The 115,343-nt window shown below is 41.5% G+C and carries 114 protein-coding genes, 1 tRNA gene and 2 riboswitches (1 of these 117 running past the window's edge); of the genes, 34 read left to right on the top strand and 81 right to left on the bottom strand.

Going from position 1 to position 115,343, the window contains the following annotated elements:
• On the bottom strand, positions 1 to 7 hold the 5' portion of the coding sequence (locus CSV63_RS12440; protein WP_099696092.1) for a NifU family protein. It extends 233 nt beyond the left edge of the window; only the first 7 of its 240 coding nucleotides appear in the window; the start codon lies at positions 5 to 7; its stop codon lies off the left edge, out of view.
• Between the two features lie 83 nt (positions 8 to 90).
• Between CSV63_RS12440 and CSV63_RS12435 the strand changes: the two genes are divergently transcribed.
• Complete coding sequence (locus tag CSV63_RS12435) at positions 91 to 417, top strand: YuzD family protein (protein ID WP_099637055.1); 327 nt, start codon at positions 91 to 93, stop codon at positions 415 to 417.
• Positions 418 to 567: 150 nt separating this feature from the next.
• On the opposite strand, the gene CSV63_RS12430 is transcribed toward CSV63_RS12435, so the two are convergent.
• Positions 568 to 1,635: an NAD(P)/FAD-dependent oxidoreductase gene (locus CSV63_RS12430; protein ID WP_099696091.1), complete on the bottom strand. Its 1,068-nt coding sequence runs from the start codon at positions 1,633 to 1,635 to the stop codon at positions 568 to 570.
• A gap of 138 nt (positions 1,636 to 1,773) precedes the next feature.
• Between CSV63_RS12430 and CSV63_RS12425 the strand changes: the two genes are divergently transcribed.
• Positions 1,774 to 2,010, top strand: a complete 237-nt coding sequence (locus CSV63_RS12425; RefSeq protein ID WP_085131442.1) for a YuzB family protein — start codon at positions 1,774 to 1,776, stop codon at positions 2,008 to 2,010.
• Positions 2,011 to 2,173: 163 nt separating this feature from the next.
• Here the strand turns inward: CSV63_RS12425 and CSV63_RS12420 are convergent, their stop codons facing one another.
• The 13 genes from CSV63_RS12420 to CSV63_RS12365 form a co-directional block, all read right to left on the bottom strand.
• The gene (locus CSV63_RS12420) at positions 2,174 to 2,941 is read right to left on the bottom strand and encodes a TIGR01457 family HAD-type hydrolase (RefSeq protein ID WP_099696090.1); all 768 of its coding nucleotides are present in this window, start codon (positions 2,939 to 2,941) and stop codon (positions 2,174 to 2,176) included.
• A complete protein-coding gene (locus CSV63_RS12415) occupies positions 2,938 to 3,384 on the bottom strand; it encodes a DUF86 domain-containing protein (protein ID WP_099696089.1) in 447 nt (148 codons plus the stop codon). Before CSV63_RS12415 ends, CSV63_RS12420 begins: the two co-directional genes overlap by 4 nt.
• 100 nt (positions 3,385 to 3,484) lie before the next feature.
• A complete protein-coding gene (locus CSV63_RS12410) occupies positions 3,485 to 3,835 on the bottom strand; it encodes a YutD family protein (protein ID WP_233192089.1) in 351 nt (116 codons plus the stop codon).
• Between the two features lie 18 nt (positions 3,836 to 3,853).
• Positions 3,854 to 4,819, bottom strand: coding sequence for a lipoyl synthase (gene lipA, locus CSV63_RS12405; protein ID WP_099637051.1), 966 nt, complete (start codon positions 4,817 to 4,819; stop codon positions 3,854 to 3,856).
• Positions 4,820 to 5,099: 280 nt separating this feature from the next.
• Positions 5,100 to 5,234 carry a methionine/alanine import family NSS transporter small subunit gene (locus CSV63_RS16370; protein ID WP_233192082.1) on the bottom strand — a complete coding sequence of 45 codons (135 nt, stop codon included), beginning with the start codon at positions 5,232 to 5,234 and terminating at the stop codon, positions 5,100 to 5,102.
• The gene (locus CSV63_RS12400) at positions 5,235 to 6,755 is read right to left on the bottom strand and encodes a sodium-dependent transporter (RefSeq protein WP_099696088.1); all 1,521 of its coding nucleotides are present in this window, start codon (positions 6,753 to 6,755) and stop codon (positions 5,235 to 5,237) included.
• Positions 6,756 to 6,915: 160 nt separating this feature from the next.
• Positions 6,916 to 8,484 (bottom strand): Na+/H+ antiporter NhaC family protein, encoded by a 1,569-nt coding sequence (locus CSV63_RS12395; protein ID WP_099696087.1) that lies wholly within the window; start codon positions 8,482 to 8,484, stop codon positions 6,916 to 6,918.
• Between the two features lie 192 nt (positions 8,485 to 8,676).
• Positions 8,677 to 8,852, bottom strand: a riboswitch (Lysine riboswitch).
• Between the two features lie 55 nt (positions 8,853 to 8,907).
• On the bottom strand, positions 8,908 to 9,675 hold the full coding sequence (yunB, locus tag CSV63_RS12390) for a sporulation protein YunB (RefSeq protein WP_099637048.1): 768 nt from the start codon (positions 9,673 to 9,675) through the stop codon (positions 8,908 to 8,910).
• 47 nt (positions 9,676 to 9,722) lie between these two features.
• Complete coding sequence (locus tag CSV63_RS12385; protein ID WP_233192080.1) at positions 9,723 to 11,102, bottom strand: bifunctional metallophosphatase/5'-nucleotidase; 1,380 nt, start codon at positions 11,100 to 11,102, stop codon at positions 9,723 to 9,725.
• Between the two features lie 5 nt (positions 11,103 to 11,107).
• Positions 11,108 to 11,932: a sulfite exporter TauE/SafE family protein gene (locus tag CSV63_RS12380; RefSeq protein WP_099696085.1), complete on the bottom strand. Its 825-nt coding sequence runs from the start codon at positions 11,930 to 11,932 to the stop codon at positions 11,108 to 11,110.
• A complete protein-coding gene (locus CSV63_RS12375; RefSeq protein WP_099696084.1) occupies positions 11,932 to 12,792 on the bottom strand; it encodes a DUF72 domain-containing protein in 861 nt (286 codons plus the stop codon). Before CSV63_RS12375 ends, CSV63_RS12380 begins: the two co-directional genes overlap by 1 nt.
• Before the next feature lie 173 nt (positions 12,793 to 12,965).
• Positions 12,966 to 13,319, bottom strand: coding sequence for a rhodanese-like domain-containing protein (locus CSV63_RS12370; RefSeq protein WP_099696083.1), 354 nt, complete (start codon positions 13,317 to 13,319; stop codon positions 12,966 to 12,968).
• Between the two features lie 164 nt (positions 13,320 to 13,483).
• Positions 13,484 to 13,720, bottom strand: a complete 237-nt coding sequence (locus CSV63_RS12365) for a glutaredoxin family protein (protein ID WP_099696082.1) — start codon at positions 13,718 to 13,720, stop codon at positions 13,484 to 13,486.
• 155 nt (positions 13,721 to 13,875) lie between these two features.
• Between CSV63_RS12365 and CSV63_RS12360 the strand changes: the two genes are divergently transcribed.
• Entirely contained in the window at positions 13,876 to 14,244 is a 369-nt protein-coding gene (locus tag CSV63_RS12360; RefSeq protein ID WP_199203660.1) for a hypothetical protein, read from the top strand.
• A gap of 108 nt (positions 14,245 to 14,352) precedes the next feature.
• Here CSV63_RS12360 and CSV63_RS12355 read toward each other — a convergent pair whose 3' ends face one another.
• The gene (locus CSV63_RS12355; protein WP_099696080.1) at positions 14,353 to 15,330 is read right to left on the bottom strand and encodes an NAD(P)H-dependent flavin oxidoreductase; all 978 of its coding nucleotides are present in this window, start codon (positions 15,328 to 15,330) and stop codon (positions 14,353 to 14,355) included.
• A 178-nt stretch (positions 15,331 to 15,508) separates the two neighbouring features.
• Positions 15,509 to 15,973, bottom strand: coding sequence for a MarR family winged helix-turn-helix transcriptional regulator (locus CSV63_RS12350; protein WP_099696079.1), 465 nt, complete (start codon positions 15,971 to 15,973; stop codon positions 15,509 to 15,511).
• Positions 15,974 to 16,156: 183 nt separating this feature from the next.
• On the opposite strand from CSV63_RS12350, the gene CSV63_RS12345 reads away from it, so the two are divergent.
• Positions 16,157 to 16,573: a PaaI family thioesterase gene (locus tag CSV63_RS12345; RefSeq protein WP_199203659.1), complete on the top strand. Its 417-nt coding sequence runs from the start codon at positions 16,157 to 16,159 to the stop codon at positions 16,571 to 16,573.
• Positions 16,574 to 16,667: 94 nt separating this feature from the next.
• Here the strand turns inward: CSV63_RS12345 and sufB are convergent, their stop codons facing one another.
• From sufB to CSV63_RS12265, 16 genes are all read right to left on the bottom strand, one after another.
• Positions 16,668 to 18,065: a Fe-S cluster assembly protein SufB gene (gene sufB, locus CSV63_RS12340; protein WP_099696078.1), complete on the bottom strand. Its 1,398-nt coding sequence runs from the start codon at positions 18,063 to 18,065 to the stop codon at positions 16,668 to 16,670.
• A gap of 42 nt (positions 18,066 to 18,107) precedes the next feature.
• Positions 18,108 to 18,545 carry a Fe-S cluster assembly sulfur transfer protein SufU gene (gene sufU / locus CSV63_RS12335; protein WP_099630789.1) on the bottom strand — a complete coding sequence of 146 codons (438 nt, stop codon included), beginning with the start codon at positions 18,543 to 18,545 and terminating at the stop codon, positions 18,108 to 18,110.
• Positions 18,535 to 19,764, bottom strand: a complete 1,230-nt coding sequence (locus tag CSV63_RS12330) for a cysteine desulfurase (protein ID WP_099696077.1) — start codon at positions 19,762 to 19,764, stop codon at positions 18,535 to 18,537. The genes sufU and CSV63_RS12330 overlap by 11 nt, the downstream gene beginning before the upstream one ends.
• Positions 19,764 to 21,071 (bottom strand): Fe-S cluster assembly protein SufD, encoded by a 1,308-nt coding sequence (gene sufD / locus CSV63_RS12325; protein WP_099696076.1) that lies wholly within the window; start codon positions 21,069 to 21,071, stop codon positions 19,764 to 19,766. The genes CSV63_RS12330 and sufD overlap by 1 nt, the downstream gene beginning before the upstream one ends.
• Before the next feature lie 18 nt (positions 21,072 to 21,089).
• A complete protein-coding gene (gene sufC / locus CSV63_RS12320; protein ID WP_099676163.1) occupies positions 21,090 to 21,869 on the bottom strand; it encodes a Fe-S cluster assembly ATPase SufC in 780 nt (259 codons plus the stop codon).
• A 267-nt stretch (positions 21,870 to 22,136) separates the two neighbouring features.
• Positions 22,137 to 23,318 carry a dicarboxylate/amino acid:cation symporter gene (locus tag CSV63_RS12315; RefSeq protein WP_099696075.1) on the bottom strand — a complete coding sequence of 394 codons (1,182 nt, stop codon included), beginning with the start codon at positions 23,316 to 23,318 and terminating at the stop codon, positions 22,137 to 22,139.
• A 530-nt stretch (positions 23,319 to 23,848) separates the two neighbouring features.
• Entirely contained in the window at positions 23,849 to 24,706 is an 858-nt protein-coding gene (locus CSV63_RS12310; RefSeq protein ID WP_099696121.1) for a MetQ/NlpA family ABC transporter substrate-binding protein, read from the bottom strand.
• 65 nt (positions 24,707 to 24,771) lie between these two features.
• Positions 24,772 to 25,440: a methionine ABC transporter permease gene (locus CSV63_RS12305; protein ID WP_099696074.1), complete on the bottom strand. Its 669-nt coding sequence runs from the start codon at positions 25,438 to 25,440 to the stop codon at positions 24,772 to 24,774.
• Positions 25,433 to 26,458 (bottom strand): methionine ABC transporter ATP-binding protein, encoded by a 1,026-nt coding sequence (locus tag CSV63_RS12300; RefSeq protein ID WP_099696073.1) that lies wholly within the window; start codon positions 26,456 to 26,458, stop codon positions 25,433 to 25,435. The genes CSV63_RS12305 and CSV63_RS12300 overlap by 8 nt, the downstream gene beginning before the upstream one ends.
• Before the next feature lie 374 nt (positions 26,459 to 26,832).
• Positions 26,833 to 26,938: riboswitch (SAM riboswitch) on the bottom strand.
• Between the two features lie 49 nt (positions 26,939 to 26,987).
• Positions 26,988 to 27,287, bottom strand: a complete 300-nt coding sequence (locus CSV63_RS12295; RefSeq protein WP_099696072.1) for a thioredoxin family protein — start codon at positions 27,285 to 27,287, stop codon at positions 26,988 to 26,990.
• Positions 27,268 to 27,633: a toprim domain-containing protein gene (locus CSV63_RS12290; protein ID WP_099637032.1), complete on the bottom strand. Its 366-nt coding sequence runs from the start codon at positions 27,631 to 27,633 to the stop codon at positions 27,268 to 27,270. The genes CSV63_RS12295 and CSV63_RS12290 overlap by 20 nt, the downstream gene beginning before the upstream one ends.
• A 62-nt stretch (positions 27,634 to 27,695) precedes the next feature.
• Positions 27,696 to 28,076: a glycine cleavage system protein GcvH gene (gcvH, locus tag CSV63_RS12285; RefSeq protein WP_099696071.1), complete on the bottom strand. Its 381-nt coding sequence runs from the start codon at positions 28,074 to 28,076 to the stop codon at positions 27,696 to 27,698.
• Positions 28,077 to 28,152: 76 nt separating this feature from the next.
• A complete protein-coding gene (locus CSV63_RS12280; RefSeq protein ID WP_099696070.1) occupies positions 28,153 to 28,512 on the bottom strand; it encodes an arsenate reductase family protein in 360 nt (119 codons plus the stop codon).
• A 574-nt stretch (positions 28,513 to 29,086) separates the two neighbouring features.
• Positions 29,087 to 30,859, bottom strand: coding sequence for an acyl-CoA dehydrogenase family protein (locus CSV63_RS12275; protein WP_369823847.1), 1,773 nt, complete (start codon positions 30,857 to 30,859; stop codon positions 29,087 to 29,089).
• A gap of 61 nt (positions 30,860 to 30,920) precedes the next feature.
• Positions 30,921 to 32,096 carry an acetyl-CoA C-acetyltransferase gene (locus tag CSV63_RS12270; RefSeq protein WP_099696069.1) on the bottom strand — a complete coding sequence of 392 codons (1,176 nt, stop codon included), beginning with the start codon at positions 32,094 to 32,096 and terminating at the stop codon, positions 30,921 to 30,923.
• Positions 32,097 to 32,122: 26 nt separating this feature from the next.
• Positions 32,123 to 34,507 (bottom strand): 3-hydroxyacyl-CoA dehydrogenase/enoyl-CoA hydratase family protein, encoded by a 2,385-nt coding sequence (locus CSV63_RS12265; protein ID WP_099696068.1) that lies wholly within the window; start codon positions 34,505 to 34,507, stop codon positions 32,123 to 32,125.
• Positions 34,508 to 34,715: 208 nt separating this feature from the next.
• On the opposite strand from CSV63_RS12265, the gene CSV63_RS12260 reads away from it, so the two are divergent.
• Positions 34,716 to 35,036: a thioredoxin family protein gene (locus tag CSV63_RS12260; protein WP_099696067.1), complete on the top strand. Its 321-nt coding sequence runs from the start codon at positions 34,716 to 34,718 to the stop codon at positions 35,034 to 35,036.
• 262 nt (positions 35,037 to 35,298) lie between these two features.
• Positions 35,299 to 35,814 (top strand): C39 family peptidase, encoded by a 516-nt coding sequence (locus tag CSV63_RS12255; protein WP_099696066.1) that lies wholly within the window; start codon positions 35,299 to 35,301, stop codon positions 35,812 to 35,814.
• Here CSV63_RS12255 and CSV63_RS12250 read toward each other — a convergent pair.
• Positions 35,803 to 36,690, bottom strand: a complete 888-nt coding sequence (locus tag CSV63_RS12250; protein WP_099696065.1) for a 5'-3' exonuclease — start codon at positions 36,688 to 36,690, stop codon at positions 35,803 to 35,805. The genes CSV63_RS12255 and CSV63_RS12250 overlap by 12 nt on opposite strands.
• A gap of 115 nt (positions 36,691 to 36,805) precedes the next feature.
• Here CSV63_RS12250 and CSV63_RS12245 point away from each other — a divergent pair, with 115 nt between their 5' ends.
• Both CSV63_RS12245 and CSV63_RS12240 read left to right on the top strand, forming a co-directional pair.
• Positions 36,806 to 37,297 (top strand): hypothetical protein, encoded by a 492-nt coding sequence (locus CSV63_RS12245; protein WP_199203658.1) that lies wholly within the window; start codon positions 36,806 to 36,808, stop codon positions 37,295 to 37,297.
• Positions 37,298 to 37,324: 27 nt separating this feature from the next.
• Complete coding sequence (locus CSV63_RS12240) at positions 37,325 to 37,939, top strand: polyadenylate binding domain-containing protein (RefSeq protein WP_233192078.1); 615 nt, start codon at positions 37,325 to 37,327, stop codon at positions 37,937 to 37,939.
• Positions 37,940 to 38,108: 169 nt separating this feature from the next.
• On the opposite strand, the gene CSV63_RS12235 is transcribed toward CSV63_RS12240, so the two are convergent.
• The 4 genes from CSV63_RS12235 to CSV63_RS12220 form a co-directional block, all read right to left on the bottom strand.
• The gene (locus CSV63_RS12235) at positions 38,109 to 38,795 is read right to left on the bottom strand and encodes a DNA alkylation repair protein (protein ID WP_099696064.1); all 687 of its coding nucleotides are present in this window, start codon (positions 38,793 to 38,795) and stop codon (positions 38,109 to 38,111) included.
• 24 nt (positions 38,796 to 38,819) lie between these two features.
• Complete coding sequence (locus CSV63_RS12230; RefSeq protein ID WP_099696063.1) at positions 38,820 to 39,233, bottom strand: CotY/CotZ family spore coat protein; 414 nt, start codon at positions 39,231 to 39,233, stop codon at positions 38,820 to 38,822.
• Positions 39,234 to 39,335: 102 nt separating this feature from the next.
• Complete coding sequence (locus tag CSV63_RS12225) at positions 39,336 to 40,316, bottom strand: YheC/YheD family endospore coat-associated protein (protein ID WP_099696062.1); 981 nt, start codon at positions 40,314 to 40,316, stop codon at positions 39,336 to 39,338.
• Between the two features lie 6 nt (positions 40,317 to 40,322).
• The gene (locus tag CSV63_RS12220) at positions 40,323 to 41,546 is read right to left on the bottom strand and encodes an ATP-grasp domain-containing protein (protein ID WP_099696061.1); all 1,224 of its coding nucleotides are present in this window, start codon (positions 41,544 to 41,546) and stop codon (positions 40,323 to 40,325) included.
• Between the two features lie 313 nt (positions 41,547 to 41,859).
• Here CSV63_RS12220 and CSV63_RS12215 point away from each other — a divergent pair, with 313 nt between their 5' ends.
• The 3 genes from CSV63_RS12215 to CSV63_RS12205 all read left to right on the top strand — a co-directional run bounded on the left by CSV63_RS12215 (position 41,860) and on the right by CSV63_RS12205 (position 45,544).
• Positions 41,860 to 43,260, top strand: coding sequence for an FAD-binding oxidoreductase (locus CSV63_RS12215; RefSeq protein WP_099696060.1), 1,401 nt, complete (start codon positions 41,860 to 41,862; stop codon positions 43,258 to 43,260).
• Positions 43,257 to 44,231: a bile acid:sodium symporter family protein gene (locus CSV63_RS12210; protein ID WP_099696059.1), complete on the top strand. Its 975-nt coding sequence runs from the start codon at positions 43,257 to 43,259 to the stop codon at positions 44,229 to 44,231. The genes CSV63_RS12215 and CSV63_RS12210 overlap by 4 nt, the downstream gene beginning before the upstream one ends.
• 179 nt (positions 44,232 to 44,410) lie before the next feature.
• On the top strand, positions 44,411 to 45,544 hold the full coding sequence (locus CSV63_RS12205; RefSeq protein WP_099696058.1) for a CapA family protein: 1,134 nt from the start codon (positions 44,411 to 44,413) through the stop codon (positions 45,542 to 45,544).
• 66 nt (positions 45,545 to 45,610) lie between these two features.
• On the opposite strand, the gene CSV63_RS12200 is transcribed toward CSV63_RS12205, so the two are convergent.
• Together CSV63_RS12200 and CSV63_RS12195 are read right to left on the bottom strand one after the other, a co-directional pair.
• Positions 45,611 to 46,183 (bottom strand): SCO family protein, encoded by a 573-nt coding sequence (locus tag CSV63_RS12200; protein ID WP_099696057.1) that lies wholly within the window; start codon positions 46,181 to 46,183, stop codon positions 45,611 to 45,613.
• A 398-nt stretch (positions 46,184 to 46,581) separates the two neighbouring features.
• Positions 46,582 to 47,061 (bottom strand): OsmC family protein, encoded by a 480-nt coding sequence (locus CSV63_RS12195; RefSeq protein WP_158233965.1) that lies wholly within the window; start codon positions 47,059 to 47,061, stop codon positions 46,582 to 46,584.
• A 156-nt stretch (positions 47,062 to 47,217) separates the two neighbouring features.
• On the opposite strand from CSV63_RS12195, the gene CSV63_RS12190 reads away from it, so the two are divergent.
• The gene (locus tag CSV63_RS12190; protein ID WP_099696055.1) at positions 47,218 to 47,625 is read left to right on the top strand and encodes a hypothetical protein; all 408 of its coding nucleotides are present in this window, start codon (positions 47,218 to 47,220) and stop codon (positions 47,623 to 47,625) included.
• 392 nt (positions 47,626 to 48,017) lie between these two features.
• Here the strand turns inward: CSV63_RS12190 and CSV63_RS12185 are convergent, their stop codons facing one another.
• From CSV63_RS12185 to CSV63_RS12165, 5 genes are all read right to left on the bottom strand, one after another.
• Positions 48,018 to 48,410, bottom strand: a complete 393-nt coding sequence (locus CSV63_RS12185) for a hypothetical protein (protein WP_099696054.1) — start codon at positions 48,408 to 48,410, stop codon at positions 48,018 to 48,020.
• A gap of 393 nt (positions 48,411 to 48,803) precedes the next feature.
• Entirely contained in the window at positions 48,804 to 49,880 is a 1,077-nt protein-coding gene (locus CSV63_RS12180) for a S26 family signal peptidase (protein ID WP_099696053.1), read from the bottom strand.
• Positions 49,873 to 50,373 carry a sigma-70 family RNA polymerase sigma factor gene (locus CSV63_RS12175; protein WP_099696052.1) on the bottom strand — a complete coding sequence of 167 codons (501 nt, stop codon included), beginning with the start codon at positions 50,371 to 50,373 and terminating at the stop codon, positions 49,873 to 49,875. Before CSV63_RS12175 ends, CSV63_RS12180 begins: the two co-directional genes overlap by 8 nt.
• Before the next feature lie 19 nt (positions 50,374 to 50,392).
• Positions 50,393 to 51,682, bottom strand: a complete 1,290-nt coding sequence (locus CSV63_RS12170; RefSeq protein WP_099696051.1) for a polysaccharide deacetylase family protein — start codon at positions 51,680 to 51,682, stop codon at positions 50,393 to 50,395.
• A 189-nt stretch (positions 51,683 to 51,871) separates the two neighbouring features.
• The gene (locus tag CSV63_RS12165; protein ID WP_099696050.1) at positions 51,872 to 53,461 is read right to left on the bottom strand and encodes a long-chain-fatty-acid--CoA ligase; all 1,590 of its coding nucleotides are present in this window, start codon (positions 53,459 to 53,461) and stop codon (positions 51,872 to 51,874) included.
• A 330-nt stretch (positions 53,462 to 53,791) separates the two neighbouring features.
• Between CSV63_RS12165 and CSV63_RS12160 the strand changes: the two genes are divergently transcribed.
• Both CSV63_RS12160 and CSV63_RS12155 read left to right on the top strand, forming a co-directional pair.
• Positions 53,792 to 54,232 (top strand): cell wall hydrolase, encoded by a 441-nt coding sequence (locus CSV63_RS12160; RefSeq protein ID WP_099696049.1) that lies wholly within the window; start codon positions 53,792 to 53,794, stop codon positions 54,230 to 54,232.
• A gap of 169 nt (positions 54,233 to 54,401) precedes the next feature.
• Entirely contained in the window at positions 54,402 to 56,987 is a 2,586-nt protein-coding gene (locus CSV63_RS12155; protein ID WP_099696048.1) for a CBS domain-containing protein, read from the top strand.
• A gap of 75 nt (positions 56,988 to 57,062) precedes the next feature.
• Here the strand turns inward: CSV63_RS12155 and CSV63_RS12150 are convergent, their stop codons facing one another.
• From CSV63_RS12150 to CSV63_RS12130, 3 genes are all read right to left on the bottom strand, one after another.
• Complete coding sequence (locus tag CSV63_RS12150; RefSeq protein ID WP_099696047.1) at positions 57,063 to 58,460, bottom strand: thermonuclease family protein; 1,398 nt, start codon at positions 58,458 to 58,460, stop codon at positions 57,063 to 57,065.
• A gap of 163 nt (positions 58,461 to 58,623) precedes the next feature.
• On the bottom strand, positions 58,624 to 59,958 hold the full coding sequence (locus tag CSV63_RS16660) for a hypothetical protein (RefSeq protein WP_199203657.1): 1,335 nt from the start codon (positions 59,956 to 59,958) through the stop codon (positions 58,624 to 58,626).
• Between the two features lie 134 nt (positions 59,959 to 60,092).
• The gene (locus CSV63_RS12130; protein ID WP_099696046.1) at positions 60,093 to 61,013 is read right to left on the bottom strand and encodes an HNH endonuclease; all 921 of its coding nucleotides are present in this window, start codon (positions 61,011 to 61,013) and stop codon (positions 60,093 to 60,095) included.
• Positions 61,014 to 61,424: 411 nt separating this feature from the next.
• Here CSV63_RS12130 and CSV63_RS12125 point away from each other — a divergent pair, with 411 nt between their 5' ends.
• From CSV63_RS12125 to CSV63_RS12100, 6 genes are all read left to right on the top strand, one after another.
• A complete protein-coding gene (locus CSV63_RS12125; protein WP_199203656.1) occupies positions 61,425 to 61,868 on the top strand; it encodes a LytTR family DNA-binding domain-containing protein in 444 nt (147 codons plus the stop codon).
• Positions 61,869 to 61,878: 10 nt separating this feature from the next.
• Positions 61,879 to 62,301: a DUF3021 family protein gene (locus tag CSV63_RS12120; RefSeq protein WP_099696045.1), complete on the top strand. Its 423-nt coding sequence runs from the start codon at positions 61,879 to 61,881 to the stop codon at positions 62,299 to 62,301.
• Positions 62,285 to 63,205 carry an ABC transporter ATP-binding protein gene (locus CSV63_RS12115; protein ID WP_099696044.1) on the top strand — a complete coding sequence of 307 codons (921 nt, stop codon included), beginning with the start codon at positions 62,285 to 62,287 and terminating at the stop codon, positions 63,203 to 63,205. The genes CSV63_RS12120 and CSV63_RS12115 overlap by 17 nt, the downstream gene beginning before the upstream one ends.
• Positions 63,199 to 64,053 carry an ABC transporter permease gene (locus CSV63_RS12110; protein WP_099696043.1) on the top strand — a complete coding sequence of 285 codons (855 nt, stop codon included), beginning with the start codon at positions 63,199 to 63,201 and terminating at the stop codon, positions 64,051 to 64,053. The genes CSV63_RS12115 and CSV63_RS12110 overlap by 7 nt, the downstream gene beginning before the upstream one ends.
• 98 nt (positions 64,054 to 64,151) lie before the next feature.
• Complete coding sequence (locus tag CSV63_RS12105; protein ID WP_099696042.1) at positions 64,152 to 64,700, top strand: hypothetical protein; 549 nt, start codon at positions 64,152 to 64,154, stop codon at positions 64,698 to 64,700.
• 401 nt (positions 64,701 to 65,101) lie between these two features.
• Entirely contained in the window at positions 65,102 to 65,629 is a 528-nt protein-coding gene (locus tag CSV63_RS12100; RefSeq protein ID WP_099696041.1) for a GNAT family N-acetyltransferase, read from the top strand.
• A gap of 592 nt (positions 65,630 to 66,221) precedes the next feature.
• Here the strand turns inward: CSV63_RS12100 and gloA are convergent.
• The 5 genes from gloA to CSV63_RS12075 form a co-directional block, all read right to left on the bottom strand.
• Positions 66,222 to 66,602, bottom strand: coding sequence for a lactoylglutathione lyase (gene gloA, locus CSV63_RS12095; RefSeq protein WP_085131504.1), 381 nt, complete (start codon positions 66,600 to 66,602; stop codon positions 66,222 to 66,224).
• Between the two features lie 88 nt (positions 66,603 to 66,690).
• Positions 66,691 to 67,392, bottom strand: coding sequence for a hydroxyacylglutathione hydrolase (gene gloB / locus CSV63_RS12090; RefSeq protein ID WP_099696040.1), 702 nt, complete (start codon positions 67,390 to 67,392; stop codon positions 66,691 to 66,693).
• A 158-nt stretch (positions 67,393 to 67,550) separates the two neighbouring features.
• Positions 67,551 to 68,036: a nucleoside deaminase gene (locus tag CSV63_RS12085; RefSeq protein WP_099696039.1), complete on the bottom strand. Its 486-nt coding sequence runs from the start codon at positions 68,034 to 68,036 to the stop codon at positions 67,551 to 67,553.
• A 131-nt stretch (positions 68,037 to 68,167) separates the two neighbouring features.
• Positions 68,168 to 69,319, bottom strand: coding sequence for a thiolase family protein (locus CSV63_RS12080; protein ID WP_099696038.1), 1,152 nt, complete (start codon positions 69,317 to 69,319; stop codon positions 68,168 to 68,170).
• 67 nt (positions 69,320 to 69,386) lie between these two features.
• Positions 69,387 to 69,635 carry an SDR family NAD(P)-dependent oxidoreductase gene (locus CSV63_RS12075; protein ID WP_369823850.1) on the bottom strand — a complete coding sequence of 83 codons (249 nt, stop codon included), beginning with the start codon at positions 69,633 to 69,635 and terminating at the stop codon, positions 69,387 to 69,389.
• Between the two features lie 337 nt (positions 69,636 to 69,972).
• Between CSV63_RS12075 and CSV63_RS12070 the strand changes: the two genes are divergently transcribed.
• Complete coding sequence (locus tag CSV63_RS12070) at positions 69,973 to 70,539, top strand: methyltransferase family protein (RefSeq protein ID WP_233192076.1); 567 nt, start codon at positions 69,973 to 69,975, stop codon at positions 70,537 to 70,539.
• 27 nt (positions 70,540 to 70,566) lie between these two features.
• Positions 70,567 to 70,734, top strand: coding sequence for a hypothetical protein (locus tag CSV63_RS16655; RefSeq protein ID WP_199203655.1), 168 nt, complete (start codon positions 70,567 to 70,569; stop codon positions 70,732 to 70,734).
• A 196-nt stretch (positions 70,735 to 70,930) separates the two neighbouring features.
• Here CSV63_RS16655 and CSV63_RS12065 read toward each other — a convergent pair whose 3' ends face one another.
• The 7 genes from CSV63_RS12065 to CSV63_RS12035 form a co-directional block, all read right to left on the bottom strand.
• Positions 70,931 to 72,598 carry an SLC13 family permease gene (locus CSV63_RS12065; protein ID WP_099696035.1) on the bottom strand — a complete coding sequence of 556 codons (1,668 nt, stop codon included), beginning with the start codon at positions 72,596 to 72,598 and terminating at the stop codon, positions 70,931 to 70,933.
• Positions 72,599 to 72,767: 169 nt separating this feature from the next.
• A complete protein-coding gene (locus tag CSV63_RS12060) occupies positions 72,768 to 73,484 on the bottom strand; it encodes a response regulator (RefSeq protein WP_099696034.1) in 717 nt (238 codons plus the stop codon).
• Positions 73,481 to 75,082 (bottom strand): DcuS/MalK family sensor histidine kinase, encoded by a 1,602-nt coding sequence (gene dcuS / locus CSV63_RS12055; protein ID WP_099696033.1) that lies wholly within the window; start codon positions 75,080 to 75,082, stop codon positions 73,481 to 73,483. The genes CSV63_RS12060 and dcuS overlap by 4 nt, the downstream gene beginning before the upstream one ends.
• Positions 75,083 to 75,220: 138 nt before the next feature.
• Entirely contained in the window at positions 75,221 to 75,862 is a 642-nt protein-coding gene (locus tag CSV63_RS12050) for a metal-dependent hydrolase (RefSeq protein ID WP_099696032.1), read from the bottom strand.
• Between the two features lie 306 nt (positions 75,863 to 76,168).
• The gene (locus CSV63_RS12045; protein ID WP_099696031.1) at positions 76,169 to 76,834 is read right to left on the bottom strand and encodes a hypothetical protein; all 666 of its coding nucleotides are present in this window, start codon (positions 76,832 to 76,834) and stop codon (positions 76,169 to 76,171) included.
• 261 nt (positions 76,835 to 77,095) lie between these two features.
• Positions 77,096 to 77,245: a hypothetical protein gene (locus CSV63_RS16650; RefSeq protein WP_099696030.1), complete on the bottom strand. Its 150-nt coding sequence runs from the start codon at positions 77,243 to 77,245 to the stop codon at positions 77,096 to 77,098.
• 169 nt (positions 77,246 to 77,414) lie between these two features.
• Positions 77,415 to 78,335: a S66 peptidase family protein gene (locus CSV63_RS12035; protein WP_099696029.1), complete on the bottom strand. Its 921-nt coding sequence runs from the start codon at positions 78,333 to 78,335 to the stop codon at positions 77,415 to 77,417.
• 350 nt (positions 78,336 to 78,685) lie between these two features.
• Here CSV63_RS12035 and CSV63_RS12030 point away from each other — a divergent pair, with 350 nt between their 5' ends.
• On the top strand, positions 78,686 to 79,459 hold the full coding sequence (locus tag CSV63_RS12030) for a gluconate 2-dehydrogenase subunit 3 family protein (RefSeq protein WP_099696028.1): 774 nt from the start codon (positions 78,686 to 78,688) through the stop codon (positions 79,457 to 79,459).
• Positions 79,460 to 79,474: 15 nt separating this feature from the next.
• On the top strand, positions 79,475 to 81,190 hold the full coding sequence (locus CSV63_RS12025; protein WP_099696027.1) for a GMC family oxidoreductase: 1,716 nt from the start codon (positions 79,475 to 79,477) through the stop codon (positions 81,188 to 81,190).
• A 170-nt stretch (positions 81,191 to 81,360) separates the two neighbouring features.
• Here the strand turns inward: CSV63_RS12025 and CSV63_RS12020 are convergent, their stop codons facing one another.
• Positions 81,361 to 81,624: a hypothetical protein gene (locus CSV63_RS12020; protein ID WP_099696026.1), complete on the bottom strand. Its 264-nt coding sequence runs from the start codon at positions 81,622 to 81,624 to the stop codon at positions 81,361 to 81,363.
• 362 nt (positions 81,625 to 81,986) lie between these two features.
• Between CSV63_RS12020 and CSV63_RS12015 the strand changes: the two genes are divergently transcribed.
• From CSV63_RS12015 to CSV63_RS12005, 3 genes are read left to right on the top strand one after another with little or no spacing between them, the layout of a single operon-like run.
• Complete coding sequence (locus CSV63_RS12015; RefSeq protein ID WP_099696025.1) at positions 81,987 to 83,120, top strand: betaine/proline/choline family ABC transporter ATP-binding protein; 1,134 nt, start codon at positions 81,987 to 81,989, stop codon at positions 83,118 to 83,120.
• The gene (locus tag CSV63_RS12010; protein WP_099676217.1) at positions 83,117 to 83,770 is read left to right on the top strand and encodes an ABC transporter permease; all 654 of its coding nucleotides are present in this window, start codon (positions 83,117 to 83,119) and stop codon (positions 83,768 to 83,770) included. Before CSV63_RS12015 ends, CSV63_RS12010 begins: the two co-directional genes overlap by 4 nt.
• Positions 83,767 to 84,663: a glycine betaine ABC transporter substrate-binding protein gene (locus tag CSV63_RS12005; protein WP_233192074.1), complete on the top strand. Its 897-nt coding sequence runs from the start codon at positions 83,767 to 83,769 to the stop codon at positions 84,661 to 84,663. Before CSV63_RS12010 ends, CSV63_RS12005 begins: the two co-directional genes overlap by 4 nt.
• Before the next feature lie 126 nt (positions 84,664 to 84,789).
• Here the strand turns inward: CSV63_RS12005 and CSV63_RS12000 are convergent, their stop codons facing one another.
• The gene (locus CSV63_RS12000) at positions 84,790 to 86,094 is read right to left on the bottom strand and encodes an erythromycin esterase family protein (protein WP_233192072.1); all 1,305 of its coding nucleotides are present in this window, start codon (positions 86,092 to 86,094) and stop codon (positions 84,790 to 84,792) included.
• 49 nt (positions 86,095 to 86,143) lie between these two features.
• The gene (locus CSV63_RS11995) at positions 86,144 to 86,419 is read right to left on the bottom strand and encodes a DUF2564 family protein (protein WP_099696023.1); all 276 of its coding nucleotides are present in this window, start codon (positions 86,417 to 86,419) and stop codon (positions 86,144 to 86,146) included.
• A gap of 403 nt (positions 86,420 to 86,822) precedes the next feature.
• Here CSV63_RS11995 and CSV63_RS11990 point away from each other — a divergent pair, with 403 nt between their 5' ends.
• Positions 86,823 to 87,593 carry a polysaccharide deacetylase family protein gene (locus tag CSV63_RS11990; RefSeq protein WP_233192071.1) on the top strand — a complete coding sequence of 257 codons (771 nt, stop codon included), beginning with the start codon at positions 86,823 to 86,825 and terminating at the stop codon, positions 87,591 to 87,593.
• 66 nt (positions 87,594 to 87,659) lie between these two features.
• On the opposite strand, the gene CSV63_RS11985 is transcribed toward CSV63_RS11990, so the two are convergent.
• The 3 genes from CSV63_RS11985 to CSV63_RS11975 all read right to left on the bottom strand — a co-directional run bounded on the left by CSV63_RS11985 (position 87,660) and on the right by CSV63_RS11975 (position 91,092).
• Positions 87,660 to 87,731 (bottom strand) — tRNA-Asn (locus CSV63_RS11985).
• 144 nt (positions 87,732 to 87,875) lie between these two features.
• Complete coding sequence (locus CSV63_RS11980) at positions 87,876 to 89,327, bottom strand: S-layer homology domain-containing protein (RefSeq protein WP_099696021.1); 1,452 nt, start codon at positions 89,325 to 89,327, stop codon at positions 87,876 to 87,878.
• Between the two features lie 67 nt (positions 89,328 to 89,394).
• Complete coding sequence (locus CSV63_RS11975; RefSeq protein WP_099696020.1) at positions 89,395 to 91,092, bottom strand: S-layer homology domain-containing protein; 1,698 nt, start codon at positions 91,090 to 91,092, stop codon at positions 89,395 to 89,397.
• A gap of 256 nt (positions 91,093 to 91,348) precedes the next feature.
• Here CSV63_RS11975 and CSV63_RS11970 point away from each other — a divergent pair, with 256 nt between their 5' ends.
• Positions 91,349 to 91,774, top strand: a complete 426-nt coding sequence (locus tag CSV63_RS11970; RefSeq protein WP_099696019.1) for a hypothetical protein — start codon at positions 91,349 to 91,351, stop codon at positions 91,772 to 91,774.
• Positions 91,775 to 91,782: 8 nt separating this feature from the next.
• The gene (locus tag CSV63_RS11965; RefSeq protein ID WP_099696018.1) at positions 91,783 to 92,001 is read left to right on the top strand and encodes a hypothetical protein; all 219 of its coding nucleotides are present in this window, start codon (positions 91,783 to 91,785) and stop codon (positions 91,999 to 92,001) included.
• A 106-nt stretch (positions 92,002 to 92,107) separates the two neighbouring features.
• On the opposite strand, the gene CSV63_RS11960 is transcribed toward CSV63_RS11965, so the two are convergent.
• Positions 92,108 to 92,548 carry an Lrp/AsnC family transcriptional regulator gene (locus tag CSV63_RS11960; protein WP_099696017.1) on the bottom strand — a complete coding sequence of 147 codons (441 nt, stop codon included), beginning with the start codon at positions 92,546 to 92,548 and terminating at the stop codon, positions 92,108 to 92,110.
• A 122-nt stretch (positions 92,549 to 92,670) separates the two neighbouring features.
• Between CSV63_RS11960 and CSV63_RS11955 the strand changes: the two genes are divergently transcribed.
• Positions 92,671 to 93,216 (top strand): cysteine hydrolase family protein, encoded by a 546-nt coding sequence (locus tag CSV63_RS11955; RefSeq protein ID WP_099696016.1) that lies wholly within the window; start codon positions 92,671 to 92,673, stop codon positions 93,214 to 93,216.
• A 1,073-nt stretch (positions 93,217 to 94,289) separates the two neighbouring features.
• Here the strand turns inward: CSV63_RS11955 and CSV63_RS11945 are convergent.
• From CSV63_RS11945 to gltS, 7 genes are all read right to left on the bottom strand, one after another.
• Entirely contained in the window at positions 94,290 to 94,943 is a 654-nt protein-coding gene (locus tag CSV63_RS11945; RefSeq protein ID WP_099696015.1) for a DUF4352 domain-containing protein, read from the bottom strand.
• A 209-nt stretch (positions 94,944 to 95,152) separates the two neighbouring features.
• Positions 95,153 to 95,842 (bottom strand): Ltp family lipoprotein, encoded by a 690-nt coding sequence (locus CSV63_RS11940; protein ID WP_099696014.1) that lies wholly within the window; start codon positions 95,840 to 95,842, stop codon positions 95,153 to 95,155.
• Positions 95,843 to 96,168: 326 nt separating this feature from the next.
• The gene (gene menC, locus CSV63_RS11935) at positions 96,169 to 97,278 is read right to left on the bottom strand and encodes an o-succinylbenzoate synthase (RefSeq protein WP_099696013.1); all 1,110 of its coding nucleotides are present in this window, start codon (positions 97,276 to 97,278) and stop codon (positions 96,169 to 96,171) included.
• A 13-nt stretch (positions 97,279 to 97,291) separates the two neighbouring features.
• The gene (locus CSV63_RS11930; protein WP_099696012.1) at positions 97,292 to 98,116 is read right to left on the bottom strand and encodes a GNAT family N-acetyltransferase; all 825 of its coding nucleotides are present in this window, start codon (positions 98,114 to 98,116) and stop codon (positions 97,292 to 97,294) included.
• Between the two features lie 154 nt (positions 98,117 to 98,270).
• Positions 98,271 to 100,058 (bottom strand): choline/carnitine O-acyltransferase, encoded by a 1,788-nt coding sequence (locus CSV63_RS11925; protein ID WP_158233964.1) that lies wholly within the window; start codon positions 100,056 to 100,058, stop codon positions 98,271 to 98,273.
• A 329-nt stretch (positions 100,059 to 100,387) separates the two neighbouring features.
• Positions 100,388 to 101,332 (bottom strand): agmatinase, encoded by a 945-nt coding sequence (gene speB / locus CSV63_RS11920; RefSeq protein ID WP_099696010.1) that lies wholly within the window; start codon positions 101,330 to 101,332, stop codon positions 100,388 to 100,390.
• Between the two features lie 22 nt (positions 101,333 to 101,354).
• Positions 101,355 to 102,590 (bottom strand): sodium/glutamate symporter, encoded by a 1,236-nt coding sequence (gene gltS, locus CSV63_RS11915; RefSeq protein ID WP_099696009.1) that lies wholly within the window; start codon positions 102,588 to 102,590, stop codon positions 101,355 to 101,357.
• Positions 102,591 to 102,789: 199 nt separating this feature from the next.
• On the opposite strand from gltS, the gene CSV63_RS11910 reads away from it, so the two are divergent.
• Positions 102,790 to 103,686: a LysR family transcriptional regulator gene (locus CSV63_RS11910; protein ID WP_099696008.1), complete on the top strand. Its 897-nt coding sequence runs from the start codon at positions 102,790 to 102,792 to the stop codon at positions 103,684 to 103,686.
• 79 nt (positions 103,687 to 103,765) lie between these two features.
• On the opposite strand, the gene CSV63_RS11905 is transcribed toward CSV63_RS11910, so the two are convergent.
• The 3 genes from CSV63_RS11905 to CSV63_RS11895 form a co-directional block, all read right to left on the bottom strand.
• Positions 103,766 to 105,820, bottom strand: a complete 2,055-nt coding sequence (locus tag CSV63_RS11905) for a transglycosylase domain-containing protein (RefSeq protein ID WP_099696007.1) — start codon at positions 105,818 to 105,820, stop codon at positions 103,766 to 103,768.
• A gap of 362 nt (positions 105,821 to 106,182) precedes the next feature.
• Positions 106,183 to 107,634 carry a M20 family metallopeptidase gene (locus CSV63_RS11900; protein ID WP_099696006.1) on the bottom strand — a complete coding sequence of 484 codons (1,452 nt, stop codon included), beginning with the start codon at positions 107,632 to 107,634 and terminating at the stop codon, positions 106,183 to 106,185.
• Positions 107,631 to 109,082, bottom strand: a complete 1,452-nt coding sequence (locus CSV63_RS11895) for a sodium/glutamate symporter (protein ID WP_029055080.1) — start codon at positions 109,080 to 109,082, stop codon at positions 107,631 to 107,633. The genes CSV63_RS11900 and CSV63_RS11895 overlap by 4 nt, the downstream gene beginning before the upstream one ends.
• A gap of 444 nt (positions 109,083 to 109,526) precedes the next feature.
• Between CSV63_RS11895 and CSV63_RS11890 the strand changes: the two genes are divergently transcribed.
• Positions 109,527 to 110,852, top strand: a complete 1,326-nt coding sequence (locus CSV63_RS11890) for a hypothetical protein (RefSeq protein ID WP_099696005.1) — start codon at positions 109,527 to 109,529, stop codon at positions 110,850 to 110,852.
• A gap of 94 nt (positions 110,853 to 110,946) precedes the next feature.
• Here CSV63_RS11890 and CSV63_RS11885 read toward each other — a convergent pair whose 3' ends face one another.
• The 4 genes from CSV63_RS11885 to CSV63_RS11870 all read right to left on the bottom strand — a co-directional run bounded on the left by CSV63_RS11885 (position 110,947) and on the right by CSV63_RS11870 (position 113,992).
• Positions 110,947 to 111,672, bottom strand: coding sequence for an AIM24 family protein (locus CSV63_RS11885; protein ID WP_233192070.1), 726 nt, complete (start codon positions 111,670 to 111,672; stop codon positions 110,947 to 110,949).
• Positions 111,673 to 112,020: 348 nt separating this feature from the next.
• Positions 112,021 to 112,953 (bottom strand): NADP-dependent oxidoreductase, encoded by a 933-nt coding sequence (locus CSV63_RS11880; RefSeq protein ID WP_099696003.1) that lies wholly within the window; start codon positions 112,951 to 112,953, stop codon positions 112,021 to 112,023.
• A 176-nt stretch (positions 112,954 to 113,129) separates the two neighbouring features.
• A complete protein-coding gene (locus CSV63_RS11875; protein WP_143565400.1) occupies positions 113,130 to 113,648 on the bottom strand; it encodes a hypothetical protein in 519 nt (172 codons plus the stop codon).
• 134 nt (positions 113,649 to 113,782) lie between these two features.
• The gene (locus CSV63_RS11870; RefSeq protein WP_099696001.1) at positions 113,783 to 113,992 is read right to left on the bottom strand and encodes a hypothetical protein; all 210 of its coding nucleotides are present in this window, start codon (positions 113,990 to 113,992) and stop codon (positions 113,783 to 113,785) included.
• Between the two features lie 555 nt (positions 113,993 to 114,547).
• Between CSV63_RS11870 and CSV63_RS11865 the strand changes: the two genes are divergently transcribed.
• The coding region (locus tag CSV63_RS11865; protein ID WP_099696000.1) for a conserved phage C-terminal domain-containing protein at positions 114,548 to 115,343 on the top strand (796 nt) is incomplete at its 3' end.

Here is a 115,343-nt window from a genome sequence, read left to right as displayed (position 1 = left end):
TTGTCATTGTAAACACACTCTCCTTTCCTTATACTTATTATAAACTGCCCAGCAGAAAAAATCCAATAATGAATCGGAGGTTTGATTAATATGTCGCAATCCCCAGTAACAATTGAAGTATATGGAGCAGAAGTCATCTGTGCTAGTTGTGTAAATGCACCTTCTTCCAAAGATACGTATGAATGGCTTCAAGCAGCCATATCAAGAAAGTACCCTGAACAACCATTTTCTATTACGTATATTGATATCGACCAAGAATTAACAGAATCACGACAACGAGAAATCGTCGAAAAAATTCGTGATGATGAGTATTTTTATCCACTCGTCATGATTAATGATGAAATGATTGGAGAAGGCCATATTCAACTAAAGCCTGTTTTTAACGCATTGGAAGCACAAGGTTTTCAAGCCGAATAAATTGAGAAATTGATGGATTAATTGAGAACAATACATTCATTGAAGCGGTCGTTCTATGTTGAACTGACCGCTTCTTTGTATGCAGTGAACGATGGAAACATCATAACTAAAGAAAGCCACTTCATGGAAGTGACTTTCGGATAGTTGAATTTATCCGTTGTGCCATTTGTACATCCATAGCAAGCCGGATTTCATTAAACGGGCGATTCTTCCTGTAACGGTACGATCCGCCAAGTACGCAAATCCTTGCTTCTTCCCTAACGAGCCCATGAAACCTTTTAGTTTCAGCTCTGGCATTTCCAGCATTAGCGGCTCACCTTTCCAAGTGGAGCGTAATACTTGAACGATTTGCTCGCCTTGAACTTCTGCCAACTGTGCGCTTGGTGCATGTGGAAGCGCAGCGATGTCCCCGACAACGTAAATGTTTCGGTAACTTGGAACTTGGTGGTATTGATTGAGTACGATACGGCCTGAACGGTCTTTCTGAATGACTAAATCATCCACAACCTTGCCCGGCTTAATACCCGCTGTCCACACTACTGCATCTACATCAATTGTATCTTCATGATTATACAGAATATGTTCGCCTACTTTGGTAATGTTCGAATTCGCAACGACTTCTACATCGTTTTGATCAAACCAACCTTTTACGAAGTTACTCAATCGCTCAGGGAAGTCACGTAAAATACGCGGGCTCCGATCGAATAATTTAATCTTCAAATCCGGACGACTCTCACGTAACTCACTCGCTAATTCGATACCGCTAAGTCCCGCACCTACGATTCCCACTGTTGCGCCATCGCCCAGTCCAAGTAACGTCTGATACGTCCGGCGGGATTTCCCAATCGTTTGGATACTCAGCGTATGTTCAGCTGCCCCAGGTACGTTGTGGTAATTATCTTCACTACCAAGTCCGATGACTAATTCGTCGTATGCAAGTGCTTGTCCGTCTGCCAGCAACACTTCTTTTTCTTCTGGCTTGATTTCTTGAATCTCGCCTTCTACCACTTTCAATTGGTCATGAACAGGGATCGCGACGCGTACATCGGAATCCGAAACAGTTCCTGCTGCCAATGCATAAAATTCTGTTTTCAAACTATGAAATAAGGTTCTATCGACAAGTGTAATTTCAATATCGCTTGGTAAATCTTTATTTAGTAAACGCAATAAAATTCTCATGTTACCATAACCGGCACCTAATAATAGTAATTTTCTCATAATGTCCTCCTTCTATGTCAATTTTCTCATGCATCCCATTCGCTATTATAACAGTATGTGACAACTTTCACAATATGCCATGTTCATTGACGCTTTTGTAAAAAAAGAGTACCATTTCTTGTAGGCGAGGTGAAAAAGATGAATCCCATCGTAGAGTTTTGTATGAGTAATTTGGCCAATGGTGCCTACCCTGTATTCGAAACGTTGGAGCGTGACCCAAACATTGACGTACTCGAATACGGCTGTTTGAGCTATTGTACGAAATGTAGTGACACATTGTATGCGATTGTTAATGGTGAACTTGTCGAAGCGGATACAGCGGATGAATTGACGAAGCAAATTTATCAGTTCATTGAAGAAAATCCACTTTTCTAATAAACTACTGTCAACAGGATGTCTTCTAGTGATTACGCTTCTAGTGACATCCTTTTTTGCTATAGTCCACTATCATTGCCCACTATTCCCTAATAGCTACCCTGTTAAACAAAAAAGCTATCGCAAGAAGTCGGAATGTAACGACTTCTTCGATAGCTTCTTTTTACTTTAGCCATTCCCCAAGCGTATTCAGCACATAAGTAGGTTGTTGCGCTTTCTTTAGCACATCTTCCCTACGCGTGACTCCTGTCGCGACATACGCTGTGTCTATCCCATAGCGAATACCCGCCATGATATCCGTATCGTAATTGTCACCGATCAGGATCATGTCTTCCTTCTCATACATCCCTTGCTGCCGGATGAACTCCAGCATATGCGGCTCAGGTTTTCCAACAATGAGTGGCTTTGTATCTGTCGCCGCCTCCATCAACTTAAGGAAAGAACCGTTAGCTGGTACTAGACCTTTTTCAGTCGGGAATTTAATATCTTGATTGGTCCCTAAGAAATGAGCACCGTTACGTATCGCCAGACAAGCATTCGCGAGTTTGTCGTATGTAACCTGACGATCGAGTCCCATTACCACCACGTCTGGGTTCGTTGTGGTGATCGTAATATTTTCGAGCTCCAATGCCTCACGTAATCCTTCTTCACCGATCATCATGACGTTTGCACCACCGTAATGCTGTTTGCAATAACGAGCCAGTGTGGTGGCTGAATTCATGATGAAATCAGTGCCTGTACGCACACCAAAACTTGCTAGTTTCTTCTGTTGCGCAGTACGTGTCAAGGCAGCGTTATTCGTAATAAAATACGTTTCCTTCCCCTCAGCTTGGCACGCCGCAACGAAATCCACCGCTTCTTGGATAGGTTCACTACCACGATACATCGTGCCATCCAGATCGAAACAATACGCTTTATATTGTTTGATCATTCTGTCGGAAGAAACGCCGAGACTGGACCTAATTCATTCGTTAAGTAGTCTCGCACTTGTCCTGGGAATTGTTGTAGTTCGTTATGCGTCTCGCTAATGGATTGTACTACTTTATCTGCATCGACTTCCACGAATTGGCGGACAATCATTGGGCGTAATGAAATGAATGCTTTTAATGGAGTGGCTTGCTCGGGTAGGATCACCTTTTCATCTTCAAGAATATCGATTATATCGTCATAACTTCCAGGATCACGCATGATGAATCCATCAATCATAGAATTTCCTACGTCAATGATTCCTTCAATCAAACCATGTGCAATTCGCTCTAAAGCTAGCTTATTTACATCGCTTTGTAGCCAGTTCGTTTCCTTTTCAAAAATATCGATCAACTGCTCCATATACACTAATGTTTTACTGATTTGGTTTTGATCTACAAAATACATACTGTTCTTCCTCCTCCTATACCTCATACTTCTATCTTACCATATTTATTGCGAAACGAATGAAGGCTCCGAGCTAATTTGCCCGAAGCTTTCATTTTTATTATTCTATTTTTGAAGTAGACGTCGTTTCAGAATGTACTTCTTCCACCGCTTCCACTTCCGTTAGTTCCGCTTTTACTTTTCCAATCTTTTTCAAGATAAAATAAGCACAACCGAAATTACAGTATTCATAAATATAATCTTGGACAGTACTGATTTTTGTTTCGTATGTGGATTTGGGATTACGGTCATCAAAAAAGCCTTTTAATCGTAATTGACCATATCCCCAGTCACCCAAAATAAAGTCATACTTTAACAGTACTTCGCTAAAGCGTTCGTTCAAGGCTTCTTCATTGAACCCATCACGAAACTCTTCTGCAATTTCATATTGCATATTTTCTACAATAACCATTCTCTGCTTCACTTCCATTTAACTGCTCGCTTGTCCTTCAAGCTTCAGCAGTTCGTCACCTTGGCGCTGTTTTTCTCTGGCAGAAGCATTAACTTGCTCGTCTGCGTGGTAACTTGAACGCACAAGCGGCCCCGCCTCACAATGAGAGAATCCTTTAGTCATTGCAATTTTACGCAATTCACCAAACTCATCAGGCGAATAATATTTTACGACTTTAGCGTGTTTTTTTGTTGGTTGCAAGTATTGACCAATTGTCATGATATCTACGTTGTGTGCACGAAGATCATCCATTGTCTCAATAATTTCTTCCATTGTTTCTCCGAGTCCTACCATTAGTGAAGACTTTGTCGGGATCTCGGGATACATGTTTTTGGCACGTTGAAGTAATTCAAGTGAACGATCGTATGTTGCACGCGCACGAATTCTCGGTGTTAAACGACGTACTGTTTCAATATTATGATTGAGGATATCTGGTTTTGCATCCATCAAACGTTGCAAATTCTCTATATCTCCACCCATATCCGATGGCAATACTTCAATAGACGTAAATGGATTCTTCCTGCGTATCGCACGAATGGTTTCCGCGAAAATTGCAGAGCCTCCATCTTTTAGATCATCGCGTGCTACAGCAGTAACAACGGCATGTTTTAAATTCATCAATTCAACTGATTCCGCTACGCGTTCCGGTTCAGCGGTGTCAAGTTCATTGGGTAAACCTGTTTTAACTGCACAGAAACGACATGCCCGTGTACACACAGCCCCTAAGATCATAAAGGTAGCTGTACGTCGCTCTCCCCAACACTCATGAATGTTCGGACAACGCGCTTCTTCACATACAGTATTCAAGTTCTTTTCGCGCATTAATTTCTTTAAACCTGTATAGTTCTCATTGGTGTTCAGCTTAATTTTCAGCCAATCCGGCTTTCTAACATGCTCAGATTTTCTTCCTGTTTCAGGTTTGCATGACAACGCTACCGACTCCATTCTGTTGATAGATTCTTCTCATGTCAATGTAACATAAATTCGGATAACCTTCAATTATAGTTGACATACATTGCAAGCAATAAGGTAAGTGTGTAGAAATTTGGAATAGGATGAGTGATTTTGGATTTCCGCTGTTGTGGTAGATGATTTCTTTTACGCGCGGCTTTGTTCCCTTTCATTGCTTAAGTATCCGCCTGTAGCGTCGATCAACGATGCACTCACCAACTCACATCAAAAAACACCTGCAACCAAATTACTGGTTACAGGTGTCCACCGTTTTCTATTCGATGTTGAATTTCTTTCGAAACTTACTGAGGATCGTCGCGTAAAAGATGCTAATAAATAGACCGCCCCAGATGATTGTCACACCAAGTAGCATCATGAGAATTGCAGAGCCGCTCATTCCTGTATCCATTTATAGCCCCCCTTTATCTTCTTCATAATCTGTTGTAATTCGTGTGTTGTCTTTCCATTTTAATGACGTGAAAACGATCGACATCACAAAGGCGCCAATTGCTACCGGCCAGCCAATCGTCCATAAGAACGATGTAGGATATCCTTCATAGTTTTCTGCGATGTTATCCTTGATGAGGAAGAATAACATCGTACCCAATACTACGGGTGTGATGAATGATAGTGATACTTTCCACCACCAGCCAAGACGTATATCTGATACTGCGTTAGCATGCTGTTCGAACAGACCAAGTTTTCTGAACACCCAAGCCAGTAAGATCACTTCAATTAGACCGATGACTGCGATACCAAATTGGTTGATAAAGTAATCCGCTACGTCTAAGAAGTACAAACCACCGTTCGTTGCATATAGCAGGGAGATGACGGCTGATAATCCGACACCGATCGTCACCGAACGACGTCTTGAAATGTTGAATTTATCTGCCATACCTGCGATGTACGTTTCACAAATCGAGATGAGTGAAGTGATCCCAGCAAGTGTCAGAGACAGGAAGAAGAATGCACCGAACAAGCCATTTAATCCTGGCATTTGATTAATAATTTCAGGGAATACGACGAACGCAAGCCCTACACCTGCCGTGGCTACGTCTGCTACGTCTACTCCTTGATTCGTTGCCATGAATCCTAGTACCGCGAATACTCCAATACCTGCCAGTAACTCGACAGAAGAGTTTGCAAAACCTGTAATAAAGGCGTTATTTGTAATATCGGATTTCTTTGGTAAATAACTAGAATAGGTAACCATAATGGCAAATGCAATCGATAAACTGAAGAAGATATGTCCATACGCTGCAACCCATACACGAGGGTTCAGTAACTTATCGACATCCGGTTTAAAGAACGCATCCAGCCCAACCATAGCCCCGTCAAGAGTGATGGCACGGATGACGACAAATAAGAAGAGTAAGAAAAGAACAGGAATAAATATCCGATTCGCCAATTCAATCCCTTTTTTGACACCACCCATTAGGATGATGTAACAAATCACCCAGACAAGGAGTAAAGGTACTACTACACCTCCAACAAGTCCTCCGACCTCTCCAGGTTTATCCGCTAAACTCAGAACATCACCGAAGAAGAATGCTTCTGGATTCTTCCCCCACGATAAACTAAATGAGTAGACGGTATATTTCATAGCCCATGCAATGATTACGGCATAATAGGTAGAAATAACGAAGGATACAAAGATCCCCCACCAGCCTAGAAACTCGGCTTTTTTTCCATTCAATCGGAAGAATGAAAGAGGAGCTGATCCACGATATTTATGTCCAATCGTGAATTCCATAATCAGGATCGGAATTCCTGCTGTTAAAAGTGCAAATAAGTACGGAATAAAAAATGCGCCGCCGCCATTTTCATAGGCAACATAAGGAAAGCGCCAAATGTTTCCGAGTCCTACAGCCGAACCCACTGCAGCCAGTATAAAACCAGCTCTCGTTCCCCACTGTGAACGATTTTCCATACCACTTCACCTCTTTTTTGTTATTTTACAAAACTTTTACCATTCAATTTATTCTGACAACTCTAGTTCTGTATATTTAGTATAAACAGCCTAATTAAAGATGTCAAAACAAATTTAGACTAAGAATGAAGTAATTATCACTCTTAGTCTAAACGGTAAATTATGCTATTTGTTCTGATTGTTTCCTACCTTTTGCGCTCAAATATGCGAATAAAACTATTAGGGTAATAATAACAGCTGCTAAACCGATCCACACAGAACCCGTTAGCCCGAGCACAACATATCCTATTGCTGCTACAGCAGCCGCGACAAGCGCGTAAGGTAATTGTGTGGACACGTGATCCATATGGTTACAACCTGCTCCAGTAGATGAAAGAATAGTCGTATCAGAAATCGGTGAACAATGATCTCCAAATACTGCGCCTGCAAGTACTGCCGCCAAGGCCGGTAATAATAATTCAGGCGCTGCATTGACCATAATGGTACCCGCAATTGGCATTAAGATACCGAAAGAACCCCATGAAGTACCTGTTGAGAATGCCATTAAACCCGCTAATATGAAGATCAATACTGGAAGGAACGTGACAGGAATATTCAGTTGCTCAACCATGGTAGAAAGGAATAGACCTGTATCTAAGGAAGCGATTAGCTCAGTCAATCCCCAAGCAAAAATTAAGATGAGAATGGCAGGCATCATCGCTTTTACTCCGCTAATCAATGCACGCCACATCCATGATACACTTGCTGTTTCGTTCTTTTTCATTTGCAGAACATATAACAACATAGCTAGCAAAGTAGCCGTAACGCCACCAATTACCAAAGAGAACGGTACATCAGTGTTTTCAAATATTGCCCAAATATCGAAAACGCCTGCTTCTTTATAGCCAGTAACAATCATCATGCCGAGCGTTACCACAATCAGCGTCACGATCGGCGCAACCAAATCACGAACTTTGCCGTGTGTATGCTCAGGGAATTCTTCCTTTAGCTGACCTGGAATTTCTTTACCTTGATCATAAAGTTCACCTTCATTCATTGCACGGTCTTCATGCTTCTTCATTTCAAAGAAGTCATTATTCGTCCAAGCGAAGAAGAAGACCATGGACAATGTCGCAATGACATAGAAGTTCATCGGTGCCATCAAAATAAATGCCGTCAATGGTGAATAGCTCACCGCTGCTGTCGTACCTAAAATAAGTGCAAGTTGTCCAATCAAGAATGCACCCCAACTCGAGATGGGTGACACAACACAAATAGGTGCTGACGTTGAGTCAATGAAATATGCCAATTTCGCACGAGAGATTTTGTGCTGATCTGTAATGGGTCTTGCAATCTGTCCAACTGCCAAGGCATTGAAGTAGTCGTCTACAAAAATGGCAATCCCTAGCCCCATCGTCAACAGCTTCGCGCCACGTTTTGTACGGATGCGTTTGACTGCCCAGCGTGCAAATGCAGCGCTCCCTCCGGATAAACTGACGAATGCCGTAACGATACCTAGTAATAATAGAAATAACATAATAAAAATATTGTATGTATTGAGCCCGCCATCCCAAAATGAAACTGTCATAGCCCTCCATACACCTTTTAGTGTCTCAAACGGTGCAAAATTCGCTAATAGTAAAGCTGCTGTAACAATTCCCGCACCTAGTGATAATAATACTCTCCTTGTCACTAACACCATTACGATGGCGATAATAGGAGGCAAAATAGAGACCCATGTTCCGATCATTGTAATTCCTCCTCTTTCTAGTTGCTAGATAATATCGAAATGCAGAAGATCTTTCGAAGAGTGGAAAGCAGATACGATCGTGTAATTCCTTAATTTACCGATAAAAAAAGCCAACCCCACAGGCAGTAGCATACGTGTAGGAGTTGGCCAGTCAATTGATCAAGCAATACATTCAAAAATCGCAGTACAATTGGCAACTGTAGCTCTCCATACATTTATCGCTGTATGACAGTGTCATTCCTCTTTGAAATGACCCCAACTTGAGAAGTTGACCCTTCTCAAACTTCGGCATGGTCTCCTTTCGCTCGCGGTCATAGATGTCACTCTCTCGCCAAGTACTTATAAACCATGCAGCCTCTACGTAAGTCTCGATATTCTTCTGTTCCTAGTGTAGCAATAATCGACTTTGTTCACAATAGCCATTTACTCCGTCTTCTCTAGCGGGACTTCGATTTGTGCTGGCGTTTGCTCTCCTTTTGAATAAATTTGTGGTACCTTTCCTCTAATCAAGCCAATGGCAATCGGTATTTTCTGCTCCACTACACTTCTGCTAGTTGCTAGCGGAACGATAATCTGCACATTGACTTGTAACATCAGATACACTTCCACATAGGCATTATTAATACCAAATTCACGAATATCGGTTTCTACTGTTGCATGTACATCTCCAATGACGTGGAAGCGGATGGGGATTTTCGGCCCCAAGTTACCGAGCAACGGAATATTCGCGGCTTGACCAATCGGAACAAAAAATACAATACCTTGTTCTTTTTCCATACGGTCAGGATTGTACTCGAGATCTCCAAGTGGCGGTAGCATATCGAGATCTCCGCCTTCTGCGCGCTCTAGATGATTTTCAACAAGCTGATGAATTTCTGACATGACTTGGCTGATAATTTCAGCGTTAAACTTCGTTGTCACCGTATCTGTTGTATCATCGGGAACATTTTCTATAATTTCATTGACATCGTAGACACTGGTGGATCGATTGTTAATGGCTTGACTAATCACGTAACTGGCTATTTTCTGCGTTTGCACTTCGGCATATTGTGTATAGATTGGCGTAAGCTGTTTATTGACCGTATAGAAAAATATCGCCACTCCCACCATGATGGTCGGGATGACAAAGCGCAGAATGGTTTTCCCATAGTTAAACTTCTTTGGTCGTTTTTGATTCGTATAAAACCGCATGAAAACGCCTCCTACTTCACATTATGCGAAATAGGAGGCGGACATAACTACCGCTCATTGAAATATTTCCTTCCGTACCAACCGAGGATATCGCGAATCATTTCCGGCATGATATATTCTTTCTTCGCTTCTTTTAATACTGGATAGAAAAAGCCAAACGTGAACATATCAAGTGTTGCCAACGTATACATTTTACCGGGTTCTACCAAACGGTTGCCTGCAAATAATTGTCCGTCCGTGTTACGGTATAAATGTTCATGTATCATACTACCCATCAGCGTCCCACGAAATCCTAAACCTTTTATCGGAAGTTCCGTCCACTTTGGATCAAGTGATTGCTCATACACTGTCAGCAAATCCTTGCCATCCAAATGAATTAGACAAGGATTAATAGGGTGTGGCAATAAAGAGTGCAAATCCCCTTTTGTCACCCAGCCTTTATCTAAACTACCAAGGAAAATTCCCGCATTGAAAAGCGCGCAGTCAGCATCAAGATACGTAAGTAACGCGCGGCCAAACAGCGAGGATAACGGACTGTCTCCTGTAAGACGCTGTGATAATGGAGAGGGATTATAAAACACAGGCACTTCTAGTGTCTCTTCCCCCTTGGCAAATAAACTATTCACCTGTTCCATATCCTCTTCTGACATTTCCATCATCTGTGTTGGAAAAACCTCTGCGTTCATATGAATGACCTGACCTGTCATACGGTCTATATCGATCTGGACGTGACCGACATACTGACCGAATTTTTCTGCTGCCGCAAGTAGCGTGTCGTCAATCCATTCACCTTTTTGTAATAAATGGTGCGTGTGTGCTCCTAAAATCACATCGATCTCCGGGCATTGCGCAGCTAAAATACGATCTTCATTGATTCCCAAATGCGAGAGACAGACGATGACATCGCATTGAGGACGCAAGTTTCGAGCCATTTCCTGCAATGCCGCGTGCGGGTCGCTTACACTCCAGCCAAGTTGTTCATAAAAAGCATAGTATGGCGCTGTGGCACCGATGACGCCGACGCGCACACCTTCCGTGGTCTCCAATATTGTGGACGTCTTCGCCCAGTATGGTAGCTTACCATCCAGTTCAGTCAAGTTGCAGAGCACTACATCAAAGTGCGCATCTTCATATAATCTATTTAACGCTTCCTTTGACATGGTGATTCCTTCATTATTGCCAATCGTTACTGCGTCATATCCTGCTTTGTTTAATAATTCAATATTTCCTTTTCCTTCCGTTCCTTCGGTAAACGGATGAGACCGATCAATATGGTCTCCAATATCAAATAGAAAACAATGCTCCCCATTCTCTTCAGCTTGTTGCATCCGCTTAGTAAGAAAGTGATGAATTTGCGGCCAATTCTCGAAATGACTATGGACGTCATTCGTATGATAAATATGGATCGTTGCTACCGTCTCCTTCATATATGTCAACCCCAAATCCCCTCATAGATGGAACGAAGTCCAAAGACGAGTAAAATGATGCGTATGACTAAAACCAATGTATCTGATTTCATTTTGCTATTTAAATAGGCACCAAGCATGCCACCGAAATAGGCGCCCGGCACGACAGGTATCGTATACAGCCATGGCACATGACCGAGTGAAATATGAGATACCGAGTTAACGATAGCTGATAAAAACACCATAAGCATAGAGGTTGCAACAGCGACGTGTGGCGGGAACAAGAAGAGTAAAATCATTGCTGGCACAATCATCGTACCGCCACCTATTCCGAATAAGCCTGACGTAAATCCAATGAACAATGACAATAAGATGGCAAACCAAATGGGGTAGCCATAGATATGTGTTTTACCTTGCGGATCAGTAAACTTGATCTTTTTCCCATTGTCTACAAACCATCGAATCGGTTTCAAATATTTTCTCGTTAATAACAGTGTAGATAAAATGATGAGTAATATGCCAAAATATAAATTAAATGAGGACAAACTTACGCTTTTATTGACTAGCGCACCTAGAATGATACCCGGTATACTTGCAGCGAAAAATAACAATGCACTACGATAATCAATCGTCTTTACTTTCATATAAGACAGTGTCGATCCAAGTCCATTCGCAATCATCATGATAACCGACAAGCCCACTACACTTTGCGGTGTAATATCAGGAATCATTCCTAAATTTAATCCGACAAACAGTGTGACAGGAACCAAGATGGTTCCTCCACCGAGGCCCGCAATCGAACCGATAATACCGGATACTAAACCTATTAAGGCGAGTGCTACAAATTCCATCACTGATCCCCCTCAAATAAATCCAGTTGCTTGGTGAGAGGCTGACCGTATTCTATGTTAAGTAATCGTGCAAATTGTTTGGCGTTCTTCGCAGCATGCTGCCCAGAGTTATTATTAAAGATGACAAATACTTCGTCTGTCTGTTTTTCAAGATGTTTCACGATGTCACGCATACTCTCTAACTCTTTTTCATTATAATCATAAAGATAGCGAACTTTACGCCATGCTTTACTATCTCCCGTAGTATTTACCCACCCTTTATCATTGCGACCGTGGAGCCGTAACAAAACTTTCGGATCCGTTGCGACTGGGACTAGCGGTACACTTCCGTCCCCTACTTGTGGCTCATCACACACGACATGGATGATGTTTAATTCTTTTAGAAAGTCGAGTGTTTTCTCCCGATAAGCTGGAGAATACCACGTTTGATTGCGAAACTCTACAGCGATCGGTAACGGCTGTAATTGTTCATGCACATAGCGAATGCGATCCACATTTTCCTTCTTACAATCGAACCAAGGTGGAAATTGTACCAGTACCATCGCGAGCTTCCCCGCCTCAACAAATGACGTCAGGGACAGCTTAAACAGCGAGAACATTTCCTCTTCAGATTCATATGGTAACTTTCCACGCTGATGACCTGTGATACCCTGATACGCCTTCACGACAAATTGAAAATTAGCGGGCGTTTCCTCTGTCCATTTATCCATCACTTTCTTCGATTGTATCGCATAAAATGTCGAATCTAGTTCGACGATTGGAAAGTGTTTACTATAATCTACTAGTTTTTTATTCGCGACTGTTTTCTCATTGTATAGACTTGGATGGTCTCCCCACCCTGTCAGACCAACATGTATCATGGAAAACCCTCCTCTTATGATCTTTAGCTTAGTGTATCATATCTTATGTATTTTCGGAAAAGTCGTACTTCCTGATTTGGTAGTAGTATTTTCTGTCTTTCGCTAGTCAACCGATCTACTATTCAAGCAAAAAAGCGTCCCGGGATAAGATCTCCGAGACACTTCTTCACTCATTACTCTTGCCATGCGCTCATTCCACCGCGTACATTCGTTACATTCACGAATCCTGCTTTTTTCAGTTGGTTTGCTGCCTTGGCACTCCGCATGCCGCTTTGACAGATGACGATGACTTCTTGATCTTTCTTCAATGTTCCCATCTGTGTTGAAAGCAAATTCAAAGGAATATTTTTAAATTGCTTTATATGGCGTCCTGAATATTCAGCTGGTGTACGTACATCGATACATTGTACGTTTTGATCGTTCACTCGATCTTTTAATTGTGCAGTCGAAAGTGAACGCACACCTTTTGCAGGCTTCATGCGCCAAACTACGAAGCCGACGAGAAGTGCTATGATGATCCATTCCATAATTAATGCCTCCTATTAGTGAGTCCATTCGATGATGACGAGAATGACTCCCATTACCGCAAATGCTATATGGCCAAGACAAAAGCGCGGAAATACTTTCTTTTCCAGTTCTTCGGCCGATTGGATTGTACAGTTTCGATTAAACAAAAACCGTTTACATTTATTCATGCGTCTAGTGCAGCGTGAATACTTGCTGGATCAAAGCCGATAATCCATTTTCCATTCAACTGTGTTTGTGGAACGCCCATCTGTCCGGTTAGTTCCATCAGACGTTCTCCTTCTGCAGGATTTATAGAGACATTGATCGTCTCGTAAGGCACGTGAATTTCATCCAGATAATTCGTCATCATCGTGCAATAAGGACAAGTAGATGATACATATACGGTTGCTTTTTTAGACATGTAAAAAACTCCTTTTCATTTGTATATATATTTATTATATACCCCACTAGGTATGTTATCAATCAATTGATTCGACCATAAGAAGGAGATTGTCTTTAGTGCAAAGCATGCTATTATATAGAGGTAACCAAATGAATAAGAAAGGATAGATGAACGTGAGCGACGTACTTTTACAACAAATTTTAAGTGAAATGAAAGGCATTAAAACTGACATCTCTGGGATTAAGTCAGATGTTAGTACACTTAAATCAGACGTCAGTACACTTAAGTCGGACGTCAATACACTTAAGTCAGACGTTAGTGCACTAAAATTACATGTCGATGTCCTAAATACAGACATGTCAGAAGTGAAAAAAGAACAGCAACTGACAAATAAACGGTTATCTTCTATTGAAACTAAACAGGATACAATTTACCTGCACACTGATTCTTTAACTGAAATGCAAACTAAAAGCCTCTCTTTACTCGAACAACTCCAAACAGATGTAGAATTCACCTATCAAAAGACCGCAATGAATGATTAAAAGTTAACCGTATTGAAACAAACTCCACTCACAAACACTAAGCAGGCAAATAAAAAAACAAGCGTGTCTGGATGGACATACTTGTTTTTATCGTGACTCCTTTCTTTATTATGTGCTCGCTGTGTTCATTCTATCTCCTACTAACTTATCCTTTGCCTCACGGTACTGCTGTGCTAATTGTGCGACGTACTCTTTCGTAGGTTGAACTTTATCGATGATGCCAATTCCTTGGCCACAGCCCCAAATATCTTTCCATGCTTTTTGACCTGCATCTCCGCCGAAATTCATTTTACTTGGATCACTTTCCGGTAAATTTTCAGGATCTAAACCCGAAGCTAGGATGGACGTAGCTAAATAATTCCCGTGCACTCCCGTGAAATAATTACTGTACACAATATCATCCGAGGTGGCGTCTATGATAGCTTGTTTATACTCTTCAACGGCTCTTGCTTCTTCAGTAGCGATGAATGGCGATCCGATGTAGGCAAAGTCCGCCCCCATCACTTCGGCTGCCAATACGCTTCTGCCGGTTGCGATGGATCCGCCAAGTACCAATGGTCCGTCAAACCATTCCCGAATTTCTTGAACGAGTGCGAACGGACTTTTCGGACCCGCGTGCCCTCCCGCTCCTGCAGCTACCGCAATTAAACCATCTGCACCTTTTTCAATTGCCTTCTTCGCGAACGTATTATTGATCACATCATGCAATACAATTCCACCGTAACTATGTGCAGCTTCATAGACATCTTCTCTTGCGCCAAGAGATGTAATAATGATGGGTACTTTGTATTTCACGCACAGCTCCATATCTTCTTGCAATCTTTCATTGGATCGGTGAACGATTTGGTTGATCGCAAATGGTGCGGCTGGTTTATTGGGATTTTTCGCATTATAGTCGGCTAATTCTTCTGTAATCTCGATCAACCACTCTTCGAATTGTGCAACGGGCCTTGCATTTAGAGAAGGCATAGAACCGATTACTCCTGCTTTACATTGCTCTATCACAGTTTTAGGATTACTAATAATGAACATCGGGGCTGCGATCACTGGAAGACTCATACTCTTTTTCCATTCTACTAAATTCATCAGAAACACTCTCCTTTTGTCGTAAGCGCTTTCAAAAATTATAAATATATCTCTGTAACGAACATACACTAAGACGTTTCAAAAGCTTTACACCTTTGATACATGTATATACATGTATTTTACTGGATTTTTTGGAGTTGTCAATCAATTTATGAATGGAGATTCATTTTTGTGCTACTTAAATTTCAAATTCATCAATCACTTTTTGTAATGCCTTCAACTTCTTCAGTAAGTCCATATATTCTCCTTTGCCGATAGATCCTTCAATTTGTTCCTGTACTTGTGTCCAGATCGGTGTAGCTTCATTTAATTTGTCATACCCTAATTCTGTAATCGTGACCACTTTGGTTCGCGAATCCTGTTTCGCTCTTTTGATCTGTACATATCCGGAATCGTTTAGAATGTTCAAGTTACGCGTGACGGTTGTTTGATCCAGCAACATCATCTCACCTAATTTACTAATCGAAATATCCGGTGATGTATAAATATTGCCGAGCATATAATATTGGGTGATTTTTAATCCAGTAGATTTCAAGAGATGATTGTACAGTTGTGTGAGTGATCCGGATACCGCACGGAGATTCGCACTAGTACACACGTCAATAATATAATTTGCTTGCTCTTGATCCAATTTTTTTCTCATGATGTCCACTCTTTCCTAAAAATGATGGCCGTACTGTCACAGCCGCTTCGACAATTCATTCTATTGTACATGTACCGGCATAAATTTTAAAGCTGGATTTCCCGCTACACTTAGTAGTATGCTTTTATTACATGTATATACATGTAGTAGAAGTATTTCAGTGAAATGGAGGTAGAGAAGAGGATGAAAGAACTTAATTTATTAGATAGTATTGATTTGGAACAGACATTGATAGGTGCTTTAGGCATTACCTTTACACAACTCGATCCTGACAAAGTCGTCTGTGAAATGCCAGTTGGACCGAAAACTGTTCAGCCTATGGGGTTGTTACATGGAGGCGCTTCAGTAGCACTAGCTGAAACTGCGGCCAGCATTGCAGCCGCTTTAAACCTAAATCCCGAGACGCATTATCCAGTAGGTCTAGAAATTAATGCGAATCATGTACGAGGTAAAAAAGATGGTGTGGTCACTGCTACTGCCGTTCCATTCCATAAAGGGCGCACATCGATGGTCTGGGATATCCAAATCACGGATGAAGTAGGTAAATTAATAAGTGTTTCGAGATGCACGATTGCGGTTGTGGAGAAAAAAGGTAGATAAACTACAAAGCCATCAAATCTTAGGACAGCTACTATTAAATGAACGCATAAAAAAACCTGCCGCATCTTGTAGATGCGGGCAGGTTTTTGCTGTCTTATCCGATAGAACCTTCCATCTCGAACTTGATCAAACGGTTCATCTCTACCGCATATTCCATCGGTAGTTCTTTTGTGAATGGCTCGATGAAGCCCATAACGATCATTTCTGTTGCTTCCAATTCAGGAATACCGCGGCTCATCAAATAGAAGAGTTGCTCTTCGGAAACTTTCGATACTTTTGCTTCGTGTTCCAATGAAATATTGTTATTCAAAATTTCATTGTATGGAATCGTATCTGAAGTAGAGAGTTTATCCATAATCAACGTATCACACTCAATGTTGGCACGAGCTCCGTCTGCATTGCGTCCGAAGTGAACAACTCCGCGATACGTTACTTTTCCGCCGTGTTGAGAAATAGATTTTGAAACAATAGTAGAAGACGTGTTAGGTGCCAAGTGCATCATTTTCGCGCCGGCATCCTGGTGCTGTCCTTTACCTGCTAATGCGATGGATAGCGTCATACCGCGTGAGCCTTCACCTTTTAGGATGACTGCAGGGTACTTCATCGTCAATTTAGAACCAATGTTTCCATCGACCCATTCCATTGTCGCATTCTCTTCACATACTGCACGCTTCGTTACCAAGTTGTAGACGTTGTTCGCCCAGTTTTGGATCGTTGTGTAACGGCAATATGCATCTTTTTTGATGATAATTTCTACAACCGCACTGTGTAGGGAGTTGGTTGTATAAACAGGTGCTGTACAACCTTCTACGTAGTGAACGCTTGCGCCTTCGTCTACGATGATTAACGTACGCTCGAATTGTCCCATGTTTTCCGAGTTAATACGGAAATAAGCTTGTAGCGGTGTTTCTACATTCACGCCAGGTGGTACATAGATAAATGATCCACCAGACCATACAGCAGAGTTTAACGCTGAGAATTTGTTGTCTGAGTTCGGAATAACCGTACCCCAATATTTTTTGAACAACTCTTCGTTTTCACGAAGTGCAGAATCTGTGTCTTTAAAGACAATTCCTAGATCTGTTAGTTCTTCTTTCATATTGTGGTAAACAACTTCAGACTCATACTGTGCAGAGACACCTGCTAAGTATTTTTGTTCCGCTTCAGGAATACCTAGTTTATCAAACGTACGCTTGATTTCATCAGGTACTTCATCCCAAGAAGTTTCTGCACCTTCAGACGGTTTTACGTAGTACGTGATTTCATCAAACTTCAATGAATTCAAGTCTCCGCCCCATTGTGGCATTGGCTTACTGTAAAAAATTTCAAGAGATTTCAAACGGTAATCCAACATCCACTGTGGTTCTTCTTTCATTGCCGAAATTTCTTCCACTATCTCACGTGTCAATCCACGTTCTGAACGGAACACAGAAACGTCTTTGTCATGGAAACCGTATTTGTAATCGCCGATTTCCGGCATTTGTTTTGCCATTATTATTCCTCCGTTCCATAATTGCTCGTACTATGGCCAAGGTCATTGCGACTCGCCAGAGACTCCCTCTTCCATCGCCTTCCAGCTCAATGTTGCACATTTAATGCGGGCAGGGAATTGCGCGACACCCGATAATGCTTCTAGGTCGTCAAGATCAATCGACTCGTCCAACTCTTTGCCTAACATCATATCTGAAAAAGTATGTGCCAACTTAACTGCTTCTTCAGTCGTTTTACCTTTGATCATCTGTGTCATCATAGATGCGGATGCCATCGAAATGGAACATCCTTCTCCTTCAAACTTGACGTCTTTGACGATGTCGTCTTCCACATTCATTGTTAAACGGATGACGTCACCACAAGTCGGGTTGTTCATATCAATTGTAACATTACCGTTCTCTAGGACGCCTTTGTTTTTCGGATGTTTATAATGCTCCATGATTACAGATCGATAAAGTTGATCTAGTTTATTAGTAGACATCGTTAAAATACTCCTTTGTTGTGCGAAGTCCTTCCACGAGGCGATCTACGTCATCAGTGGTGTTATAAAGATAGAAGCTGGCACGTGCTGTTGAAGAAACATCCAACCATTTCATCAATGGTTGTGCACAGTGATGACCTGCACGAACAGCAATACCATTCATATCGAGTACAGTTGCGACATCATGAGGATGGACATCATCCAAGTTGAATGTGACCAATCCTGCACGCTGATCGGGATCTCTTGGTCCATAAATGGTCAAGCCGTCGATTTCAGACATTTTATCCATAGCATAACCAGCTAGTTCGTGCTCATGCTGTTCGATAGCGTCCAAACCGATTTCTTCCAAGAAGTCGATGGCTGCACCGAGCCCAATAGCTCCTGCAATAATAGGCGTACCACCTTCAAACTTCCAAGGTAATTCTTTCCACGTAGATTCGTATAGTCCGACAAAATCAATCATCTCGCCGCCGAATTCGATGGGTTCCATATTATTGAGTAAATCCTTTTTACCGTAGAGGACACCGATACCGGTAGGTCCACACATTTTGTGTCCGGAAAATGCAAGGAAGTCGCAATCTAGTTTCTGTACATCTATTTTAACATGTGGAGCTGCTTGCGCAGCGTCCACACACATCACCGCACCGTGTTGATGGGCAATTTTCGTGATTTCTTCAATCGGATTCATCGTGCCGAGAACGTTGGAAACATACATGATGGAAACAATTTTCGTTTTATCCGTAATGGTTTCCCGTACTTTATCAAGTGATAACGTACCGTCTTCTTCTAAATCAATATATTTTAACACTGCGCCAGTTTCTTTGGCGAGCTGTTGCCACGGAATGATATTGGAGTGGTGCTCCATATGTGTAATGACGATTTCGTCACCTTCCGAGACATTGGCACGACCATAGCTTTGCGCAACTGTGTTAATCGCTGTTGTTGTACCGCGCATGAAGATGACTTCTTGCGTGGATTTAGCATTAATGAATTTACGGACTTTCTCACGAGCGCCTTCATAACCATCTGTCGCGCGATTTCCAAGTGTATGCACCCCACGGTGAACATTGGAGTTATCAAAGCGATAATAGCGATCCAGTGCCTCAATTACTTGCACAGGCTTTTGTGAAGTCGCCGCGCTATCTAAGTAGACAAGTGGATGTCCATTGACTTCTTGATCTAATATAGGGAAATGATTGCGGATGTCTTTGCTGAGCATTAGCGCACTTTCCTTTCAATAACCTCCGTTAATTGTTTTCTAACTCCTGCGATTGGCAATTTGCTAACAACTGGAGCTAAGAAACCATGAATGATGAGGCGTTCTGCATCTTCTTGTGTAATCCCACGGCTCATTAGATAGAACATTTGCATTGGGTCTACGCGTCCTACCGAAGCAGCGTGACCTGCTGTTACATCATTTTCATCGATAAGCAAAATCGGGTTCGCGTCTCCACGTCCTCTTTCACCTAACATCAGAATACGGGACTCTTGCACCGCGTTCGAGCGAGTTGCGCCTTTCGCGATTCGTCCGATTCCGTTAAAGATAGCGGATGAGTTTTCTTTCATTACACCATGCTTCAAGATGAAAGCGTCTGTATCAAGTCCCCAGTGTACGATTTCAGATGTGAAGTTTTGTTTCTGGCTACCGCGTCCAACTACAACGGATTTCATATCACTAGATGAGCCGTCACCGACTAAATGCGTGATGTTTTCAGAAATCGTATTGCCGTCGTTCATTAATCCAAGTGCCCACTCAATGCGTGCGTGAGGTCCAGTCACCCCGCGACGGTTGACATACGTTGTCACACCTTCCGCTAATACGTCGACTGATCCGTAGACAATTTTCGCATTGGCCATAGCAAATACTTCCGCTACAATGTTCGCTTGAGTTGCCGCATGCTCCATAGTAGATAGATAGCTTTCTACATATGTTACTTGACTGTTTTCTTCGGCAACGATGACTACGTGGTTGAACAATGATGCTTCTTCGTTATCGTGAATGAAGAGTACTTGAAGTGGATCTTCGATTACTACGTTTTTAGGTACGTAGACAAATACTCCACCGTTGATCAATGCCGCGTGAAGAGCTGTTAACTTATGCTCATCCACTTTGACACCGTCCGTCATCAAGTATTTCTGTAACAATTCACTGTGTTCGCGTGATGCCGTAAAGATATCCGTCATAATAACGCCTTGTGACTGTAAATCTTCAGACAGTGAAAGATATGCAGGTGTGTTATTGTGCTGCACGTAAATATTTTGTTGTTGTTCGTCATCGATCAATGCTTTCGCTTCAGTTGGTAATTCTTCCAACCCTGCGAAGATCGAGCTCTCAACTGTATGTGAAGGGAATTCCGTGAAATTCCAATTGGTAATTTTAGTTTTATCTGGTTTTGGCATTTCGAGCACTTCAGCTTTCGCTAGAGCGTTCGAACGAAAATCTGCCATCCAAGCAGCTTCCTCCACTTTTGCGGAATAAGAGCGGACGTCCTGTTCGGTCAATGCCAATGTTGTTTCAACCGTCATTTTGAGTCGTCCCCTTTCTTATGCTTCTTGTCCAACAGTTTCGTCTTCGATACCTAGTTCTTCTTTGATCCAGTCGTATCCTTCAACTTCAAGTTTCTTAGCTAGTTCTGAACCACCCGTTTTAACAATTTTACCTTGCATAATGATATGCACTTTATCTGGCTCGATGTAATCCAATAAACGTTGGTAGTGAGTGATAATTAAGCAACCGAAACCTTCGCCGCGCATTTGGTTGATACCGTTAGAAACAATTTTCAATGCGTCGATATCCAGACCTGAGTCAATCTCGTCAAGTACTGCGAACTTTGGCTTCAACATCATAAGTTGGAGAATTTCGTTACGCTTTTTCTCTCCACCTGAGAAACCTTCATTCAAATAACGAGTGGCCATATCTTCTTGCATTTCAAGAACTTCCATCTTGCTATCCATTTCACGAATAAATTTCATCAAAGAAATTTCATCGCCTTCTTCACGACGTGCGTTCACTCCAGAACGAAGGAAATCTGCGTTCGTTACACCAGTGATTTCACTTGGATATTGCATAGCTAGGAATAGACCGGCTCTCGCACGCTCATCTACTTCCATTGCCAATACGTCTTCTCCATCAAGCATAATGGATCCGGAAGTCACTTCATATTTCGGGTGACCCATGATTGCGGATGCAAGCGTGGATTTCCCCGTACCATTTGGACCCATGATTGCATGGATCTCATTTGTATTTATTGTTAAGGTAACACCTTTTAAGATTTCTTTGTCCTCAATTCGGACATGAAGATCTTTAATTTCCAAAATTGCCATTCCAATACCTCCAGTATGATCGCGTTGAATGGTTATGATCCATTCTCTATTTAGTATCATTCTAATCTTAACCCATATTTGATTGGGTTGCAAATCTTTAAGAAACATTACACATATTGGCTAATTTCATTGCAACAACGCAGACGGCTATATTTTTCACGATATGTATTTTTCATTTGACAACTAGTGAATGAGAATCAACCAGTCCTTAGTACATAAGAATTAGACAGCAAAAAAGTCGGTCAAGTAACCGACTTTTCTACTACTCTATACTTTTTTAGTGAAACGATCGACGATCATTGCAAGCGCACCGTCACCTGTAACGTTCGTTGCTGTTCCGAAACTATCTTGCGCTAAATAGAGCGCAATCATCAATGCTACCATGCCATCACTGAATCCAAGCATAGTCGTCAGAAGTCCAGTTGCCGCGACGACTGCGCCTCCCGGTACACCTGGAGCGGCGATCATCGTAACACCTAACATAAAGATAAATTGTAAATACGAACCAAAACTTACATCAAAACCATTCATCAGCATAACACCGATCGAACAGGAAACAATCGTAATCGTACTACCTGACAAATGGATCGTTGCGAATAATGGAACCGCGAAGTCCGTTACACGTTCCGAAGCACCCGTTTTTTTCGCTTGACGCAACGTAACCGGAATCGTTGCAGCAGAAGACTGCGTTCCGATCGCTGTCAGATATGCTGGCAACATCGTTTTCATTAACACGAACGGATTCCGTTTGTTCAACGTACCCGCCACTGTGTATTGGAATGTCAGCATGGTCAAATGAAGAAGAATAATCATAATGAAAACAAATACAAAGACTGAAAGTACATTTGCCACTTCACCTGTATACGTCATATTCAGGAAAATCCCGAAAATATGGAAAGGTAGTAATGGAATGATGACGACAGAAATGACTTTATCGATAATCAAATTAAATTCATCGAAGAATGATATCATCGTCTTCCCTTTAATCGCTGCCATTCCAATGCCAAGCACAAATGCCAATAGCAAAGCAGTCATGATCCCCATCACTGGATCCATTTCCATTTCGAAGAACGCTACTCCGGCTTCACGTGCGCCTTCTGCAACATCCTTCTTCGTCGTCGGCTGAATAAAGTTGGGCAAAATATTTATTGCGACAATATACGCAAGCAATCCCGCAATTACCGTAGATCCATACGCAAATGCAGCAGACATACCAAGTAATTTTCCGGAACCTGCGCCAAGTTTTGCAATACTTGGTGCGATAAACGCAGTGATAATCAGCGGAACGATAAAGTTCAAGAATCCACCGAATAACATATTAAAAGTAGCTGCTAAACGAACGAACCAATGCGCAAATCCTTCATGGATCAACGGCAATACTAAACCAAGTCCGATCGCCAGCCCAATGGCAATGAGAATTCGCCAAATGAGCCCTAATTTAAACTTCACAATACGTCCTCCTCAAATACACATATGTATTACTCAAACAAAATCAACTTTATCACAAGTCGATAGAATAAAGAAGATTTTATTTAGATTTATGTAATGTTTTTCTTGCGGGTTGTTAGGAAGTGGATTGGGTGGTGTTGTTTGGAAGTTTAGTTGTGTGGATTAGGTGGGCATGAAGGCACTTTGAGCGGGTAGCGCGTGGGGTTGAACGGATACGAGAGCGCATTGAGCGAGGCTCGGGCGCGATAGAGCGGATAGACCAGAACATTGAGCGAGTCTCGTGCGGGATAGAGCGGATAGACCAGAACATTGAGCGAGTCTCAGACCGAGTAGAGCGACCAGCCCATTGAGCGGATCTCGTGCGGGATAGAGCGGACACACTAGCATATTGAGCGGGGCTCGGGCGCGATAGAGCGGATAGACCAACACATTGAGCGAATCTCCACCAACATGTAGCAACCACACTAACACACCCACCAAGCACACAATAAAAAAACCGGCAGCTGCGATAGCTACCGGCGTTCGTTGAATTATTTCACAGGAACAACTGATCCAGACCATTCATTCAAAATGAAATCTTGAATTTGTTCTGAAGTCAATACTTCTACCAATGCTTTGATTGCATCGCTGTCTTCGTTGCCGCTCTTCACAGCAATTATATTAACGTACGGAGACTCTTTATCTTCCAATGCGATCGCATCTTCCATTGGATTCAACCCCGCATCGATAGCGAAGTTGGAGTTGATTAATAATGCGTCGCCTTCATCGTTATTATACAACTGTGGCATTAACGCTGCTTCGTAGTTCGCATCAAACTCCAAGTTCTTTGGATTTTCTACGATATCGCCTACTTCAGCTTTTACTTTTTCCACGTCATCCGCTAGCTTGATCAATCCTTTTTCTTCAAGCATAGCAAGCACTCGACCGTGATCCGCAACGGAGTTACTGATTAAGATCGTCGCTCCGTCAGGAAGTTCTTCCAATGAATCATATTTCTTAGAGTATACACCGATTGGCTCGATGTGAATTGCGCCTGCATTAACGAAGTCATAACCGAAATCGGCAATTTGACTCTCTAGGTAAGGAATGTGTTGGAAATAGTTCGCATCCAGTGTACCTTCGTCCAAATCTTTGTTTGGCAGTACATAATCTGTGTAACTCTCGATTGTTAAGTCATAACCTTTTTCAGCTAGTAATGGCTTAGCTTCTTCCAAAATTATTGCGTGTGGTGTGTTAGATGCGCCGACTACCAATGATGTTTTCTCGCCTTTTTCTGCTCCATCTACATCTGGTGCTGCATTATCTTTACTACCTTCGTCTTTCGATCCGCAAGCTGCCAATGCAAGCACTAGTACTGCTGCGAATAGACCGAATAAAAATTTCTTCATATCCACATTTCTCCCTCTCCATTATGGAATATTTCTATGGTTAACAGGTTTCCCTGAAAATCCTATTATCGCTTGTCCAAACGTTTTGTAATGAAATCACCAATAAATTGAATGATAAATACGATAATCAATACTAGAATCGTTGCCATTAACGTTACATCTTCGCGACTACGCTGGAACCCTTCCAAATATGCTAGCGTACCAAGACCGCCTGCACCGATCACTCCCGCCATCGCGGTATATCCGACGAGCGCAATCGAAGTTACCGTAATTCCAGAGACTAATGCCGGCATGGATTCTGGTAACAAAACTTTGAAAATGATTGTGGATGTTTTAGCACCCATTGAGCGCGCTGCTTCAATAACCCCTTTATCGATTTCCTGCAATGCAATCAACACCATACGGCCATAAAATGGAGCGGCACCGATAATTAATGCGGGTAGTGCGGCATTCGGTCCACGCATACTGTCGAATAATAATTTTGTTAGAGGAATTAATAAAATAATCAATATGATAAAAGGAATCGACCGGAATATATTCACGAAGGCCCCTGTAAAGACATTGGTGATTTTATTCGCCCATAACTGCCCTGGACTTGTTAAAAACAACAACAAACCAAGTGCGATACCGAAGACAAATGTAAAGAACGTGGAGTAAGCCGACATATAAAGCGTCTCACCCGTTGCTTCCCACATTTTATCCCAATTCACGTTTGGGAACCATTGCTCAATCATGGATCAGCACCTCCGTCTTCACTTCATTGGCATCCAGGAAAGCAATTGCTTCCTCTATAACCGCCACGTCCCCTACTAGTTGCAAGACGAGTGTGCCGTATGCGCCGTCACGTGTTGTCGAAATATTTCCTTGCACGATGTTGACATCGATGGGGAATTTACGGATCAATTCAGCAAGTAGCGGCTGCTCTGTACGGTCGCCAATGAAAGCTAGCTTGATCAATTTGCCGTGTGGCGATTCTTGCTGTAAATGTGCCATCGCTGCGTCCGTATCTGCACTATCCGTCACTTGCGAAATAAAGCGCTTTGTAATATCCGCTTGTGGGGATTGGAAGACATCTAGTACATTACCCAGTTCCACGACTTTCCCCGCTTCCATGACCGCCACGCGATGACAGATTTTGCGGATAACATGCATTTCATGCGTAATTAACACAATCGTTAGTCCAAGACGCTCATTAATATCTGTTAGTAAATCAAGAATCGCATTCGTCGTCTCTGGATCTAGTGCAGACGTCGCTTCATCACAGAGTAAGACTTCAGGATCATTTGCAAGCGCGCGCGCAATACCGACACGTTGTTTCTGACCACCTGATAATTGCGATGGATACGCCTGTTCTCGACCTGTTAAACCAACGAGATCGATCAATTCCTTCACTTTTTGCTTGCGTGCCGATTTCTTTACGCCAGCAATTTCGAGAGGAAACATGATATTCTCTTCTACTGTTCTAGACCACAGTAAGTTAAAGTGCTGGAAGATCATGCTGATTTTCTGACGCGCATTCCGAAGGCCAGCACCTTGTAATGAAGTCATTTCTTGTCCGTGAATCATGATACTGCCGGACGTAGGCGTTTCAAGACCATTCAATAGTCGAATTAATGTACTTTTTCCTGCCCCACTGTACCCGATGACGCCGAAAATTTCTCCCTCTTTGATGGCTAATGTCACGTCATCTACCGCGACAATTTCTGAACGGTTCAATTGGAACTTTTTATGAACGTTTGTTAGTTGAATCATTTTCCGCACCACCTTATTAAGTCTTTTTCATTTGTTTTTTGGAATACTACACAGCGCTTTCCGCTTTAGTTCCATCCAGCTTCAGATGCCAGCTCCTCGGGTCGTTTCGATCTTAAGATCAAGGCAAAAAGCGCCTTGATTTTAAGCTCTCCAACGCCTGTCGGAGCTAAACGGCATCTTCCGCTTTAGTTCCATCCAGCTACAAGTGCCAGGCTCTCGGGTCGTTTCAGACGTACCAAAAAGGCAAAGTGCGCCTTTGTGGTACGTCCTCCAACGCCTGTCGAGCCTACACGGCGCTTTCCGCTTTAGTTTAAAAAAGCCTTCCTGCAGATTAGCAGAAAGGCCGAACGTATGTAGTTATGTACGTTACCATTCTCTCATCTACCAAAGCATTACGCATTGAGTGATTTGGCACCATTTCACATATGTGACGGTTGCCGGGCTTCATAGGGCACTTCCCTCCACCGCTCTTTATAAGAGTTACGTATTCAATTGATTAACTACTTATACCATACTTTGATTTCGATTGTCAACTGAGCTTCTCTAATAGATACGGGACGGATTGAAAGGCGTAAATCTTTTCTACAGGCTGTCCTTTTCGCTGAATGAGTAAACAAGGAACACTTTCCACCTCATATTCAGTTGCGATTTCTTGAATATAGTTCAAGTCTGCCTTTCCAATCGGTAGTTGCGGGCGCATTGTCTCGATCACCGTCAGCATTTTTGAAGCAACTGCACACGTTCCACACATTGGTGTATATAAATAAAAAGCGGCTACTTGCTCTGCCGCCTGTGTGCGTTGCCAGTCTTCAATTGTCCAATGATTCATGTGGTCCACCTGCCAAATACTTGGAATGTACTTTAAAATTAGCAGCAGCTAAAATGCTTGCCAATAGCTTAACGGGAGTCGTTTCCACTTGACGATAGAGACGATCCGTGTATAAATGTCTCGCTTCTGGATACAGTTGTTTGAACAGCTTACGAATGGACTCACCGGAGGCGTCCGCATCCATAAAGACGAACAGATCTTGCTGCTCGTACGGTTCAAGCAGTTCTTCAATATGATACGCACTAATCGTGCCATTCGTACAAAGAATCTCTACAGGCTCTGCAAGGATCGGTACTAGCCGCTTACGATCCGAACCGCCTTCTACAATGAGAACTTTCGGGTCCATCCTGTTTCCTCCTAGCGTGTAAAAAAGCGCTGAGACGTTCCAGCGCTTTTTCTTTTGGAATATTATTCAGCTGTCATTTTTTCGTACTGCTCAGCTGTCATTAACTCATCCAGTTCAGCTTTGTTATCGATTTCAACTACTACCATCCATGCGTCTTCATATGGAGATTCATTAACCAATTCAGGGCTATCTTCGAGGTTCTCATTCACTTCCACGACTTTACCAGTAAGTGGAGCGTACAATTCAGAAACAGTCTTCACTGATTCAACACTTCCGAAAGGCTCGTCCGATTTCAACTGATCGCCAACCTGTGGCAGTTCAACGAATACGATATCGCCTAGTTCAGACTGTGCGAAATGTGTGATGCCGATACGGTATTTACCGTCTTCTTCTTTTACCCACTCGTGCTCTTCTGAATAACGTAAATCTTTTGGTGTGCTCATGTCGTAACCTCCAAAAATATAATAGTTTAACTTCCTTTAGTTTGCCATAGTTCCCCTGTAAAGACAAGAACCTAAATCACTTCTTCCATGTTTCCGTGAACGCGGTTTCATTAAATCCAACGGTCACTTTTTGGTCGTCGGAAACGATTGGGCGTTTGATAAGCATTCCGTCTGAAGCGAGAAGCGCAATCTTTTCATCATCCGTCATAGTTGGCAGTTTGTCTTTCAAATTGAGCTCACGATATTTCATGCCGCTCGTGTTGAAGAACTTTTTCATTTCAAGTCCGGAATTCGCGATCATGTTGCGCAGTTCGTCTTCGCTTGGAGGTTGTTCGGCGATGTTTTTTTCTTCGAATGAAATCCCCTCGTCCGTAAGCCATTTCTTCGCTTTTCGGCACGTGGTACATTTCGGATAACCGTAGTATGTCATAGTCATAATAATCAATCCCTCCTTTTTTCTCAGTATAGCAAATAAAGGGGAATAGATGCGAACTTAGCGGCGTTTGGTTGCTGTGGTGTTCGTGCGTAAAAAGACTGGCAATGTGTTGGGGTTGGGGATTGGCACTTCGGAGGGGACGCTTTCTGGAGGGGCCCCTCCTACGCACCAATCCCCTGCAATGTGAGCGGGTGATACTTTTTGTGTGTATGGAAGTTAGTGTTGTAATTGATGTTGAACTTCGGTACTTGAACTGAAATAAGTCAAAACACGATAATAATTAACATACGCTCTCCAGTAAGTGATCTAAGTCCCCCTACTATCCACGTAGGATGGAAGCGGAAGTTGGGGGCGACTCCCGATGGATCAGCTCGAAAGGAGAGACAACCAAAAGAGAGCGCAGCGAACTGGTTGGCTCACCGAGAGCCCATGGGAAAGCGTCCCCCAACTGGAGCTTCCATCCCCTCATACTCACTAAGTAACTCGCTATTCCGAATCACTTACTTTTGAACTTATTCAATTCCACCCAAACCAAAAAACGCCCCACATAGGAGGCGTTCTGTCCAAACTATACTCAAACGACATACTTCTCTGCTTCGATCAACTTCTCTGCCGCTTCACGTTTCTTCGCAATCAAATTATACGGAGTATTACGAGTCAACTTGCGCAAAGCCGAAATCATCATGCGCTGGTTGTCGCCGTCGACCGCTGCAAGCAATGTTTCTTTTGCTGCCGCTTCGATACGTCCGAACGCTTCCTGACAGAAAATCTGTGTATATAGAAGTTTCTGGTTCTCTTTCTCTTCACCATTCTTATTGATAGCCTTCTCCGTACGAAGCACTGCGGACTCCATACCGAATAAATCATTCGCAATATCTGCGATGTTCACAAGAATCTCTTGCTCCTGATCGAGCTTCGCACCGTAGCGCTGTGCTGCAAGTCCCGCAACTAAGATGCCGATTTTCTTCGCGTTCTTCACAAGCACTTTCTCTTGAGCCAACGCTTCGTCGCCCACTTCTTCCGGCATCAGCATTAACAACTCTTCTTGCAACGCCTGTGCTTGTTGAAGCAATGGCAATTCGCCTTTCATTGCTTTCTTCAAGAACGTGCCTGGAACGATCATACGGTTAATTTCATTCGTTCCTTCAAAGATACGGTTAATACGGGAGTCACGGTAGATGCGCTCTACTTCATACTCTGCCATGAAACCGTAACCACCGTGAATTTGAACGGCTTCGTCAGAAATATAATCCAAAACTTCCGAACCTACAACTTTATTGATCGAACATTCAATTGCGTATTCAGCAATGGAAGCCGCCACTTTTGCGCCGTCTTTTTGCTCTTCAGGGGTCATCGCCGCGTTCCGCTCTTCGAAGTAGCCAACCGTACGATAGATCAAACTTTCTGTTGCGTACAACTTAGAAGCCATCGTACCGAACTTTTCCTTCGTTAAGTTGAATGAAGAAATCGGCGTGTCAAATTGTTTACGCTGATTCGCATATTTGATAGCCAATTCCAATGCACGTTTCGATCCGCCGATTGTACCTACTCCAAGTTTATAACGGCCGATGTTCAAAATGTTGAACGCGATGACGTGACCGCGACCGATTTCACCTAATAAGTTTTCAACAGGTACTTCCGCGTCTTCTAAGATCAATGTACGTGTAGAAGAGGATTTGATCCCCATTTTCTTCTCTTCTGGTCCTACAGAAACGCCTGGGTACTCTTTTTCCACAATAAATGCTGTGAATTTGTCGCCATCTACTTTTGCGTATACGACGAAGACATCGGCAAATGCAGAATTCGTGATCCACTGTTTTTCACCGTTTAGTACGTAGTGTGTACCCGCAGCGTTTAATTTAGCAGTCGTTTTCGCGCCTAGTGCGTCTGATCCTGAGCTCGGCTCTGTCAATGCATAAGCCGAAATTTTTGCTCCACTTGCAGAGTTCGGCAAGTACTTCATTTTTTGCGCATGGTTACCGAATAACACGATTGGTAATGTACCGATTCCTACGTGTGCACCGTGGGTAATCGAAAAGCCGCCTGCTACGGATAGTCTCTCCGCGATCAATGCCGATGAAATCTTGTCCAGCGCAAGACCTTCATACTCTTCTGGAATATCCGCTGCTAGAAGACCTAGATCTCCAGCTTTCTTCAGCAATGTTACGGAGTTTTCAAACTCGTGGTTCTCTAGCTTTTCGATCAACGGCATGACGTCGTTTTTAACGTACTCTTCCGTTGTTTTGGCAATCATCTTTTGCTCATCTGTAAAATCCTCCGGTGTGAAAACACGATTAGCGTCCATGTCCTCAGTTAAAAACGCTCCACCTTTTACGAATTCTGTCATAGTATTTCCCTCCATAGCTTTAGTCATGTAATTTCCTCCAATTTATCTGTCTGTTTATTTTTTATAAAACTTCGAACACGCCAGCTGCTCCCATTCCCCCACCGATACACATCGTGACGACACCGTACTTTTTGCCTTGACGTTTCAATTCATTAATTAATTTCAACGTCAAAATGGTTCCTGTTGCACCTAGTGGGTGACCTGACGAAATCGCTCCACCATTGACGTTCACTTTATCCATATCCAATCCAAGTTCGCGAATCACAGCGAGTGACTGAGATGCGAATGCTTCATTGAGCTCAAAAAGGTCGATGTCTTCAATAGATAGACCGGCTAGTTTCAGAGCTTTCGGTACGGCAACTATCGGTCCGATCCCCATCACTTCTGGTGGAACACCGCCTACTGCGAATGAAAGAAATTTTGCTAACGGCTGTAGCCCACGCTCTTCAGCCACTTCCCTATCCATTAATAAAACCATTCCTGCCCCGTCGGAAGTTTGTGACGCGTTACCTGCCGTTACGGAACCTTGCGCTGCGAATGCCGGACGTAATTTTCCGAGTATTTCAGTCGTTGTCCCCGGACGTACACCTTCATCCATTTCGAATAAAATGGTTTTTTCCTGATACTTGCCGTCCGCGTCGACAAAACGTTTCGTTACTTCAACGGGTACAATCTCATCGACAAATTTGTCTTCTTTGATTGCGGCTTCCGTACGTTTATGTGATTCAACTGCGAACGCATCCTGATCTTCACGGGAGATCCCGTATTTCTGCGCCACTTGCTCCGCTGTATGCCCCATTCCCATATAGTATTCCGGTGCGCCTTCCGCCAGTTTATAGTTCGGACGAATCGTATTGCCCATCATTGGGACCATGCTCATCGATTCAACGCCACCTGCCAAAACTGCTTCGGAGTGACCCAGCATGATGCGTTCTGCCGCATAAGCGATCGACTGCAAACCGGATGAACAAAAACGGTTGACTGTTACAGCTGGTGTCGTGTCGGGTAAACCTGCCAACGCACCGATATTACGCGCGACATTCATTCCTTGCTCTGCTTCTGGCATCGCACAACCGATGATTAAATCGTCGATTGGTCCATCATAATTCCCTGCACGCTTCAATGTTTCCTTTATAGTCAACGCCCCAAGATCATCCGGCCGGACAGTTGCCAACGAACCTTTTCCTGCTTTTCCAATTGGTGTTCGAGCACCGGCTACAATTACTGCTTCGCGCATTCTGTTTCCTCCTTTAGCTATCCTCATCAGTTACGTAACGGTTTCCCCTTGACCAGCATATGCTGCATACGCTGCTGTGATTTCGGTTCTGCCACTAAACGTAAAAATGCTTCACGTTCCAAATCAAGTAAGTACTGCTCATCGACACGTGTACCATACGGAACTTTTCCGCCTGACAGTACATATGCAAGTTTCTTCGCAATCTTCAAATCATGTTCGCTAATGAATCCAGAAATGAACATCCCTTCAGCTGCTAGCAATAATGTCGCATAGCCTGAGTCACCTGTTACAGGAACTTTCGCTCTCTTCGGCGCTACATAGCCTGCTTCGTATAATGACAAAGCCGCCTGCTTCGCATCGTAGATCAGATGATCCGGGTTGACACTAATACCGTCTGCAAAGTCGAGGAAGTTGTTCTCTCTCGCCTCTTCAGCAGAAGTCGACGTTTTCGCCATCGCAATGGATTCAAATACTTTATTTGCAATATATTGATAATCAATAGGTACACCGTTCGGTAAACCTTTTAAGTGCTTCTGATACAAGTTGACGTTTCCGCCACCTCCTGGAATCAAGCCTACCCCTACTTCAACAAGTCCCATATACGTTTCCATAGATGCCTGAATATGTGCAGCCGGAAGACAAACTTCTGCCCCGCCACCTAGCGTCATTTGGAATGGGGCCGCGACAACCGGCTTCCCGCTATATTTGATCTTCAACATGGCATTTTGGAATGAACGGATGACAAAGTCGAGTTCAAAAATATTATCATCTTGTGCTTCCATTAAAATCATGCCAAGGTTTGCACCGACACAGAAGTTTTTCCCTTGATTGCCGATTACAAGCCCTTTGAAATTCCTCTCCACTTCGTCTACTGCGAAGTTGATCATCTGAATAATGTCCAAGCCAATCGCATTCGATGGTGAATGGAATTCAAGTAATGCTACGCCGTCTCCAAGATCGATCAAGCTTGCGCCAGAATTTTTCTTGATGACACCGTGCTTTTTCTTATACTGCTTCAAGTTGATCGCTTTCTCATTCACTTGCACCATTTGATAGTCTGTGCCGTCGAAGTAGTACGTATCGCCATTCTCTTCTTTATAAAAAGTTTCATAGCCTTTATCGAGCAATACCTGTACGAGTTCAGGAATTTCCTTGCCTTCTTCTTTCAGCATGTCTACAGACTTCTTCACGCCAATTGCGTCCCAAATTTCAAATGGTCCTTGCGTCCAACCGAAGCCCCATTTCATGGCGTTGTCGATCGCAACAATATCGTCTGCAATTTCGCCGTGAAGTTGTGCAGCATATAGCATCGTCGGTGTTAACGTATTCCACAAAATCTCACCTGCGCGATCTTTTGCATACAGTAACGTCTTCACTTTATTAGCAAGTCCTTTTTGTTGTTTCGCCACTTCTATTGAAGGCGCTTTCATTTTCTGTGTAGGAACATATTCAAATGTCTTCATATCCAATTCCATAATGTCTCGGCCTTTTTTCACATAGAAGCCTTGTTTGGCTTTCGCACCGATCCAGCCATTATCGATCATTTTCGTTACGACTTCAGGTAGTTCAAATATTTTTTGCTCTTCCCCCGTCGTTTGATCGTAAACGTTTTTCGCAACGTGCATATACGTATCTAGTCCCACAACATCTAATGTGCGGAATGTGGCAGATGTCGGACGGCCGATCAATGTACCTGTAATCGAGTCGATTTCTCCGATTGTATAACCGCGTTCTAACATTTCATGCACTGTCACTTGTAAACCATACGTACCAATTCGGTTAGCAATAAAGTTTGGTGTATCCTTTGCGATTACGACTCCCTTACCTAAACGATCCTCACCGAACACCGTCATGAACTCTACAACTTCAGGTGATGTCGCTTGTGTAGGAATAATTTCAAGTAATTTTAAGTATCTTGGAGGATTAAAGAAGTGTGTTCCTAGAAAATGTTTCTGGAAATCTTCCGAACGTCCTTCCGTCATCGCTTCAATACTGATCCCTGATGTATTGGATGAAATGATGGTGCCTGGCTTACGCACATTTTCAATCTTTTCATATAAACTCTTTTTAATATCCAGATTTTCTACAACGACTTCAATGATCCAATCTACGTCTTTTAATTGATCCAAATGGTCTTCGAAGTTTCCGGGTGTAAGTAATGACAAGCTCTTTTTCGTCGTGAGAGGAGCCGGCTTTTGTTTTTGTAACTTCTCCAACGCTGTAGCCGCGAATTTATTGCGGAATTGCGGATTATCATACGTTAAGCCTTTTGCCTCGTCATCAGCACCTAATTTCGTTGGTACGATATCTAGTAAAAGTACGGGAATGCCTATATTCGCCAAGTGGGCTGCGATACCAGAACCCATAACTCCAGATCCTAAAACTGCCGCTTTTCTAATTTGATACGTCACGTGCAATCCTCCCCTTATGTTTCTTGAATGAACACTCATTCATTTATTGAGTAAAAAAAATATGCGTTGCCTATAATTGCTAGTATAAATCATTTTAAACTATTTCGCAATATTTATTTTGCATTTAATCAGACTTTTTAAAATAAGCAATTTAATACCAAACCTTCTCTATTCATTGTACACTATTTACTGAATGGAGGCGATTTTGATGAAAGAAATTAAAACAGCTACGGAGTTTGAAGAAATCATTGCGAGTGACCAGCCAGTACTCGTAAAGTTTGAAGCAGACTGGTGCCCAGACTGTAAGCGTATGGATATGTTCATTGATCCTATCGTTGAAAAATACGATACATACACATGGTATGAAGCGGATCGCGACGTTATTCCTGAAATTGCTGAAAAGTATGAAGTAATGGGAATCCCAAGTTTGTTAATCTTCCAAAATGGTGAGAAGCATGCACATCTACATAGTGCGTCTGCGAAGTCACCTGAACAAGTTACGGCGTTTTTAGACGAAGTGAAGATTTAAAGATGATAAGTGAAAATGCTGAGAGCCAATAGGTTCTCAGCATTTGCTTTATAGAGCGGTTGTGGAACTTGTATGGGCGGTTGCTTCGCTGCATTGAGCGGGTACGAAAACAGTTTGAGCGCCTAGCCCACTACATAGAGCGCGTACGCAACTAGTATGAGCTCATAACTGGATTGATAGAGCGCTTAAGCAACAACTATGAGCACCACACATCAATCCCCCTTCACAGACAACAACTTTCCCTAGGAAGGAGACGTTCTTCATGTCCAACTACATAGAAGTGAAAGGCAAATCCCAATATGACAACGACATTGAACCAAGCTACCGTCCGTCGGCTTGTGGACCTGTTACAGCGTATGTTTTGCTGCGCCATTTCTTCCCCTCTGACCCTATTCCTTCTATTAATGAGTTATATCGAACATTAGGTAGTACAAAGATTGGTTTGCCTACTTGGCGCTTTGTTCGTCGGCTGAACCGAATGCTCGGCTCGCAATGGCATGTGAAAGTTTGTCATGTCCAGCAGGCGATTGAACAGATCGATGAAGACCGTCCCGTTGCAGTAAAATTTGATAAGTGGTTCAAGTTTAAATGGTGTAGTCGTTTTTCATTTGATTATCATTGGGTCGTGATGGTCGGGTATGAATATGTAGACAATCAACTGCATGTACTCGTTCATGACCACGGTGGCAGAAATCGCGCGAGCCGTGTACGCTCCATCCCCTATGAAATGAATAAAAATATTTTGACGTTTGTTAAGATCGAACCGTTAAAACGGTGAAACAGGTAATCCTTGTTTAGCAATCATGGAATATCCTAGTTCTTCCATCATGTTAGCTGTTTCTGCAGTGAACTCGGGAATGATCAATTCTTCTAAAGGATCATCGAGTTTGATTTCACAATGAATGGTTGCAAGCTCCTTCGAAATCATGAGCATTTCCTCTTCTGCATTCAGCTTCTTCTGGACACCGGCAGTTAATCTTTCTCTTGCCGCGAGCACACCATCGACCGAACCATATTCCTGTATGAGCTTCAATGCCGTCTTCGGCCCAATCCCCTTCACTCCAGGGTAGCCGTCACTAGAATCCCCGGTGAATGCTTTCATGTCAATGAATTGCTTAGGAGTAATTCCATACTCTTCTATAAAACGAGCTTCCGTGTATTCATCATACTGCGTGAAGCCTTTTTTCGTCAGCGCAATCGACACATCTGGCTGGAGTAACTGAAGTAAATCTTTATCTCCCGACACTACTGTCAATTTCGCTTCGTCTTTCCACGTTTCAATCAGCGAACCTATCAGATCATCCGCTTCCATATTGTTAATTCCGTAACTCTTCCATCCTAACTTTTCCGATACTTCCCGTGCCATATCGAACTGGGGAATTAATTCCGGTGCAGGTGCAGGGCGATGCGCTTTATAGTCTGCGAATAATTCATTACGGAAAGTTTTAGATCCCATATCCCAACACACCGCCAAATGCGTCGGTTGGAAAATCGAAATGGCACTCATCGTATGTCGCGCGAATCCTTGCACGCCATTCGTTGGTACATCCGATGCATTGCGGAAAAACTGTCCGCTATGTGCCGTCGCAAAAAATGAACGGAATAACAATGCCATTCCATCCACTACTAAAATATGCGGTTTATTTTCATTCATTCTATTCCACTTCCTTTGTCTTTAGTTTAGCATAGCTGTCGTACGAAGAGATAATAAGGTCAAATAACCATCAGACTGCATATGATAAAACGAATAGAAAAGGAGGCGTAAAAAGTTGAATCCACAAGATGATTTTATGGGGTATCCGCAATATACAAATCCGTATTGGCAAGGTACTGACCCGCAAGGCTTCTCCACTGCACAATCATTTTCTTCATGGCAACCTTGGTTCCCAGGTATGCAATGGTTTCCGAGTATGCCCGGCTTCCCTGGATCACCGAGTTTTCCACAGCAACCGAATTTCCCTGGACAGCAACCAGGTCGGCCAGGGAATCCAGGCGGTCAGGCGGCAGCTCCCACTTCCGCGCCACCAAGTCAAATCCCGAGCTATCCAGAATTTCAGGCGTTCGCGGTAGACCCAGGTGCCATCGCTGGTTGTTTGTATCGCTTTACGTATGTATGGACTTCTCGACGTAATGGATTCTGGTTTTATCCGACATTTGTTGGTCGACAATCCGTCGCGGGGTTCCAGTGGAATTCACGCAGATTCCGCTGGGAGTATATAGGCATTGATTTGCAACGTATTGATCAGTTTCGTTGTGTGTGAAAGCAGTCTAAATGAAGGAGTGATCGTTTGAATCACCAAGATGAAGGCATGTGGTATCCGAAGCTCCCTGACGGATACCCAGGTCAGCAGAATGAAGGACACCATCAACAGTATCACCCACAATATGGCCAACAACAACAGGGATGGCCAAGTGGATATCCAGGATACCCACCACCCAATCAACAAAATCCGCAATGGCCATCTGGTTATCCAGGGTACTCAGGGTATCCACAGCAACATCAACCCGGTTATCCAAGTTACCCTCATCAACCTGCCTATCCGGGGCACTCGGGGTACCCTGGCCAGCATGGATATCCAGGACATCATCAACAGCATGAGAATCATGGACATCACCATGGACAGCCAGGAGGTCATCCACAACAAAGTGCACCGACTTCCGCTCCTCCAAGCCAAATACCGAGCTATCCTGACGCTCAACTACGGGCAGTGGATCCGGGCGGTATAGCAGGTTGCTTATACCGATATACGTATGTATGGACTTCGCGAAACAAAGGGTTCTGGTACTACCCGACATTCGTTGGCAGAACTTCTATTGCTGGGTATCGATGGGATCCACGTCAATACCGCTGGGAGTATTATGGATTAGACTTGCAGAAGATCGATTCATTCAGATGTATGTGAACTGAAATGTAGCGATTAGAAATTGTTCTTAGAGAAGCCTGACGATTTGTCAGGTTTCTCTTATTTTTTATCGATCTCCATACGTTTTCTTTACACTTTACGACCTGAATAAGGCATTTTGAAAAGCCATATCCATAACTAAAAACCTAGTCACAAGACTAGGTTTTTGTCAGCGCCTTTTCATACTGCGAAGTACCTTCTTCGTCTCTTGATCTACACGCGTCGACTCTATGATTTTCTGTAACGCTTTATTATACGTAAATACATCCAATGAATTTTTCCCAGCCAAATAACGTAGAGTGGGGTCAGGCAACTTTACAAAACAATTAGACAACGCCCAAGCCACCGCCATTTTGACGTAATATCCTTCATGTTGCACACGATTTAGTAAGCCAAGTACTCTGTCGATATAGTCGGGCTCAGTATAATAAATAAGCAACATGACAATACCGAAGCGAAGTTCATATTCGTTCTCCGAAACTACATATGGTTGGAGGAATGACCAAACACGTTCCTTATGTTGTTTGGTCATTTTTAACCCCGAACAAAAACTATCGCAAACGGACCAGTTATCTATTTTCGGTACAAATTTCGCTACGTATGGCAAAAGCTCTTCGACGTCCGCTTTTACGTAACCTATCACTAAGCCTTGTAACATTACTTCTTCAAAATACTCATCATGCGCTGTCTGTAAATAAGTCCGCCAATCACCCTTTGCAATGCCTTTCGCAAGTTTACGAAGTGCCGGCATTCGCACCCCAAGGATATTTTCGTTCGTCGGTATGAGTGCGGATGAAAACTTCTGATAGTCCGTATCTATTTGTTCAAACAGTTGTTTTCTAATTTTATTGTGCATATAGGATCACCTGGTAGTTTGTATTTATTTTTTCGGTTCAATAATAGGTAATTTTTTATCAACTAGCTTAGGGGGAAGAGGTGTGATGGTGCAGAAACAATTGATATTGACTATAATACAGCTTTTCGTCTTCCGTAGGGAGTAAAACTCTTCGCACGAGTCTACTGGATTGCCTTCCATATCAACTGGCTCTAGTAAGGTTAAGCTTGCACAGCATGTCTCTAGATCGAGTTTTTCCAATCTGAAATAAGGGGTCTTTATACATGAATAATGGGCGCTAAATGGTGTGTGTAATTCGCAGTCGTGAAGTGTAAAGGGTATCGTATCGAAGACAGGAAACGAACAGACATATTGAAAACCTTGACCGAATGTAGCCATCAACTCTTGTTCTTTCAATAATCTTTTCATCGCCATACAAATTGCACTTGGGTTATTCATTTTTTCACCTCCCCTTCCTATACGTATCTACTATCTATATGACAATGCCGAAAGAAAGGTTATGTGCGGACAGACATCAATGTATACTGCTTGGAATAAACATCAGGTCGATTTATGTTGACTGGCAACATACACGGCATAAGGAACAAGGTTCTTTGCTATATTAAATGCAAGTTCTTCATTTCCTGGTCTCCAATTCACTTCGAATATCCAAAGCTTATTATTTTCATCGACACCTATATCAATTCCAAGCTCATCAAATTCTATATCGAAAGTGCTTTCAAATTCATTGGTGAAACGCTCAGCAAACTTCTCTAAAGTCCGTCTCATATTCCTCCGTTCATCGCCAAATTCCCTTTCTAAAAACGATCTAAACGTCCCCATACTTCCTCCACGAGAAATATTACTCGTCACTCTATCCATCGTACCGATCCGAGGGTAAATAATAGAAATCATCCATTTCCCTTCCCCGTCTTTCGTTCGGCAGGATATATACGGCTGGACCAAGTAAGCTTGCTCACGGAGTAAGTCTTGAATACTAGAAAGTAGTTGTTCGCGATTTTGGGTCGTCTGTTCCGTACCAACTATCGTATGGAAACGCTCCCCATCTAGCTCGATAAACCAAATCCCCCTTCCTTGACTGCCGGATACTGGTTTCATAATCACTTTTTTATATTTCTTCATAGCGTCCAACACATCTTCAGGGTGATGGATCTGGATGGACGGGATCAAATAATCCACAAATTCGGGCATTTTACTAATCCTTCTAAAGACACTCATTTTATTACCGACTGAGTGTGAAGTGAAAGGAACGATCTTACTTAATTTAGTGTAGACTTCAATGTCCTCATCAGTCTTCATGCCGCAAGCATTGTATATGACATCGGGAAACATCATGTCTCGTTCTATCCACTCGCCTTGTTCATATACATAACCTGAGATGACGTTCGTTTTAAAATTAACACCTTGTGGCGAAAAGTAGTAAAAATCCACTCCTTCCATTTTAGCGACAGCTGCCCAGGCAAAGGCTTTATCTACTTTGCTCGGGTGTTTCCTTGAATGCAACATCCCCACTGTAACCATCTGCTCTCACTCCTCGTTAGATTCTATATAAAACTTGATATTCTTCGCAGCATGCATGGCATTTCGTTTCGCTTTGGATGCGGTATCACCAGATGCTATGACATAGCCATACCGACTGCCCATTGAAATAGGCGGTGTCATGAATGTACCTTTACGTGGTTTCACGTAGACTTCCCGCACGCCTTCATGCTTCATCGCATAATTTTTCCCTGTTACTTTCAATAGTGTGCCATACGTGTTCACGGTAATGTAATGCGTATAAATATGATGTTCGTGTCTTCTTTTCAAATTGATTTCTTCACCCATAAAGAGCTTCAACGTCTCTTCCATCAAATTAATCCCAAAGGCCTCTTCGATCATGCGATTCATGGCGCCACCCGATATTCGTGGATTTAACTCAATCAACTTCCAGGTTTCCCTGACATATCGTAACTCGAGATGACAGGCGACATTTTTTGCTCCGAGGTCGTTACAAATCGATTCCACTGCGCTGACCAGCTTGTCATATAGCCTGCTCTCTAGTGAAAGTTGAATATCATAACCGGTAATGATGAACTTCAAGTCTTTTTGGATATCCTGTTTAATTACCGCAACTAGATGGAGCTCTCCCTCCACTACCACAAGTTCAACCAAATACTGTGGGCCGTCCAAATATTCTTCAATGACAATCTGCTGGGATGGATAGTTTTTCAACATACTTTTCATAACACGCGTCATTTCTTTTCGATCTTCTACGAGGTACACATCTCTTGACGCTTTTGACAGGGGCGATTTGATGATAAGGGGAAATGTCTCTTGCTCGCTGATGAACTGCTTCAAATCTGTCGTTGGCTCAAAAACCATAAATTTCGGTGTCACTTCGTTTTCAGCCAGTGCTGTTCGAGTTAATACTTTATCTTCCATTTTCAAATAGGCATCTGCAGAAATTCCTGCTTGGCAAAATTCATTGGCGAGATGCGCGGTCATCGATACAAATGGATCTACAAAACTAAAAATTCCTTTCAGCTTTAATCCTAACTTCTGTATGGCGTAAATATGTTCTCGGACTGCTTCTTCCGTTATGCGGTCGATATGAATCATTTGCGTAACTTCCGGAAATTCCGCTCTTTGATCGATAAATCTTGCATTCTCGGTTAACAACACTGTGGCGTAGCCTAACCTTTCTGCCGCCTTTATAGCTTCCCTGCTCGAACCACTCTTCGTAGTTTCCACAAACAAAATCGTATTCATTTCACACACTCCTTAGCCAAAGCCTGTTCATCATTTGTATGTGTTTATAAGAATACAAACAAAACAGTCAGTTATTTTTGCGTTCTTTTATTCATATGAAAGGTTATTGCTAGTCAGATAGGCCTTCGAACATGCATGAATATAGTTTTTATGCTTAGAGAACATTGAATGAAAATAGCAAAATTACTAAACTATCGTTGAATTATTCAGATTAGTAAGTATAATAGTATAATGTCCAATACACGCGTTATAAAATTCTAATCAGGAGAACTACCTTCACCATCACTACTTCACCTTTAAGGAGAGAACAACTATGACAGCGACTACTGAAAAAATCGTCCAGGCTTTACAAGACGTATTAACCGAACAACAAGTGACCATCAACGAAACCGTGCGTGAACTCCACGGAAAAGACGAATCCTACCATACGATGAAATTACCCGATATTGTCGTGTTCCCTTCTTGCACAAAAGACGTGAGCGAAATTATGCGCTTAGCGAATGAGTTTAAAGTAGCGGTCATACCATTCGGACTCGGCTCGAGCCTAGAAGGTAGTGTCATTCCCGATAATGGGGGCATCACAATAGACTTTTCAAATATGAACGCGATTCTAGACGTACGTGCGGAAGATTTCCTCGTGACTGTTCAACCAGGCGTGACACGTACTCAATTAAATAAAGAACTGAAGAAACATGGATTGTTTTTCTCTGTCGATCCAGGGGCAGATGCGACACTTGGCGGCATGGCGGCAACGAATGCTAGCGGCACGACTTCCGTCAAATACGGCGTCATGCGCGATCAAGTACGTGACCTCGAAGTAGTCTTAGCAGATGGCACGGTCATCCATACCGGTAATAAAGCAGCTAAATCTGCATCTGGACTTCATTTAAACGGATTATTTGTTGGCTCAGAAGGAACACTTGGTTGCTTCACTGAGCTGACATTACGCGTCTATGGCATTCCTGAATTCGTAACAGCAGCTCGTGCATCATTCCCTACCGTCAAGGATGCAGTGGAAGCAGTCGTATCTATTTTGCAAGCAGGCGTTCCGATTGCGCGGGTGGAATTGGTGGATGAGGCTTCTATTAAACAAGCAAACATCTTCAGTGAAACGAATTATCAAGAAAAGCCTACATTGTTCCTCGAGTTTCATGGCAATGAAGCAGGGTTACAACAAGATGTCGAATTCACGAAAGAAATTGTTGCGGATCATCAGTGCACAGATATCGAATTTGAAACAGACAATGCGGAACGTAATCGATTATGGGAAGCTCGTCACAATCTGGCCTATGCCTATATTCATGGAAATCCCGGCAAAAAACTGATGGTCACTGACGTCTGTCTGCCGATTTCAGAACTGGCGGACGCAGTCAATCATGCACGTGAAGTAGTCGAGTCACTTGAAATGCCAGGGGGAATCGTGGGTCACGTAGGCGATGGCAACTTCCACGTATTGCTGATGATGGATAGGAATGATCCAGCAGAACGAGCGAAAGCCGACGAACTAAACGAAAAAATCGTTCGCTATGCACTGGAACGTGACGGTACGTGTACCGGAGAGCACGGCGTCGGAATCGGCAAACAGAAATACCAGCAACAAGAACACGGTGCTGCACTTCTTGTCATGCAGAAAATCAAACGAGCGCTCGATCCAGATCACTTACTCAATCCAAATAAAATTTTCCACTTGGATTCTGAGGTGACGAAACGATGAAAGTACTCGAAACAATCAGCTCTATCGCCGGAAAGTACTTTGCATTTTGGGTCATCTTGGTCGCTGTGATCGCGTTCTTGTTCCCGAACCCTTTTCTCGGATTGGGTGCATACATCACGATTTTACTCGGTGTTGTCATGTTTGGAATGGGACTGACGTTACGTGCAGTGGACTTCAAAATCATTTTGACCCACCCACTACCTGTGATCATTGGCGTAGCTGCACAATTTGTCGTCATGCCACTCGCTGCTTTCGCTCTGGCTTATTTATTGAAGCTACCACCTGAACTAGCAGCTGGTCTCGTATTGCTTGGATCTGTTCCAGGAGGCACTGCTTCAAACGTCATGGTCTATCTAGCGAAAGGAAATCTCGCATTATCTGTTGCGATGACATCCCTTTCCACTCTATTGGCACCACTTGTCACGCCGCTATTATTGCTAGTGTTAGCTGGTCAATGGCTGCCCGTAGATGCGTTGTCGATGTTTAAGTCGATTGTCCAAGTTATCATCATTCCCATTGTGCTAGGACTACTCATTCAACGATTCTTCCCGCAAGCAGTTGCGAAAAGTGTATCGGTCGTACCGATCATTTCAGTTGTTGCGATCCTGATCATTGTCGCTGCGGTTACTTCCGCTAACACAGGCAATGTCGCAAGCTCAGGTCTACTCGTATTCATCGCTGTATTCTTGCATAACGGGATCGGATTACTTCTCGGTTATTTGATTGCACTTGGACTCGGATTGAACGAAAACGACAGACGGGCCATTTCACTCGAAGTCGGCATGCAAAACTCGGGACTTGGCGTCGCACTCGCAACAGCGCACTTCGGTCCACTTGCCGCACTTCCAAGTGTTTGGGGTGCATTCTGGCATAATATCTCGGGTCCCATTCTTGCGACGATTTGGTCGAAGAAGCCAACGAAGGATATCGAAGAACAGAAAGTCTTGACTCAAACACACGTACAGGTGTAAAGAAACCACGCCACGCCTCGATGTCCATGTCGAAGTGTGGCGTTTTTTATCTATAAAAGTAGAGGGAAATAATATATTATTACAATTTACAAATTTCATTGTTTACTATTCTACTAGTGTGCTATCGTTAGTTTTAGAGTCTTACAAGAAATAGTCATAATAGATATGGAGAGATTGTTGTGAACAGAAAATGGCTTGTTGCAGCACTAGGGTTTATTTGGATTATAGGTGGTCTGATTTTATGGAACGATTGGAATAATAGAGAGTTGGCAATATCGACAAAAACGGCTGTGCAAACACCACAGGATACGGCCAAAGATCCGTCTGAAAAATTGACTGAAGTCGAATCAGATCAAAAACTAGAAGAAACGATTATTCATACGGCGACAATCGGTATGGTTGGCGATGTATTATTACATAATCCAATTTATACATATCCTAACTTCGATTTTGCATTCGAAGCGGTAAAAGAGCAGATGGCCAGTATCGACTTTCTCTTGGCCAATCAGGAATCTATGCCTGGCGGTGTCGAACTTGGTTTATCTACCTATCCAAAGTTCAATAGTCCAAAACATATACTCCCCGCCTTACAAAATGTTGGTGTCGATATGGTTTCATTCGCCAACAATCATACATTTGACAAAGGGGAAAATGGTGTGCGCAAGGCGATTGAACATGCGCAACAATACCAGATGGAGTATGTTGGGGCTTATGAATCTTTTAAAGACCGCAAGACTGAACGGATTATCGAAGTGAACGGTATCAAATTCGGTGTACTCGCTTATACGTACGGCACAAATGTAAAGTTAGACTTGCAAGGCAAAGAGTACTTGGTCAACTATATCGATCGTGAACGAATGGAAAATGAAATTCAGCAAATGAAGCCAAAGGTAGACGTGACGATCGTATCCTTACATTGGGGTCCCGAGTATCAACTTGAAACGTCCGAAGATCAAGCAGAACTGGCGCAATTCGTTTCGGATGCGGGTGCTGATGTACTATTCGGACATCACCCACATGTTTTACAACGCTATGGTGAAGTAGGAAATACTAAAGTATTCTTCTCGCTCGGCAATTTCTATTCAGCCCAACCATTCGATTATACGAACTTCGGTGGAATCGCAAGACTGTCTGTAACGAAAGAACAAACGGGTGACCAAAAAACCGTAACTATCGAAGATCCACGCTTCTTCCCGACTGGCGTCATTAAAGATCAAAATAAGCGCTTTAAAGTCGTCCCGCTTAATGAAGCCACAACCATTCATTACAATGAAGAATGGGTGGAAAACCATGTCGGTGTACCGAAATGGTAAGTAGATAAAACAAATAACGCCTGTCTAATCGATTGATTAGACAGGCGTTATTTTTTACGTTTCTCCTTATTTACCTAACACAGTCTTTACATCTTCTATCAATAATTCATTATCCGTCGCTGTTAGGCCATCGTATCTTTTCACAATTTCCCCTTCAGGATTAATTAAATAAAAATAATAGCTATGCGCTCGTTGGTCCAATGCTCCACTTTCCAATATAGAAAGGAAGGTATTTTTCGATAATTCCTGAATCGTTTTAAAATCATAACCTGTCAAAAAAGTCATCGTACGGAGATCTGCGCCAAAATCTGCAGCATAATCCCTTAATACTTCGGGTGTATCATTTTCAGGATCTATACCGAATGAGATTATACGAGGTTCCAAACCCTCTTCCTTTAATCTTTCCTGAACACCGACCATATTGGCGGTCGTTCTTGGGCATACGGTGATGCAGTTGGTATAGGAGAAATAAGCAATCCACCAGTCGCCTTTCAAATCCTTCAAGCCAAGCGGTTGGTCGTCCTGTGTAGTAAATTCAAAGTCTGGCATGGTTTCTGACATATTCGTTTCGATCTTCTTATTGCAGCCACTTAACATCAGAATGGTTGTAAATAGAAGAATAGCCATTTTTACTTTCATTAAGATCCTCCTTCGTTTCGTATGATGCAATACATAATGTGATTTTTCCGCAACTAACTCCTGTATAGTATTGCTCGTTTTTAGTACATCATTTATTCCAACCTAACGTACTTGAATAGTTTTACTGGTTAACATACAAAACGGCGCTGTAATACAGTCTACTACTTCTTCACTTACTAAATCAAAAAACTTACTAAAAATACGTTAAATGATTAGTCTGTTGTCTAAATTTAATAAATATGGGAAGAACAAAACAGTAAAGTGTAGGCAAAAATTCCGGTATTCAGTTTACTAATCAATGGAATTTTTATGTTTAGGGAATAAAAACGCCATCACTTTATCTGAATTGACAAGGTGATGGCGTATTTTGTATATACATATCTCATAACTTTATGAAATCACTTAATATGCAATATTACTTCTTCCTTCAAACTTGAAAGGATCGGTGAACGTTCAACTGCAATAGCCGCAATTTCTGCCAGTTGCCCTTTATTCGTAGTAGACTCAGCAGATAAAACGATCATCGGCTTCATAATACCGCTGTTACCGCTTTGAATTCCTAAAAATGGTGCTTTATCGCATACGCCAGTGAAAACGATCTCCGCTCTGTCAACCGTCACACCCTGATTATAGGCTTCCAAATGGAATGTTACGCCAAAACTAGTAGTTGCCGCGGCGATTAATAATTCAATCGGCATAATTTGTTTTTCTCCTGGCTTCGCGATGCCTTTCAGATCAATTTCCTGTAGATCTTTCGTCTCGAGCGACATCATTTCCCCTACTACATACTGGCTTGTCCCTTGCCATTCACTAATCGCGAGTGACGGATCTTGCTCTATCAGTTTCTTCATTTCATTCATGATTTTCGTTGTACTCATAGTAATTGCCTCCAAATTATACTTCTTGTATCCATTATACATCCACTACCTAAATTTGCTAAGGGAAGCATCCCCCTTTTTCGAATACTTTATCGAGCAACCTTTTTCTATTTCCAACGTTATGTATACTACTCACCTACTGAAAGGGTGCTTTATATGAAGAAGAAAAAAATGGTTTGGGTTGTCTTTGCCACTTTGTTTCTCCTAATATGTACTACGTTTTTTCTTCATCGCGCTACTGAAGATCCTTTGCTTGCTAAAAGAATTGATGATTTAGCAAGCAAAGGTGTGACCGAAATTTCCTTAACGTCTCTAACCGATTTCGAGTGGAACAAAGCGATGGTTTACGGCCCCTATACTTCAAAAGAAATAATTGAAGGCTCACTGAATAGTAAATTTAAAGGAAGTACGCAAGGTATTGAATATCGTGATGATATATTTTTACTCGTATTCGCAAAAGATCATTACGTGGTCAAAACGGTTAAGCTATCTAGAAGAGGTGTTGATTTCTCGAAAAATGATCAACTGCTAACTACTGCGGATGATATCTTAAAAATTCACTAATACCACTGCGTCTTATTCTGGTTGATCTGTAAATCTAAGTGGATTATAACGTGTCATAGTTGACGCCTCCTTTGCACACTATATAGAGCCAGAAAGAGAAAAGAATACAGGGTGTGGAAATATATTTTCCACATCCACTATATCTTCTTTGTAGTTTGCTTAAGTGCTTAGGTTATTGCTGGTAGCAAAACGTTCGCTTGGAATAGAGCAAAACGTTCGATTGAATAGACTATTTCTATCTCCTCGTCAGACAATTTTCATTCTTTGGATTGAAGCTATCTCCAGTGAAGGCAAGTCACTTGCTATATTCCATTTTTTCATCAATAAAAACAACAGACGAGCTGTATTAAAAGCCTGTCTGTCGTTTAAACTTTTCTTTATGTTTTTATCACTTATTTCTGAAACATACTTTCAATCAACTCTTCCATATCTTCCGCAGCGTGCTGTTCTTTCGACTGAAGGACATCGAGCTCGCCGCTCTCCATCGCTTCTACGCTAAACTTTTCCGTCTTCTGTTCTACGCAATCGACGAATACGGTATAGGCTTCTTTTAATTCATTGCCTTCCGTTTCAAAGGCATTTGGAACTTCCAACGCATTCATGTCAGCTAATATCTGCTTGAACTCTTCTACTTTCACTAACCATTGTTCTTTCATCGCCGGTATATCTAGCTGTTTTTTTGAAATGAATTCTTCGGAAATGCCTTCGTACTCTTCTGACGCTATGATTAAGCGTTCGTGTAATCCAATGATTTTCTGTAAGTAATCTTTTCTACTGAGTGCCATAGTATCATCTCCTAGTATGAGTATTCTCACTTAGTATTTCATCATACATCTCCCAAAGCAAAGAGGAAAGTCTAGGCACTTCTTTGTAATTTTTTATATTGAAATTCTTGCCTTTTTGATCAAACGGAACGAGTCCCGAATCCATAACATCCAGTATGTATAAACACCAAACCGGCTCTATATAGCGAGCGGTTGGTTGACGGCTTATGTAAAACAGTTGCCGGTCTGGTATCTTTTCTATTTCTTACTCCCATAATGCTTCCCATTTTCTTAACTAGTGAAAACCAGGTTGGCTCTATAAGCGAGCGGTTGGTTGACGGCTTGTGCTGAACAGGTGCCAACCTGGTTTGCGTGAAAGATGTTTGCATCACCTCCCTTACAGAGTGCAGTACATTATTTTTCCACGATCCATTGACCGGAGCTCGTATCCCTTCCCATAGTGAACACTTGCTCCACAACGCCTTTACGACCATATTGATAACGAATTTCTACTTTGTCATCGGCAATCGGAATCGCCCGACGATACGCTGCCTCAAGGAAGAGTTCTCCAATTCGACTTGATTGTGCGAAGAACTCGGATTCGGGCAGTTTATCCAATCCTGTTAGCTGGTCGTACAAATATAAATCAAAATACTGCTCAGCTGTATAGTCGCTTTTGAGTTGGTCAGTCAGATAATCTATATAGATTGATTCAGTTTTTTCTTCCGTTGCCACGCCAATCAGTTCACCATAAATTTTGTGTACAGGCGTGATCGTCGCTCCTTGCACAGTGTCTTTTGCCGGAAAATGGTTCAATAATAGGTATTCCCTAGCGTTTAACAGCTGATCATACCCGCCAGCAATCGTGACATGTTGTTCCTTGTACCGATCCATCAATGCGGAGGATAACTCGTGACCGTTGACGTGTAACTTGCCATTTTGCAATACAACTCGATCTCCAGGAACCGCTACGACTTCATAATAAACACCTGTATACGTTGGCAAGTGACTATTCGTATTCGTAAATGTGCGTACTACATCACCGAGTTCATAGACCGAAGCATCATACAGATCTGCCTTACGTTCTATAACGGGATGATACGTATCCGGACTCCACTGCAATGAAAAGGATTCATCATCCACATATAATAGACCGTCCACTTTATTTACTACGGGTAATGAAGAAAATTCTTCGTAATCAATAGCTGAAAGTTGATCTTTCTTTTGTAAAGCAGAAATGATCGCCATATCGTCAAGTGGGTCGTACGGCGTTCCTGGACCTTGATCAGACGAGAATTGATTATCTGAAACTAAGTTAAACACTAACAACAAAGCTACTACCGGTAGTGCCGCCGTGACCAGCAGCGCTTGCCAAGAAAACCGCCTACTTTGCGAAGGTTGAAGCGTTTCATGTACCCGTTGTTTGATTCGACGTTCCTGTTCCGTTGTATCTCCCATCATGTGGTCCAGTTTTTGTTTAAAATCATTCATTGGTTTCTACCTCCTCTTCCGCAAAAAAATCCTTGAGTTGCAACTTGGCTCTTCGTAACCGAGTCTTGACGGTGTTTTCATTGAGCCCAAGAAATTCCGCAATCTCCGCAATCGATTGTTCGTCATAATAATATAAAAGTAATGGCTCGCGGTATTTCAGCGGCAATTGGAACAAGTGCTTTTCAAGTGATGCCAGTTGTTCCCGTTCAATCAATTGTTCTTCTGAGCTTTTGGTCGATACAAAAATGGTTTCGAATACGACATCTTTTTTATGCTTCCACGAGCGCAAATAATCTTTTGCACGATTAGCGGTCATTTTAGTTAAGTACGTTTTAATAGACGCTTCATTTCGGAACTGGTCACTCTTCTGGAAATACGTAACGAAAACTTCTTGCACGACGTCTTCCGCAGTTGACCAGTTTTTCACGTATAAATAAGCGATACGTACTAAATAACGCGAATGCTCATTCATGATTTGATCCATTTCATTCATCTGGGCTAGTCACTCTCTTCTATGGCCATCTCATGTCTCCGTCAACATACGTTGCAAAATCCTTAAATGACCTTTTTTCTGTCATGCCAAAGCGGTTCACTTCATAATTGGATTGATCCCTATTAGCATACCCTTCGACTGTTGTATAGCCGATCAGTAACCCTACATCTTTCGCCGCCGCGATGAACTCTTCATTATATTGTCCATATGGGTAGGCGATGGAAACGGCTGATGGCACGTGTTGTAAATTCTTCTGTAAGTCTTCCATGATTTCTTGTTCTGTATGTTCGAATACTAAGCCTGCTCCACTTTCTCTACCTAGTTCATGCAATGCACATGTATGGGCTTCGAACTGAAATACATCTTTCAGTTCGATCAGGTCTTCCACAGTCAAATACTTCAGAAGTCCTCCACCGTCAAATAGCGGACCGTCTTTTTCTCGATCCATACGAGATGAAATAATATGCTGGGACGAAGTAAAGCCGTATTGTTTCAAGACAGGATAGGCGTATTCTTTGGATGACAATAAACCATCATCAAATGTAATAATCAATGTTTTCTCCGGCACAATGAGCCGACCTTCCAAGTAATCATACAGCTGTTGTGAAGTCAATGTCGTAAATTGCTCATCTGCCAAATACGCCATCTGCTTTTTAAAGTTCTCGAGTGAAACGGTACTAATCTCCGTTTTCATTTGTTTACGGGGTAGCACTTGATGATACAGCAGTACTGGTAAACCTTCATCCATTTCTACTGAAGGCTTATGGATATACCCAGCCCGTTCACCTATTTTAATCACATACCAGTCTCTTTCTTCCTCTATGACAGGATAGCGATAGCCTTTTCTTAATTGCATGAGAACAGTACTTTCAAGATTCGCTTCTGTATATACAGCTGTTTGTTGGGCTGTTTTAACAGCACCCAGTTGTTTTGTATGTAAAGGTGTTTTCACCACGTTCTTTTCTACTTTTGCCTGACCTTTACGAATGAATGCCGGCATCTTGCCTACTCGAATTTCGTAATACTCTTCATCTTCTCCTATGAGAGCAACTGCTTGATTGGCTTGCAGTTCGCCAATTCGGATAAGGTTTTCTTGCTTCATAAAAATCGGTTGATTGTTTGTCAGCGTCAATACTTGATCAAATTCTTTTTCTGTAATGAACGGTTTACTTTGTATCGTTTCTGCAAAAGCTGTCGCTGGTTGCTCATGGAACAATGGCACTTCATTCAAATTCCACTTGGCTTCATTTCCCATTATAAATAGGAATAAGCTCGCAAGTAGTAGCAGACAACTATATATTTTCTTCATGTGAATCCCCCTATTATCATTTGCGCACCCTATAGACGGAGGATTCCTTAAAAAGTTTCAAACTTTTTTAGAAAGATTTTTGCAGATTCTCTTTGTTGTTCAGAATCCAATGTGACTTTTCATGTTCTTCATCATAAAAAGCACTCCTTCGCTCGTAGTAGAACGAAAGAATGCCGCCACTTGGTTCATTCACTTTCCGACCTTTTCCCCTAGCCTATCTCGGTAATCATCTCGGATCTGTACTTTCAAGATCTTTCCTGACGCTGTTTTTGGAAGCTCCTCCACAAATGTCACACCTGTCACCGCTTTAAAATGTGCTAGCCTTGATCTCGTGAAGTCAATAATATCTTGCGCGGTCGCTTTGGAACCACGTCGCAATACGATATAAGCATGTGGTGTCTCTCCCCACTTCTCATGCGGCACAGCAATGACCGCAGCGTCTAAAACAGCAGGATGATCATAGAGCACCCCTTCAATTTCTATGGAAGAAATATTTTCACCGCCACTAATCACAATGTCTTTCTTTCGGTCCACGATATTGACGTAGCCGTGTTCATCCATCGTCCCCATATCCCCCGTCATCATATAGCCGTCACGCAACACTTCATCAGTCGCCTCTTTATTCTTCCAATACCCTTTCATGACTCCATGACTACGGACCGCAATTTCACCTACTTGCTGACCGTCTGCCACCACATCTTCTCCGTAGTCATCAAGTAAACGAACATCCACACCGATCATCGAATAACCCGCTTTTGCTTTTAACTGAAGCTGCTCCTCACCCGACAACTGTTGAACCGTTGAGAGAATCGTAGAAAACAAACTTAACGGAGATGTTTCCGTCATGCCGTACACTTGAATGAACTCCCATCCAAGTTCTTTTTCGACCCGTGAGATGAACGACGGTGGCGGAGCAGAGCCTGCAACAATCACTCGAATCTTATGAGTGAACGTCGGCTTATGTTCTTCGCAATACTGGAAGATTAAATTCAATACAGCCGGTGCCATATGCAAGATTGTCACGTGGTGTTTTTCAATCGCTTCGATAATAGTCTGTGGTGATGTTTTACGTAAGCATACTTGAGAAGCGCCGTTCGCTGTATAATAAAATGGTGACCCCCAGCCGTTCACATGGAACATCGGTAGTACGTGAAGGAGAACATCATGATCGGTCACACGCAAATGATGCATTGCACTCATGGCATGCAAATAATTATTCCGATGCGTTAGCATAACGCCTTTTGGATTACCTGTCGTGCCACTCGTATAAAGTAAACTACACACATCCTCTTCTTGCACATCCGCGCGGTCAAAAGATGCCGTAGAGAATGATTCGAGCCACATATCATAATCTACTGTTTGCGAATCATCAGTTTTATGGTGAATAATAATCTTCTCTACCGTATTGAGCGAGTGCTCAATCGGTTTGATGAGATGATATAAATCCTGGTCTACAAATAATAACTTCGACTCACTATGATTTAAGATGAATACATAATCCTCAGGCTTCAATCGTGTATTCAACGGCACCATGACGCCGCCTACTTGATAGAGTCCATAAAATCCTTCCAACATTTCAATAGAATTGCCACATAAATACGCCACGTGATGTCCTTTTTCAATACCCACGTCACGTAACCCGCGTGATAACTGATTCACTCGACCGTTTAACTGTGCATATGTAAAAGAGCGTCCTTCTTCCCCAAAAATCGCTTCCTTACTTCCATATAACGTAACCGCACGATCTAGAAATTGCGTCAAAACCAATGGAACATTCATCTGCATCCCTCCTCATTCTGTTCTATCACAATTGTATAGTAAACGTTTCCACTTTACTATATTTTCTAATAATTCAAAACAAAGGCTTGGTGGAAATAGATTTCTTCCTTCGCCTTGACGTTTATTTTAAAGAATGAACTGTTCTATATATAATATAAATCCGTATTCTCGACTATCCCGACTAGTAAGCTTCACCCTACTACCCAAGATGATAGAACTATCTTCAGCTCATCAATAAACATGTTTTTTCTTCAAAGCATTTCTCTCGATTTTTCTCCAAATGTAACATCATTTCCACTTGTTCTCATACACTATAATGAGGTGAAAACTATGGCGAGAGTCAAATACCGAGATTCAGATGTCGCATTAATGGCTAGAATGATGAGAGCGGAAGCCGAAGCGGAAGGAAATCAAGGAATGCTCTATGTCGGAAATGTCATTGTCAATCGTGCAGTGGCCGACTGCTTGGATTTCAAAGATGTACGGTCCATAAACGATGTAATCTTCCAAATACAAGGCAATAATTATTCATTCGAAGCCGTACAAAAAGGGAACTTGTTTTATCAACGTGCAAGGGAATCTGAAAAGAAATTAGCTGAACAGACGTTAACTTACTGGCGAGACCATCCCGCTCATTATGCGCTATGGTACTTCAATCCATATGCACCCTGCCCACCCACTTGGTACGGGCAACCGTTTACCGGGCAGTTCAAAAATCATTGTTTCTATGAACCCCAAGCCGGTACATGCGATAGTGTATATATGGGATAAAACAGGTACCAAATACTAGGCCCAATTGAACATTTTGGCCAATGATGATAAACTAGTCCCATAAACACAATCGAACGCAAAAAGTAACCACCTTCCACTGGGTCAGCGTAGAAGGTGGTTACTTTTCTATTTATAGTACTAAATCACTTTCAAACAGGAGGTACTACTCGTGCAAATTATTACATCACACGTCAATACAGACTTCGACGCACTCGCTTCGATGATTGCAGCAAAAAAATTGTATCCCGACGCACAGCTCATTATTTCCGATAAGCTCGAAAGCCGCGTTCAACGTTTTCTAAACATGTACCGTGATGTCTTCGACTTTGTGCCGAGCGCCCGGGTGGACTGGGAACAAGTAACAGAAATGATTATCGTCGATGTCGCATCTTTATCTAGAATAGGCAAACTTCCTGACGATTTTGATGCATCGAAACGGAAAATCATCGTCTACGACCATCATCAAAAAGGTGAAAACGACGTGCCGTATGATGAAGGCAACGTGGAATTAACTGGCGCTGCAGTCACTCTACTTATTGAAGAAATACGCAAACAAAATATAGCCATTTCTAGTTTTGAAGCGTCATTATTCGGACTTGGCTTGTATACAGATACAGGAAAATTTACATATGCAAACACAACCGTTCGGGACATGAAGGCAGCTGCCTATTTACTCGAGCAAGGAATGAGCCTCGAAATGGTCAGTAGTTTTGCAGAAGAAACGTTAACATCCGAACAGCAAGATTTATTGGATCAGCTACTTACACATACAGAAATTCATGAAGTGGATGGTCTGGAGATTGCCGTAAGCACACATGACTTGGATAGTTTCGTCAACGGCCTGGCCTTAATTACAACAAAGGTATTAGGCGTTAAAGGAACGGATGCAGTCATTACGGTCGTTAAAATGAAAAACACCGTGTGCGTCGTGGGCCGTGCGAATTCAGAACGAATTACGTTACTACCTATTCTAAAAAAGCTTGGAGGCGGCGGACACCAACACGCAGGTTCGGCTACAGTGAAAAAAGGAAATAAAGAGGCGATTCTCGAAGATATCCAGAGCAGCATGGAGACGATACTACGCCCAGCAGTTACCGCAAAAGAGTTGATGACTTCTCCCGTTAAAATATTAACTCCCGATACGACAATTGAAGAAGCTGGCCGTCGTATGTATCGCTACGGACACTCTGGCTACCCTGTCGTTGAAAATGGAAAACTCGTCGGTCTCATTACTAGACGTGATCTCGATAAAGCGAATCACCATGGACTTGGTCATGCACCTGTCAAAGCGTATATGACAACTAAACTCTACACAATCGGACCGGATGCTTCACTCGAAGAAATTCAGGAACTCGTCATTGCACACAACATCGGTCGGTTGCCTGTCATCGAGAATGGAGAAATCGTCGGCATTGTGACGCGTTCTAATATTATTCAAGTGCTGTACAGTGATATGACGGCAGATAAAAAAGCAACAAATACTCTCTCTTCTACTGAGATTATTGAAAAAATGAAAAAACAATTATCTGAAGAAGCGTTACAGCAGTTGAAAGACATTGGAGAAACAGCCAGTCACATCGACATGCCTGTTTATTTAATCGGTGGGATTGTACGGGATATTTTATTGGACAAGCCAAATTATGACATCGATATTGTGGCGGAAGGTAATGGAATTGAATTGGCCAACAGATTGATGGAAACATATGGTGGCGACGTCATGGAACATGAAAGCTTCGGCACGGCAACATGGAATACACCATCGGGTTTATCGATCGATATCGTGTCGTCTCGACTTGAATATTACGAACAGCCTGCTGCTTTACCCGAGATCGAGACATCCGTTCTTGGCGATGATTTGCAGCGACGTGATTTTACAATCAATGCCATGGCCATTCGGTTAAACGCTGAATCATTCGGTGAATTGATTGATCCATTTGGCGGACAGAACGATCTACGCGAGAAGAAAATCAAAATCCTTCATAATATGAGTTTTGTCGAAGACCCTACCCGCATTTTTCGAGCGGTTCGATTTGAACAACGTTTCGGATTTTCGATGGACGAACAGACAGAACAACTGGCACTTGAGTCGATCGACAAAGTAATTCACTTATCATCCCAACGCATTAACGAAGAGATGATTCGTTTATTTACGGAAGGCAAGCCGCAAGAAGTCATTCGACGCCTGTTCGAACTGAATGTTTGGCAACAATTCGGTGTAAACGAAAAACAGTTGGATGCATCCGTCGCTACCGCTGAAAGATTAGAACAACTTTACAACGAACAAGTACGAAAGATTTCCAATTTGAAGATCAGTGAAAAACCTAGTTGGTTTAATTACTTTTTACTACCATTCTATTGTAATGATAGTTTGTATGCTGCAGAGAAATTCACGTTGCGGAAAAACAGAAAAAAGTTGTTGGAAGAAATCAACGCATTGCAGCAGCATGATCAATGGAATGCAGCGGAACAATCTAGAGACTACCACTTGTTCCTTCACGATTTTTCTGACGAAGCGATCCTGTTTATCCTAGTGGCAGACGAAGTAGCGCATCCAGAATCCGTCATTGAGTATTTGTACAAACGAAACCAACTTCAAAACCTTTTGTCGGGTGGCGATTTAATGAAAGCCGGACTCAAGCCTGGACCTGCATTCGCGAGGATTTTGCTCCTTCTGGAAGTAAGTCAACTAAATGGAGATATTGCCTCCAAGGATGATGCGTTGAAGTGGTTAGAGGAGTATTTGTGTAAGAATTAAATCAAAAACACCCGAAACTTCAACTGAAGTATCGGGTGCTTTGTTTTCTCTAGTAAAATTCTAAATATAGATCGTTCAATCTTTTTTGCTTTTAAATATTTCCAGAAACAAGACGATACACGTCGCTAAAACCGCAGACAAATTAGTTGTTTCTCTGTCTAGACTTTCTCTCGTACTTGTTTTAAGTGGTACTTCTTCGACTTGGCACTCTTTATCCTCTCGTTCCATTGTATCCTTTTCGTCTTGCTTACTCGTTTCCTCAACGATATTTTTACTTTTGATAAATTTATCGTAAATAAGGTTGATCACTATACTAAAGAAGAGCAGTTGTAATAAAAAACCAATAAACATTTCTAACACCACTATAAAGCGTATATTTCCATTAGGAATTACATCACCGTACGATCCGCCAAAGAACGTAGTGCCACTTAAATATAGATAATCACCTAAATCATTGAGGTAATCTGTCCTGCCATTTACGGAAATATAATCTCCTATAACTTCTTTTTCGTCAGTGTATATTTTTCCCGAAAAGAAATCCTTTTGAGAGATATGAACTATGCGTGGATTATCAAATACAGCATAGACAAATGTAAAATAAGAAATAACCACTAGGACTGATCCTACTATGAGGGCACTTAACTTCTTGATATTCAATATTTCTATGTGTTTCAATATGAATTTAGATAGAATATAAAAAATAACTAGTATGATAATTAAACAGATTCCCAAATATATCTTAGCAGCTATTTGATATTGAATCGCTACTATGATCACTGGCAAAGGAATAAATAATAAGGAAATGAATCCATAGAACAGTCCTGACCAACTTGGAATATTTGATAACTGTTTTATAGTAAATAGCAAGTACATCACGTTAACTATAATAATTATCGCTAATACTTTATATATTCCTTTCCCTATAATAACTTCCGAATTGCTTACCGAATTGCTTTGATAACGGATGCCCCAAATACCTGATTTGTTATCTTTAGCCGTCTTTTCAGCATGTAAAAAACGCATTTTATATTCTGGTTTAATCAGGTCGGCCATATTAGCTAAACCTTCCGCAACAATTAACTCATTTATAGTTAGATCATCATCAGCTGAAAAAGATATGAGATAGTCGTCCTTTTCAACTTCCTTCAAATAAATAGTTTTGTTTAATAGAATCTTTTCAATTTCATTTATAGCATTCTGCTGATCAAAAGTTACTATATCATCCACATACAGTACTGCATCTTTTATTTTTTTAGATTGTATTTTTAGTGGAGCCTTTTCAAAATTCCCTTTAAACTCTTCGTACTCTTCAAACATACTAGTAGAGATGCCATAAAGGTGAATTCGATACGTGTCATTGACTTCTATAGTATAAGGATCGATAATCTTCGTCACAGTATTCTCTTCGGCGAATGACACATCAGGAAATAAAATTATAAATAAAACGACTATACATAGCTTGAATATCTTCACTTATACACTCCTCATGTTTTTTATACGGAGAGGCTTACAGTTTGATTTTTATGTACAGATATCTTTTACAAATTACAAACACCCCAAACTCTACCTGAAATTTGGGGTGTTGAACTGATTACAACCTTCACTTATAAAATTCTATCAATGTTACACAAGGATTTTATTTCGAATCCGCCCTAAACCCCGATTTATCATAACCGTATTTATCATAACCACGTCTATCGTAGCCGAGTTTGTTATAGCCTCTTCGGTCATAGCGGTCCGCATCATAACCCGACTTATCATACCCCTGATCATCTCGGTCCGTTCCATTTCGATGGAGTCCTTGAGGAGTGAAGCCCATGCAGTCGAATCCTTTTGTATCATATTTCGTACCATTGGCATGTTTGCCATCCCGATTAAAACCATATCGATCATAGCCGAATCGGTTGTAGCCTTCTTTATTAAAACCGTTCTTATCATAACCTTGTAGATTAAAACCTTTTTTATCATAGCCTTGTCGATTTCGACCATTCTTCCCGAAACCTTCTCGATCGACGCCTGCTTTATTGAAGCCATCACGATTATAGCCTTCACGATCTATACCATGTTTATTGAAACCTTGCGCATCATAACCTTCCGAATCATAGCCGAGCGAATTTAAGCCCGATGCATCGTATCCTGCCCGGTCAAAACCGTCACGATTATAACCATGCTGATCATACCCTTCTTCATCATACGTCTTTTCACTAATATGTGCGCCGTCGCGTGTAAAGCCTTCACGATTGTATCCTCTTTTATTGAAGCCTTGTGCATCAAAGCCTGCTTGATCAAAGCCATGATCATCAAACGGACTGTTATTTAAATGAACGCCTTGATAATCAAAGCCCTTGCCGTCATACATCGTACCGTTCATATGCTTGCGATCACGATTAAATCCTCTTTTGTCATAGCCGAATTTAGTATAGCCTTGGCGATTAAAACCGTTCTTATCGTAACCTAGCTTATTAAATCCATCCGTTCCATAGCCTTGCGCACTGACACCGTACTTATTGAAACCGTACTTGTCATACCCTTGCTTATTGAAACCCGCACGGTTGAAGCCATGGACGTCATACCCGTCTCGGTTATAGCCATTCTTGTGAAAGCCCTGTCGATTGAAACCATCCACTTTATAGCCTTCTTTGTCATAACCTTGGACATTATAACCGCTTTTATTATAGCCGTCTGCGTCATAACCATAACGATCATAACCCGATCGATCAAAGCCCGCTTTATTATAGCCCGTTGCCCTAAATCCTTCTTTGTCATACCCTTGATTATTATAGCCGTTTTTGTCAAAGCCCTGTGCATCAAAGCCATACTTATCAAAACCACTGGCATTAAATCCTTGTTCATTAAACCCATGACGATCATAACCAAACTTATTAAAGCCGCGTCTGTCAAAACCTTCACTATTATAAATCGTCGTATCACGTTCTATGTTTTTACCCCTTAACGGATCCCCATAATTCATGTCGTACCTCCGCACAATATGTTATCGAATTCACTCTCTCTATGCATCATACTACAAAAAGAGGGTAAACTCACCAAGTTTTGCAAGGCGGTCGGTGAAGTAGAGTGATGTAACCGGAACTAGAGCGGGCAGATCTATTCCTGAAACATATGCTTCTTATGCCATTTCAAATACGGCTTGTTCTTCTCCGTTCGGTTCACTCTCATCTTATTATGCAATCCATACTTCGCGTACTCCTCTTCAGGAATGCTAGATGAAATATGAATCTTGCCTGTTCCGTCAAACGCAATGAAGCCGTTTTGATAGAGCGCATCATGATTGCGACAAAAAAGGATGCCGTTGTTCGGATCGATGCGCTCGTTATTCGTGCAATCTTTCCATGGTTTAGCATAGCTAGCTTGCAATAATTCCGGTAGCTCGATATCGCATAGAGCGCACTGATCATTCCATAGCTGCAGAAGCTCATGGCGAAATCGCTGATGTCCCATCCGCACTTTCGTTTTCGTTTCCGATTCGGTTTCAGCCAGTACCGGAATGAGAAAATCATGCTCCGTCTTCTGAACGGTACCCATGACGAACTCCAGTTGCTCTTCATCGATTTCGTAAATATTTAAATCCGCTATTAACTCGACCAATTTGATAGTCAGTTCTTCATTGCACGGATAAAGATAACCTTGATTGCCATTGCCGTTCTCTTGAAATGTAGAATATTTAATTGGCAATAGCGGTAGAAGTTCATGAAAACAATCCGCAATCGTCAATGGGTTATCGAGTTCGTGATACTCCACTTCCACTAAGTACCCTTTGGCGTCTTCACTGTCCGGCAAGGGAATCGCAGACGGCTTTCGCTCCTCGCGGTAACTGGTCTTCGCTACACTTATGGCGACCATATCCCCTTTTACATAATGAAAAATACGATCTCCTTCACGCACTTCTTTCATCCGTTCCCAAAAATGATGAACATTGCCTATACTGTCTTGCTGCAATGACCAAAGCACACCTAACTCTTTCTCTTCATCGTATGTACGTCCTTGCATAACGATATAACTTTGCATCGTGCTTCACTCCTTTGCGAACTGATGTATTGCTTCTCTCTTAATTATAACGAAATGGACTACCTTTCAACAGCCGATTGATTAACTGCATAGCGTTACCTTTCTATTTCAGTTAAAACAGTGACTAGAGAAATACAAAATTCTTAGACATTTACGCTAGATAAAACTCTTTGCTTAGTTCATTACTTTAAGAAGGTCTCCCACTCCTTACGAATATGAAGGACCAACACAGTATAATGCGGTTATTTCCGTCAGCTACAGTGTTACGAAATGCCCAATTATTCACCATTCATTTGAACCGCAACAGCTCTTCATGCAACTAAGCCCCCTCTATATGCAGGTCACTGTAAAAGCTATTGTTCGATTTTCATGAGCGTGATACGATTCAGCCATGAAGACTAACTAGAGGTGATGACCATCCGGCTGAAAATTGAAGAATCCAATGAATTTCAGGAGATTGAAATCACTATTAAATGTCCTGAAGTGGATGAACGCTTATCCCGGCTTATCCAGCAGATCAATCAAATGATGTATAGCTTTACCGTTACAAAAGATGGCGCTGTGTATTCGATACAATCCAGTGATGTTCTATATATCGAGACAGTGGACAATGCATCCTTTTTATACACACAAGAAGACGTCTATGAAAGCGAACTGAAGCTTTATGAATTTGAGAATCAATTGAAAAACACGCGATTTCTACGAGTCAGCAAACATATGATGGTCAATACATCCAAAATAGAAAGTGTGCGTGCGTTATTGAATGGACGATTTGAAGCAACCTTGGAAAACGGTGAAGTGGTCATCGTGAATCGACATTACGCAAAAATATTTCGAAAGCATTTCCTAGGATGAGGTGATCCAGTTGAAAAATCTTTTACTCTATATAAGCGGGGCTTGCTTCGCATTTACATTTAGCACGATCGTCTACTCTTTATTTCGGTTACTTGGGATCTTCCCGCCACTGACAGAAAAGATGACTCTTTCCATACTACTCATTTCCATCGTCATTACGGTTCTCATTTGGCTATCGCATCTATTGCCACTAGAGAATCCAATGTGGGGGTATGCAGTAGAAGCTAGCTGTGTCATGACAGTGATGATCGTAGCCGGTGCATTTTTCAACTTATATCCTTTCGGGTTATATAACGTAGTGATGGCTGTACTGGTGGGGCTTATTGCGTATGGATCTGTTATTTCACTGATTTATTTACACAATAAAGCAGACGAGATGAAAATAAATCATATGATCTTGCAGAGGAGGAAACGGGATGCAGACGATCATTGAAGTGGAGAATGTAAGTAAATCTTTCGGTCACGTGAAAGCAGTTGACGAGTTGAATTTTTACGTGACAAAAGGAAGTCTGTTTTCATTTCTCGGAACGAACGGTGCCGGTAAATCAACCGTGATTTCTATTATTTTAACCTTGCTCCAACCGGACAGCGGCTCCGTAACGGTCAACGGATTTACAGTTGGCAAAGAGAATGAATTCATTCGAAAAGAGATCGGAGTCGTATTCCAAGAAAGCTTGTTAGATCCGCTATTGTCTGTGCAAGAGAACTTGGCCATTCGTGCACAATTATATGGAATGGCGAAGCAAGAAATACTATCGGCCATACAGCGATGCGCTGAAATTGTAGATATTCATTCCATCTTGAAACGACGATACGGCAAATTATCTGGTGGCCAGAAGCGAAGAGTCGATATCGCACGTGCCCTTCTCCATCAACCCAAGATTTTACTGCTTGATGAACCGACAACAGGACTCGATCCACAAAGTCGTCAGCAAATTTGGAAAATGATTGGACACTTACAAAAGGAACATGGCATGACCGTTTTTCTGACGACACATTATATAGAAGAGGCTGCGAATTCGGATTTCGTTTTAGTGATAAAAGAAGGACGAATTATTGCCAAAGGCACTCCAATAGATTTAAAACAGCAATACTCTGCGGATCGCTTATTTATTACGACAACCGATCACACTGCACTGCGCATGCATTTTCTACATGATCATGTGCTGTTTCAAGAAGAAACTGGCGGATACACGATCGATTTACCGAATACGCTAGCAGCTATTCCAATACTACATAAATACCAATCGCTTATTTCGTCTTTTGAAGTACGAAAATCTAGCTTGGATGATGTCTTCATCCGTATTCATGATCGAGAGGGTGGTAGACTATGCTAGTTTTCGCCAAAAGAAATTTACTACTCTATTTTCGAGATAAGTCTGCAGTATTCTTCTCATTGCTAGCTGTGTTCATCTTGATTGCACTTTATGTATTCTTTCTTGGTGATTTGATCGCGGATGGAGTGCCGGACTTTCCAGCGAAGCATTGGCTCTTGCTGTCTTGGATTATCGCGGGTGTCGTCACGGTTACGAGTGTAACGACCACATTAGGCGCATTCAGTGTGATGGTAAACGACCAAGCAACCAATGCCTATAAAGATTTCCGAGTCACGCCAATGAAACAATCCGTATTACTCGGTGGCTATATTATTAGCTCACTCTCCATAGGATTCCTGATGTGCATTATGACTCTTCTTGTAGCGATTGCTATGCTTTTTGCCACTGGGGAGCCGGTACTCTCATTTACACAAATCATTCAATCAGTAGGCGTCATATTTCTAGCCGTTTTGACTGCTGGTTCCATGATCTCTCTACTCGTCATTTTCTTTAAGACCTCCAATGCGTTCGCCGCGGCTAGCACAGTAATTGGTACATTGATCGGTTTCCTTACAGGCATCTATATTCCAATCGGTACTTTACCTGCCTACTTACAAAATATGATACACATTTTCCCCATCTCCCATATCGCTGCTTTGCTTCGCCAAATTCTCATGGACGCTCCTATGGCTGAAGCATTCGCTCAAGCACCCGTTGAAGTGAAAGAAAGCTTTCAGTTGAACATGGGAGTAGTTTTCAAAGTAAATGGTTGGCAAGTCTCTCCTTTAGTCAGTGTCATGTATCTACTACTAATCACTATCATTTTCTTTATACTTTCAGCTAGTGTAATGAAGTATAGTAGAAGATAGGTATTCAAACATTAAATGGTACCAGGTCCCCAAACAACTCGGAATGTTTATGCTATGATACGCATAACCAATACCACTCTAGTAAAAGAGGTGAGTGAATGGATTTCATTGCTTGGACGATTATTGCATGTGAAATAGGTTTTTGGGTCGTTATTCTTGTGGGTCTCATTACACGATATGTATGTAACAAAAAACGACTCGGTTTATTTTTTCTAGCGTTAACACCAGTCATCGATTTACTATTGCTAGTGGTCACGGCGACTGATCTTTATAACGGCGCTGTTGCTACACAAGTTCATGCCATTGCGGCGATTTATCTCGGAGTATCGATCGCATTCGGAAAAAGCATGATTCGCTGGGCGGATGAACGTTTTCTTTACTACGTCAAGAAGCAAGGTACAAAACCTGCGAAGAAAACAGGATATGCGCATGCACGCCATTCCGTGAAAGGTGCGTTGCAACATGTACTAGCATTTATCATCGGTGGCGGATTCTTGGTTGCAATGATTTACCTAATTGGAGATGCCAATAAAACGGAAGCACTCTCTCAAATGCTGAAGTTATGGGCGCTCATTGTAGGCCTTGATATGGTGATCTCACTTTCATACTTTATTTGGCCGCGGGCTGAAAAAAGTTCATCGGCTTAGGTAACGTGCTGTTCACATGGAGATATGGGTTCGGTACATGGAAAGAAGCTTTTAAATGTGTGGCAAATGGGGACGCGATTCGTAAAGGAATCGGTGTCCTCTATTTTTATTGTTGTATCGCCTTATAATAGATAGTCAAATTAATAACAGCGGATAAATTTATCTGCGCTGCTAATTACGTTCTTAATATGCTTGCTAATTGATGAGTGGAATGGTTTCCTAGAACACCGTTTTGAGACAATTGAAAACGTCAAAGTAGAAAAGGGATTTTATGCTAAAATGGATCATAAGAGGTTGGCTTATTAAGCAAGCGGGTCATTTTGTTGAATAACTTGTTGTAGTAATAATTAAATTTGAAGTGAATTTTCCTATATAAGAAACTAAATAAAGGGAGTGATTAAATGTTTCCTATACTAGAAACAGATAGGCTGATATTAAGAGAATTAACAAATGAAGACGCAGAAGGCATTTTTGCTTGTTTTTCTAACGAAGACGTAACACGATTTTACGGACAAGAAACGTTAAAAAGTGTAGAAGAAGCAGAAAAATTCGTAGATTTATTCTCAAAAAACTATAGTGAAAAAAGAGGCATACGATGGGGAATAGAGCGAAAAGAAACCAAAGGTATAATTGGAACAATTGGCTTTAATGCTTGGTTGCCAAAACATAAACGAGCTGAAATTGGTTACGAAATTCACCCGCAACAATGGAGAAAGGGATATACCTCAGAAGCAGTTTCTGAAGTTCTTTCCTATGGCTTTGATGTTATGGGTTTAACTCGTATAGGTGCAGTCGTATTTATTGAGAATGAAGCCTCGAATAAATTATTAGGTAAAGTAGGCTTTCAAAAAGAAGGAGTTTTAAGAAGTTATATGTATCAAGATGGAAAAGCATATGATACAAACGTTTATTCCCTCCTCAGAGAATAGTATTCCACAATCGGGCGCATGACTTGAAGATCATTGAGCTGCTAAGTCAGCTCCTTTTCTAATTAAACTAAAGGGACAGAATAGTAGTTAAAAAAGATTAGGATTTTGCCTATGGATAAATATATGTAGTAAAATAGGAGTTTTATGGCGAACCATATATTTATTGCAACAAAAAGTGGATTAGTATTCAAATAAATGAGTTATTGAGGTTTAGAAGATGAAAAATAATAGAAAAAACGACACGGCATTTTTAAAGATGTCCTAATTGAGCTTAGGAATTCAATCTTGTTTGAAGTGGCTTGGAACGTCCTCATGTTTATCCCACGAATGATGATTCGCGTAATAAAGAACATTTGGTAAAGTAGTTAATCGAAATGTTGAATCGAAAGAATTTAGAAGAGTGCTGCACAATCTTCATCTGGAAAATGTAAGTCTTTCTCCTGACGTTCAGGTAAAAGTCTTAGTATTCATAAATACAAAGACCCCAACATGTATGATAGAACCAACATAAAAGCCTACACCTCGTTTCTCTATTTTGTAAGTAGAGTCTGGAGGGTTAGGCTTTTTACAATTATTTTGTATTTAGAACGTTTTAGTGCTTACGCTTAACTTCGATTCTATAGCCATCAGGGTCAGTTACAAAGAAGTAAGAAGGCGTTCCACCTGCAAGTCCTTTCAAATCACCTGTTTCATAAGAAGAAGCTTTACAAATTTCATGCATTTTCTCTAAGTCATCTACTGTTACGCCTAAATGACTAAACCCATTTCCTATCACATATGGTTCTGCATCATAATTATACGTAAGTTCTATTTGTACGGAAGAACCTGGTGAATTTAAGTAGATTAAATCAAATTTATGCTCAGGGAATTCTCTGCGACTGGCTACTTCAAAATCAAAAAGCTCCGTATAAAAATCTAAAGTAGCATCAATGTCTCTAACACGTAAACAAATTTCAACAAGCACTTGGTTCATTACTATCATCCTCCATCATTTTATTGACCTTATCTTATCATAGATACTTTATCAGTACAGTTTATACGATTGAATAACGTTAATTGTTCTAGAAATCATCACGAGCGTTACGCAATTCAATAAAGTCCTCCAAAGTTTCCGCTTGTAGAAAGAGGTTAATCTCCTTCTCCTTGCCGATCGTTGACGGGAGCGTTGGCTGACCTTTCGCACGCAATTCCTGGACTTCTTCCAATGATTTAGAGATTTTTTTATTATCGGGATGCATTTCGGATGCAAAACGTAAATTAGTTTCTGTATACTCGTGACCGGGATAAACATGTATATCATCATCCAAGCGCTTAAACTTCAGCAAAGCCTTGTATTGAGCTTCGTAATCACCGGTAAACACCCGACCGCATCCTGCTGAAAACAAGGCATCTCCGCAAAAGAGATTATTTCCCATTAAAAAACTGATATGGCCATGCGTATGACCACCTGATTCGTAGACTTGGACAGTTTGATTTAATAAGTTAAAGGAGTCCCCTTCTTTTACAACACGATTCACCAAGTCTTTCGTTTCTTCCGGTCCATAAACTACACTTTCCGGATGACTCGCTAGAATCTCCCGTACCCCGCCAGTATGATCTTCATGCATATGAGTTAAAAGAATGGCCGCCAAACGAAGCTGCTTTTCTTCCAGGTAATCAAGGACATCTTTCGCTTCTCCTGGATCCACCACAACTGCCTCTGTTTCTTCTTGAATGCACCATATATAATTATCAGAAAAGGCTTTGATTGGATGAATAATCACTTTATGATTCCTCCCCTTTTTATATAGTTACTTTGCGGTTTGGAGAATTTTTCCCCTTCCACCAACCAAATTAACTTGATCCTGTAATTTTGAAATAAGTTTTATTAATCATTATGCGAAGAGAGCCAAAACAAACGGCTCTCCTCACCAACTATGCTTCAGTTATTTTTCTCATAGTACTGCCGTTGCAACTCCCGCACTTGCTCCGCGTACTCGTCTACCGGCCCAACTACTTCGATAGCAGGCACCATTTCCTGAATCGGATAACTGTTCACAGGAGCAGGCGTCGTGACACCCATATCTTTCTTCCACTGCGTTAACTGTTTCGATGAACTAGCATACACAATTCGTCCCAAACCGACTAACCCGTGGGCTGATGCACACATCGGGCAATGTTCACCTGACGTAAACACTGTCGCTTTCGCTCTGTCATCTGCGTCCAAATGGTCTGCAGCCCAGCGCGCTAAAGCGAATTCAGGATGTTGCGTCGGATCACCACCACTTGTACGATTATGATCTTCAGCTAACACTTCACCATTTGCTGAAACCAATACCGAACCAAATGGCTGATCTCCTTTATGTAGCGCAATTTCTGCTAATTCGACAGACCGTTGTAAATGCTTCATTTCACTTTCTTGTAACATGAATGAATCCCTCCTTATTCTTCACTTCCCTTTATAGCACTTCTTTTAACATACTTACATCGTTCTGTTTACACAGAATGTCCTGGCAATGAAATCTCTCCTTTTTACGTATCTTCATTCATAATCAGCAATTAATCCAATCGTTCCAAAATCGTCGCGTTCGCCATGCCGTGACCTTCACACATCGTCTGCAGTCCGTAACGCCCACCGGTTCTCTCCAACTCGCTCATCATCGTACTCATCAAGCGTCCGCCACTTGCTCCGAGCGGATGACCAAGAGCAATTGCCCCGCCGTTAGGATTTAACTTCTTCGGATCTGCACCTGTTTCTTTCAACCAGGCAATCGTCACAACCGAAAAGGCTTCATTGACTTCAAAAATATCTATATCATCAAGGGTTAGTCCTGCTTTCTCCAACGCTTTTTGTGTCGCCGGTATGGGCCCTGTCAACATGAGAGTCGGATCGGAACCAACCACTACGCGGGTAAGCACTTTAAACCGTGGCTTCAAACCAAGTTCTTCAGCCTTTTCACGTGACATTAACAAAATGGCATTTGCCCCGTCACTGATTTGACTGGAGTTTCCAGCCGTCACATCCCCATTTTCCCTAAAAGGAGTTTTCAACAAACTCAACTTTTCCATCGTAGTATCTTCCCTCGGTCCTTCATCATCTTTCACTATCATGTTCGTACCGTCAGGAAGTGTTACCTCAATCGGCATGATTTCTTTTTCAAATCTACCTTCCTTTCTAGCAGTAACCGCCTTCACATTGCTTTCTAGCGAGTAGCGATCCATTTCTTCCCTTGATATTTCCCAGTGATCTGCAATTCTTTCCGCCGATTCACCTTGATGGACCATTTCATACTTCGATGTGATTTCTTCACTGAACTTTACGTCTAGTCGATTGCTCCCCATCGGCACCCGCGACATGCTCTCGACGCCTCCTGCAACGACAACGTCCATATCTCCGCTAATAATAGCCTGCGCTGCAAAATGCACGGCTTGCTGGCTAGATCCACATTGTCTATCCAAGGTCGTTCCCGGTACTTCGATCGGATATCCCGCCTGCAAAGCTGCGACTCTCGCAATGTCAAAAGATTGTTCCCCTACTTGCGATACGCATCCTAATATGACATCCTCTACTAGCCTCGCATCAATTCCCGCTCGTTTGATAACTTCCGCCAGCGGCTTGGCTGCTAAATCTTCCGCTCGAATCGTACTCAATACACCATTCCGTTTTCCTACCGGTGTTCTGACCCATTCCACAATTACAGCTTCTCTCATGTAAATCCCTCTCTTCAAAATTTATTTGTAATCCCTTACATATAATCAAATTAGTTATTTCCAGCCTTTATTTAGGCTGCATACGGACTGCTCCATCCAGACGTATGACTTCCCCGTTCAGCATCGTATTTTCGCAGATGCTTGTAACCAGTTTGACGAACGATGCAGAATCCCCGAGTTCATTTACCAATTTACTCCCACGGTCTTCCTGCAAATCCAAAATTGTTACCTGTCCTCCTGCCGCTATTATCTCTCTTGCCGTAGCTTCTCCAAGTCCTGAAGCGCCTCCTGTAATAACTGCTGACACTTGGTCCATTTTCATAATTACTTCGCTCCCTTTCTTATGCTAGTAATATATAGTCCTACAATAGGATTTTCAGTTCTCTTCTATTTAACTGTTTTACTATGTTCTCACTTTTTCATTCGCAAGCTTCGACTGTATACATACTATGAATTTTCTGACTTCGTATGTCAAGCAAGGTGTGGGTACCAGGTCCCGACACAATTCTGAATTGTTCTTAAGTTGTATGGGGACCTGGTACCCCGCTTGTGATAGAATGAGCTATAAGTAATGAAAGATACAGGAAATGTAAATGGTGGAATAAGACACGATTCATTTACGGAGTAGGTTAAAAAAAGAATAAAAGGAGGGCATGATGCAAGGATATATAGCTGTTACCACGATTACCCTATTAATCATATTGGTGATCACTCGGTCCATTCAATTAAAAAAATTCGGTATTAAGGTAGTTACATTTGGCAAAATAGATAAAAAAGATTTCATCATACCGCCCTTTGCATTGCTCTTATTCTACGTAATTATGTCAAACGTCTTCCATTTACCAAAACTAGGAACAAAGCTATTTACCAATGAATTCATCGGATGGATTGGTGTATTCTTATGCTTCGGAGGGCTTTTGCTATTCGTTTACAGTGTACTTTCATTTGGGGAAAGTTTTAGAGTAGGCATTGATGAAGAAAATCCGGGTTCGTTGATTACTACTGGCGCTTTTTCCATCAGTCGAAATCCAATATACACTGCTTTTGGAATGGTCTTATTGGGTGAGTTCCTCATTTATCCCAATTGGATCGTATTAGTGTATTTGATCGTAGGTTTTTGGTTGTTTAACCGACAAGTACGTCTCGAAGAACAATCGTTAGTAAAAATCTACGGAGAAGCGTATACAAAGTATTGCCAAAATGTTCGCCGATACCTATAACTAGTACCATGAAAAGGGGTCTGCAAAATGAATCAATTTCAAAAACGTACAGTATATATTTCAATTGTCGCACTTGCTTTCTTCTTAACATTATCCATACTGACGCAGCATTGGGGTTTCTTTTTGTGGAGTCTATTACCTGTTTTTATCGTATTGATGACTGCGTTTTCCCCTAAAAAACGACAAAAGAAGTAATGGGAAATAGTTGTGGGTACCAGGTCCCTACACTATTCTGAATTGTTCCTAAGTTGTGTGGGGACCTGGTACCCCATTAAATCTGTTGGTACCCACAGAAAAACCCACTAGTACTGGCTAGTGGGTTTTTCTGTATTTAGTTCCTGGCCACAACACAATCCTGAATTGTTCATGAATTGTGTGGGGACCTGGTACCTCACTTAAAATTCTCATAAAACTCTACCGGCACTACTTGCAAATCAATTCCCCAGAATAGAGGTAATAGGAAGTAGGCAGCCAATACAATCAGTATGAGTACAAACACATTAATGATAAACCCGACTCGTACCATTTCTCCCAAGCGGAGCTTATTCGTTCCGAAAATGATAGCGTTAGGAGGTGTGCCGACCGGTAACATGAAAGCACAGTTTGCAGCCATTGCAGCGGGTACCATCAAAGCAAATGGGTGAATATGCATAGAAAGTGCAAGCGCTGCCAATACAGGAAGAATCATAGTTGCTGTTGCCGTATTCGATGTGAACTCCGTCAATGCTAGAACGAGTAATGAAGAGGCAGCAATAATAGCGAACATATGGAATCCTTCCAAAGCGGTCAATTGCGAACCAATCCATTCAGAAAGTCCCGTTTCTCGAAAACCTGCTGCAATGGCAAGTCCTCCTCCAAATAATAGCAAAACTCCCCATGGAATTTCTTTTGAATCTTCCCATGCTAGAATGCGTTTGCCGATTTTCTTAGAAGTAGGAATAGCAAACAGCAATGCCGCTGCCACTACCGCAATCATGCCGTCTTTTAAACCAGGCAGAATGTTCATCCAAAGAAATTCACGCGTGATCCACATAAACGCTGCAAAAGCGAAGACTGCACTCACCGCTTTTTCCTCAAACGATGTTTTCCCTAATGCCTTTCGTTCTTCGGTGATCACTTCTTTTCCACCGGGAAGACCTTTAATATTCATCTTAAATGCAAAGCGCCCAAGATAAATCCACGTAGAAAACAATAGCACTATGACAATCGGTACTGCGACGAGCATCCAGCCCGCAAAAGAAATCTCGACATCAAATAATTCTTTAACTTGTGCCGCTAGAATAATGTTGGGCGGTGTCCCTATAAGCGTACCGAGTCCACCAATCGTTCCCGCATAACCAATTCCGAAAATAAGTGCCTTTTCAAACTTCGGCAATTCCTTTTCTTCCGGAGTGCCTTTTAACGCAGCAGCTACCTGGGCTGTAATCGCCAATCCCATAGGAATCATCATCATAACCGCAGCAGTATTTGAAACCCACATAGACAGGAATGCTGTAGCCGTCATGAAGCCGAGCAAAATACGTTGAGTCCCTGTACCGATGAAGGCGATAATGGCTAGTGCCAAGCGTTTATGCAAGTTCCATTTCTCCATTGCTGTAGCAATGAAAAACCCGCCTAAAAACAAGTAAATAATATCGTTGCCGTAGGAAGATGTGACCACGTCAGCTTCCATAGCCCCTGTCACCGGTAATAGAAAAATAGGAAGCAATGACGTGACCGGGATGGGAATCGCTTCTGTAATCCACCATGTCGCTACCCACAACGTCACAGCCAGTACCGATTTGGCTTCCGGATTCATCCCTTCAGGAGATAAAAAGAACATCATGATGATAAATAAAAGTGGACCTAGAATTAGACCTACCAATTGGACGGTAGAATAGGACGAACTTTTATCCGCTTTCTGATTAGGGGGTTGAGGTGAAATCTGTCCCTCCTCTGCAGTGACACGATGATTTGTTGCAGTTAGTTTTTTCTTATAAGAAAAGAAATTAAGTAAATCTTTTGCCTGGTCATGTGAACGCCATAATTTCTGCCAGGTATTTGATGCGATATCCTTCATTGTCATCCCTCCGAAAACGCTTTCTTATTTGTTTAACTATAAGAGGGACTATTCAGAAATTATATATTATGTAATCAAACAAATACTTTTGTAACTAAAATAAGCAACTCAAGCAGTTGCGAATTTCTGTCGCCAAACTGCCTGGAAGCTTATTCGTACAACCTGTATATTACTTATTTAGCAACGACTGAAGGATATCTACTTTTTCAGGCAACAGTTGGTAATTTGTTAACGGACGCCCTGTTGACTGATACACTATATCGCTATCGATTAGTTCACGGTCAACGAGATAATGTAAGTACTTTCGTGTGGATACACTTGACACTCCAACGTCTTCTGCAAGTTCTGCTGTGGAAAAAATAGTTCCTTGCCTTTCAATAATCCGTTCCGCAATACGTGTGAATGTCGTTTTCGTCAGACCTTTTGGCAATTCCAATGTGTTACTAGTTTTTCTATCCGCGGTATGAAGTAAATGATCAATCTCATCCTGGCTGATGTTTTCATGCTGATTCATCAAATGAAATTGCTTTTTAAATTGCAATAAAGCATTTTGAAAGCGTTCAAAAGTAAATGGCTTTATAAGGTAATCAACAGCCCCATATCGAAGCGCTTGTTGCACAGACTCTTTATCATTGGCAGCTGTAATGAGAATAACATCTAGCGAGTCGCCCTCTTTTCGAAGCTCCTTTAACAGATCAAGTCCGGTCGGTCCTTTCATATAGACATCGAGTAAAATGAGGTCTACTTTCGACAACACAAGAAATTTCCGGGCTTCTGCTACATTTTTTGCAAAACCGGCAACCGAGAAACCTGGAATACTCTCCAAGTATATTCCATTGAATTTCGCTACCATTGGATCATCTTCAATGATTAATACTTGAATCATAATGCTTCACCTTTGTATGGAACACTTACACTAAATTGTGTCCCTTTACCTTTCGTAGAAGATACAGACCAAATACCACCCAATTCATCCAATGCGATTTTAGCCAGGTACAGACCATAACCGCGGCCTTCACCTTTTGAAGACATCCCCTGTTCAAATACTTCTTCGATATTCTCTACCAGGATTCCAGGTCCATTATCGTATACGCTGAATTCTAATCGAGACTCTTCATAATTAAGTGTTACTTGTAATTCCCCATCGACACGCTCACTCACGGCATCACTAGCATTATCTAGTAAATTTCCTAGTATCGTGATGACCTTATCCATATGCTCAACCTTTTTTAAAGGAGGTAGCGGATGATCCCCATTTAACGTAATTTTTATCCCGGAGTCGCGTAATTCGCTTAACTTCCCCATTAAATAGCCCGCAATGACGGGATCTTTGACGAGTCTTGAAACGATGCCTGCCTCCGTTTGATAAGCATCTGAAATATAGGCGATATATTCTTTTAACTCATCATAAGATTTCGTGTGAACCATCGCCATGATAATATGCAGTTTATTCATAAACTCATGCGTCTGGTACCTCAGCGTTTCAGCGTATACTCTAGCCCCAGATAGCTGTTCCACTAGCGAGGTCAATTCGGATTTATCGCGAAATATAGCAAGTGCTCCGACTACATGATGGTTAGAAATGACAGGTACTTGGGTAACCACAACATCCAGTCCATTTAATTTAAACTCTTGGTCATACTGTGGTTTTTTATGTTCGAGCATCTGCTGAAGCGGTAGCGAAGGAACAAAGGACTGAATAAGCTTTCCAACAGGATTTCCTTCAATTCCTGCATTCCGAAAAAGTGTGATTGCCGCTTGATTCACTAAGACAATTTCCGCCTTGTCATTAATGGCAACAATACCATCGCTGACCGCTTCCAGCATTGACTCCCTCTCGCGAAGTTGTTGAGCGATTTCTCTCGGTTCAAGTCCAAATAAAGTACGCTTCACTTTTCTTGCCAATAAAACAGCACCAAATAAGCCAATCAGTAAACCAAAGCCAATCCCGATAAAGCTCGCATTCATACTGGCTAAAACACTAGTACGGACATTGTCCATCATAATACCAACAGCAACCACACCAATAATTTGACCTTCAGACGTGATCGGTACAAACGCTCTCATTGACTTCCCCAATGTTCCTGTAGCCATGGACGTGTACTGCTCTCCCTCAAATGCCTTGTCTTCGTCACCGCCTACAAAATATTGGCCGATGCGCTCAGTTACTGGATGGGATTGGCGGATACGTTCATTATTCATTACTACGATATATTCGACTTGCGTGTCGTTTTGTACAGATTTAGTGAATGCTTGGATATCTTCAATTGGTCCTTTTCCTGTCAAGCCATCAATCACCGGCTGTGCATGACTGATAGTAATGGCTATATTCATCGCCTTTTCCGATTGAGATTTCCTAGCTTGATCGGCTGCATTGCTACCAATTAAATAACCGGCTACTGAAAGAGAAACTAGTACTACCATACACACCAAAGCCGTCAACCATACTTGCATACTAACGGGTTTTTTATTTTGTCTTTTCATTTTTTCACCTATGTATGATTCAAATTACGTTCTACTATAGTAATCATATAGCAAAAAGAGAAGCGTGTGTAGCGCTTCTCTTAAGTAATCAATAAAACAATTCTAAATTGTTCTCGAATTGTGTGGGGACCTGTTACCTCAAAATTCCCGATTCCACAAAGGCAAAAACCATTTAACTCCGCGCCGATTAACAGGAAGAATTTTCATATCCGCCAGTAGATGGCTAATATAACCGGCAAGTCCTGCAGCAAGTAAGCCATCGATCGGCCACTGCGCATATAAATGCTTCAATATATACGCATAGAAAACAATACCGAGTATAGAATGCGTATAGGATCTATGCGGTAAGAACGAGGCAATGATTATATAGCCGCCAGCGAGTAAAATGCCTAGCGACTGGTCAAGGACAAAACCGAGAAGCATGACGAGTATGCCGGTAATGGTGAGCATTCGGCGCTGTGTAATGAGACGCGACACAATAAGCAACAGAAGTCCGATCCCTCCATACACATAAATTTCTTGACTCAGTCCTTCTGTAAATACTTGATAGATGAGAGTCAGCAAAATAACGATGCCAGCAGTCTCCATGAGCCATTTGCTTACTTTCTTACTAAGTGTGATACTGTTGCTCGCGAGCCCGTTCGTATCGAGATCCGGAACTACTCCGGATATTCCACCGACTGCCGCGCCTAGTAATGCAGTCTGAATATCGGGCTGCACTGCGTATCCCGCAATGGCGCCGACAGCTGTACCGATAACTAAATGTGAAGTGCCTTTCATATGTAAACCTCTCTAGCTGTATAGTGTACGGTCGAATTCAGAACGTATATTCGTTCCGTCTTTTCAAGTATAACGATTACTAGCTGAAATGGGAAATATTCCGTAACAGCAGACATAAAGTAGCGCTTGGTACCTGAGTTATGTGATAGCAAGTCTCCCAATGTAAAAAAAAGACAGGAGCCATACTAAATGGAGGTGGAAATTAAAAAGGCACCCCGTCCTGACACAACTTCAGCTCCATTCAGAACTGTCGATGATGAGTGTGAGGATGAGGTACCTTCATTTGTTTTTCTGTCGCGTTCTAGACTACAGACTCGGAATGGTGTGAACCAAACTCCAAGAATCCGTATCCATTAATTCATCCATTTTCAATTCAACCTCTCCGCCTAAATAAAGCGTCTCGCCTTGTATAGCGATAACCATTGCCTGTAGAGGTGGAAAACTGTCGTTACATTGGTATATATCACCTATTTTAGGTATATGCGCTTCAGGTGTCTGGATTTCCAACTGTCGGTTTCCTTGCTCCGTTATATAATTGGCATCTGGAATTTCCATATCAATAATATTTGCACCCTCTTGCAGCCCGGGGATCATCACCCAATACTCATTATGTTTAATTCCATTGGATTTATTGCTGATGACGCCGTTTCGTTCAATGGAAGACACCATTTCAATCGCGTGTAGATAGTGATGATCTAATGAATCCGGCTGTGGATTGATGATTAAAATATAATCGCCTACTTTAGCCTTCTCATCTTTATGCAATGTATAGCGTTTATGATTCACTATAAAACTGTCCATATGTTTTGGTTTATACAAATTAATTTCTCTAGCAGTTGCCAGCTGTTTTTCAAAATCTTCTAATCGGACTAAGTGAACCGACTGCTTAAAAAAAGCTTTCACTGAGTAGACTTGATGCAGCTTGTTTTGGTAATAAACAAATTGGCCTTTTCTAACATTTAAAAGATTCAATGGAATTCACACCTTATTAAGTATTTTCTGACGGCAACTATCTCTTCCTGCAGAATATAAACACATCATAACAACAATTATAGGTTTACGATATTAAATCGTTTCATTACGAACATAGTTGTCCAACGATCGTGTTGATTGGATACAAAAAACTCCAAGCAATAAATGCCGAGAGTTTTCCATGTATGAATATGAAAAGTACGTGCTAGGTGTTAGTACATTTCAACAGAGTTCTCGAGCCATGCTAACACCTAATGTATCCTATTCATCTGATTGTTTTTGCTTTTTTTCCAAATACGCTGTACGAATTTTTTCCAGTTGCTTCTTTTTATCAAATTGCGCTGGCTTGTTCTTCTCATGATACTTTGCCACAGCCGCTTTACCTTTGCTATCCAATTGATACTTCCCCATATTATTCACCTACTATTCTTGTCGTCTTCGAAGACCATCTATTCAATCCATTTACGATATTTTATTTTCCCAAAGTAGACCTTCTTGCTTTAGTAGTATACCCTAAATTTTACGTATATAACTAAAAAATTATGATTGTATATAAATGAAGAGTATATGGTCTTGGCACCTACTTTACTACCGGCTCCATCACCGTCAACGTTCGGTTCACCGTATCCATTTGAACACTCGCCCCAATAGGTATCGTCGCTTTATAGTAGCTATGTGCGCTGGCCAAGTTCGTCAATAAAGGTTTGCCAAGTGGAACAAAAAATTCATTGATCAAATCTACGTAGCTTTTCCCGTAGGCTGATTCACAGTTCGTACATTGTCCCATAATAATCCCTGCACAATCATCAAACTTCCCGGCCATCGCCAAGTGGTTTACGTAGCGATACACCGTATTGATCGGTTCATGTGTTTCTTCCAACAAAAGAATTCTACCTTCCGTATTGATTTCATAGGATGTGCCTAACGTACCTACGAACGACGTGAGATTCCCCCCTACAATCGGTCCTGTAACCTTTCCTGGAACTAATCCAATCAGTGGAACTTCAGGTGGGTTCATAATTTGCCAAGGTGCCTTGATAGTTGATGTCGCTGTAAAAAATTGATTGAAATTATAAGGAGGCGTTCCTGGATTAAAGTCCAACAATAACAAACTTTGAAAACCGATGAGGTCGGCATATTCAAACAAAACATTTAATAAAACCGTGATGTCGCTATATCCCGAAACAATTTTCGGGTTTTGTTTAATGACGTTAAAATCAAGGAATGGTAGAATGCCTGCTACCCCGACTCCACCACGAGTAGGTAAAATCCATTTCACTTCCGGATTTGTAAACATCTTCATTAAATCCGAAGCCCTTTGGCGAGGAGTCGCCGCCAGAAATCCATTCGCGGAATACACATGCTCCCCCACCACGACTTTATACCCCATCCCTTGCAACATCCGAATCCCTTCTGTAATACGATTGGCCGCAAGCGGACTTCCAAGTGTTACAATCCCAACCGTGTCACCTCTTTTTAATTGTGGCGGTTTTGTAGCCATGAACTACTAGCTCCTCTCCCCTATAAGTAGCACAAACTTTTTCTTTTGTAATAGCATATGTTTGTGGACCTTTTTTGGGGACTGAGTGGGTTGCGGACTGTGTTGCGAACGGTACCTACTGTGAACGGTACCAGGTCCCCACACAATTCTAGTTCAATTCAGAATCGTTTCTGATTTGTGTGGGGACCTGGCACCTAATAAGCAATTTCAAAGATACCCACTTACAGGTTTGGGAGGAAATATATAGGGTAGAATAATAGTCACAATGGGCAAGTTAACCAGTACATATCAAGTCATCATATGAATTCAACAATGTCATAGGACCTTATATTAGAAAGGGAGTTTTTTTAATGGCAGATAAAGATAAACATCAAAAACAGGTACCAGATGGATCGAGACGAAACTTTTTAAAAAATTCAGGATTAACTGTTGGGGGCTTGGTTGTAGGAGGAACGATAGCCGGTTTACTAGGCGCCAACCCTGAAAATAACAACCAGGGCGTGAAGAATTCAGAAACCACTTCGCAAGGTTATAAGAATCCAAACGAGGCCTTAATGTTCTTTACGCCTGCTCAATACCAAACTACTCAAGCAGCGACCGAGCGTATTTTCCCTAAGGATGAGATTGGACCTGGAGCCAAGGAATTAAACGTAGCTATTTATATTGATCATCAGCTGGCTAGTCCATGGGGGATTAATGCAAAAAACTATATGTTAGGACCTTTTTATGAACCTGCGCCAACACAGGGGCCCCAATTACGCATTCTCCGAAAAGATATGTTCCGGTTAGGTTTGCAAGGGTTGGATGACTATAGTCAGAAAAAATATCAGAAGGTATTTACTGAATTAGAAGCGGAAGAACAGGATGAGGTGTTGGTGGACTTTGAGGAAGGTGAAGCCTTCCAACTCACTGCCGGTCTGTCTACTTCTGTTTTTTTTACTATATTGAAGACACTGACAATCGAGGGGGTCTATGCGGACCCGATGTACGGTGGAAATAAGGAGATGCAGGGATGGAAGATGCGCAATTATCCCGGAACCCGAATGAGTTATGCACAAGAAATAGTGGAAGAAAAATTTGTAAAGCTAAACCCAGAAAGTCTTCGTAGTCATATGGGTCAATAAATTAGGAGGTTGAATATGAGTAAAAAACTACCAAAGGTACCTGTTGTAATTGTTGGAATGGGATGGGCAGGCGGAATCATCGCCTCTGAATTAACGAAAGCAGGAATTGAAGTTGTTGGACTCGAACGCGGAAAAGAAAGACAAGTAAAAGATTTTCTAATGGTGCATGACGAACTTCGTTATCAGCACCGAGAAGATTTAATGCAAGACTTGTCAAAAGAAACTATCACTTCTCGTAATAATGGGAAAATGAAGGCTTTGCCCATGCGTGAATATGGAACATTCATCGTTGGAGATGGCACGGGTGGAGCGGGTACTCACTGGAACGGACAAACCTATCGCTTCCTCCCCTATGATTTTGAAATTAAAACGATGACCGAAAAAAGATATGGACCCAATAAAATCAAACCCGGTTATACGATTCAAGATTGGGGCATTACATACGACGAAATGGAGCCTTATTACGACAAGTTCGAAAAAATGGCTGGAATTTCGGGCGAGACGGTAGAACTGTACGGTCCCCGCAAAAATCCGTATCCTACAGGGCCAATGGTAAAAACCCCTATCATGGAAGATTTTGAAAAAGCTACAAAAAACCTTGGCTATACACCTTATGTTATGCCGTCCGGTAATTTATCTGAACCATATACGAATCCTGATGGTATTTCACGTGCTGCATGTCAATACTGTGCCTATTGTGAGAACTTCGGTTGTGAGTATGGAGCCAAAGCAGATCCAATCGTCACGGTAATTCCAGTGGCGAAACAAACAGGGAAACTTGATCTCCGTACGCATTCAAACGTAACGAAAATTATAAATGATGGAAAAAAAGCATCTGGTGTTATTTATGTAAATACCATTACAGGTGAAGAGTTTGAACAGCCGGCTGATGTAGTCGTCATCGCGAGTTATGTATTTAACAATGTGAGATTTTTGCTGAATTCAGGTCTTGGAAAGCCATATGATCCGACAACGGGTACCGGTTCAGTCGGCAAGAATTATTGTTACCAGGTAACAGCCGGTTCTTCTATCTTATTCTTTAATGACAAACAGTTTAATCTATACGGTGGTGCAGGCGCATTAGGTATCGAAATTCCCGAATTTACAGGTGATAACTTCGACCACACGGATGTCAATTTCATTCATGGTGCCGGTATTCGCGTTACACAATATGGGAATCGCCCGATCGCGAACAATACTGTTCCAAAAGGGACACCTTCATGGGGAGCGGAATTTAAAAAGCAATCGATTAAGTACGCGAATAGTTCATTCCCGGTTAAAATACAAGGTGCCAGCATGCCTCATGAGCAAAACTATCTGGATATAGATCCTACTTATAAAGATGCCTACGGTGTACCTTTGTTGCGTATGACATTTGATTATACTGATCAGGATAAAGAATTGGTGTCCTATATGGTAAAAGTGACTAGAAAAATTGCCGAAGAGATAGGTGCCGATCATATCGAGTCTATCGAAACACAAGGTGAATTCAATGTCAATAAAGATTCAAATACTCATAACACAGGCGGTGTCATTATGGGAGCTGATCCCGAAACATCCGCAGTTAATACGTACCTGCAAATGTGGGATGCTCCAAACGTCTTTGTTGTCGGCTCGTCCGCGTTTCCTCATAATAGCTGTTTTAATCCAACCGGCACATTAGGTGCTCTTTCTTATAGAGCAGCTGAAGGCATTCAGACGTATTTAAAGACAGGAGAGCCACTCGTTTAATATACCAAGTCCCTCGAATAAGGGTACCAGGTCCGCACACAACTCCACACAATTCTGAATTGTGTAGGGACCTGGTACCGACACACAAAAAAACTCCGCCAGTTTGTATAAACCCGCGGAGTCTTTTATGTAGAGCATATGGATAGTTTTGCACATACGTATCTGTGAAATTAGTTACTTGCGATATCTAAACACCATGTGAAATTTTCCCAAGCCGAATACCAGCCCGTGAAAAGCTCGTGCGAATCATCCCAACGAACCTCAAATTTCCTCTGACCGTCTACCTCTACCAAATATAGCGCCAACGTAGGGTCTTCCTTAGCTACCGCTAACCGCATACCGTTTTGCAGTTCTTCTTCCGTAAACGGCACATCTGACACCGATCGCAACTGCGCTTGCTCGAATACCTGCTTGTTACTAATTCTATAATTCATAAAAACCCTCCACGTTAACATTTATTCAGTATGTACACCCGTACCTCTCCAGTAATTTATAAGAGTACAGAAGTATATTTTATACGTATTTACTAGCGAAATCAAAGTTGAAGGACAAACTCTTCCAACAAAAAGTACCAGGTACGCACACAACTTCCGTCCAATTCAGAATAGTTTCTGAGTTGTGTGGGGACCTGGTACCCTATAAATTCATCCCTCCTTGAACATACTTTACTAATATGTTAAGGTAATTTGGTGAGTGATTTTCTGAATTCGTTAAGAGGCATCGTTCAGTGCTTAATTATCAATTTGGGAATCGTTTAAAAACAAGATTTTCTTTTCATTACATACAGGAGGTACTTATGCTTAAGTTTGAAAATGTTACAAAAATGTACGATGGTGGATTTCAAGCTGTGAAATCTGTCAACTTCGAGATTGCTAAAGGCGAATTACTTGTTCTGATAGGACCTAGTGGATCAGGTAAGTCGACTACAATGAAAATGATTAACCGAATTATTCCACACACAAGTGGAAAAATTTCTATCAACGGCAAAGATATCAAATCTTACAACGTCGCTGAACTCCGCAGAAATATTGGTTATGTCATTCAGCAAATCGGACTTTTTCCTCACTATACGATTGAAAAAAATATTTCTATTGTACCGCAACTTAAAAATTGGGATGAAAAAGAAATTACTACACGTGTACACGAACTACTTGAATTAGTCGGACTGGATCCGGAAATTTATGCTACACGTTATCCGAAAGAATTATCAGGTGGTCAACAACAACGTGTCGGAATTGCGAGAGCGCTTGCAGCAAATCCAGAAATCATTTTAATGGATGAACCGTTCAGTGCGCTGGATCCCCTTACACGTGAACAGTTGCAAGAAGAATTAATTAAGCTACACAAAAAATTAAAGAAGACCATTGTCTTTGTTACACACGACATGGATGAAGCATTAAAGATGGGCGACCGTATCGCCATTATGAAAGATGGCAATTTACTTCAGTTAGACACTCCAGAGAAATTACTACACGAACCCGCACACGGCTTTGTAGAAGAGTTTATGGGTAAGCATCGAATTATCCAAAATCCTGAACTGATGCCTGTTACAGAAATCATGGCAGAGAAGGTTGTCACGACCCGTTCTAGCATTTCTCCAGAACGAGCCATTTCGCTAATACGTCAACGAAAAATAACGGATCTTCTCGTTGTAGATGATCATAAGAAGCTACTTGGGATTGTTTCTGCTTATGATTTGATTAAAAATATGGACGGCATCCAAACCATCGATGAAGTGATGAAACCCGCAGTACCTTATTTAGTGGATACGGCAACGGCAAAAGATGCAATTATCATGATGGACACCTCACCGTTTGGCATGATCCCTATTGTCGATGAACATCATATACTTGTAGGACTCGTTAACCGCGGCTCCTTACTCTCTGCGATGTCTAGTCAATGGACAGATAAGGGGGGACGATCTACATGAATAATTTAAATATATGGCAACAACTTGTGGAACAAACTAAATTGCGATGGCCGGAAGTGCTTGAAGCGACCTCCATCCATATTCAACTCGTATTTTTCTCGATGATCCTCGCAGTACTTATTGCTGTAACGCTCGGAATTCTTATTACACGCGTACCTAAACTTAAAACTGGGGTCTTGGGTGCGGCAGGTATTATGCAAACCATCCCGAGTTTAGCTGTACTTGGTTTCATGATTCCCATTTTCGGAATTGGCGTGAAAACTGCAATTGCTGCGTTATTCCTTTACTCGTTACTGCCTATTATGCGAAACACATACACAGGGATTAAAGACGTGGATCCCGCCACAATCGAAGCCGCGCGAGGTATGGGTATGACGAGCAGGCAAATTTTGTTTAAAGTAGAATTGCCTCTTGCAGTCCCTATTATTATGGCCGGAATTCGAACAGCTGCAGTGATTAACGTAGGTAACGCGACTCTCGCTGCATTCATCGGAGCAGGCGGACTTGGAGACTTCATTTTCCTCGGCATTACACGTGGAATAGACGGATTGATTTTACTTGGGGCCATTCCAGCGGCGATCCTTGCGATTGCCCTTGAAACGTTCTTTAGCGCCGTTGAACGTTGGACGACGCCGGAAGGATTGAAATGATGGTGAAAAACAAACTAACACTATTGCTCGTCACGACCTTACTGGCTAGCCTACTCTCAGGCTGTATATTCAATGAAAAAGATTCCCTTAGACTCGGTTCTCGAAATAATACGGAAAGTATTATTTTGTCTAATATCATGGGACAATTAATTGAGGATCGGTTAGGTCTAGATATTCTTTACAAAGAAAACCTCGGCGGCTCATCTGTCGTCTGGAACGCCATGACAAATGACCATATCGACGTCATCCCTGACTACACAGGAACCATTGTCGTAACATATTATCAAGAAAAACCTGGTACGGCTGATGAAACATTAGCTGCGACCAAACGGCTCGTCGCCGGTGACAACATCACCGCGCTCGGTACATTCGGATTTAATAACACGTATACACTGGCACTGGATGAGGCGAAAGCTGAAGAGTTAGGCCTCGTGACGTTTAGTGATTTCGCTAAGGTTTCGAAGGACTTTACACTAGGCGCCGTGTTCGAGTTTATCGACCGACCAGATGGATTGCCTGGTTTCCAAAAGGAATATGACATCGCGTTTAAAGACGTTAAAGGAATGGACCACGGCATGATGTATCGTGCAATTGGTGCAAATGAAGTAGACGTCATAAACTCCTACACGACAGATGGACAGTTGGCGATTGCGAATCTACGTGTGTTAGAAGACGATAAATCGTACTTCCCTCCCTACCATGCACTGCCGTTAGTACGAGATGAAACGCTCAAAGAATATCCTGAACTTGAAGAAGTACTTGGTCTTCTCGAAGGTAAAATCGATGAGGAAGCCATGCAAATCATGAACGGAAAAGTCGATAATGACGGCATGATGGTTGAACTCGTCGCCAAGGAATTCTTGGTGGATAGTGGGTTAATTGAAGAAAAGTGAATAGAAACAGCGCATCCTCTTGTGTACGGTGAGGGTGCGCTGTTTTTTTGGCGGTACCAGGTACACACACAACTTCAGTTCAATTCAGAATAGTTTCTGAGTTGTGTCGGGACCTGGTACCTTCTCTTACCAGCTCAACGGCTTCAACGCAGTCGAGCGGTCGATATATAGGAAGGCGTCGTAGCGTTCACTAATGCGGGAGGGGACGAAGTTGCTTTGGGCATCGAACTCGGGATTGTAGACTACGCCGATAGCGCGGTGGCCGATCCATTCGTTAAACTGCTTTCGGTTTTCATCAGTGAACAACAGCATTTTGTCATGTGCGCCTGCTGCGTGCAATTGGCCTTCCCATGTATTAAAACGTGCAGGCGGTATGATCATTTCTTCCGGCATCTCTCCCCAACTGCTTCCTGCAATGACTGTCCCTTCATATGTGCCGAAACCAATCGCGTACGTATTGTCCTTACCATACTGCTCTCGGATCAGCTGGCCGACGTTTGTCAATCCATGGTCTATCATTGAAGTCGCCGATGCGTCACCGATATGGGTGTTATGTTCCCACACAATAATTTTGGCGTCTTTGCCGTAATAATTTTGTATGTCCCGAATTGCTTCTGCCATATGGGTGTCGCGAATATTCCATGACCGTTCATCATCCTGAAGCATCGCCCGGTAATAGGCTTCCGCATTTTTCGCTACGAGAGCGTTCATAGTTAGGTTCAAATCTTGCTCATTCGCGCGCGGATAGTGCTCTTCATTGGTTCGAATGGATGCCAGTAGGCTCGTTACCTCTGTCATGCATTCATCCGTGAAGTGGGCAGTAGACAAGGCATAGTGTTCGGGCATCCGATTATACGGTTCAAAACAGGAGAATGCTTTTTTGGCAAGTTCCAGATCGGCACCGTAGGATGGATGGCTTTCCAGGAAGTTCAGGACTTCATCGATAGAATCGTATAAGCTGTACAGGTCGATGCCGTACATGCCGACTGAGGAGTCTGAATCACGTCGCCTGTTTTCATTGGCCAGCCACGTGACAAATTCTTCAATTTCTTCATTCGCCCACATCCAAGACGGCCACCTGCTAAATGAATGCGACAGCAACTCGTTGAGGGAAGGCTGATCATTGTAGCCTTTGACGTAGCTGTTTATTCTCTGTACGGACGGCCAGTCGCCTTCCACAGCGATGGCAGCGAAACCCTTTTCCCGTATGAGGCGTTTTGAGAATTCAGCGCGCAATCGATAGAAATCAGAAGTTCCATGCGTTGCCTCACCAATCATCACAATCTGTGCGTCTCCTACCTCTTTCAGAAGCCGGTCAAATGCAGACGGGTCATCCAGCGAAATCGCCTGCTCTTTAATAGAGGCTACTAATTTTCTGGATATGGAAAAACCTCCTTCATGATAGTGTAAACATCCACGTATGTTACTCACGTAGATACCTGCCTTTTAAAGTAATGGGATGACTTAGGTCCATGATGGATTATTCGCTTTTATTCTTTTGGGCTTCATTCAATTGCTGTTTAATCAAATCTAAGTGCCCCTTATGTTGCTGAATCGTATCTAACTCACTGTTAAATTGCTCTGCATTCCTAAACGCGTTTTCAGCGCGCTCGATTGCATTAAACGCATGCTCGATGGCCATCTCTTCTGGATGAGACATCGCTTGTTTCACTGCACGATCTGCTTTCTCTACCGAATTACCAAAAAACGTGCCCGGATGATCCTTTTTCCAACTCGGGCCAGAATGCTTTGCCATATACTTCGCCTCCACCATGTAAAATAAATGATAACAAGCTTAGTATTGCAATTTATAGCGGAAGTATACGCAGGTAGGTACCAGGTCCCTACACAACTCTAGCTCAATTCTGAATTGTTTACAAATTGTGTGGGGACCTGGTACCGATACATACTTCTCCATGTACAGGAAACACTACTCACTAGAGAAGAGGTGATATAAACTGAAACGGATTTGGCTTATGTCTTTCATTGCTTGTATAGGAATACTTTACCTAGTACTTTTCACCAATCATTGGGGAGCAAATACGAATTTAGTTAGCACTGCCTCCGCATCTAAAAATGGCAAAGACAGACTGATAACCGAATTAGAATCATTCAGCGAGGCGCATCATATCTCCGCGGTGGATGCAAAGGTCGACAGAGTGTGGAAAGCCATCCCCGGCTACAATGGACTGGAAGTGGATCTGAAAGCCAGTTACAAGAAAATGAAAAAGACGGGTAAATTGGATGAATCAAAAGTCGTTTACAAAGAAACTTCCCCTTCTGTTCATTTGAAAGATCTAGTCCCCCACCCCATTTTCAAAGGGAATCCTGATAAACCAATGGTGTCTTTTTTAATTAATGTTGCCTGGGGTAATGAATATATTCCTGAAATTTTGGATGTACTGAAGAAGCATAAAATCCATGCTTCCTTCTTCTTCGACGGCAGCTGGGTAAGTAAAAATCCCGATTTAGCTAAATTGATTTATCATGATGGCCACGAAATTGGAAACCACGCATACAGCCATCCCGATTTACAGCAGAAATCAGAAGCTGAAACAATGGAAGAGTTAAAAAAGACAAATGATGTCATCATAAAAACACTCGGGATTGCATCGCCCAAATGGTTCGGTCCGCCAAGCGGCAGTTTTAATCAGCAGACGGTGGAAACCGCAAGCGGGCTAGGAATGCATACGGTTTTATGGACGGTAGATACAGTCGACTGGAAAAAGCCGGCGACTAATGAAATGGTGAAAAGAGTAGTATCGCAAGTGGAGAACGGCTCAATGGTTTTAATGCATCCGACTCAACCTGTAGCTGAAGGAATGGAAGATATGATTACACAAATCACACAGAAAGGTTTTCGTCTGGGGACCGTCAGTGAACTGATGAGTGAAAAGCGTGTGAACGGAACAGCATGGGATGATGAATGAGGTACCTACGCAAAACAAAAAAACTCTTCTGACCGCACATAGCCGGTCGGGAGAGTTTTTCGTGTACTCCAAAGGCAGGAATCGAACCTGCGACCGATCGGTTAACAGCCGATTGCTCTACCGCTGAGCTACTTTGGAAAAAGAGTTCATTTGCGCTATATAGTATGGACAGGAATCTGATATATATACATCGTTCGTACATTAACAGACCGAGTATCTGTGAGAAACAAACATATAGGTTTGTCTCTCACAGGTACCTAATTTTACTACGTTATCCTTCCATCAGTGATCCGGAAGCACTTTTGAAAACATGGAAACGTACATAATAGAACCCAGTTGTTCCACACTTACAGTTAATCCTGTAACGTGGTCAGTTTGGCAATATCCACCGATCCCGTCACAAATCGTCCCTTGATTGGTTATGTGTTCAAATTCCATTTCGACATAGCCTTCCTTCTTTCCAGTCGCACGGAAAGTATTCGTACCCGGATCACGTGTCACCGTCGCAATCTGTTCATGATTTTTTGTAATAATTTTATGTTGACCTATGTCAAACTTTTCATTTTCATCATAAACGGCAGAAGTTTTTTCTGGTAACGTACGGATTGTATAATAAAAGCTATCGTTCATTGCCTTTGCCTCCACTCCGTATCGTACTTCATCACCTTCTTTATAACGGATAGTGGCAATGTACTGTCCCGCTTTGTCAATTTCAAAACAAGTTTCATATATACCGCATGGTAGCAATTCCACACTGTCGGAAAGTTTCTTACCATCCATCGTAGAAAGAGAAATATTCTGAATCTCTTTCTCAAAAGACCAAATCTTCACTACTGTCGGCAGAAATTCATCCGTTTCCTTCAGTGTCAACTTCAGCTCACCATTCACTTCTTCGACATGCACATAGTATTTGATATATTCAATAGGTGCAAATTCTTTGGAAGTTACTCCACTTACAATCAAAGACCCCTTCCCTTCTTTTAAAGGGATTAATTGAATTTTATCTTTCGTATAGCCTTCTTTCCCTTTGACTAAAACAGCTGTAAATACATCTGTGTTCAATGTGTCTGCATGACTAGCTTCGAGTTTATTCCATCCGAAATCCTCAGCATCCAACGTCACGACATGTTTCGTATCCACCTCTTCAGTCGCTTTTAACATCTTCGCTGCCTGACCACGTGTAATAAATGCGTTGGGACTGAATGTAGTAGGCGTCGTTCCCGTGGTAATGCCTAGTTTGTAGATAATCAGTACGTCATTTGTAATTCCGCTCGGGTCTTTGAACGGATGATTTGTAGCTGCATCACGTGGCAAATCGAACGCTTTCACTAGAATTGATGCCATGTTCTTTCGATTAATTGGCTCATTCGGCTTATAACTGCCATCCGGATACCCACCGATGATCCCTTTTTCCGCCATCGCAGCAATTGCTTTGTAGAAGCCGTGCGATGATGAAACATCCGTAAAGCCTGGAATTTTGACGCTAGTTGTATCTAATTTGATCATTTTTGCGATAATCGCCGCCGCTTGTCCCCGCGTAATCGAATTTCCGGGCTTGAATGTACCGTCAGGATAACCTCCTATGATGTTACGTGCGGCCAACTCATTCACTGCCTCCGCAAAATGCTTTGACGAAGGCACATCAGAAAACCTTTGCTTATCAGCTGCAGCCGCTGACAAGGGTAAACTACAGGCTAATAAAAATACAGTAACTACTGCAAATAATTTCTTCATTTCTCTCATCCTCTCTCAACGTCCTAGTTTTCTGAAAATAGGTACCAGGTCCACACACAACTCTAGTTTAATTCAGAATTGTTTCTGAATTGTGTTGGGACCTGGCACCCCATTCCGCATGGAAACGTTTTACAGCTTCTGCTCCGGAAACTGTTTTAAGGAAATATTCTTCCGCCCGTTTAGTACGTGCTTTGATGAAGTCGTCCGGACATACATCGGCGCAGTTGCCGTAATCATCGTCTGTCATCGCGCGTAACGTTCGATAGTCCTTAGTCACTTGTGAGAAATCGCCTTCAAGCCAGCGGTTCAGCATCTCGCCAACGACCGAATCCTCTTTGGTAAACCATTTTAAGTAGAGGATGTTCTGCTTCGCCATTTCGTTGTATTTACCGAACTGTCTTTCGTAAAATTCGATCTCACGCATTTCGCCGTACGGTCCGTCTTTGATGGGATCGGTGATCAGATAATCGGCTGGATAGTGCGTCACTTTTTGCCCCATCATGGTGAGCATTACATGAGCAATTCTGTAATCGTCATCCTGCAGATCCTCGGGCAGATAAGTCGTCAGCTGCCCTGGCAACGGCTTCTCCGGGTTTGCCGGATCAAGCGGGTCAACAGGCGGTCCTATTTCTACCGAATGTGCACCATATAAAAAGCTGTCATCCATTTCAAAAGCTGTCACTCTGTAGCGCACTTCGTCTCCATTTGAAAAGCGAACCGTCGCGATATAATCGCCCGGCTTTTCAATCCTAATATACGTAAAATTATATTCATTTTTTTCAATCGTTACGTTGTCAGAGATATTCTCTCCGTCCGTCTTGGCCAGAGCTATATTCTGTACGGGTTTATATTTCGTATTGAGCGATACCAGTGTCGGCAGTGATTCATCCGTCTTTTCTAACGTCAAACGTAGTTCGTTGCCCTCTTTTTTCACATGGACATAATATTTTTGATACTTCCATTTATTTTCCGCTGTTCTTCCCCAAATTACAATTCCACCTGTTCCCTCCTTGACCGGAAACAGTTGTACTTGATCTTGTATACCTTTTTTTTGCCCTTTAACTTTTACTGCATGGAATACGTCCGGATTCACTTCATCATCGATAATCGCTTCAATCGTATCCCATCCCAAGTCGACTGCTTCCACTGTCACAGCATTCTTCAGCATGACTTGCTCCGCCGCCACAAGCATTTTTGAAGCTTGCCCTCTTGTAATCGATGCGTTCGGGCTAAATGTTGTAGGAGATGTACCCGAAGTAATGCCGAGTTTGTAAATAACAAGTACGTCGTTTGTAATGCCCACTTCTCCTTTGAATGGGTTTTTCACATTCACATCACGAGGTAAATCGAATGCTTTCACAAGAATCGCGGCCATATTTTTACGCTTAATTGGCTCATCTGGTTTAAAACTACCGTCTGGATACCCTCCAATAATCCCTTCTTCCGCCATTTTTGCAATCGCATTATAAAAACCATAAGATACTGATACATCTTTAAACTTTTTGCCTTTTACATTCGATGTATCCAGACCGATCATCTTCGCGATAATCGCTGCAGCTTGTCCTCGCGTAATCGAATTCCCGGGCTTGAACGTACCGTCTGGATAACCTCCTATGATGTTACGTGCAGCCAACTCATTCACGGCCTCTGCAAAATGCTTGGACGGCGGCACATCAGAAAACCTTTGCTTATCGGCTGCAGCCGCTGAAAACGGTAAACTGCACGCCAATAAGAATACAGTAACTACTGCAAATAATTTCTTCATTTCTCTCGTCCCCTCTCAAAATACTAGTTTTCTAATCAACGTACAGACGGAGAATTACTAAAATAGTTTCAACATAAGAGGTAAAGTTTTATTATAGGTATCTGTGTGTCAAACTTTCATGATGATTTTTACATTCCCGTTGTTTTGTCACACTTCACTATGAATGTATATCTAATAGAATCATATATAGCGTTGCTTTTGCTGATATACTTAGAGTAACGATTGTATTACTTATTCGTACAAATGAGGGATGATAGTGAGAAAAGCTTGGAAGTTAGCAGACTTTAGTAAATTGAGTGGTATGGAAATTCCACTATATATCTTGATGTTTTGTGCCATTCCAACAAGCTTGACCTTTCATAGCAAATTACCTATTTTGTTTATTTTTTATATGGCATTTGCGATAGCCTTATTTTTAGTCATTTGGTATCGCAAACATAAAAAGGAAAGAGCTTATCCAAAGTATTACGCAATTTCACTCTCGTTCTTTCTGACTGTCTCCATTGCCGCTTTTTATTCTTTACTTACTCCGAATATAAACGCAGCAGGATATGGCTATGTGATAGGCTTCTTCGCTTATCTGTCCGCGGTTTACATTTTACTAATCTATTTTTTAAACTTCATTTATTTCTTTGTACTTAAACGGGTATTTTCCTTCAGAAATGGAAAACAGCGAGGATGAAGAAGAGGATGTCCAAAGTACAATTTGAAGAATCGAAGGCCTTAAAAAGTTTGTATACTTGGCTAGAAAACCAAGATTCCATCACCTTATTTACTGGAGTCAGTGTATTGTCAGTAGTCATCACGATCTATGCACTAACATTTTCTGCTCAAATTAATTTTTTTGATGAAGCCAAGAAAGAGTATACGAAGGAATCAAAACAGGACAGCACGTCAACGAATTACTAATGTTGACCTGCCGTCCTAAATAGAAAGGTACCTGTGCGGGAAACAAAAATGATTGTTTGTTTCCCGCACAGGTACCTTATTTTGTTTCTCGTACAAGTACTATATTTCATGTAGCAGTCAACGGATTTTGTTGTTTAATCTCTTGTATCGATAAATGTACACTATAATTTCCATACTCAAGAATTTTATCTAGAAAGAGATTCAATTGTTCTTGAGAGTGAAGTTTTACTTTAATATGGTAACAGCCTTCGCCTGACACGCGGTGAACTTCTACTACTTCCTTACAATCATTCATGAATCGTGTAAACGCATTATGGTTCGCTGTTTTCATATATATAATAATGAACGCTGTATAAGATAAGCCGACTTTCATTTCATCGACTTCTAGAGAAAAGGCTTTTATTACACCGCTATTCTCAAGTTTTTTTATACGATTCCCTACTGCTTGCCCCGTCATATGAATTTGTTCACCCAAATCTTTCCATTGAATACGTGAGTTTTTGGATAATAGTCGTAGGATTTTAAAATCAATGTTATCAAGTTCCATAATGTATTCCTTTCACCGTGAAATTTTTTAAGCTGAAAGTGTTTCGCTAACATATCGATAAAAATCACTATACAAGATATGATTATAGTGTACCAAAATACTCTCAGTGAGGTGGAGAAATTATGAGCACAGCGCTAATTATTGTAGATATTCAAAATGACTATTTTCCAAACGGAAAGATAGAATTAGTTAATCCAAATAAAGCTGCCAAAAATGCTGCCAAAGTTCTTGAATGGTTTAGGCAGAACAATAAAGAAAATATTTTTCATGTTCAGCACATCGCAGCTGATCCAGCTTTAGGATTCTTCCTTCCAGATACAGATGGTGCGGAAATACATGAAACTGTTCAACCTTTGGAAAACGAAAGCCTTATTATTAAACATTTCCCTAACAGCTTTTTACAGACTGATTTGGAAAAAAAGTTACGTGAAAATGGTGTTACCAAAATAGTTGTGGTAGGTATGATGACGCATATGTGTATTGATGCAACAGTCAGAGCCGCAGTGGATCTGGGCTTTGAGACAACTCTCATTGAAGATGCATGTGCGACAACAGACATATCTTATGAAGGTAAAGACGTTCCAGCTGAACAGGTCCATTACGCGTTTGTCGGTGCACTTAACGGTATGTATGGTGCTATAACTTCTACTGAGGACTTCTTGCGATAAGGAGTTAGATCGCAAAAGGTAGCAGGTCCTCACACAACTCTAGTTCAATTCAGAATTGTTTCCAAATTGTGTGGGGACCTGGTACTTTCAACTGGATATGATACTCTTTTCTTCAAATGAAAGGTACCTGTGTGATTTTCATGATTGTTTCTCACACAGGTACCTTATTTTTTAATTTTATAAATCACTCTTCCACGATCAAGCAAAATACTTTAACACCTTCGTTGGAAGTATGAATATTGCATTCGGGAATTTTGATATATACTGTAAAGTTTTAGTTGATTGTCAAATAAAACTAGAGAGGGGAAATTGAAATTATTATAAAAAGAAAAATATTAACGGCTATTCTCAGTAGTTTGTTATTTGCCTTGATTTTTTCATTACTTGATGGCTTTGAAAAGGACCGATATATAAATTTATACTTGAATTTATATTATTTAAACTTAATGATTGCCCTTACGTATGGTGTTATTGTTTCTATCTTTGGTGACTGGTTAAGTAAGAAGGTTTCTAAAAGAGCTTATACTCGTGAAATAATCTCCTTTTTAATTCATTGTGGCTTCGGAGCAGTATTACTAGCTTCCGGCCTTGGTTCTGCCATCTTATTCTTTATTGTTGATCGTTTATTAGGTAGGTTGAAGATTGGATGGCTGTCAGTAACCATAGCATTATTTATCGTAGTACTAGTATTTATTATAATGATTAATAGGTAGGCGAAATTCATAAGAGGTACCAGGTCCACACACAAATCTGGTTCAATTTAGAACTGCTTCTGAATTGTGTTGGGACCAGATACCTTCTTTTAACTCGAAACCATTTTCATACAGTACTATTGCTTGCAGGAAGAGTATAGTTCATAAGCAACTTAACTTTCAACCGGATATAATACTCTTTTCTTCAAATGAAAGGTACCTGTGTGTGTGTTTTTCATGATTGTTTAAACATTCATGTTGGTTTGTCACACAGGTACCTTATTTCTCCATACGAAAACGAGACGTCTAATCGCAAACTGATTAGACGTCTCGTTTTTTATTTATGATAATAACAAGATTAGTTACATTAAGATATTTAATTTATTTAACTTTTATTTTCTCTTTGCCAACCTGAATATACCAATCGCCTTCCGCAAATCTCGTCTCAGATACCTCATATACTTCAACTTTCGTCACGCTAATATCTGGATTTAGATCAGATACTGCTTTAGAATCGTCAATGCCTGTTTCTACGGAATACGCAACCGAACCATCAAAGTCAGAACTGTACTTAGTTTCATTTCCATCTACTAGATTAACCGTAGGATAACTAAACATTCCAACAGGCTTATCCGAAACATTTTTCATTGTGTATTGGACGGCTACCAGAACTGATCCTTCTGGTGCTTTTTTACCTAGGAATTGTGGATCGCCAATTTGTGTTAGTTCTTCAACTTGCGTTAGTGTAATATCTAGTTGTTTAATATTTATTGTATCGCCTACTGAATAAATAATTTCTTCTTTTTTGCCTTCGTTAGCTTTTGTCTGTTCATTAGCAACTGCCGTTTCATCGGTATCGGTACCATTACCGCCACCTAAACTACTAATGATAATCAGTACTAATAACACACCTAAAAACGTCATGATTTTATGGCGCATAAACCAATTACGCTGATCTTTTCCACATTGTGGACATTTCTTTACACCTTTTGCGAGATCATTATCGCAAGCTTTACATTTTACTAGAGATGACATTTAAAAATCCTCCTATTTACCTAATCATATTTACTCAATCATATACCATAATTAAACATTAGTCTATATTTCTTAGCTGTTTTACTTTTAAAACTACAGTGAATAGTAGTATCTACTCAACTCACAAATTTACAGATCCATGCACAACTCTAGTTAAATTCAGAACTGTTTCTAAATTGTGTTGGGACCTGGCACCTACCCAGCCAGCATTACTTTCCTAAATTAGCAATTGCATAATCAGCTTCTGCTTGCGTGAATTTCTCACCGTACGTAGAAGTCAGCTGGTCTCCGACCGCCTCCGGTGACATACTCATAGTATCCTGATACGTTTTGGCCTTTTCCAATGCATTTTTATTAAAATCAGCTTGTAAATTATCGATTGCATACTGTGCTTCATCCTCTGTAAACTTCTCCCCATTTTCAGAGACAAGTTGTTCCAGGATTCCTTGCTTTGACATATGCATAGTATCAGAATACGTTTCGGCCTTTTTCAATGCATTTGCTTTCCAATCAAATTCAAGATTATTCATAGCATACTCAGCAGCTTCTGCAGAATATTTTTCACCATACTCTGACGTCAATTGTTCGGAAATAGCCTTTTTAGACATGCTCATTGTTTTTGCATATGTTTCAGCTTTATTCAAAGCGGTTTTGTATTCTTTAGGTACATTGTCTTCTACTGGTTTTTCCTTCTCTTCAGGTTCTACTTTTTCGGTCTCCACTTCTACCTTTTCCGTCTTATCCTCCGCCGATGCAGTAACAGCTGGTTTACTTTCTTCTTTGCTAGCACTATCTGTATCCTCATCATTACTATTGACTGCCGCTATAATAATAATCGCAAGCAACCAAACCCACCACTTTTTATAAAATGGCTTTTTCCTTTTCTGCTGTTTCTCCATTTCTTGTCTCCCCTTTACGTTGTGTAATAGTAATATACAATCGGCACCATTTCCAAAAACTACTTTAGATCAATCATGAATCCTATTACGATTTACGCTAATCTGGCACCTGCACTATATTTCACCGTACAGACGTCTATTTCTCTATAAAGTTTCAAACTTTTTAAAAATAGCCGATTTGCCCATTCGTACCCGTTCAAAAAGCCATACAGCGAATAAAATATATTCGCTGTATGGCTATAGATCGAAAAAGGTACCAGGTCCTCACACAACTCCAGATCAATTCAGAATTGTTTCTAAATTGTGTGGGGACCTGGTACGCTCAACTATGCTCTATAATTCATTTCTTTCACCGTGTATTTATTCATCGCTGCAAGATCCGGTTCATATCCAATACCATATGAAGTGGGTACTTTTATATACCCATTTTCCACAACGACTTCTGGCGTGATAATATCTTCCTCCCAATAGCGGGATGATCCTGCTGTGTCACCTGGCAGAATGAAATTAGGCAGTGTCGTAAGCGCTACGTTATGTGCGCGTCCAATTCCTGACTCCAGCATGCCTCCACACCAAACGGGAATACCGCGTTCCATGCAGTAATCATGGATTTTCTTCGCTTCAGTCAATCCCCCGACACGACCAATTTTAATATTGATGATTTTACAGCTCCCAAGCTCCAACGCTTTTCGTGTATCTTCAAGAGAGTGGATACTCTCATCCAAACAAATCGGTGTTTGTATTTCTTTTTGCAACGTGGCATGGTCAATGATATCGTCCGAAGCAAGCGGTTGCTCAATCATCGTTAAATCAAATTCATCCAACTGTTTAAGCAGTTCCACATCTTCTAGTGTATAAGCCGAGTTGGCATCTGCCATTAGCGGTACGTCAGGGAAGTTTTTGCGAAGTTCACGTATCACGTCCACGTCATATCCTGGTTTGATCTTTACTTTGATACGTTTATAGCCTTCCTCTACAAAACCGCGGACTGTCTCTACTAATTTGGCTGTATCTTTTTGAATCCCAATACTAATTCCGACCTCTATTTTCTCCGCTTCTCCACCCAATGCCTGTGCTAATGACATGTGGTTACGCTTTGCATAAAGATCCCAAATCGCTCCTTCGACAGTGGATTTCGCCATATTATTTTTACGGATTGCGTTGAAAAGTGAACTCACTTCATCTGGGTGATGAATTTCCTTCCCAATCACTAAAGGGATTAAAAAGTCCTCCAACATATGTAGATTGGTTTCGATCGTTTCTTCACTGTACCAAGGTGAGTGGAATGCGACGGACTCCCCCCATCCCGTGTTTCCGTGCTCATCTATGACTTCAAGCAATAGAAAATCCTTCTCTTGTAACGTACCAAAGCTTGTAGTGAAGGGGTTTTTCATCATCATTTTCATTTTCCGGATAGTAATCTCTTGTATAATCATTCGAATTCTCCTCCTATTTTATACGTAGTGGAATCATCGTTCTTTTTATGAATTGATAATAATGAACGTCCGTGTCCGATTTCTTCAATCCTACTAACGCATAACCTGCGCTAAATAGTGATTGAAAGACAGCTCGGATCTTCATTCGCCAATCCAGTGCAAGTTCAGGCTCATCCTTTTTAATGAATTGAATGTTGTTCGGTATCGGTACTTCAATGCCCTCGCTACTTGAAGAGATTTCCTCTAGATGTACTTCCATCATCGGATTGCCTCTTTCAGATTGTCTGACGGCAAACGGTCGGTCGTAGTTGGATAGTATGGGTGTCCACCCGTCTTCCACCCGTTCACTAGAAATCCACCACTCGACTTGAAGCCGGTCTGATGGTAATCCTTTATTCAAGCCATCTTCCATTTCGCCATAGCAATTTTCCAGATATGTAGTGCTGATACCGTACAACTTCGTCAAGTTCAAATAGGCATTACGACTTTCCAACGGATCAAATGTCCACGTCAATAAGTCATAGCCGATTTCTTTGGCGAGTTTACGCTGCTCATCTTTTAGCATCTTACCAATTCCTGATAATTGATAATCCGGATGGACGCCAAGCATATGCGAGCATAAATATGTTTTTCCATTTGCAAATCCCGGAAAACTATATGAAAATCCGATCAACTCCTGTTGATCGAAAGCACCTATCACTAACCCGCCATTTTTCGACGCCGTATAGGTTTGGTGTGTTGGAACCGGATTTTCTCCCCAAATTTGTTTTTCAAGTCCTTGAACCAGTCGCATGTCTTCGTTCGATTCTAATTTGCGAATCGATAAATCGTTTTTCATAAACTCACGTCCTTTGTTCTAGTTGCTCAAATGTGTGGCTCACTGTCCGAGCGAGTATTTCGATTCCCGTCAGTATACTGTCATGATTGAACGTCCTATTCGTTCGTTAATCCTTCTAGATTGGGCTCTACCATCTGTTAACAAATAGCCTTAATTATTTAAGAAATCGATTCGCAATCTGCCTTAATTCTAAAAATGCATCTACCAAATGATTGGTTAACTTCTGCGCATGCTCTGCTTCATCGGCATGGGAGGAGATATTAATAGAAATCGTTTGATCTAATAAAATATAAGCGAGTCCAAAACCGCCTTCAACGACTGGGCCAAATATCCGATACTTTACATTGTCATACGCCATACCACTTGTCGAAATAAAATCATGGCGCATTGCCAAATAGCCAGCGTCGCTAAAGAGCGCAGGTGGATCCGTCATGCCGATGTCTCCCCCGTGCAACTTATACATTTGCTCGAGTCCATACATATGCCTTTCAACGCCGAGTCCTTCACGACACATAATGATTCGATTTGTATGAGCCAAGCTCGCCTGTTGCATCAACATATACAACGCTTCATTGCTCTCTTCACCGTTTTCTATCGCTTTCACCAAGTTCAGCTTCTCCATACTGGTCGCTCTCGCACATTCTGTTCTTCCCTGATAAAATGCACGGACTGAAACGGGTTCATAGACGCTTCTACATACGCCAAATGTTCTGTACTGTGCAATTTGTAAGGCCATATGAAAAAAAGCGTCCGGACTCAGATTCATTTTTTTGATTTCATCTGAACCAAAGCTGTTGAACGTTCTATTTTTAATAAAAAACTCTTTTTTGACTTTCGCATGATCTGTTTCGAATCTCTTTAACGACTTCTCAATCTCCGCAGATAATTCCCATTGTTGTTTTTCCATTCGAGTGGGTTCAGTCGTGTAGATAGTTTCAGGCTCTTCACTTTCCAGACCTTCATTTACATAGCTAATGACAGCAAATATCGTCGTGCCATCAACCGAAGAATGCTCGATGCTATAACCCAATTCACCTTTATTCGTGAGAATGACTTGGATGGTTTTATCAAAGTATTTATTCGTTCCATTTAACATTAAGTTCTCAATTGCTTCTTCGGAATTACTACTTTCTTCATCCATAGAAATGACAATGAGCGAATCCGCTATCGTTTGTAGATGATCCGCATTCACTTTAGAGACGGTGAGTTGATCATATAGCTTCGCAGCTTCGTCTCTTTTCGCAGTCGTAAAAATTCCTACGTTGGCGCCTTCACTTTGCTCTTCTTGAAAGGCTCTTTCAATAGCAGTTGCGATTTCACTGCTTTGATAAATTTCACCTTCACTATTGGTTACATTCACTTTATACACATTTCTTTTATATAAAATTATGACATGGTTATTTCTTTTTTCGAATGCCGCTAGTCTAAATTCATCTCTTTCTACTCTCGGAATGCGAATAGACTTAAAAAACTTCTTATATTGACTCATATCTAGGGGCACACCATTTTGTATGACGGGTGCTACTTCGCCATCAATTATTAAATGATATAATTCCGTGATTAAACGGCTTACCCTTCCGGCAAGTTCTGCACGCGTATAACGATTTTCATGCTTTTTATTATCCAATAAAATATTGAAATGCATGCCCTTTGGCAAAGGATCGCGGTATGTTAAATACATATCATCCCATAAAGGCTTTAGCCAACTACCTTCAATTTTGGCATCCAATTCGTACAATTTTTTTTGAAGTTTTTCCGCATCTCCACCCACTTTGAAGAAATGGTTAACCACCTTCGTAGTTTCTTTAAGTTGTTCATCGTTTACAAGAGGTTCAACCCATTCAAGAAGTTTCTCTCGTGTACTCGTTAATGGCGGTATGGGTAAAGAGGGTAATTTGTTTTCGTAAGCAAATGTCTTTTTTATAATAATTAGTCCCTTCATCATTCATTTCCAAGCGATTATCATTTTTCACGCTAAAAAGAAGATCGGATTTCCAATCTTCTTTTCGAGCCATTCATTTGTTTTGGTTTTTTCATTCAATAAAATCGTTCAACCGAAATCAAAGTTCAATTGTGATATGTATGGATAGTAAGTGTAAACAGTGGTTTGGCGTTACCAAACATTATAACGGGTACCAGGTCCGTACACAACTCTCCTTCAATTCAGAATTGTTTCCGAATTGTGTGGGGACCTGGCACCTTCCCCCCGTCCCCCTAAAAAAAGCCATGCAGCGAATAAAATACATTCGCGCATGGCCATAATAGTTTCTATCAGTTAGTATGTTTTTCTTTGTTTTTAAGAATATGACCCATAAAGTTCAGCATCGTCATAGCTGCTACTCGAGTCGTGGCACCAGTCGGATCGTATTGAGGAGCAACTTCCACTAGGTCGAAACAAACGACGTTTCCTTTTTCCGCAATGCCAATTAAAATGTCATTTAGGAAATCGAATGAGAAGCCTCCAGGTGAAGGAGATCCTGTACCCGTAGCCAATGATATATCGAAGCAGTCAATATCGATCGTCACATAGTACTTATCGGCCTTTGGAATTTTATTTAGTATACCTTCTACACCCAACTTGGCGGAATCGCGTGCTGAGATTAGCTCGCTTCCGTAAGCTTTTGCCGCGTCGAAATCTTCTTTTCGACTACTTCCTAATCCACGTAAACCGATTTGTACCATATCTTTAATATGGTCCATTTCAGACATTCTACGCATAGGGCTACCGTTTCCTAACGTTTGACCGCCTGGTGCATCTGACCAGTCTAAATGTGCATCTAATTGAATGACGGTAATATCGCCTTCATCTTTTAATGCGCGTGCAACTGGAATGGAAATCGAGTGGTCTCCTCCCATAATTGCAGGAATGGCACCTTTTTCTCGAATTTTTGCTACTGCATATTCAATGGCAGTAAATGCTTGCTCTATATCTCCATGGACGACATCCGCATCTCCTGCATCCACGATTTTTACATCTCCGCCTAAAAATACTTCATCCCGCTCAGGATCGTAAAACCCTGCACTCCCACGTGCGTAATGCGTGGACACTTCTCGAATTCTTCTAGGTCCAAATCGACAGCCGCTTAAAAAGCCAACGCCCGTATCATACGGAACCCCTAAAACTGCGATGTCTGCATCAATTTCTTCCCAGTCCGTGCAGATTGGATACTTAGCAAAAGAACAAATTCCTGTGATTGGCATATTAATTTTTTCCATTAATAATTCCCCCATTACTAGTTTAATTTCCTAAAAGATTTGCAAGAAATACAAATATAGGTACTCCGACGATGTCCGTCAAAACTGTCCCCGCAACCGGGATAATGATAAACGCTTTTCTTGAAAAGATGCCATATTTCGTACATATCGCATTCATGACAACCAATCCATTTGGTGTGGCCCCTAATCCATGTCCAATAAATCCTGCTGACATCACAGCTGCGTCATAGTTCTTCCCAAGTAATCTATAGAGGATGAATACAGCAACTGCCATTGTCGCTAGTGTCTGCAAAACAAGTATTACTGCTAAAGGGAGAGCCAGATCGTACAATTCCCATAATTTCAGTTTCATCATGGCCATAACTAAAAACATATTCAATGAAACATTTGAAATTATGTCCATTGCCGAGTCTGTCATAGGCACCCATGACGTTCGCTCATTAATTGAGCGGAAAATAATTCCTAGGAACAGACTGAATATATGGCCTGGGATAGAGAAGCCAGTTACATTTGTAATCCACTGCGCTGTAGGCAAACCAATGGCCAATATTACAAAGATTAAAGAGCCTTCTATGAGGATATTTTGCCAAGTAATCGCCGTCTTCTTCTCTTCCATCTCGCTTGCAAGCGCATTCAAATCATCCGTGTCAGTTTGGATTTTCAAATTCTTTCTCGCGATCAGCCAATTGCCGACAGGACCTCCAATTAGCGAGCCTGCTATTAGCCCATACGTTGAAGCAGCCATTTCAATCGTTAATGCATTGGATTCACCGAATGACTCAATTAATGGTGCAAGTGAGGCTGCCATACCATGACCACCCTGCATAGAAGCCTGTCCTGCCATTAAGGCAGAGAGTGGATTAATGCCTGTCAACCATGCTGCACCGACACTAATACCGTTTTGCAAAATAGCCAGGAACCAACAAACCAACATGTAAATTAAAAGCAATTTGCCGCCCTTTTTCAAAATCGACACGCCGGTAGACAAACCAATGGTTACAAAGAAAACATACATGAATAAATCGTAGAGTGTATTGTCGTATTGAAACTCGAAAAGCCCTAATTCATAAGCTACCCACATTAATAGTGAAAAACCAAAACCGCCAATTACAGGCCCTGGAATGGAATACTTCCAAAGAATTTCATATCTCCTTACAATCCATGTTCCCAAGATTAGTAACACTGCCCCGATAGCAGTAAACGTAATCATATCGACATCCAGGATTAGCATTCCATTCTCACTTCTACTCGATGACATAGCAGTTCCTCCTTTCAATTTGACGCTAAACATCGCTTTTGGTCAGGAGCTTAAGATAATTCCATAAAAAATGAAATTAAATGAATTAGAACTTTCTAAACACTCCATCTAGTTGAAATTGTATATCACTAGATATATAATGTCTAATATCGAAATATTATGAATTGATAACTTAAAGTTATAAAGAAGAGGTGTTAAAATGGACATTCGTTCTTTAAAGCATTTTCATACCATTGCAACATGCGGACAATTTACAAGAGCCGCGATACAGTTACATATTTCACAGCCGGCTTTGAGCAATACCATCAAATCATTAGAAAACGAACTGGGATGTACATTGTTTGAGAGAAGCACGAAAAGTTTGAAGTTGACCGAACCAGGAGAGATCTTGTATAAACACGCGGGGAATGTATTGGAGTCATTTGATAAGATTTACAAAGAGATGGAGGACGCAAGAAATGTAGGTAAAGGAAAAATCAATCTAGGAATGATTGAATCATATCGGTATTTCATTTCCCATATGATCGGAATTTTCAAGAGCAAAAATCCTGCTGTCTCGATGAAAGTACGGGAATTAGGACCGAATGATATTGTGAAAAAATTAGAGAGCTTTGACATTCATTTAGGTATCACATCTATAGCCAATGATCACAACAACTTCAAATATATACCGATCTTTCAAGAAAATTACGTCTTACTAACACCTCCTGAACATCGATTTAAAAACCTGACGAGTATTGAAATCATTGATTTGAAAAACGAAACATTTATTCATAGTCTGGAAGGTTTTAAAATTAGAGAAACCTTTATTAAAGCATGCGAGCATGTAGGCTTTTCACCGTCAGTAGAATTCGAAACAGAAAGCTTAGAAACTGCCTGTAGCCTTGTCGAAAATGGACTGGGAATATCGGTTGTTCCTGAAAGTTTTCTCGCCCTAAATCCTTCGAAAAGGAGAAACGAAGTCTTCATAAAAGACTTCGCTTCCAAAAGAACAGTGTATTTAGTCTACCAGCCTGAACGCTATCTACCTCCTCCTATTCAAGACTTTATTGACATTACTCTTCAGTTTTCGAATGAGATTATTGTTCGTAAGTGACGGGTTATAATGGTACCAGGTCCCCACACAACTCTAGTTCAATTCAGAATTGTTTCCAAATTGTGTGGGGACCTGGTACCTACTCAGCCCCAAACCAATCCAGTCCCCACTTTTCAATCTTCTTCCAAAACTCTTTTCGATTCTTGTCCTTCTCTTTTTTCTTCTCTTCCTTTTCTCTTTCTTCCTTTGTCATGTCCTTCTGCTTATTCAGCTCTTTTATTTCATCTTCAATTAATGACAAATCAAATTTCTTCACTGTCAATTCGCTGGATGACTTTGAAACAACCTGCGCAAAAATGGGCGGCGCGGTAACGCTACTAGTGGAGGTTAAATAATGGTCGGCATCTGTTTGATCATATCCGAGCCAGACCGCACCGGCAATATCCGGTGTATAGCCAACGAACCAATGATCTTTTGAACCGTCCACTCCTTCAAACGGGAGCTGTGTAGTGCCCGTCTTCCCCGCCACATCTATACCGGAAATTTGTGCTTTTTTCGCAGTGCCTTCCGTAACAGCCCCTTGCAGCATATAGGTCATTTGCTGGGCGACTTCCGCATCTGTCACCTGTACAGACTTCCCTCGCCACTTCCCTAGCACTTTTCCTTCCGAATCTTTTATTTCTGTAATCGCATGGGCTTCCTCCATTACTCCATCATTCGCAAACGTAGAAAACGCTTGTGCCATCCGTAAAGGAGAAGTTCCTTTGTTCAGCCCGCCAAGCGCCAATCCAAGCGTCCGGTCCTTTTTTTCTAATGAAATTCCAAACCGTTTCGCCGCATCCACGCCGTTTTTGATGCCAATCTGATCCAACAGCCAGACGGCAGGGATATTATATGATTGTGCGAGTGCATCGTACATCGTCACTTTCCCTCTATAGTTCTGATCAAAATTTTTCGGAGAGTAGCCATCCATATCGATCGGTTCATCCACAAGCAAATCCGACATACGGTACCCGTTCTCAAGTGCCGGAGTATAGACGGCAAGCGGCTTGAACGCAGATCCAGGCTGCCGGATGAGGTCTGTCGCATTATTGAAGCTTCCATGCGTATATTCTCCTCTCCCACCGACTAAGGCTAGGATCCCGCCCGTTTTAGGGTCCAGGAAAACAGAGGCACTCTGCAACAGCTGACCTGGCGTGCTCTTTGGAAAATTACTATCATCCGCATACACTTCTTCCAGCGCATTCTGGACTATCGGATTGATTTCTGTCGTAATATGCAAACCGCCGGACAGCACTTCATTTCTCGTCAAATTATACGTATTAACCGCCTCGTCCACAACACGGTCGATATAATACAGGTATTTCGCTTTATAATCTGGCACTGTCGAATCAGCCAGTGCTAGTTTCTGTCCAATTGCTTCATCGTATTCTTCCTGACTAATATACTGTTCACGAAGCATCAACGATAACACCAGATTGCGCCGATTCACCGACTTTTCCATATTTTTCGTAGGCGATAAATGCGACGGCGCTTTAATGATGCCTGCTACTGTCGCAGATTCGCTTAGCGTCAATTCACTGACATCCTTACCGAAATAAGTCTGCGCCGCACGTTGAACTCCCCACGCCCCGTCGCCAAAATAAATTTGGTTAAGGTAACGTTCCATGATCTCCTCTTTCGAATACACCCGTTCAATCTTCTTTGCGAGGATCAGTTCTTTGAATTTACGTGAGTACGTACGCTCCTGCGTCAAAAAGACATTTTTCGCAAGTTGCTGCGTAATCGTACTGCCGCCCGCCACGATTTTACCTTTGAATGCATTCTCGAGTAAGGCGCGTCCCATCGTAAAATAATTAATGCCGTGATGTTTGTAAAATCGTTGATCTTCCACGGAGATGACTGCTTCAATCAACGTATTCGGAATCTGGTCGATCAATACACCTTCAATATTCGAATTCGAAACCTTACTAATGACTTCTCCGTTCGGGTCGTAAATAACGGTCGATCTTGGTGCGGGCTCTTCGAGTTTACTTACATCGCTGAATGTGATGAAGACATTCAGTATGAGTAGTGCGCAAAGAACGACAAGCAGTCCACTGATGCATACGAAACGGATAATCCTATTCTTCAGGCTGATTTTCTTTTTGGGTGTTTTTTTACGTTGTTGTTCTTTATATTCGGATCTTTTCATATGGGTTTCACCTGCTTTATTGCTGAGGATTTTTACTGGTAGTATACAGCATAGTATAGACGATGGGGGTGTTTGAAGGTTGCGGGTTTTGTCTTTTGGTGTATTTTGGTAGGAGTTTGCGAATAAAATGAAAAGTGCCTGCGCGGGAAACTTTCATGATGGTTTACACATTCACGGTTGTTTCTTACACAGTTACCGTTCATTAGCGTTGCACACCAATAAAAAAGGGTGAAATTTTGAATAGTATAGTGTTTTATCTTTGCGAAGACACAAAAAACTCCTATTGTAGATAGGGACGACGATTAAATCGGTTCCCTACACTATCAAAAGGAGTCTTACCCATGAAGTGTATTTTCAAGACTTCACTTTAATGCAGAAGGCTGTACATCATTTGGAATTGGAGACTTATATGGATGATCTTTGAACTTTTCAATATGCTCTTTCTTAATTTCGTCAAGCTTCTCCGGATCCTCTATCACTTCGATTGCGGTCAGGGCCATCGTTATTCCTGCACGTAACATGCTTTGATGTGCAACTGATGAAATGCCCTGCGTCACCATTTGCCATGAATGGAAAGGTGTTCCCTTGGCGTATGCAGCTGTTGAACATTGTGCAGTCGGTACTACCCAACTCACATCTCCTACATCCGTCGAGCCCGACATAGCCATATCCGTTGGAGTGTACTCACTGACAAAGTCAGAAATATAACGATCTTTCATTTTGGCTTTGTCTTTTTCCGCTCCCATACCGAACATTTCCATCGTACTAATCGCGCCCTCTTTTTCAGCTTCATTTAACGTATTCCAAATATCTTTTGCGTACGCTACGTCATCATCTGAGTAGGAAATATCTTCTTCCAGATCTTTCAGTTTGCTATACATGATTTTTTCTAAACTTCTATTCGGCATGTAGTTTGAACACGCTTTGTCTATTTCTACAGACACGGAAGTTTCGGTCATTAATGCAGCGCCCTCGGCAATTTTACAAATCCGTTTATAAATTGATTCTACGTCTTCTAGTTGCGGCGAACGAATCAGGTACAAGACTTCTGCATCTGCCTGAACAACGTTTGGAGAAGTACCTCCTGTATTCGTTACAGCATAATGGAACCTCGCATCCGGTTTTACATGCTCTCTTAAGTAGTTCACCCCAACGTTCATTAATTCCACCGCATCTAATGCACTTCTTCCGAGGTGTGGAGATGCTGCCGCGTGTGAACTGATTCCTTTAAAACGGAAATACACTTGGTAGTTGGCTAAAGAACTCATACCCATGACACCGTTGTTAGAGGAAGGATGCCATGTTAACGCAAGGTCCAAATGGTCAAATGCGCCTTCACGCGCCATGAACGTTTTTCCTGAACCACCTTCTTCTCCCGGGCAACCAAAATATTGAACTGTGCCTGGCAGATTATTGGACTGTAAATACTCTTTCACCGCAATCGCTGCTGCAAAAGAACCGGTACCTAAAAGGTTATGTCCGCATCCATGCCCGTTTCCACCTTGTACAACAGGCTCTTGTCTAGCAGAGAGACCTTTTTGACTCATGCCGGACAATGCATCAAACTCTCCGAGAAATCCAATAACCGGATTCCCCGATCCATACGACCCTACGAAGGCTGTGCTGATCCCGGCAATGTTTTTCTCAACGACAAAGCCTTGCTCTTCCAGTGCACTCATTAAATAATCGGCAGATGTATATTCTTCAAATCTCGTTTCTGGATGTTCCCAAATGAAATCACTAATTTCTTTAAGCAATTCACTCTTTCCTAAAATCGTATCTTTTACAAAAGAATTTACATGATTCATTTTCATAAAGCTTCCGACTCCTTATTTAATTGTTTCACACTCTTTACATTGGCTTTACTGACGACTAACAATAAGATAATGGCGGCTAAAACGACTCCAGTCACTAATGCCAGTCCCGCTCCAACCCCCTGATCTACGAGGACTCCAAATGTAAGCGGAAACATAACAAAGGCAAGAATAGAGTTAATCGAATATCCTACGGAATAATCAGTCAGCGCTGGTGATTTGAATTCAGGATCTACCATTTTCAATAGCATGATACCTGTAATAAATACTCCGAAATTTGTTCCAAGAACCGCTACGCTTCTCTCAAACCAGAAGTCTCCGTAAAACTTCTTACATAGCCAATACGCAGCGAAAATTGTAAACGCTCCCACTACAATCATCATGATGGTAATCGGCACGATGTAAGTTAAAACAGCTTTTACAGGCATACTGACAATGGCGGCAACAACTGCATAGTCTGTGAACAGACTCGAAATCTTTGATGTTGTGGGGCCATCTACGATCCAACTTAAATTCAACTGGCACATTATCCACCAAATTACATACATCACAATAATTGCATATGCCCAAATTGGGACACTCGCAATAATAGGGACATTGAATTTCTTCACTAACATAAGCAATCCATAGGCAATACCGCTTCCACCTAAAATTAAAGCCAGATGAAAAGTGAGGGTATCAATAGAAGAACCTAACGTTGTTTCTTTACCAAATGTCTGTTGTTTTTCTACGTCAGATTGGTAACCTTGCTTCATATCTTGCGGGAAACTTCCAGGACCGCTTAAAAATTTTGTATATCCTTTTCTTGCTGCGATATTGATCATAACGATACCGATTAAAATACCGCCAATTAAACCAACAGTCGCAGTTGTTACTGTAACTCCTTGAGCAATGTTCCAATAAGGCTGGTTCATCGATTGCAATAAGCTTCCTACGACGCCTGCAGTACCATGGCCTCCAGCAAAACCGGCACCTACCTCTGTACCGAACGTAGGGTAAATGTCTGAAATCACACCTGTTTTATCAAAGATATAGTTTAACGCAATTCCGATCACGTTATGGCCTTGGCTAATGATAACTAAAATCGCAAACATAATGAGAATATTTCTACTTGCATTACTGTTCTTTTTCTTCTCACTACCTGCATTCACTTGAGCCTGTTCTCTTTTCTTTTCTAGCCTTGATTTAAACTTTACTCCAAAAGGTACGCTGGCAACTACAGGGACTATTAAAATTCCCGGGAGCAAAGCGTAAATGGTTATCCAATTTTCGGGAATCGGAATGATCGCATAATTCCCCAATATAACAGGACCAAGCAAAAGTCCTACAAACCCACCGATAACCGATGCTGGTAGAAACAGAGATTGTAAAAACTTTAGTCTCGCTCTTAATACGGTTCCAACTAGTAAAAACCCACTTAGGGCTGAAAAAGCAATTAATAAATCCATAACATATCTCCTTTTATATTAATTTACTTAGTATGTTGAAACAGTTGTCCCCCCTCGCTAACCCGTATGTAAGCCCTTACTTTCTTTGGAAAGTTAATGCCAAGTTACCAGAATCACTTGCCGCCTTCTTTTCTCCAGTTAGTTTCCTAGCGTCCAAACATTTTAGAATGTTTTCGGACGCTGTCTGAAATAAGTATACAAAACCTTCTAACTAGTGTCCATTCTTTTTTTATAAATTCTTTTTATTGGCTCTATTTCGTAAGTGTCTATGACAGGAATCAAGACGATTCTCTTTGTTTTATTCTGAGAAGTTCGGATTCATATAGTGCCACTGTCCGTTCGAATGAAATGCGTCTACAATTATCTATCTTCTAGAAAAGTCACAAATTCCGCCCAGTTTAATGGTAATATAATATACAGAGCAAAACTAAAAGGAGTTTTTTAATGATTAAAATTGGGATTATAGCCGCCAAGGGGACTATCGAAAATTTGAAACCAATATTTAAGACATTTACTGATCAATGCGAATATTATTTTTTACCATATAACAGACTGCAAGAAATACATACGATTTTCCAGCAGAATAAGAGGCTATTTGACGGCTTTATTTTTGGGGGTCCATTGCCGTATTTTTTTCTGGAAGAAGAGCTGAAAAATTATGCGAAGCCAGTCGTATATGTAGACTTAACAACAGAAGATTTTTATAAGCATTTGTTCAAAGTTACCCAACAATTTAAAGGCATTGATTTTTCTAGGGTAGTCATCGATTATGTCTGGGGGAAAGACCGCCTTCGTGAACTCGAATCCTTATTGCCGGATAACAAAACGGTCCATACTATTGAAAAAACAATTGATTTTAAAAACATCCAATTATATGAAGAGATATTGGAAAGTCATGTGGAACTATGGGAAAAAGGCTTGATAGATTTATCGATTACACGTACAGCCAACCTCGTGGATTTGATGAAGGCGAAAGGTTTTAATGTCTATTATATGGGGATTTCCGAGGATACAATCAAGAAGAAAATAGAAGAGTTAATTACAAATATCAAGTTTTCGAATCTAAAAGAAAACCAAGTTGTCGCCGGCTTTATTGATAGTCCGGATGCCGCTAGTACTTCAGAAAATGAGCTCATTCAAATATCTATTTACAAGGAACTTTTGGAATTTAGTGCCCAGAACGACTTGCAACTTGTCATTCAAAGGCATGATAGCTCTTTTGAAATAAGTACGTCTTATGGAGAGTTGCAAGAAATAACAAACAATTACCATACTTGTAAGATGATTCGTTTTCTAAAAGAAAGGTTATCATTTGAAGTGTATGTTGGATGGGGAATCGGAAGGACATTCACTCAGGCAGCTCAACATGCCAAGCTTGCCTATCGTGAAGCTAAGTCATACATAGACTCATGTACGTTCGTAATCGACGATACACAACATCCAATGGGGCCGCTTGGATTCAAGGAAGCTGATGATACCGAAATGAACATCTACAGTTGGAAGGAGATAGAGCAACTGAGCCAACAAGTAGATATTACGATTTCCCAACTGCAAAAAGTCATCACTGCGATCACTAGTTTGAAAACAAATGAATTGACCAGCAAAACTGCAGCTGACGTATTAAACATGTCCGAAAGAAGCACAAATCGCTTATTAAACCAACTTGTCGAAAAAGAACTTGCAACTGTCGAGTCAAAGAAAATTAACGGTCTACAAGGAAGACCAACGAAAATATATACAGTCAACTTACCTATTTTGGATCGTCAGTGATGAAGTCGAGTGAATTTCTTTTACCTATGCATCAAACAAATCGGGAACTATACTGAATTGTTTGATGCATAGGTAGGCTATTTTTAATGCTCAATTATTGAAGAAATGGCGCCATTAATACTTTTCCTGTTCCGCGGTAGACATTTACGAACCCTTCGCCTGAAGCCGCCGAACCCATCAATGTTTTTCCAGAGCGCTCGACAGTAAATTCTAAACCGCCTGACCAAGCAATCGCCATATTGCCATCGATTTTTAACTCATCATTTTCTAACTCGATTTCTATAAGTTCCTCTCTCGATACGGAAGATTCCAGTGCTATCGTTCCTTGTCCGGTAAGTCCAAGATTGAAAAGACCTTCCCCACCGAGTGCAGCAGAAGAAAGATTGGAGCGCATCACGGCCTTGTGTTTTAATCCTGAATCACAAGCTAAAAAGAGTCCGTCTTCAATGATGAGTGACTGATCCCACTCGTCAACATCCAAGAGTAAAATATGCTTGTACGTTGGCTCTAAAACAAGTGTACCAGTCCCCGTGTACTCAGGTTTGATGGCCGATTCTTTGGTTACTTTGCCCCGAATCGCTTTTCCAATAAAGTCTCCTACTCCCTTAAGTCCAGTCGTCGCTCTCACATCTCCGGCCATCCATTGCATAGCCCCCGCCTGAATCGTAATATTTGACTGACTGACATCGCAAACTAGCTGTCTTCTTCTTACATTCATTTCGGATGCATAATATGCCGATTGGGCCGTAGCATGATCGATACTTAGCTCTTTTTGAAACTCTACTACTTTAAAAGGGCCTAGCTCCTCCCTGACTTTCACATTCTCGTTGTCTTCAAAATTTCTAATCGTAAACAGAATAATCGCCCGCTTTCTGATTTTCTAATTTGTTTGCAAGGTTATGGAAATTATAACATGATTTAGACTAGTGGGATTCACATATCTTATGCATGGATGAAAGGCGTGCATGCAACTTTCATGATGGTTTACACTTTTACGTTGTTTCGTACACAGGCACTTTCTTTAGTCTTGCAATCAGCGTATAGACGTAAGGATGGGAGAATAGTTTCATAAATATTGAATAAAGTTTACTAGATTTCCCATAAGAAAAAGTACCTGTGTGTGAAACTTTCACAGGTACCATTTTTATTGTCCAGGCTAGCTGGTAACTTATTGAATCGTAATCACAATTTTACCTTTTGCATGATGCGTTGTACTTAGATCATGGGCTTCACGCAATCCCTTTTCTGTTAACGGGAATGTATGACCAATATGAGGTTGGACTTCTCCTTTTTCCATCAGTTGTCCCAGCTCTGCGAGTTGCTTACCATTTGGATTCAGCCATAAAGATTCCGCGGTAATGCCATTCGATTTCGCTTTCTCTGCATTTGGCTCACCTGCAATGGAAACGAGACGACCGCCTTTCTTCACAACATCTAAACTCTTCTCTAAAATTTCTCCGCCCATCGTGTCCACTACTAAGTCAACGTCCTTTGCAACATCTGCAAAATCAGTGGTTTTATAATCAATGAATTCATCCACACCGAGCTCTTTCAAAAATGCTTCATTCTTACTGCTCGCTGTAGAAAACACGTAGGCTCCGAAGCTTTTGGCAATCTGTATGGCAAAGCTGCCCACGCCGCCAGACCCCGCATGAATGAGAACCTTATCTCCTTTTTTCACTTGCCCAAAGTCCACAAGGCATTGCCAAGCGGTTAGGCCTGCCAACGGAACGGAAGCTGCCTCTTCAAAGCTGAGATGATCCGGCTTAAACGCCACCAATTCCTCATCGACCGCCACATACTCGCTGTATGTTCCATTCTCCATGCTAGGACGCGCGAATACCGCATCCCCCTTTTTGAACTGCGTAACCTGGCTTCCGACTTCACTGACAATCCCTGCTGCATCCCAACCTAAAATTAACGGAAACTCAAAAGGCATGGCGTCTTTCAGATAGCCTTCCCGTACTTTCCAGTCAATCGGATTAATAGAAGTCGCATGCATTTCAATTAATACTTGCTGATCTTGAATCTCCGGTTTTGGAAGTTCTTTCTCTATTAACTGTTCCGACCCACCATATTGTTCAATTACGATTGCTTTCATTTCAACTACACTCCTTCTGATTACTACTCTTCACGGATAGTATTACCTGTACTTCCTATACTGTATACCCTGAATCATTCATCTCAATCGGAGAAGAGAATAGTAAAAGGTACCTGCGCAAGAAACATTCACGTTTATTTCTCACACAGATACCTTATTTTAAAAAGAACATCTAGTTACATTTTTGAATAGATGTCCTTCATTTTATTTTCGAATTCAATATACTTCGTTTCATACCCTTCAAGATGTTCACCATTCGCCCCGAACTTCCCTACTACTTCTGCTGCAGCCGTCTTTAGCTCTTCGAAGTCTTCAGTCATGCCAAGTTCTTCAATTTCTTCGTGGAAATACCCGATATATGTAATGGTCGATTCAGCAAGAAATTGTTCAGCGTGCGCAAATTTCTCTCGATAGTCAGATCCCTCTTTCATGCTATTTACGGAGTCTTCAACGAAATTTTTTATGCTTGAATATTCCGAGAAGAATGCTTCTTCAAGGTCGTCGGTTTCTTCATTGAATTCGTTGACCATTGGTGCACGTTCCATTACTTCGACTTTTGACTCATTGTCTTGTGCCGGTTCGACATTTTGCACTGGTGAATCGACTTGCTTCGTTTTTTCGTCATCTGTTCCGCAACCCGATAACAATAGCCCAAGGATAACAAACGATCCCAAAGCACTATTCATCTTTTTCATTTCAAACTCCCCTTCCATTTTTACCTTATCCTAACATATTCCTGGAAATTTAAAATACCTGCGCACGAAACTCTCATGATGGTTTCTCACACAGGTACCTTATTTTAAGTTCTCACCTTACGTTTTCAAGTAGTTTATTCTGCTTCAAAATCAATATCAATATCTTTTACTTTCACTTTTAATTTAAGTTTTTTGTCTTTTAGAACATAAAGGCTACCTAAAACCAGAGCTACAGCTAATGATTCTTTTGGATTTTTTCTTATTGCATCTCCTAATGCTCTACCTACTTCTACACCTGCTTCAGTCATTTTATCCACTGGAATAGCTTTGATTATTTCCGACATTTTATGCACCTACCTTAATTTAAATATACTTTTATAAAGGTACCAGTTCCTCACACAACTCTAATTCAATTCAGATTTGTTTCCAATTTGTGTGTGAGCTAGTACCCTGTTTACATGAATAATTCATTATAAAATTAGTGTAAGAAATATCTACGGGAAGTTAACTTCTTTATTTTCATCACCACAACCCTGAAACTCTTCACACAGATTTTCTCACTTCAACAACATCTGAATTTTCATCTCTTTTTTCTTATCTTTAAGCACTTCTTCTCACTATAGACGTAGGTTATTGTATATAGTTTCATTTTATTTTCAAGAAATAAAAAATGATAAAGCAACTGATTTCCACAGTTTCTCTATCGTTTTGGTTAATAAGTACCTTATTCATTAATGTGTCTTCATAACGGAACTTGCAACATTCATTCAGAAATACTATATGCGCCCTATTATCTATTTAGAAAGACGATGTATCCTTTTCTAGAAAACTCTCTATATGAAGTATGAGGAGGACTAAATATATACTCCTACAACACTTTACTCTAGGGGGACCACCATATGAAATTATTAATTAACGAAGATCCAATTCCATTATTACCTTCATTGGCAATGAAAGTAGGACTGAATGCTGCGCTATTCTTGCAACAACTTCACTACCGTTTAAATATTTCAAAAAACATCCGTGACGGTCATAAATGGGTGTTTAATACATACGACGACTGGATGGAAGAATTTCCGTTTTGGTCGTTAAACACGATTAAACGGATTACGTACGACTTAGAACAAAAAGGTTATCTGATTTCCACTTCCAAGCACAATAAGATGAAAATCGACAACACAAAATGGTACCGAATCGATTATGAAAAACTGCCATTTTCGTATACGCCAAATGAGATATTGGTAGACCCAAAAGTGGACACGCCACCACCCCAACATGAGACGACTGTCAACTCACAATTGGACGCTGTGCAAACCCACTCTGGTACGAAGGCGTATCCCACTATGGGACGGCCTATAACCAAAGAACTTAAGAATAAAAAGAAAAAAACCATTGTCGAGAAGAATCTCGACGTCGCACGTTCTGTGATCCAGTACCTAAATGACAAAACCGGAAAACATTTCAAAGCGAAGTCCGCTGCTACCCGTAAATTCATCAACGGTCGAATCAAAGAAGGCTACACACAGGAAGACTTTATTCGTGTCATTGATCTAAAGGCCAAGCAGTGGTTGAACCACCGTGAATTTAATACGTTCCTTAGACCATCTACTTTGTTTAACGCAACGAACTTTGAAAACTATGTCAATGAACTAGGCGTGGCCAAGAAACCGGATATAGAAATATACATACCACCGC

It is taken from the genome of Sporosarcina sp. P34 (assembly GCF_002743375.1).
Lineage (GTDB): Bacteria > Bacillota > Bacilli > Bacillales_A > Planococcaceae > Sporosarcina.
This window is presented reverse-complemented; position numbering and strand designations above follow the sequence as displayed.

Bases quoted from the DNA above. Each gene is read 5' to 3' on its own strand.
- CSV63_RS12435 (WP_099637055.1), top strand. From the start codon at position 91: ATGTCGCAATCCCCAGTAACAATTGAAGTATATGGAGCAGAAGTCATC.
- CSV63_RS12430 (WP_099696091.1), bottom strand. From the start codon at position 1,635: ATGAGAAAATTACTATTATTAGGTGCCGGTTATGGTAACATGAGAATT.
- CSV63_RS12425 (WP_085131442.1), top strand. From the start codon at position 1,774: ATGAATCCCATCGTAGAGTTTTGTATGAGTAATTTGGCCAATGGTGCC.
- CSV63_RS12420 (WP_099696090.1), bottom strand. From the start codon at position 2,941: ATGATCAAACAATATAAAGCGTATTGTTTCGATCTGGATGGCACGATG.
- CSV63_RS12415 (WP_099696089.1), bottom strand. From the start codon at position 3,384: ATGTATTTTGTAGATCAAAACCAAATCAGTAAAACATTAGTGTATATG.
- CSV63_RS12410 (WP_233192089.1), bottom strand. From the start codon at position 3,835: ATGGTTATTGTAGAAAATATGCAATATGAAATTGCAGAAGAGTTTCGT.
- lipA (WP_099637051.1), bottom strand. From the start codon at position 4,819: ATGGAGTCGGTAGCGTTGTCATGCAAACCTGAAACAGGAAGAAAATCT.
- CSV63_RS16370 (WP_233192082.1), bottom strand. From the start codon at position 5,234: ATGGATACAGGAATGAGCGGCTCTGCAATTCTCATGATGCTACTTGGT.
- CSV63_RS12400 (WP_099696088.1), bottom strand. From the start codon at position 6,755: ATGGAAAATCGTTCACAGTGGGGAACGAGAGCTGGTTTTATACTGGCT.
- CSV63_RS12395 (WP_099696087.1), bottom strand. From the start codon at position 8,484: ATGATCGGAACATGGGTCTCTATTTTGCCTCCTATTATCGCCATCGTA.
- yunB (WP_099637048.1), bottom strand. From the start codon at position 9,675: ATGCGGTTTTATACGAATCAAAAACGACCAAAGAAGTTTAACTATGGG.
- CSV63_RS12385 (WP_233192080.1), bottom strand. From the start codon at position 11,102: ATGAAGGAGACGGTAGCAACGATCCATATTTATCATACGAATGACGTC.
- CSV63_RS12380 (WP_099696085.1), bottom strand. From the start codon at position 11,932: ATGGAATTTGTAGCACTCGCCTTAATAGGTTTAGTATCCGGTATTATC.
- CSV63_RS12375 (WP_099696084.1), bottom strand. From the start codon at position 12,792: ATGATACATGTTGGTCTGACAGGGTGGGGAGACCATCCAAGTCTATAC.
- CSV63_RS12370 (WP_099696083.1), bottom strand. From the start codon at position 13,319: ATGGAATGGATCATCATAGCACTTCTCGTCGGCTTCGTAGTTTGGCGC.
- CSV63_RS12365 (WP_099696082.1), bottom strand. From the start codon at position 13,720: ATGTCTAAAAAAGCAACCGTATATGTATCATCTACTTGTCCTTATTGC.
- CSV63_RS12355 (WP_099696080.1), bottom strand. From the start codon at position 15,330: ATGAATTTAGTAGAATGGAAAAAGAGTATGAGTCTTCCAGTGATCGCA.
- CSV63_RS12350 (WP_099696079.1), bottom strand. From the start codon at position 15,973: ATGAGAAAAAAATTGGATCAAGAGCAAGCAAATTATATTATTGACGTG.
- CSV63_RS12345 (WP_199203659.1), top strand. From the start codon at position 16,157: ATGAAAGAACTTAATTTATTAGATAGTATTGATTTGGAACAGACATTG.
- sufB (WP_099696078.1), bottom strand. From the start codon at position 18,065: ATGGCAAAACAAATGCCGGAAATCGGCGATTACAAATACGGTTTCCAT.
- sufU (WP_099630789.1), bottom strand. From the start codon at position 18,545: ATGTCTACTAATAAACTAGATCAACTTTATCGATCTGTAATCATGGAG.
- CSV63_RS12330 (WP_099696077.1), bottom strand. From the start codon at position 19,764: ATGCTCAGCAAAGACATCCGCAATCATTTCCCTATATTAGATCAAGAA.
- sufD (WP_099696076.1), bottom strand. From the start codon at position 21,071: ATGACGGTTGAAACAACATTGGCATTGACCGAACAGGACGTCCGCTCT.
- sufC (WP_099676163.1), bottom strand. From the start codon at position 21,869: ATGGCAATTTTGGAAATTAAAGATCTTCATGTCCGAATTGAGGACAAA.
- CSV63_RS12310 (WP_099696121.1), bottom strand. From the start codon at position 24,706: ATGAAGAAATTTTTATTCGGTCTATTCGCAGCAGTACTAGTGCTTGCA.
- CSV63_RS12305 (WP_099696074.1), bottom strand. From the start codon at position 25,440: ATGATTGAGCAATGGTTCCCAAACGTGAATTGGGATAAAATGTGGGAA.
- CSV63_RS12300 (WP_099696073.1), bottom strand. From the start codon at position 26,458: ATGATTCAACTAACAAACGTTCATAAAAAGTTCCAATTGAACCGTTCA.
- CSV63_RS12295 (WP_099696072.1), bottom strand. From the start codon at position 27,287: ATGAATCATTGGACAATTGAAGACTGGCAACGCACACAGGCGGCAGAG.
- CSV63_RS12290 (WP_099637032.1), bottom strand. From the start codon at position 27,633: ATGGACCCGAAAGTTCTCATTGTAGAAGGCGGTTCGGATCGTAAGCGG.
- gcvH (WP_099696071.1), bottom strand. From the start codon at position 28,076: ATGAGCACACCAAAAGATTTACGTTATTCAGAAGAGCACGAGTGGGTA.
- CSV63_RS12280 (WP_099696070.1), bottom strand. From the start codon at position 28,512: ATGACTATGACATACTACGGTTATCCGAAATGTACCACGTGCCGAAAA.
- CSV63_RS12275 (WP_369823847.1), bottom strand. From the start codon at position 30,859: ATGACAGAATTCGTAAAAGGTGGAGCGTTTTTAACTGAGGACATGGAC.
- CSV63_RS12270 (WP_099696069.1), bottom strand. From the start codon at position 32,096: ATGCGCGAAGCAGTAATTGTAGCCGGTGCTCGAACACCAATTGGAAAA.
- CSV63_RS12260 (WP_099696067.1), top strand. From the start codon at position 34,716: ATGAAAGAAATTAAAACAGCTACGGAGTTTGAAGAAATCATTGCGAGT.
- CSV63_RS12255 (WP_099696066.1), top strand. From the start codon at position 35,299: ATGTCCAACTACATAGAAGTGAAAGGCAAATCCCAATATGACAACGAC.
- CSV63_RS12250 (WP_099696065.1), bottom strand. From the start codon at position 36,690: ATGAATGAAAATAAACCGCATATTTTAGTAGTGGATGGAATGGCATTG.
- CSV63_RS12235 (WP_099696064.1), bottom strand. From the start codon at position 38,795: ATGCACAATAAAATTAGAAAACAACTGTTTGAACAAATAGATACGGAC.
- CSV63_RS12230 (WP_099696063.1), bottom strand. From the start codon at position 39,233: ATGAATAACCCAAGTGCAATTTGTATGGCGATGAAAAGATTATTGAAA.
- CSV63_RS12225 (WP_099696062.1), bottom strand. From the start codon at position 40,316: ATGGTTACAGTGGGGATGTTGCATTCAAGGAAACACCCGAGCAAAGTA.
- CSV63_RS12220 (WP_099696061.1), bottom strand. From the start codon at position 41,546: ATGAATACGATTTTGTTTGTGGAAACTACGAAGAGTGGTTCGAGCAGG.
- CSV63_RS12215 (WP_099696060.1), top strand. From the start codon at position 41,860: ATGACAGCGACTACTGAAAAAATCGTCCAGGCTTTACAAGACGTATTA.
- CSV63_RS12210 (WP_099696059.1), top strand. From the start codon at position 43,257: ATGAAAGTACTCGAAACAATCAGCTCTATCGCCGGAAAGTACTTTGCA.
- CSV63_RS12200 (WP_099696057.1), bottom strand. From the start codon at position 46,183: ATGAAAGTAAAAATGGCTATTCTTCTATTTACAACCATTCTGATGTTA.
- CSV63_RS12195 (WP_158233965.1), bottom strand. From the start codon at position 47,061: ATGAGTACAACGAAAATCATGAATGAAATGAAGAAACTGATAGAGCAA.
- CSV63_RS12190 (WP_099696055.1), top strand. From the start codon at position 47,218: ATGAAGAAGAAAAAAATGGTTTGGGTTGTCTTTGCCACTTTGTTTCTC.
- CSV63_RS12185 (WP_099696054.1), bottom strand. From the start codon at position 48,410: ATGGCACTCAGTAGAAAAGATTACTTACAGAAAATCATTGGATTACAC.
- CSV63_RS12180 (WP_099696053.1), bottom strand. From the start codon at position 49,880: ATGAATGATTTTAAACAAAAACTGGACCACATGATGGGAGATACAACG.
- CSV63_RS12175 (WP_099696052.1), bottom strand. From the start codon at position 50,373: ATGAATGAAATGGATCAAATCATGAATGAGCATTCGCGTTATTTAGTA.
- CSV63_RS12170 (WP_099696051.1), bottom strand. From the start codon at position 51,682: ATGAAGAAAATATATAGTTGTCTGCTACTACTTGCGAGCTTATTCCTA.
- CSV63_RS12165 (WP_099696050.1), bottom strand. From the start codon at position 53,461: ATGAATGTTCCATTGGTTTTGACGCAATTTCTAGATCGTGCGGTTACG.
- CSV63_RS12160 (WP_099696049.1), top strand. From the start codon at position 53,792: ATGGCGAGAGTCAAATACCGAGATTCAGATGTCGCATTAATGGCTAGA.
- CSV63_RS16660 (WP_199203657.1), bottom strand. From the start codon at position 59,958: ATGAATTATGGGGATCCGTTAAGGGGTAAAAACATAGAACGTGATACG.
- CSV63_RS12130 (WP_099696046.1), bottom strand. From the start codon at position 61,013: ATGCAAAGTTATATCGTTATGCAAGGACGTACATACGATGAAGAGAAA.
- CSV63_RS12125 (WP_199203656.1), top strand. From the start codon at position 61,425: ATGACCATCCGGCTGAAAATTGAAGAATCCAATGAATTTCAGGAGATT.
- CSV63_RS12115 (WP_099696044.1), top strand. From the start codon at position 62,285: ATGCAGACGATCATTGAAGTGGAGAATGTAAGTAAATCTTTCGGTCAC.
- CSV63_RS12110 (WP_099696043.1), top strand. From the start codon at position 63,199: ATGCTAGTTTTCGCCAAAAGAAATTTACTACTCTATTTTCGAGATAAG.
- CSV63_RS12105 (WP_099696042.1), top strand. From the start codon at position 64,152: ATGGATTTCATTGCTTGGACGATTATTGCATGTGAAATAGGTTTTTGG.
- CSV63_RS12100 (WP_099696041.1), top strand. From the start codon at position 65,102: ATGTTTCCTATACTAGAAACAGATAGGCTGATATTAAGAGAATTAACA.
- gloA (WP_085131504.1), bottom strand. From the start codon at position 66,602: ATGAACCAAGTGCTTGTTGAAATTTGTTTACGTGTTAGAGACATTGAT.
- CSV63_RS12085 (WP_099696039.1), bottom strand. From the start codon at position 68,036: ATGTTACAAGAAAGTGAAATGAAGCATTTACAACGGTCTGTCGAATTA.
- CSV63_RS12080 (WP_099696038.1), bottom strand. From the start codon at position 69,319: ATGAGAGAAGCTGTAATTGTGGAATGGGTCAGAACACCGGTAGGAAAA.
- CSV63_RS12075 (WP_369823850.1), bottom strand. From the start codon at position 69,635: ATGGACCAAGTGTCAGCAGTTATTACAGGAGGCGCTTCAGGACTTGGA.
- CSV63_RS12070 (WP_233192076.1), top strand. From the start codon at position 69,973: ATGATGCAAGGATATATAGCTGTTACCACGATTACCCTATTAATCATA.
- CSV63_RS16655 (WP_199203655.1), top strand. From the start codon at position 70,567: ATGAATCAATTTCAAAAACGTACAGTATATATTTCAATTGTCGCACTT.
- CSV63_RS12065 (WP_099696035.1), bottom strand. From the start codon at position 72,598: ATGAAGGATATCGCATCAAATACCTGGCAGAAATTATGGCGTTCACAT.
- CSV63_RS12060 (WP_099696034.1), bottom strand. From the start codon at position 73,484: ATGATTCAAGTATTAATCATTGAAGATGATCCAATGGTAGCGAAATTC.
- dcuS (WP_099696033.1), bottom strand. From the start codon at position 75,082: ATGAAAAGACAAAATAAAAAACCCGTTAGTATGCAAGTATGGTTGACG.
- CSV63_RS12050 (WP_099696032.1), bottom strand. From the start codon at position 75,862: ATGAAAGGCACTTCACATTTAGTTATCGGTACAGCTGTCGGCGCCATT.
- CSV63_RS16650 (WP_099696030.1), bottom strand. From the start codon at position 77,245: ATGGGGAAGTATCAATTGGATAGCAAAGGTAAAGCGGCTGTGGCAAAG.
- CSV63_RS12035 (WP_099696029.1), bottom strand. From the start codon at position 78,335: ATGGCTACAAAACCGCCACAATTAAAAAGAGGTGACACGGTTGGGATT.
- CSV63_RS12030 (WP_099696028.1), top strand. From the start codon at position 78,686: ATGGCAGATAAAGATAAACATCAAAAACAGGTACCAGATGGATCGAGA.
- CSV63_RS12025 (WP_099696027.1), top strand. From the start codon at position 79,475: ATGAGTAAAAAACTACCAAAGGTACCTGTTGTAATTGTTGGAATGGGA.
- CSV63_RS12020 (WP_099696026.1), bottom strand. From the start codon at position 81,624: ATGAATTATAGAATTAGTAACAAGCAGGTATTCGAGCAAGCGCAGTTG.
- CSV63_RS12015 (WP_099696025.1), top strand. From the start codon at position 81,987: ATGCTTAAGTTTGAAAATGTTACAAAAATGTACGATGGTGGATTTCAA.
- CSV63_RS12010 (WP_099676217.1), top strand. From the start codon at position 83,117: ATGAATAATTTAAATATATGGCAACAACTTGTGGAACAAACTAAATTG.
- CSV63_RS12005 (WP_233192074.1), top strand. From the start codon at position 83,767: ATGATGGTGAAAAACAAACTAACACTATTGCTCGTCACGACCTTACTG.
- CSV63_RS11995 (WP_099696023.1), bottom strand. From the start codon at position 86,419: ATGGCAAAGCATTCTGGCCCGAGTTGGAAAAAGGATCATCCGGGCACG.
- CSV63_RS11980 (WP_099696021.1), bottom strand. From the start codon at position 89,327: ATGAAGAAATTATTTGCAGTAGTTACTGTATTTTTATTAGCCTGTAGT.
- CSV63_RS11975 (WP_099696020.1), bottom strand. From the start codon at position 91,092: ATGAAGAAATTATTTGCAGTAGTTACTGTATTCTTATTGGCGTGCAGT.
- CSV63_RS11965 (WP_099696018.1), top strand. From the start codon at position 91,783: ATGTCCAAAGTACAATTTGAAGAATCGAAGGCCTTAAAAAGTTTGTAT.
- CSV63_RS11960 (WP_099696017.1), bottom strand. From the start codon at position 92,548: ATGGAACTTGATAACATTGATTTTAAAATCCTACGACTATTATCCAAA.
- CSV63_RS11955 (WP_099696016.1), top strand. From the start codon at position 92,671: ATGAGCACAGCGCTAATTATTGTAGATATTCAAAATGACTATTTTCCA.
- CSV63_RS11945 (WP_099696015.1), bottom strand. From the start codon at position 94,943: ATGTCATCTCTAGTAAAATGTAAAGCTTGCGATAATGATCTCGCAAAA.
- CSV63_RS11940 (WP_099696014.1), bottom strand. From the start codon at position 95,842: ATGGAGAAACAGCAGAAAAGGAAAAAGCCATTTTATAAAAAGTGGTGG.
- menC (WP_099696013.1), bottom strand. From the start codon at position 97,278: ATGATTATACAAGAGATTACTATCCGGAAAATGAAAATGATGATGAAA.
- CSV63_RS11930 (WP_099696012.1), bottom strand. From the start codon at position 98,116: ATGAAAAACGATTTATCGATTCGCAAATTAGAATCGAACGAAGACATG.
- CSV63_RS11925 (WP_158233964.1), bottom strand. From the start codon at position 100,058: ATGAAGGGACTAATTATTATAAAAAAGACATTTGCTTACGAAAACAAA.
- speB (WP_099696010.1), bottom strand. From the start codon at position 101,332: ATGGAAAAAATTAATATGCCAATCACAGGAATTTGTTCTTTTGCTAAG.
- gltS (WP_099696009.1), bottom strand. From the start codon at position 102,590: ATGTCATCGAGTAGAAGTGAGAATGGAATGCTAATCCTGGATGTCGAT.
- CSV63_RS11910 (WP_099696008.1), top strand. From the start codon at position 102,790: ATGGACATTCGTTCTTTAAAGCATTTTCATACCATTGCAACATGCGGA.
- CSV63_RS11905 (WP_099696007.1), bottom strand. From the start codon at position 105,820: ATGAAAAGATCCGAATATAAAGAACAACAACGTAAAAAAACACCCAAA.
- CSV63_RS11900 (WP_099696006.1), bottom strand. From the start codon at position 107,634: ATGAAAATGAATCATGTAAATTCTTTTGTAAAAGATACGATTTTAGGA.
- CSV63_RS11895 (WP_029055080.1), bottom strand. From the start codon at position 109,082: ATGGATTTATTAATTGCTTTTTCAGCCCTAAGTGGGTTTTTACTAGTT.
- CSV63_RS11890 (WP_099696005.1), top strand. From the start codon at position 109,527: ATGATTAAAATTGGGATTATAGCCGCCAAGGGGACTATCGAAAATTTG.
- CSV63_RS11880 (WP_099696003.1), bottom strand. From the start codon at position 112,953: ATGAAAGCAATCGTAATTGAACAATATGGTGGGTCGGAACAGTTAATA.
- CSV63_RS11875 (WP_143565400.1), bottom strand. From the start codon at position 113,648: ATGAAAAAGATGAATAGTGCTTTGGGATCGTTTGTTATCCTTGGGCTA.
- CSV63_RS11870 (WP_099696001.1), bottom strand. From the start codon at position 113,992: ATGTCGGAAATAATCAAAGCTATTCCAGTGGATAAAATGACTGAAGCA.